This is a genomic window from Candidatus Pelagibacter sp. HIMB1746 (assembly GCF_052047555.1).
In the GTDB taxonomy this organism is placed as follows: Bacteria; Pseudomonadota; Alphaproteobacteria; order Pelagibacterales; family Pelagibacteraceae; genus Pelagibacter.
The window spans coordinates 1-94,000 of sequence record NZ_JBNAJZ010000006.1 but is presented as its reverse complement, the minus strand read 5'-3'; the positions used below and the strand labels follow the sequence as shown (position 1 = coordinate 94,000).

99 protein-coding genes and 2 tRNA genes are annotated in these 94,000 nt (G+C 30.5%); 24 read left to right on the top strand and 77 right to left on the bottom strand.

Features of this window, described 5'->3' with window-relative positions; all coding sequences use genetic code 11:
* Positions 1–15: 15 nt before the first annotated feature.
* From ACTTBM_RS07750 to ffh, 24 genes are all read right to left on the bottom strand, one after another.
* Positions 16–2,253: an O-linked N-acetylglucosamine transferase, SPINDLY family protein gene (locus tag ACTTBM_RS07750; RefSeq protein WP_440635427.1), complete on the bottom strand. Its 2,238-nt coding sequence runs from the start codon at positions 2,251–2,253 to the stop codon at positions 16–18.
* A gap of 72 nt (positions 2,254–2,325) precedes the next feature.
* Complete coding sequence (gene lpdA, locus ACTTBM_RS07745; RefSeq protein ID WP_440635426.1) at positions 2,326–3,726, bottom strand: dihydrolipoyl dehydrogenase; 1,401 nt, start codon at positions 3,724–3,726, stop codon at positions 2,326–2,328.
* On the bottom strand, positions 3,727–5,028 hold the full coding sequence (gene odhB, locus ACTTBM_RS07740) for a 2-oxoglutarate dehydrogenase complex dihydrolipoyllysine-residue succinyltransferase (RefSeq protein WP_440635425.1): 1,302 nt from the start codon (positions 5,026–5,028) through the stop codon (positions 3,727–3,729). It lies immediately after the preceding gene.
* A gap of 6 nt (positions 5,029–5,034) precedes the next feature.
* A complete protein-coding gene (locus ACTTBM_RS07735) occupies positions 5,035–7,953 on the bottom strand; it encodes a 2-oxoglutarate dehydrogenase E1 component (protein WP_440635424.1) in 2,919 nt (972 codons plus the stop codon).
* A gap of 36 nt (positions 7,954–7,989) precedes the next feature.
* Positions 7,990–8,865: a succinate--CoA ligase subunit alpha gene (gene sucD / locus ACTTBM_RS07730; protein ID WP_440613695.1), complete on the bottom strand. Its 876-nt coding sequence runs from the start codon at positions 8,863–8,865 to the stop codon at positions 7,990–7,992.
* The gene (gene sucC / locus ACTTBM_RS07725) at positions 8,866–10,026 is read right to left on the bottom strand and encodes an ADP-forming succinate--CoA ligase subunit beta (RefSeq protein WP_440613694.1); all 1,161 of its coding nucleotides are present in this window, start codon (positions 10,024–10,026) and stop codon (positions 8,866–8,868) included.
* 2 nt (positions 10,027–10,028) lie between these two features.
* Complete coding sequence (mdh, locus tag ACTTBM_RS07720; RefSeq protein ID WP_440635423.1) at positions 10,029–10,991, bottom strand: malate dehydrogenase; 963 nt, start codon at positions 10,989–10,991, stop codon at positions 10,029–10,031.
* Positions 10,992–11,001: 10 nt separating this feature from the next.
* Positions 11,002–12,495, bottom strand: a complete 1,494-nt coding sequence (locus tag ACTTBM_RS07715; RefSeq protein ID WP_440635422.1) for a CoA-acylating methylmalonate-semialdehyde dehydrogenase — start codon at positions 12,493–12,495, stop codon at positions 11,002–11,004.
* 39 nt (positions 12,496–12,534) lie between these two features.
* Complete coding sequence (locus tag ACTTBM_RS07710; protein WP_262589896.1) at positions 12,535–13,314, bottom strand: succinate dehydrogenase iron-sulfur subunit; 780 nt, start codon at positions 13,312–13,314, stop codon at positions 12,535–12,537.
* Positions 13,314–15,089: a succinate dehydrogenase flavoprotein subunit gene (gene sdhA / locus ACTTBM_RS07705; RefSeq protein WP_440635421.1), complete on the bottom strand. Its 1,776-nt coding sequence runs from the start codon at positions 15,087–15,089 to the stop codon at positions 13,314–13,316. The genes ACTTBM_RS07710 and sdhA overlap by 1 nt, the downstream gene beginning before the upstream one ends.
* Complete coding sequence (gene sdhD / locus ACTTBM_RS07700; RefSeq protein ID WP_440635420.1) at positions 15,089–15,415, bottom strand: succinate dehydrogenase, hydrophobic membrane anchor protein; 327 nt, start codon at positions 15,413–15,415, stop codon at positions 15,089–15,091. Before sdhD ends, sdhA begins: the two co-directional genes overlap by 1 nt.
* A gap of 1 nt (position 15,416) precedes the next feature.
* Entirely contained in the window at positions 15,417–15,800 is a 384-nt protein-coding gene (gene sdhC, locus ACTTBM_RS07695; RefSeq protein ID WP_440635419.1) for a succinate dehydrogenase, cytochrome b556 subunit, read from the bottom strand.
* Positions 15,790–16,797, bottom strand: a complete 1,008-nt coding sequence (locus ACTTBM_RS07690) for an aspartate-semialdehyde dehydrogenase (RefSeq protein ID WP_440635418.1) — start codon at positions 16,795–16,797, stop codon at positions 15,790–15,792. Before ACTTBM_RS07690 ends, sdhC begins: the two co-directional genes overlap by 11 nt.
* Before the next feature lie 15 nt (positions 16,798–16,812).
* Positions 16,813–17,922, bottom strand: a complete 1,110-nt coding sequence (locus ACTTBM_RS07685; RefSeq protein ID WP_440635417.1) for a dimethylsulfoniopropionate demethylase — start codon at positions 17,920–17,922, stop codon at positions 16,813–16,815.
* Positions 17,919–18,695 carry an alpha/beta fold hydrolase gene (locus tag ACTTBM_RS07680; RefSeq protein WP_440635416.1) on the bottom strand — a complete coding sequence of 259 codons (777 nt, stop codon included), beginning with the start codon at positions 18,693–18,695 and terminating at the stop codon, positions 17,919–17,921. The genes ACTTBM_RS07685 and ACTTBM_RS07680 overlap by 4 nt, the downstream gene beginning before the upstream one ends.
* An 8-nt stretch (positions 18,696–18,703) precedes the next feature.
* A complete protein-coding gene (locus ACTTBM_RS07675) occupies positions 18,704–20,320 on the bottom strand; it encodes an acyl-CoA synthetase (RefSeq protein WP_440635415.1) in 1,617 nt (538 codons plus the stop codon).
* 2 nt (positions 20,321–20,322) lie between these two features.
* Positions 20,323–22,086 carry an acyl-CoA dehydrogenase family protein gene (locus ACTTBM_RS07670; protein ID WP_440635414.1) on the bottom strand — a complete coding sequence of 588 codons (1,764 nt, stop codon included), beginning with the start codon at positions 22,084–22,086 and terminating at the stop codon, positions 20,323–20,325.
* A gap of 26 nt (positions 22,087–22,112) precedes the next feature.
* Positions 22,113–23,219 (bottom strand): 3-isopropylmalate dehydrogenase, encoded by a 1,107-nt coding sequence (leuB, locus tag ACTTBM_RS07665; protein ID WP_440613683.1) that lies wholly within the window; start codon positions 23,217–23,219, stop codon positions 22,113–22,115.
* Entirely contained in the window at positions 23,212–23,817 is a 606-nt protein-coding gene (gene leuD / locus ACTTBM_RS07660) for a 3-isopropylmalate dehydratase small subunit (RefSeq protein WP_440635413.1), read from the bottom strand. The genes leuB and leuD overlap by 8 nt, the downstream gene beginning before the upstream one ends.
* On the bottom strand, positions 23,818–25,221 hold the full coding sequence (leuC, locus tag ACTTBM_RS07655; protein ID WP_440635412.1) for a 3-isopropylmalate dehydratase large subunit: 1,404 nt from the start codon (positions 25,219–25,221) through the stop codon (positions 23,818–23,820).
* 11 nt (positions 25,222–25,232) lie between these two features.
* Positions 25,233–25,739, bottom strand: coding sequence for a 50S ribosomal protein L19 (gene rplS, locus ACTTBM_RS07650; RefSeq protein WP_440635411.1), 507 nt, complete (start codon positions 25,737–25,739; stop codon positions 25,233–25,235).
* Between the two features lie 16 nt (positions 25,740–25,755).
* Complete coding sequence (trmD, locus tag ACTTBM_RS07645; protein WP_075506095.1) at positions 25,756–26,442, bottom strand: tRNA (guanosine(37)-N1)-methyltransferase TrmD; 687 nt, start codon at positions 26,440–26,442, stop codon at positions 25,756–25,758.
* 14 nt (positions 26,443–26,456) lie between these two features.
* Positions 26,457–26,966, bottom strand: a complete 510-nt coding sequence (rpsP, locus tag ACTTBM_RS07640) for a 30S ribosomal protein S16 (protein ID WP_440635410.1) — start codon at positions 26,964–26,966, stop codon at positions 26,457–26,459.
* A gap of 17 nt (positions 26,967–26,983) precedes the next feature.
* On the bottom strand, positions 26,984–28,342 hold the full coding sequence (gene ffh, locus ACTTBM_RS07635) for a signal recognition particle protein (RefSeq protein ID WP_440635409.1): 1,359 nt from the start codon (positions 28,340–28,342) through the stop codon (positions 26,984–26,986).
* A 166-nt stretch (positions 28,343–28,508) separates the two neighbouring features.
* On the opposite strand from ffh, the gene dapF reads away from it, so the two are divergent.
* Both dapF and ftsY read left to right on the top strand, forming a co-directional pair.
* Positions 28,509–29,333, top strand: coding sequence for a diaminopimelate epimerase (gene dapF / locus ACTTBM_RS07630; protein WP_440635407.1), 825 nt, complete (start codon positions 28,509–28,511; stop codon positions 29,331–29,333).
* Positions 29,333–30,250 carry a signal recognition particle-docking protein FtsY gene (gene ftsY, locus ACTTBM_RS07625; protein ID WP_440635405.1) on the top strand — a complete coding sequence of 306 codons (918 nt, stop codon included), beginning with the start codon at positions 29,333–29,335 and terminating at the stop codon, positions 30,248–30,250. Before dapF ends, ftsY begins: the two co-directional genes overlap by 1 nt.
* Here ftsY and ACTTBM_RS07620 read toward each other — a convergent pair.
* The 14 genes from ACTTBM_RS07620 to ACTTBM_RS07555 all read right to left on the bottom strand — a co-directional run bounded on the left by ACTTBM_RS07620 (position 30,243) and on the right by ACTTBM_RS07555 (position 43,941).
* A complete protein-coding gene (locus ACTTBM_RS07620; RefSeq protein ID WP_440613676.1) occupies positions 30,243–30,806 on the bottom strand; it encodes a hypothetical protein in 564 nt (187 codons plus the stop codon). The two genes, ftsY and ACTTBM_RS07620, sit on opposite strands and share 8 nt — an antisense overlap.
* Before the next feature lie 49 nt (positions 30,807–30,855).
* On the bottom strand, positions 30,856–31,674 hold the full coding sequence (locus ACTTBM_RS07615) for an alpha/beta hydrolase (protein ID WP_440635404.1): 819 nt from the start codon (positions 31,672–31,674) through the stop codon (positions 30,856–30,858).
* Positions 31,658–32,563 (bottom strand): DMT family transporter, encoded by a 906-nt coding sequence (locus ACTTBM_RS07610; RefSeq protein WP_440635403.1) that lies wholly within the window; start codon positions 32,561–32,563, stop codon positions 31,658–31,660. Before ACTTBM_RS07610 ends, ACTTBM_RS07615 begins: the two co-directional genes overlap by 17 nt.
* A 17-nt stretch (positions 32,564–32,580) precedes the next feature.
* Positions 32,581–32,757 carry a hypothetical protein gene (locus ACTTBM_RS07605; protein ID WP_179850415.1) on the bottom strand — a complete coding sequence of 59 codons (177 nt, stop codon included), beginning with the start codon at positions 32,755–32,757 and terminating at the stop codon, positions 32,581–32,583.
* On the bottom strand, positions 32,758–34,086 hold the full coding sequence (locus tag ACTTBM_RS07600; protein WP_440635402.1) for an amidase: 1,329 nt from the start codon (positions 34,084–34,086) through the stop codon (positions 32,758–32,760). It abuts the gene before it with no gap.
* 6 nt (positions 34,087–34,092) lie between these two features.
* Positions 34,093–35,454, bottom strand: coding sequence for a TRAP transporter large permease (locus ACTTBM_RS07595; RefSeq protein WP_075505833.1), 1,362 nt, complete (start codon positions 35,452–35,454; stop codon positions 34,093–34,095).
* Positions 35,444–36,028, bottom strand: coding sequence for a TRAP transporter small permease subunit (locus ACTTBM_RS07590; RefSeq protein ID WP_440635401.1), 585 nt, complete (start codon positions 36,026–36,028; stop codon positions 35,444–35,446). The genes ACTTBM_RS07595 and ACTTBM_RS07590 overlap by 11 nt, the downstream gene beginning before the upstream one ends.
* Positions 36,029–36,104: 76 nt before the next feature.
* On the bottom strand, positions 36,105–37,265 hold the full coding sequence (locus ACTTBM_RS07585) for a TRAP transporter substrate-binding protein (protein WP_440635400.1): 1,161 nt from the start codon (positions 37,263–37,265) through the stop codon (positions 36,105–36,107).
* 125 nt (positions 37,266–37,390) lie between these two features.
* A complete protein-coding gene (locus ACTTBM_RS07580) occupies positions 37,391–38,464 on the bottom strand; it encodes an ABC transporter ATP-binding protein (RefSeq protein ID WP_440635399.1) in 1,074 nt (357 codons plus the stop codon).
* A complete protein-coding gene (locus tag ACTTBM_RS07575; RefSeq protein WP_440635398.1) occupies positions 38,457–39,536 on the bottom strand; it encodes an ABC transporter ATP-binding protein in 1,080 nt (359 codons plus the stop codon). Before ACTTBM_RS07575 ends, ACTTBM_RS07580 begins: the two co-directional genes overlap by 8 nt.
* Positions 39,536–40,384 (bottom strand): carbohydrate ABC transporter permease, encoded by an 849-nt coding sequence (locus ACTTBM_RS07570; RefSeq protein WP_440633108.1) that lies wholly within the window; start codon positions 40,382–40,384, stop codon positions 39,536–39,538. Before ACTTBM_RS07570 ends, ACTTBM_RS07575 begins: the two co-directional genes overlap by 1 nt.
* A 3-nt stretch (positions 40,385–40,387) precedes the next feature.
* Entirely contained in the window at positions 40,388–41,251 is an 864-nt protein-coding gene (locus ACTTBM_RS07565; protein ID WP_075505839.1) for a carbohydrate ABC transporter permease, read from the bottom strand.
* Positions 41,252–41,323: 72 nt separating this feature from the next.
* Positions 41,324–42,862 (bottom strand): extracellular solute-binding protein, encoded by a 1,539-nt coding sequence (locus tag ACTTBM_RS07560; protein ID WP_440635396.1) that lies wholly within the window; start codon positions 42,860–42,862, stop codon positions 41,324–41,326.
* A 17-nt stretch (positions 42,863–42,879) separates the two neighbouring features.
* Positions 42,880–43,941 carry an NAD(P)-dependent alcohol dehydrogenase gene (locus tag ACTTBM_RS07555; RefSeq protein ID WP_262589926.1) on the bottom strand — a complete coding sequence of 354 codons (1,062 nt, stop codon included), beginning with the start codon at positions 43,939–43,941 and terminating at the stop codon, positions 42,880–42,882.
* 200 nt (positions 43,942–44,141) lie between these two features.
* Between ACTTBM_RS07555 and ACTTBM_RS07550 the strand changes: the two genes are divergently transcribed.
* On the top strand, positions 44,142–45,173 hold the full coding sequence (locus tag ACTTBM_RS07550) for a sigma-54-dependent Fis family transcriptional regulator (protein ID WP_256998077.1): 1,032 nt from the start codon (positions 44,142–44,144) through the stop codon (positions 45,171–45,173).
* On the opposite strand, the gene ACTTBM_RS07545 is transcribed toward ACTTBM_RS07550, so the two are convergent.
* The 15 genes from ACTTBM_RS07545 to hspQ form a co-directional block, all read right to left on the bottom strand.
* A complete protein-coding gene (locus ACTTBM_RS07545) occupies positions 45,170–46,375 on the bottom strand; it encodes an MFS transporter (protein ID WP_440635395.1) in 1,206 nt (401 codons plus the stop codon). The two genes, ACTTBM_RS07550 and ACTTBM_RS07545, sit on opposite strands and share 4 nt — an antisense overlap.
* A gap of 6 nt (positions 46,376–46,381) precedes the next feature.
* The gene (locus ACTTBM_RS07540) at positions 46,382–47,335 is read right to left on the bottom strand and encodes a 2-hydroxyacid dehydrogenase (RefSeq protein WP_440613664.1); all 954 of its coding nucleotides are present in this window, start codon (positions 47,333–47,335) and stop codon (positions 46,382–46,384) included.
* A gap of 7 nt (positions 47,336–47,342) precedes the next feature.
* Positions 47,343–48,632: a glycolate oxidase subunit GlcF gene (gene glcF / locus ACTTBM_RS07535; RefSeq protein ID WP_440635394.1), complete on the bottom strand. Its 1,290-nt coding sequence runs from the start codon at positions 48,630–48,632 to the stop codon at positions 47,343–47,345.
* Positions 48,632–49,912: an FAD-binding protein gene (locus ACTTBM_RS07530; protein WP_440635393.1), complete on the bottom strand. Its 1,281-nt coding sequence runs from the start codon at positions 49,910–49,912 to the stop codon at positions 48,632–48,634. The genes glcF and ACTTBM_RS07530 overlap by 1 nt, the downstream gene beginning before the upstream one ends.
* Positions 49,866–51,362 (bottom strand): FAD-linked oxidase C-terminal domain-containing protein, encoded by a 1,497-nt coding sequence (locus tag ACTTBM_RS07525; RefSeq protein WP_440635392.1) that lies wholly within the window; start codon positions 51,360–51,362, stop codon positions 49,866–49,868. The genes ACTTBM_RS07530 and ACTTBM_RS07525 overlap by 47 nt, the downstream gene beginning before the upstream one ends.
* A 3-nt stretch (positions 51,363–51,365) precedes the next feature.
* A complete protein-coding gene (locus ACTTBM_RS07520) occupies positions 51,366–52,529 on the bottom strand; it encodes a pyridoxal phosphate-dependent aminotransferase (protein ID WP_440635391.1) in 1,164 nt (387 codons plus the stop codon).
* Between the two features lie 73 nt (positions 52,530–52,602).
* Positions 52,603–53,754 carry an alpha-hydroxy acid oxidase gene (locus ACTTBM_RS07515; RefSeq protein WP_440635390.1) on the bottom strand — a complete coding sequence of 384 codons (1,152 nt, stop codon included), beginning with the start codon at positions 53,752–53,754 and terminating at the stop codon, positions 52,603–52,605.
* A gap of 9 nt (positions 53,755–53,763) precedes the next feature.
* Positions 53,764–54,276 (bottom strand): acyloxyacyl hydrolase, encoded by a 513-nt coding sequence (locus ACTTBM_RS07510; RefSeq protein WP_440635389.1) that lies wholly within the window; start codon positions 54,274–54,276, stop codon positions 53,764–53,766.
* 6 nt (positions 54,277–54,282) lie between these two features.
* Entirely contained in the window at positions 54,283–54,642 is a 360-nt protein-coding gene (locus ACTTBM_RS07505) for a cytochrome c-type biogenesis protein (protein ID WP_440619104.1), read from the bottom strand.
* Positions 54,639–55,157 carry a DsbE family thiol:disulfide interchange protein gene (locus ACTTBM_RS07500; RefSeq protein ID WP_440635388.1) on the bottom strand — a complete coding sequence of 173 codons (519 nt, stop codon included), beginning with the start codon at positions 55,155–55,157 and terminating at the stop codon, positions 54,639–54,641. The genes ACTTBM_RS07505 and ACTTBM_RS07500 overlap by 4 nt, the downstream gene beginning before the upstream one ends.
* Positions 55,147–57,030 carry a heme lyase CcmF/NrfE family subunit gene (locus ACTTBM_RS07495; protein WP_440635387.1) on the bottom strand — a complete coding sequence of 628 codons (1,884 nt, stop codon included), beginning with the start codon at positions 57,028–57,030 and terminating at the stop codon, positions 55,147–55,149. The genes ACTTBM_RS07500 and ACTTBM_RS07495 overlap by 11 nt, the downstream gene beginning before the upstream one ends.
* Positions 57,031–57,450: a cytochrome c maturation protein CcmE gene (gene ccmE / locus ACTTBM_RS07490; RefSeq protein ID WP_440619107.1), complete on the bottom strand. Its 420-nt coding sequence runs from the start codon at positions 57,448–57,450 to the stop codon at positions 57,031–57,033.
* Between the two features lie 10 nt (positions 57,451–57,460).
* Positions 57,461–57,688, bottom strand: a complete 228-nt coding sequence (locus tag ACTTBM_RS07485; protein WP_440619108.1) for a heme exporter protein CcmD — start codon at positions 57,686–57,688, stop codon at positions 57,461–57,463.
* Positions 57,685–58,392 carry a heme ABC transporter permease CcmC gene (gene ccmC, locus ACTTBM_RS07480; protein ID WP_428078967.1) on the bottom strand — a complete coding sequence of 236 codons (708 nt, stop codon included), beginning with the start codon at positions 58,390–58,392 and terminating at the stop codon, positions 57,685–57,687. The genes ACTTBM_RS07485 and ccmC overlap by 4 nt, the downstream gene beginning before the upstream one ends.
* 177 nt (positions 58,393–58,569) lie before the next feature.
* Positions 58,570–58,890: a heat shock protein HspQ gene (gene hspQ / locus ACTTBM_RS07475; protein ID WP_262589942.1), complete on the bottom strand. Its 321-nt coding sequence runs from the start codon at positions 58,888–58,890 to the stop codon at positions 58,570–58,572.
* An 87-nt stretch (positions 58,891–58,977) separates the two neighbouring features.
* On the opposite strand from hspQ, the gene ACTTBM_RS07470 reads away from it, so the two are divergent.
* Together ACTTBM_RS07470 and ACTTBM_RS07465 are read left to right on the top strand one after the other, a co-directional pair.
* Positions 58,978–59,529 carry a septation protein A gene (locus ACTTBM_RS07470; protein WP_440619109.1) on the top strand — a complete coding sequence of 184 codons (552 nt, stop codon included), beginning with the start codon at positions 58,978–58,980 and terminating at the stop codon, positions 59,527–59,529.
* Positions 59,522–59,866, top strand: a complete 345-nt coding sequence (locus ACTTBM_RS07465; protein ID WP_440613652.1) for a DUF2794 domain-containing protein — start codon at positions 59,522–59,524, stop codon at positions 59,864–59,866. Before ACTTBM_RS07470 ends, ACTTBM_RS07465 begins: the two co-directional genes overlap by 8 nt.
* Position 59,867: 1 nt before the next feature.
* Here the strand turns inward: ACTTBM_RS07465 and ACTTBM_RS07460 are convergent, their stop codons facing one another.
* A complete protein-coding gene (locus ACTTBM_RS07460; RefSeq protein WP_440635386.1) occupies positions 59,868–60,629 on the bottom strand; it encodes a Bax inhibitor-1/YccA family protein in 762 nt (253 codons plus the stop codon).
* 79 nt (positions 60,630–60,708) lie between these two features.
* Here ACTTBM_RS07460 and ACTTBM_RS07455 point away from each other — a divergent pair, with 79 nt between their 5' ends.
* Genes ACTTBM_RS07455 through ACTTBM_RS07435 form a run of 5 tightly spaced genes read left to right on the top strand, consistent with a single transcriptional unit; the run spans position 60,709 to position 65,198 of the window.
* Positions 60,709–61,743, top strand: a complete 1,035-nt coding sequence (locus tag ACTTBM_RS07455; protein ID WP_440635385.1) for an aldo/keto reductase — start codon at positions 60,709–60,711, stop codon at positions 61,741–61,743.
* Positions 61,734–62,243, top strand: a complete 510-nt coding sequence (locus ACTTBM_RS07450; RefSeq protein ID WP_440635384.1) for an invasion associated locus B family protein — start codon at positions 61,734–61,736, stop codon at positions 62,241–62,243. Before ACTTBM_RS07455 ends, ACTTBM_RS07450 begins: the two co-directional genes overlap by 10 nt.
* 4 nt (positions 62,244–62,247) lie before the next feature.
* The gene (locus ACTTBM_RS07445) at positions 62,248–63,435 is read left to right on the top strand and encodes an argininosuccinate synthase (RefSeq protein WP_440635383.1); all 1,188 of its coding nucleotides are present in this window, start codon (positions 62,248–62,250) and stop codon (positions 63,433–63,435) included.
* 4 nt (positions 63,436–63,439) lie between these two features.
* Positions 63,440–64,057, top strand: a complete 618-nt coding sequence (locus ACTTBM_RS07440) for a DsbA family oxidoreductase (protein WP_440635382.1) — start codon at positions 63,440–63,442, stop codon at positions 64,055–64,057.
* Position 64,058: 1 nt separating this feature from the next.
* Entirely contained in the window at positions 64,059–65,198 is a 1,140-nt protein-coding gene (locus ACTTBM_RS07435; protein WP_440635381.1) for an FAD-binding domain-containing protein, read from the top strand.
* Here the strand turns inward: ACTTBM_RS07435 and ACTTBM_RS07430 are convergent.
* From ACTTBM_RS07430 to ACTTBM_RS07410, 5 genes are read right to left on the bottom strand one after another with little or no spacing between them, the layout of a single operon-like run.
* Positions 65,195–65,416, bottom strand: a complete 222-nt coding sequence (locus ACTTBM_RS07430) for a hypothetical protein (protein WP_428078984.1) — start codon at positions 65,414–65,416, stop codon at positions 65,195–65,197. The two genes, ACTTBM_RS07435 and ACTTBM_RS07430, sit on opposite strands and share 4 nt — an antisense overlap.
* A complete protein-coding gene (locus ACTTBM_RS07425) occupies positions 65,413–66,132 on the bottom strand; it encodes a type 1 glutamine amidotransferase (RefSeq protein WP_440635380.1) in 720 nt (239 codons plus the stop codon). The genes ACTTBM_RS07430 and ACTTBM_RS07425 overlap by 4 nt, the downstream gene beginning before the upstream one ends.
* Before the next feature lie 5 nt (positions 66,133–66,137).
* The gene (locus tag ACTTBM_RS07420; RefSeq protein ID WP_262589955.1) at positions 66,138–66,266 is read right to left on the bottom strand and encodes a DUF2256 domain-containing protein; all 129 of its coding nucleotides are present in this window, start codon (positions 66,264–66,266) and stop codon (positions 66,138–66,140) included.
* Position 66,267: 1 nt separating this feature from the next.
* A complete protein-coding gene (locus ACTTBM_RS07415; RefSeq protein ID WP_262589956.1) occupies positions 66,268–66,597 on the bottom strand; it encodes a hypothetical protein in 330 nt (109 codons plus the stop codon).
* 5 nt (positions 66,598–66,602) lie between these two features.
* Complete coding sequence (locus tag ACTTBM_RS07410; protein ID WP_440635378.1) at positions 66,603–68,093, bottom strand: cryptochrome/photolyase family protein; 1,491 nt, start codon at positions 68,091–68,093, stop codon at positions 66,603–66,605.
* A 27-nt stretch (positions 68,094–68,120) separates the two neighbouring features.
* Between ACTTBM_RS07410 and ACTTBM_RS07405 the strand changes: the two genes are divergently transcribed.
* Genes ACTTBM_RS07405 through ACTTBM_RS07395 form a run of 3 tightly spaced genes read left to right on the top strand, consistent with a single transcriptional unit; the run spans position 68,121 to position 70,885 of the window.
* A complete protein-coding gene (locus tag ACTTBM_RS07405) occupies positions 68,121–68,831 on the top strand; it encodes an SDR family NAD(P)-dependent oxidoreductase (RefSeq protein WP_440635377.1) in 711 nt (236 codons plus the stop codon).
* The gene (locus ACTTBM_RS07400) at positions 68,806–69,897 is read left to right on the top strand and encodes a PQQ-dependent sugar dehydrogenase (protein WP_440635376.1); all 1,092 of its coding nucleotides are present in this window, start codon (positions 68,806–68,808) and stop codon (positions 69,895–69,897) included. The genes ACTTBM_RS07405 and ACTTBM_RS07400 overlap by 26 nt, the downstream gene beginning before the upstream one ends.
* Positions 69,898–69,901: 4 nt before the next feature.
* Positions 69,902–70,885, top strand: coding sequence for an MBL fold metallo-hydrolase (locus tag ACTTBM_RS07395; RefSeq protein WP_440635375.1), 984 nt, complete (start codon positions 69,902–69,904; stop codon positions 70,883–70,885).
* Here ACTTBM_RS07395 and ACTTBM_RS07390 read toward each other — a convergent pair whose 3' ends face one another.
* The 8 genes from ACTTBM_RS07390 to hemC form a co-directional block, all read right to left on the bottom strand.
* The gene (locus ACTTBM_RS07390; protein ID WP_440635374.1) at positions 70,886–71,677 is read right to left on the bottom strand and encodes a TauD/TfdA dioxygenase family protein; all 792 of its coding nucleotides are present in this window, start codon (positions 71,675–71,677) and stop codon (positions 70,886–70,888) included.
* 8 nt (positions 71,678–71,685) lie between these two features.
* Positions 71,686–71,958 carry an SHOCT domain-containing protein gene (locus ACTTBM_RS07385; protein ID WP_440635373.1) on the bottom strand — a complete coding sequence of 91 codons (273 nt, stop codon included), beginning with the start codon at positions 71,956–71,958 and terminating at the stop codon, positions 71,686–71,688.
* A 3-nt stretch (positions 71,959–71,961) separates the two neighbouring features.
* Positions 71,962–72,165 carry a hypothetical protein gene (locus ACTTBM_RS07380; RefSeq protein ID WP_440635372.1) on the bottom strand — a complete coding sequence of 68 codons (204 nt, stop codon included), beginning with the start codon at positions 72,163–72,165 and terminating at the stop codon, positions 71,962–71,964.
* 79 nt (positions 72,166–72,244) lie between these two features.
* Positions 72,245–73,090: a bifunctional methylenetetrahydrofolate dehydrogenase/methenyltetrahydrofolate cyclohydrolase FolD gene (gene folD, locus ACTTBM_RS07375; RefSeq protein WP_440635371.1), complete on the bottom strand. Its 846-nt coding sequence runs from the start codon at positions 73,088–73,090 to the stop codon at positions 72,245–72,247.
* 8 nt (positions 73,091–73,098) lie between these two features.
* Positions 73,099–73,389 carry a YggT family protein gene (locus ACTTBM_RS07370; RefSeq protein WP_262589968.1) on the bottom strand — a complete coding sequence of 97 codons (291 nt, stop codon included), beginning with the start codon at positions 73,387–73,389 and terminating at the stop codon, positions 73,099–73,101.
* On the bottom strand, positions 73,386–74,471 hold the full coding sequence (locus ACTTBM_RS07365) for a mechanosensitive ion channel family protein (protein ID WP_440635370.1): 1,086 nt from the start codon (positions 74,469–74,471) through the stop codon (positions 73,386–73,388). Before ACTTBM_RS07365 ends, ACTTBM_RS07370 begins: the two co-directional genes overlap by 4 nt.
* Before the next feature lie 2 nt (positions 74,472–74,473).
* A complete protein-coding gene (locus tag ACTTBM_RS07360; RefSeq protein ID WP_440635369.1) occupies positions 74,474–75,172 on the bottom strand; it encodes a uroporphyrinogen-III synthase in 699 nt (232 codons plus the stop codon).
* A gap of 1 nt (position 75,173) precedes the next feature.
* Positions 75,174–76,091: a hydroxymethylbilane synthase gene (gene hemC / locus ACTTBM_RS07355; protein ID WP_440635367.1), complete on the bottom strand. Its 918-nt coding sequence runs from the start codon at positions 76,089–76,091 to the stop codon at positions 75,174–75,176.
* A 55-nt stretch (positions 76,092–76,146) separates the two neighbouring features.
* Here hemC and tsaD point away from each other — a divergent pair, with 55 nt between their 5' ends.
* From tsaD to acs, 3 genes are read left to right on the top strand one after another with little or no spacing between them, the layout of a single operon-like run.
* Positions 76,147–77,220: a tRNA (adenosine(37)-N6)-threonylcarbamoyltransferase complex transferase subunit TsaD gene (gene tsaD, locus ACTTBM_RS07350; RefSeq protein WP_440635366.1), complete on the top strand. Its 1,074-nt coding sequence runs from the start codon at positions 76,147–76,149 to the stop codon at positions 77,218–77,220.
* Positions 77,220–77,633, top strand: a complete 414-nt coding sequence (locus tag ACTTBM_RS07345) for an EVE domain-containing protein (protein WP_440635365.1) — start codon at positions 77,220–77,222, stop codon at positions 77,631–77,633. The genes tsaD and ACTTBM_RS07345 overlap by 1 nt, the downstream gene beginning before the upstream one ends.
* A gap of 13 nt (positions 77,634–77,646) precedes the next feature.
* On the top strand, positions 77,647–79,713 hold the full coding sequence (acs, locus tag ACTTBM_RS07340; RefSeq protein ID WP_440635364.1) for an acetate--CoA ligase: 2,067 nt from the start codon (positions 77,647–77,649) through the stop codon (positions 79,711–79,713).
* On the opposite strand, the gene ACTTBM_RS07335 is transcribed toward acs, so the two are convergent.
* Positions 79,710–80,333, bottom strand: coding sequence for an esterase (locus tag ACTTBM_RS07335; RefSeq protein ID WP_440635363.1), 624 nt, complete (start codon positions 80,331–80,333; stop codon positions 79,710–79,712). The genes acs and ACTTBM_RS07335 overlap by 4 nt on opposite strands.
* Positions 80,334–80,454: 121 nt before the next feature.
* Here ACTTBM_RS07335 and ACTTBM_RS07330 point away from each other — a divergent pair, with 121 nt between their 5' ends.
* The 6 genes from ACTTBM_RS07330 to purH all read left to right on the top strand — a co-directional run bounded on the left by ACTTBM_RS07330 (position 80,455) and on the right by purH (position 86,808).
* Positions 80,455–80,715, top strand: a complete 261-nt coding sequence (locus ACTTBM_RS07330; protein ID WP_440635362.1) for a DUF4212 domain-containing protein — start codon at positions 80,455–80,457, stop codon at positions 80,713–80,715.
* Positions 80,715–82,529 carry a sodium:solute symporter family protein gene (locus ACTTBM_RS07325; protein WP_440635361.1) on the top strand — a complete coding sequence of 605 codons (1,815 nt, stop codon included), beginning with the start codon at positions 80,715–80,717 and terminating at the stop codon, positions 82,527–82,529. The genes ACTTBM_RS07330 and ACTTBM_RS07325 overlap by 1 nt, the downstream gene beginning before the upstream one ends.
* 69 nt (positions 82,530–82,598) lie before the next feature.
* On the top strand, positions 82,599–82,955 hold the full coding sequence (locus ACTTBM_RS07320; RefSeq protein ID WP_440635360.1) for a hypothetical protein: 357 nt from the start codon (positions 82,599–82,601) through the stop codon (positions 82,953–82,955).
* Positions 82,956–82,983: 28 nt separating this feature from the next.
* Positions 82,984–83,643, top strand: coding sequence for a ribulose-phosphate 3-epimerase (gene rpe, locus ACTTBM_RS07315; RefSeq protein WP_440635358.1), 660 nt, complete (start codon positions 82,984–82,986; stop codon positions 83,641–83,643).
* A gap of 4 nt (positions 83,644–83,647) precedes the next feature.
* Entirely contained in the window at positions 83,648–85,273 is a 1,626-nt protein-coding gene (locus ACTTBM_RS07310; protein ID WP_440635357.1) for a heparinase II/III domain-containing protein, read from the top strand.
* Complete coding sequence (gene purH, locus ACTTBM_RS07305; protein WP_440635356.1) at positions 85,273–86,808, top strand: bifunctional phosphoribosylaminoimidazolecarboxamide formyltransferase/IMP cyclohydrolase; 1,536 nt, start codon at positions 85,273–85,275, stop codon at positions 86,806–86,808. The genes ACTTBM_RS07310 and purH overlap by 1 nt, the downstream gene beginning before the upstream one ends.
* On the opposite strand, the gene ACTTBM_RS07300 is transcribed toward purH, so the two are convergent.
* From ACTTBM_RS07300 to ACTTBM_RS07270, 7 genes are all read right to left on the bottom strand, one after another.
* Complete coding sequence (locus tag ACTTBM_RS07300; protein WP_440635354.1) at positions 86,798–87,142, bottom strand: 4a-hydroxytetrahydrobiopterin dehydratase; 345 nt, start codon at positions 87,140–87,142, stop codon at positions 86,798–86,800. The two genes, purH and ACTTBM_RS07300, sit on opposite strands and share 11 nt — an antisense overlap.
* On the bottom strand, positions 87,135–87,854 hold the full coding sequence (locus tag ACTTBM_RS07295) for an FkbM family methyltransferase (RefSeq protein WP_440635353.1): 720 nt from the start codon (positions 87,852–87,854) through the stop codon (positions 87,135–87,137). Before ACTTBM_RS07295 ends, ACTTBM_RS07300 begins: the two co-directional genes overlap by 8 nt.
* Positions 87,855–88,057: 203 nt before the next feature.
* A tRNA-Gly gene (locus tag ACTTBM_RS07290) sits at positions 88,058–88,132 on the bottom strand.
* 198 nt (positions 88,133–88,330) lie between these two features.
* Complete coding sequence (gene petA, locus ACTTBM_RS07285; RefSeq protein ID WP_440632908.1) at positions 88,331–88,852, bottom strand: ubiquinol-cytochrome c reductase iron-sulfur subunit; 522 nt, start codon at positions 88,850–88,852, stop codon at positions 88,331–88,333.
* An 8-nt stretch (positions 88,853–88,860) separates the two neighbouring features.
* On the bottom strand, positions 88,861–89,289 hold the full coding sequence (locus ACTTBM_RS07280) for a DUF4396 domain-containing protein (RefSeq protein WP_428081208.1): 429 nt from the start codon (positions 89,287–89,289) through the stop codon (positions 88,861–88,863).
* A 21-nt stretch (positions 89,290–89,310) separates the two neighbouring features.
* The gene (locus ACTTBM_RS07275; protein WP_440635352.1) at positions 89,311–89,820 is read right to left on the bottom strand and encodes a cupredoxin domain-containing protein; all 510 of its coding nucleotides are present in this window, start codon (positions 89,818–89,820) and stop codon (positions 89,311–89,313) included.
* Between the two features lie 38 nt (positions 89,821–89,858).
* Positions 89,859–90,287 carry a c-type cytochrome gene (locus tag ACTTBM_RS07270; RefSeq protein WP_440635351.1) on the bottom strand — a complete coding sequence of 143 codons (429 nt, stop codon included), beginning with the start codon at positions 90,285–90,287 and terminating at the stop codon, positions 89,859–89,861.
* A 345-nt stretch (positions 90,288–90,632) separates the two neighbouring features.
* On the opposite strand from ACTTBM_RS07270, the gene ACTTBM_RS07265 reads away from it, so the two are divergent.
* The gene (locus tag ACTTBM_RS07265) at positions 90,633–92,069 is read left to right on the top strand and encodes a hypothetical protein (RefSeq protein WP_438304774.1); all 1,437 of its coding nucleotides are present in this window, start codon (positions 90,633–90,635) and stop codon (positions 92,067–92,069) included.
* A gap of 169 nt (positions 92,070–92,238) precedes the next feature.
* On the opposite strand, the gene ACTTBM_RS07260 is transcribed toward ACTTBM_RS07265, so the two are convergent.
* Positions 92,239–93,189 carry a tyrosine-type recombinase/integrase gene (locus tag ACTTBM_RS07260; protein ID WP_438304772.1) on the bottom strand — a complete coding sequence of 317 codons (951 nt, stop codon included), beginning with the start codon at positions 93,187–93,189 and terminating at the stop codon, positions 92,239–92,241.
* Between the two features lie 56 nt (positions 93,190–93,245).
* Positions 93,246–93,318 (bottom strand) — tRNA-Gly (locus ACTTBM_RS07255).
* Between the two features lie 127 nt (positions 93,319–93,445).
* Here ACTTBM_RS07255 and ACTTBM_RS07250 point away from each other — a divergent pair.
* Positions 93,446–94,000, top strand: a 555-nt coding sequence (locus tag ACTTBM_RS07250; RefSeq protein ID WP_440635350.1) for a tetratricopeptide repeat protein, incomplete at its 3' end; no start/stop codon positions are given.

Sequence of the window (94,000 nt, the reverse complement as noted above, 5' to 3'; positions counted from 1 at the left end):
ATATATTAAAATTATTTAATTAATCTCACTAATATTTCTCATTTCATTTACTTTTTCTCTTATAAAATTTTCCAAAAATCTTGTTGATTGATTATCATTAAATAATTTATTTTTATTTTTTTTTATCTTGTTGATAATAGAATTTCTAAAATTTTTATTGTGAGCTAACTCATTTGATATTTTTACATATTCTTGTTTAGATTTTACAATAAGTTCTTCAATATTTAATATTTTCATAATAGCATAGGTGTGTCTTCCTCTCATAAAATTTGAAGGATAAGTGACTATTGGTTTGTTTAAACTAATTGCTTCCAATGATGTGTTTCCTCCTGACCAATGTAAACTATCTAAAATTATATCTGATCTATTAATCAGTTCTAAAAATTCATCTTGATTACATTTTGGATGAAAATGAAAATACTTTTCAAAAACATAACCTTCATTTTTAAATAGTCTAGATATTCTTTCTTTAAATATAGATGTAACTTCATCATTCATCCTATTAATAAACCAAAAGCAACAATTTGAATTTTCTTTAACAATGTCTAGATATATATGATCGTCTTGAGGTAAAAGTTTAAATAAACTTTGGAGATTAAAAAAGATAGTTTTATTATCCTTTTTTAAAATTGTTGGTTTTTTTAAAATTGAATATTTAGGAATATCATATTCTATTCCTAATTTAGGTAAATTAATCAACTTTTCTGAATAATACTTTTGGGAATCTTTTGTTTCCATCATTTCACTTGAAAAGAAATAATCAATATTTTTAAAACCAGAGGAAACAGGATGTCCCCACGTATTACATTGAATGGAGGCTAACTTTAAAGAAGTTAAAATTTGGATTTTTGAACTCATGCCAATATCCAAATAAATTAAAATGTCTAATTCATCCCTGGCAATTTGACCAATCAAACTATTTACATCTGTGTTAAAATAAAAAAAATCTGCATTTTTTTTTATTTCTTCAGTCACATGATCAAATTTATCACCTACGTAATAAACTTTACAATTAAAAAATTTTTTATCTAATTTAATAATCCAATTTTTAAACAATTTAGAAACTGTATGATTTCTAAAAAATGAAGATACAAAACCAACTTTAATAATTTTCTTTAATTTATGTTTTTTTGGAACTGCATCAATTTTATAAATTTTTTTAGTAATTTTTTCAATTAAACTTGCATATAATTTCTGCAAATTAAAATCATTTTTTCCTTGATAGTGTAGATAAAAATTTGTCGATGAATTTAAAGCATCAATGAAATTGATTTTTGAATAATAATTTTTTCTATCTAATAATTGATTGATTTTGTAAATACCTAATTCAAATTTTTTTCTGTAGTGATTAATTTCTTCTTCATTTTTATAAACAATTGGAAAAGTATTCAATAAATACCAATGACTAGCAAGGTTATATGGATCAATTTTAATTGCATCTTCATAACAACTACATGCTTTTTTATGATCTCCTATTTCTTGGTATACAATACCAAGATTTTTAAAAACTGTTGAGTTATTTGGATTAAACTTAATAGCCTTTAAAAAAAATTCTTTTGCTTTATTGTATTGCTTTAAATCTTTGTAAACACTTCCAATATTGTTAAGTGTATCAGAATTATCAGGTTTTATTCTTAATGCTTTTTCATAAAAACTAATAGCTTCTTTAAACTTTTTTTGCGCTCTATTAGCATTTCCTAAACTAATGAATGCATTAATATTGGTTGAGTTAATTTGTAAAGTCCTTTCATAGTAAGAAATTGCTTTTCCAAATTCTCCGATTTGGAGATAAGTATTTCCTAAATTTATATATGCCTCAGAATAATTTGGGTTTATTTCAATTGCTTTATTATATGAATCTATTGCTTTTTTATTCTCACCAAGTTGTTTATAAGAATTTCCTAAATTAAAGTGAGCATCTAAATAATTAAAATTAATTTGAATTATTTTTTTAAAAAAATTAATTGCTTTTTTATAATTTTTTAGCTGATGGTAAATAAGACCTAGATTATTAAATGCAGAACAATTATTATAATCAATTTTAATTACTCTTTCAAAATAACTAATTGCTTTTTTATAATTTTTTTTTTGATGAAATAAAATTCCAAGATTATTATTAGCACCTATATGATTTGAATCATGTTTTAAAATTTTGAAATATAAATTTTCCGCACTATTGAATTTATTTTTATGATGATTTTCTATAGCTATGGAAAATAATTTTTTTATAATTAATTTTTTTTCAATATTCATTAAGAAATTAAATATAAATCAATAATATTTAAACAGCGATCTAAAAGTTTTTTGGTATTTATGTTATTTTAATTAAGAGTGTATTGCTCTTTTATCTACTGATAATGCAGCTTCTTTAACTGCTTCTGAAAAAGTTGGGTGCGCATGACATGTTCTTGCTATATCTTCTGAACTTGCACCAAATTCCATAGCTACACCTATTTCAGCGATTAACTCTCCTGCATGAGGGCCTATAATATGAGCTCCTAATACTTTGTCTGTTTGCTCATCTGCCAATATTTTTACAAATCCCTCAGCATCATCAATTGCTTTAGCTCTAGAATTTGCCATAAATGAAAATTTACCAACTTTATACTTTTGATTAAGTTCTTTTAATTGTTCTTCTGTTTTTCCTATAGATGCAACTTCTGGAGTAGTATACACAACACCAGGTATTGTATCATAATTAACATGTCCAGATTGTCCTGCAATATTTTCAGCAACTGCAATTCCTTCATCTTCAGCTTTATGAGCAAGCATTGGTCCTACTATTACATCGCCAATAGCAAAAATATTTTCGACATTTGTTTTAAAAGTTTTGTCAGTTTTTATTCTTTTTCTTTCATCTAAATCAATTCCTACTGCATCTAAATTTAGTCCATCCGTATTTGGCTTTCTTCCAACAGAAATTAATACCACATCACATTCAAAATTATTTTTATTGCCATCTTTATCTACTGTTGAAACAACTGCTCCGTTGTTATTTTTCTGAATTGTTTCAACTTTGTTTTGCATATTAAATTTAATACCTTGTTTTTTTAAAATTTTCATAAACTCAGACGAAATTTCTTTATCCATTCCAGGCGTAATATGATCTAAGAATTCTACAACCTGAACTTCCGAACCTAATCTTGACCAAACTGAACCCATCTCTAAACCAATGTAGCCGCCTCCAACCACGACCATTTTATTTGGTACTTTTTCTAATTTTAAGGCCCCTGTAGAGGAAACAATTACTTTTTCATCAATATCAATTCCAGGTAATGAAACTGGTACAGATCCGGATGCTATTACTGTTTTTTCTGATTCAATAATTGTCTCATTATTCTTATCATCTTTAATTAAGATTTGATTTTTTGATTTAAAGCTTCCGTGACCCTTAAAATAAGTAACTTTGTTTTTTTTTAAAAGAAATTCAACACCTTTGGTCAATATTGTTACAGCTTTATCTTTACTTTTCATCATCTTTTCAAGATTAAGTTTCACCTCACCTATCTCGATACCCTTATTGGATAAATTTTTTACTTTATGAAATTCTTCAGAGAGATTTAATAAACTTTTTGATGGTATACAGCCAACATTTAAGCAAGTTCCACCTAGTGAACCTCTAGACTCTATGCATGCTGTTTTCAAACCTAATTGTGCAAGCCTAATTGCACAAACATAACCACCAGGCCCTCCTCCAATAACTACAGCTTGAAATTTTTCTGACATTTAAATATCCAAAAATAATCTTCTAGGATCTTCTAGATTTTCTTTAATCATTTTTAAGAAAGAAACAGATTCTTTGCCATCAATTATTCTGTGATCATAAGAAAGAGCTAAATACATGATAGGTCTTATTTTTATTTCACCTTCTACTACCACAGGGCGCTCTACAATGTTGTGCATACCTAGAACACCTGATTGAGGTAAGTTTAGAATTGGAGTTGATAACATTGATCCATACACACCACCATTACTGATAGTAAATGTTCCTCCTTGTAGATCTTCAATTGTTAATTTTCCATCTCTAGCTTTTTCAGAAATGTCTTTGATATTTTTTTCAATATCTGCAAATGAAAGCTCATCTGCATTTCTTAAAACTGGAACAACTAAACCTTTATCCGTACCAACAGCAAAGCTAATATTATAATAGTTTTTATATATAATTTCATCGCCATCAATTTCAGCATTAACAGCAGGGAAATGTTTCAAGGCCACCACACATGCTTTAACAAAGAATGACATGAAGCCTAATTTAATTCCATATCTACTTTGAAAGTCTTGTTGATTTTCTTTTCTCATTTCCATTATATTTGTCATGTCAACTTCATTAAAAGTTGTAAGTAATGCAGCATTCTCTTGAGCTTGTTTTAATCTCTTAGCAATTGTCTGTCTTAGTCTGGTCATTTTAATTCGTTCTTCTTGACCATATTGAATTTTTCTCTCTGATGGTTTTGGATTTGCTCCCATTAGACCAATTAAATCTCCTTTTAAAACCTGACCATTTTTTCCTGAACCTTGAACTGAATTAACATCAATATTATTTTCAATAACAATTTTTCTGACAGCAGGAGACAAAGTATCATTTTTATTATCTATTACTGGTGCTGGTTTTGGTGCTACTTCCTCAGTCAAAACTAAGGGCTTAGGTTTTTGAATTTCTGTTTTTTTATCTTCAAAAATTTCTGGTTCTTTTTTATTTGTATCTAATTTTATTACATTGTTTTCAGGAGGAGCTTCTTCAACTTGTTTGGGTTCCTCTTTTTTTTCAGTTGGTATCACTTTTGCTGAACCATTTTCTGAAACAGAACCTAATAAAGCTCCAACTTCCACTGTGGAGCCATCTTGTGAATTAATTTCTGTTAAAACACCAGTTATTGGTGATGGGACTTCTAAATTAACTTTGTCAGTTTCAAGTTCTACAATTGGTTCATCAGCTTCAACTGCATCTCCAGTTTTTTTTAACCATTTTGCAACCGTTGCTTCTGTAATACTCTCACCAAGTACTGGAACTACTATTTTTTCACTCATTATAATTTAATCAAACACCTTATTAATTATTTCTTGTTGCTGAGAATTATGCCTCTTTGCATATCCAGTTGCTGGAGTTGCATCAGGGCTTCTTCCTATATAAGAAATTTCATTATATTTAGCCTTTAAAGTATCTAATGTCCATTGAATATAATCTCTCACTGAAAACCATGCTCCCATATTCTTTGGCTCTTCTTGACACCAAAAGAATTTAGCATTTTTGGCATAAGGTTTAAGTTCGTTTACTAAAGCTTTTGCCGGGAAAGGATAAAGTTGTTCTATTCTAAACATAATTACATCATCTCTTTTTAATTTTTCTCTAGCATCAAGTAAGTCAAAGTAAACTTTGCCTGAGCACAAAATAACTTTTTTAATCTCAGAACTTTCTTTAAGTTTAATAAAACCATTTGATTTTGGATCGATCGCATGATCCCACAAAACTCTATGGAAAGTATTTTGTTTGTTAAAATCCTCTAAGTTAGAAACACAATATTTATTTCTGAGTAATGACTTTGGAGTCATTATAATTAGTGGTTTTCTAAAATCTCTATGCATCTGACGTCTTAATGCATGATAATAATTGGCTGGAGTTGTACAATTCATAACTTGCATATTATCGTTTGAACATAACTGTAAAAATCTTTCTAATCTAGCAGATGAATGTTCAGGACCTTGACCTTCATATCCATGAGGTAATAACATTACAAGGCCTGATGCTCTATTCCATTTTCTCTCACCTGAAGCTATAAACTGATCAATCACAACTTGAGCTCCATTTGCAAAATCTCCAAATTGAGCTTCCCAAATTGTTAGAGTGTTTGGTTCAACTAAACTGTAACCATATTCGAAACCTAAAACAGCAAGTTCAGATAAAAAACTATCGACTACTTCAAATTGCTTTTGACCTTTGACAATATTATTTAGTGGAATATATCTCGAATTATCTATTTGATTTCTTAGTACAGAATGTCTTTGACTAAAAGTTCCTCTACCAGAGTCTTGTCCAACTAAACGAACTGGATATCCTTCAACTAACAAAGATCCAAACGCAAGAGCTTCTGCTGAAGACCAATCAATTCCCACTCCTTTTTCAATCGAGTCTCTTCTCGTATTTAATATTTTACTAATAGTTTTATGAATATTTTTTTCTGATGGTACTGTATTTATTTTTTTTGAAATTATTTTTAATTTCTCCTCATCAAAACCTGATATTCCCCTTTTATCTTTTCCTTTCTCAGGTTTATATCTTGACCATGTGCCCTCAAACCATTCTATTTTAGGCTTGTAGTCTTTTGCACTTTTATATTGATTATCTAATAAATCTTTAAATGATTTAACATTTTGATTTAATAATTCTTGAGTAATTGATTTTTCATTAACCAGTTTATTCCCATAAATTTTATATACACTTGGGTGAGATTTAATTTTTTGATACATCAATGGCTGAGTAAACGATGGCTCATCTCCCTCATTATGACCAAACCTTCTGTAACAAATTAAATCTACTACAACGTCTCTGTTAAATTTTAATCTGAATTCTGTAGCTATTCTGGTAGCATAAACAACTGCTTCTGGGTCATCTCCATTAACATGTAAGATTGGAGCTTCAACCATTTTAGCAACATCAGAAGGATAAGGTGACGATCTTGCAAATCGAGGACTCGTTGTAAAACCAATTTGATTATTTACAATTATATGAATAGTTCCACCAGTGTTATGTCCAGGTAGTCCTGACATAGCAAAACATTCTGCTACCACACCCTGTCCAGCAAATGCTGCATCGCCATGAATTAGTATTGGGATAACTTTATTTCTCTCTTTATCTTTATGAAAAAATTGTTTTGCTCTAGTTTGTCCTAAAACTACAGGATTTACTGCTTCAAGGTGAGATGGATTATCTGTCAAACTAACATGAACAGAATTTCCATCAAATTGTCTGTCAGAAGATGCACCAAGATGATATTTTACATCTCCAGCACTATCCTCAGAGTCATCACTATATTCACCAGCAAATTCATTAAATATTCTTTTATAAGATTTTTGTAAAACGTTAGCCAAAACATTTAATCTGCCTCTATGAGACATTCCAATTTTAACCTCTTTAATTTGTTGTTGACCGCCAATTTTAATTATTTGCTCAAGTGCAGGAATTAAACTTTCTCCTCCATCTAAACCAAATCTTTTTGTACCAACATACTTTGTTGCCAAAAATTTTTCAAAACCTTCTGCTTGAACTAATTTATTTAGAATTGCTTCCTTACCATTTTTAGTAAACTGAAGAGCTTTATCATCTTGCTCAATTCTATCTCTAAACCATTTTCTTTCATCAGGATTAGAAATGTGCATAAACTCATAACCTATTTTTCCACAATAGGTTTTTTTCATAAATTTTAAAATTTCTTTAATATTGGCATACTTTTTATTTATCACGCCGTTTAAGAAAATTTTTCTTTCATAGTTTTCTTTCTTAAAACCATAAAACTCTGGATGAAGTTCATCTAAATATTCAGACTCTCTCATTCCCAAAGGATCAAGATCAGCTAACAAATGCCCCCTTAATCTGTAGGCTCTGATTAACGCAACAGCACTTATTGAGTCTTTGTTAGAGTCTGCAAGTAATTGAAAATTAAATTTTTCTGAAGTATCTATTTTTTCATTATTTAAATTAGTAATTTCATTTTCATCTATTTTTTTTTGAAGCTCATCAATATTTATTTTTGTTTTTTCTGGTCCCCATGATGGTCCATTTATTTCATTAGCAATAACTTTTATTTCATCACCAATTCCTTCAAAGTAATTTAACCAACTTTCAGGGAGATCTTTATCTTTGTTGATGAATTTTAAGTACATTTGTTCAATAAATGCACTATTTGATTTATGTAAAAATGAATTTTTTTCGAAATCGAGATTTTTTGATGATGACATCTTATTTATTTAATATATCCCTCTAAAAAATATTTTTCAATTAGACAGTTTATCAAATAAAGTTTTACCAATTATTGATGGTGATTTTGCGACTGTAATTCCACATTCTTCCATTTTTTTTATTTTATCTTCTGCACCACCTTTACCTCCAGAAATAATTGCACCTGCGTGCCCCATTCTTCTACCTGGTGGCGCAGTAATTCCAGCTATAAATCCAACTGTTGGTTTTTTAATTTTATGGTTTTTCAAAAAATCTGCCGCTTCTTCCTCTGCAGAACCCCCTATCTCACCAATCATTAAAATTGATTGTGTCTCTTCATCATTTAAAAATAGATCTAAACAATCTATGAAATTTGTACCATTTATTGGATCTCCTCCAATTCCAATGCATGTTGATTGCCCTAATCCATTTTCAGTTGTTTGAGCAACTGCTTCGTAGGTTAAAGTTCCTGATCTAGATACAATTCCAACTGAACCTCTTTTATGAATATTACCAGGCATAATTCCAATTTTACATTCATCAGGAGTTATAATTCCTGGACAATTTGGACCTATAAGTCTGCTATTAGACCCATCTAATTTTTTTCTAACCTTAAGCATATCTTGAATTGGGATACCTTCAGTAATGCAAACAATTAATTCAACAGATGCATCGATAGCTTCTATAATTGCTGCTGCAGCAAATTTTGCAGGCACATAAATCATAGTGGCATCTGCCCCAACTGCATCTTTAGCTTCAGCCACAGAATTAAATACAGGTCTATCTAAATGCTTTTGACCTCCCTTTTTAGGAGTAACACCTCCTACTAAATTTGTTCCATATTTTATTGCTTGCTCTGAATGAAATGTTCCATGTGCACCTGTAAAACCCTGACAAATTACTTTAGTTTCCTTATTAACTAAAACTGACATTTATTTAATAGCCTCAACAATTTTTTTAGCAGCATCATCTAAATTCTCTGCTGAAATTAATTTTAAACCCGAATTATCTAAAATTTCTTTTCCCTCTTTAAAATTTGTACCTGCGAGTCGAACTACCAAAGGTACGCTAATATTAATTTCTTTTGCAGCGTCCACTACTCCTTGTGCAAGCACATCACATCTCATTATTCCTCCAAAAATATTTATCAAAATTCCCTTCACATTTTTATCTGAAAGAATAATTTTAAATGCTGCAGAAACTTTTTCTTTTGAGGCTCCACCTCCTACATCTAAGAAATTAGCTGGTTCTTTACCATATAATTTGATGATATCCATAGTTGCCATTGCTAGACCTGCACCATTAACCATACATCCAATACTTCCATCTAACTTGATATAAGCTAAATCATGTTTGCTTGCTTCAATCTCAGTTGGATCCTCTTCATTAAGATCTCTTAATTCTAGAATTTCAGGGTGTCTAAATAATGCATTAGAGTCGAAATTAACTTTCGCATCTAAACAAACAATCTTTCCCTCTTTTGTTAAAATTAAAGGATTTACCTCAACCATATTAGCATCTGTACTAATAAACATTTTATAAATCGATTTGATTAGTAAAATTGCTTGATCTTTTGCATCACTGTTTAAATCAAAAATTTTAATTACTGACTCACAATCTGCATCTGATATTTCTTCAGCTATATCAACTTTAGTTGTAATAATTTTTTCTGGATTTGAGCTTGCTACTTCTTCAATATCCATTCCACCTTGGTCACTTGAAATAAATGCGATCTTTGAGCTCGCTCTATCAACTAAACATGATAAATAGAATTCTTTTTCTATATTAGAGGATTCTTCAACATATAATCGCTTAACTTCTCTTCCTTCTGGTCCAGTTTGATGAGTTACAAGTGTTTTTCCAAGCAACTCATTTGCTGAATTTTTTAATTCCTCAAGTGTATTAAGAATTTTAACTCCTCCAGCTTTACCTCTACCACCAGCATGAATTTGAGCCTTTAAAACGTACTTTTCAGTTTTTAAATTTTTTGCTTTTTCAATCAAGTCATCAACATTTGTTGAAAAAAATCCTGCTGGAACTATTGCTCCATATTTCTTTAAAATTTCTTTCGCTTGGTGCTCGTGAATATTCATTATTATTTTGAAAGATCTGGATCTATTTTAGAGGCAGCTTCCCAAAGAGCTTTTACAGCATCAATAGAGTGCATAAACTCTTTATTTTCTTTTTCATCTAAATCCACTACTTCAATTTTCTCAACTCCATCTTTACCAATTACAACTGGTACTCCAGCATAAACATTTTCTACTCCGTACTCACCATTTAACTGCACTGCGCAAGGTAATAATTTTTTTTCATCTTTTAAATATGATTCAGCCATTTGAACTCCCGATGCTGCAGGTGCATAAAAAGCAGAACCTTTTTCTAAATACTTGACGATTTCTGCTCCACCGTCTCTAGTTCTTTGATTAATTTCTTCAACTCTCTCTTGAGAAATCTTTCCCTCTTTCACAAGATCCAATAAAGGTTTGCCAGATACTTTTGTAAATCTTGGCATTGGAACCATAGTATCTCCATGACCACCCATAACCATTGCTTCAATCTCTCTTACAGGCACACCAAACTCTAATGATAAAAACAGTTTAAATCTTGAGCTATCTAAAATTCCTGCCATGCCGACAACTTTATTTGCAGGCAAACCTGAAAACTTTTGAAACGCCATAACCATCACATCTAAAGGGTTGGTGATACAAATTACGAAGGCGTTCGGTGCGTTTTCTTTTACTCCTTGAGCTACCTGTTTAATAATTTTTAAATTTATACCAAGAAGGTCATCTCTACTCATTCCTGGCTTTCTAGGAACTCCTGCTGTAATTATGATAACATCAGAATCTTTAATATCTTTATAATCGTCTGTACCTGATAATTTTACATTAAATCCATCAACTGATGATGATTGAGCTATATCTAAAGCCTTTCCTTTAGCTATTCCACTTGCAACGTCAAATAAAACAACTTCATCAACAAGCTCCTTTATTCCAATTAAATGTGCTAGTGTTCCACCTATTTGGCCTGCGCCAATTAAAGATATTTTTTTCATTTATTTCCTCTTATTTCATTGTTGGCATTACAAATTCTGCGTTTGTACGCACACCTGAAGGCCATCGTGATGTTACAGTTTTAAGTTTAGTATAGAATTTTATTCCTTCCATGCCATGCATACCACTATCTCCAAATAATGATCTTTTCCAACCACCAAAACTATGAAAGGCCATAGGAACTGGAATTGGAACATTGATACCAACCATTCCTACTTGAATTTTACTAGCAAATGTTCTGCCTACATCACCATCTCTGGTATAAATGCTTACTCCATTTCCGTATTCATGATCATTGATTAGTTTTGCAGCCTCTTCAAAAGTTTTAACTCTAATTACAGATAGAACTGGGCCAAAAATTTCTTCTTTATAAATTCTCATGTCTTTATTAACGTGATCAAATAAACAACCACCTATATAAAACCCGTTTTCATAACCTTGAAGTTTTAAGTTTCTTCCATCGACAACTAATTTAGCACCTTCTTCAACTCCTAAATCAACATAACTTTTTACTTTTTCTAAATGCTCTTTTGTAACCAGAGGTCCCATCTCTGAAGTTTTATCCATACCGGGTCCTACTTTTAAAGCCTCTGCTTTTTTTGAAAGTCTTGAAACTAGTTCATCACCAATATCTCCAACAGCAACAGCAACAGATTGAGCCATACATCTCTCACCTGCAGATCCATAAGCTGCACCCATCAATCCATTTACTGCACCATCCAAGTCACAATCTGGCATAACTACTAAGTGATTTTTTGCACCTCCAAGTGCTTGTACTCTTTTTTCATTTTTAGCTGAATTTTCGTAGATATATTTTGCAATTGGAGTGGATCCAACAAAGCTTACAGCTTTAATATCTTTATTTTCTAAAATTGCATCAACAGCTTCTTTGTCGCCATTAACAACGTTAAATACTCCCTCAGGCAATCCAGCTTCACTAAGTAACTCTGCTAATCTAAGTGGACATGAAGGATCTTTTTCTGAAGGTTTTAATATAAATGTATTTCCACAAGCAATTGCTATTGGAAACATCCACATTGGTACCATTGCTGGAAAATTAAATGGAGTAATTCCAGCTACTACCCCTAGAGGTTGTCTCATTGACCAACTATCAACATTTGTTCCAACGTTTTCTGAGTATTCACCTTTTAATAAATGAGGAATTCCACAAGCAAACTCTACTACTTCAAGCCCTCTTGTTAAAGATCCTCTAGCATCCTCAAAAACTTTTCCATGCTCTGATACTATTAGCTTTGTTAACTCATCAGAGTTTTTTTCTATTAATTCTTTAAATTTAAATATTATCCTTGCTCTTTGTAAGGGGGGTTTCGCAGACCAAGTTTCAAATGCTTTTTTAGCTGCTTCTACAGCTTGATCTAAATCAGATTTACTTGCAAGTCTAACCTCAGATTCTTGTTCTCCAGTTGCAGGATTAAATACTTTTCCTTTTCTATCAGATGAACCTGGAATTATTTTTCCATTAACGAAGTGCTCTATTAATTTCATGAATACGGTCTTTTAAATCAAAAAAACTTAATAGTCTATTTAAACATTGGCCGTAGCTAACATTTTTTTAATTTCTGCAATTGCTTTTGCTGGATTTAGGCCTTTAGGACAAGCATTTGTACAATTTAAAATAGTATGACATCTGTAAAGTTTTAATTCATCAGCAACTTTTTTTAATCTTGCTTTTCTTTCTTCGTCTCTACTATCAACGATCCATCTGTAAGCTTGTAGAAGGACTGCTGGACCTAAGTATTTATCTCCATTCCACCAATAACTTGGGCAAGATGTTGAACAACATGCACACATAATACATTCATAAGCACCATCAAGTTTTGCTCTATCTTCTTGAGATTGATAAATTTCTGTTGTTTCTTTTTTTGAATTATTTTTTAACCAGGGTTCAATAGATTGATACTGTTTATACAAACCATCTAAATCTCCAATTAAATCTCTTTTAACTTTCAAGTGCGGTAGCGGATATATGTCTATATCTCCATCAATTTCCGAATGCGGAGTTGTGCATGCTAAACCATTTTTGCCACCCATGTTCATAGCACAAGAACCACAAACTCCATGAGCACAAGATCTTCTATAAGCTAATGTTGGGTCAATTTCGTTTTTAATTTTATTTAAAATATCTAAAACTTTTGAAGGACAATTATCCATATCAACTTCATAAGTATCAATTCTTGGATTTTCTTCAGTAGAAGGGTCCCATCTATAAACATTTACTCTTCTAAGATTTTTAGAGCCTGTTTTATCTTTAAAATATTTACCTTTTTTGACTTCAGAATTTTTTGGTAAATTCAATTGTACCATTAGTATACCCGCTCTTGTGGTGGAAAATATTGAACTTCATTAGTCAAAGTTGACTTGTGGACTGGTCTATAACTAATTTTTGTATTTTTTCCATCACACCAAGCAAGAGTATGTTGCATAAATTTATCATCATCTCTTTTTGGATAATCATCTCTTGCATGAGCTCCTCTGCTTTCTTTTCTGTGATATGCAGATTCTACAGTTGTTACTGCTTGTCTAATTAAATTATCAAATTCTAAAGTTTCAACTAAATCAGTATTAAATACTAAAGATCTATCTTTAACAGAAATAGAGTCCATTCCATCATAAGTTTTTCTAATATCATCAACGCCTTCTTTTAGATTTTTTTCTGTTCTAAATACTGCACATTTAGATTGCATTGTTTTTTGCATTGAAAGTCTAAGTTCTGCGGTACTATTATTTCCATCTGCATTTCTTAACTTATCAAATCTATCTAAACATTTTTGTGTCTCAGACTCAGGTAACTCTTCATGAGGAATTCCGGGTTTAACTAATTCTGCTGCTCTTTTTGCTGCTGCTCTTCCGAACACTACTAAATCAATTAATGAATTAGAGCCAAGTCTATTCGCACCATGAACAGATACACATGCTGCTTCTCCTATAGCCATCAGACCTGGAACAGTTTTTTCTGAACCATTAACAGTTAAAACTTCTGCTTTGTAATTTGTTGGAATACCACCCATATTATAATGAACTGTTGGGACAACAGGTATAGGCTCTTTTGTTACATCTACATTTGCAAATAATCTTGCAGCATCAGTAATTCCTGGAAGTCTACTTTCAATAATATCTTTATCTAAATGACTTAAGTTTAAATGAACATGATCTTGATCTTTTCCAACTCCCCTTCCTTCATTTATTTCAATAGACATTGATCTACTAACAACATCTCTTGATGCTAAATCTTTTGCATTTGGAGCATATCTTTCCATAAATCTTTCGCCCTTAGAGTTAGTTAGATAACCACCCTCACCTCTAGCACCTTCTGTTATTAACGTGCCATGACCATAAATTCCTGTTGGATGAAATTGAACAAACTCCATATCTTGAAGAGGCAATCCAGCTCTTAATACCATTGCATTTCCATCTCCTGTGCAAGTATGTGCAGATGTAGCTGAATAATAGACTTTCCCATATCCACCTGTAGCTATAATTACAGTATGTGCTCTAAATCTATGGATTGTTCCATCATTTAAATTCCATGCAATTAATCCCTTGCACGCTCCATCTTTCATTAAAAGATCTAATGCAAAATATTCTATAAAAAACTCAGTATTATGTTTTAAGGCTTGTCCATAAAGCGTATGAAGAATTGCATGACCAGTTCTATCCGCAGCAGCACATGTTCTTTGTACAATTCCATTTCCATAATTTTTTGTCATTCCACCAAAAGGTCTTTGATATATTTTTCCCTCTTCAGTTCTGCTAAATGGAACTCCATATTTTTCTAATTCTAAAACAGCTTTTGGAGCTTCTTTGCATAAATACTCAATGCTATCTTGATCACCTAACCAATCTGCACCTTTAACCGTATCATACATGTGCCATCTCCAGTCATCTTCTCCCATGTTACCAAGTGCAGCTGAGATACCTCCTTGTGCAGCAGATGTGTGGCTTCTAGTTGGAAATACTTTTGAAATACAGGCTGTTTTCAATCCAGCTTCGCTTAATCCAACAGCGGCTCTCAAGCCAGATCCACCAGCTCCTAAGACAACTACATCATATTCATGATCTATAATATTATAAGCGCTCATTATTTTAGATTAAGTAAAATTATTATTGTTAATAATGGGATAATTATAGCAGAAATATAGAGAAGTCTGTTTGCGACATATTTGGTTTTTTCATTAGAAATATAGTCCTCAAAAACCTCGCTAATACTTAAGGCAGAAAAAAAATAAGCAAAAATTAAAAATATACTAAATAAAAACTTATTTGTTTTGTTTGAAAAAAAACTAACTACTTCAGAATAATCTCCGTCATAAACTGATATGAAATTAATTATAAACCAAAACATTAAAGGGACTAAAATTATTGATGATAATTTTAAAAACACCCATTTTTTTGTAGCTAAATTCATATTAAAAAAAGTTTTTTCCGATTAAGTAAAATAAAATAGTTAAAATCAATGAACCAAAGATCACCATCAAACCTGTTATACGAGTAGTCTTCAGTTCATAGCCATAACCCATATCCATTATTATATGTCGGATTTCACTAAGTATCTGAAAACTAAAAGACCACGCTAACCCTATTGCAACAAATTTTCCAAGAAATGAATTAAAAAAAAAGTTTATCAAATCATATTTTGGTTCTCCTAAAATTAGCCAAGAAACCCAAACGCAAACTAAAGTTATTGCTAAGATATTTATTATTCCAGTTATTCTATGAGAAATAGATACTAGTGAGGATATGTGCCATCTATAAATTTGTATATGAGGAGAAAGAGGTCTTTTACTTTCCATAAAAATTATTTTTTATTAATGTTTCTGCAATTTCAACTGCATTTAAAGCTGCACCTCTAAGTAAATTGTCTGAGACAATCCACATATTTAAGCAATTCTTTTTAGTCTTATCTTCTCTAATTCTTGAAATGAATGTCTCATCTTTTCCAGCTGCTTCAAGTGGTGTTGAATATCCACCATCTTGTCTCTCATCAATAACTTTACAGCCTTCCATTTTCTCAAGACATTCTTTAATTTGATCAATTGTAAATTCTTTTTCTAATTCTAAATTTACCGCTTCAGAATGAGAAACTAAAACTGGTACTCTTACACAAGTTGCTGATAATTCAATATTTTGATCTAGAATTTTTTTAGTCTCATTGGTCATTTTTAATTCCTCTTTTGTGTATCCGTCATCGGCAAATACATCAATATGTGGAATTAAATTAAATGAAATTTGTTTTGTAAAATTTTTTGATACAATTGCTTTGTTTTCTAGTGCTAACTTAGTCTGTTCTACTAATTCATCCATTGGTGCTTTACCACCACCAGATACTGATTGATATGTAGCTACAACTACTCTTTTTATTTTAAATAAATCATGGATTGGTTTTAATGGTAAGACTAATTGTGCAGTTGAGCAATTAGGATTAGCAATAATATTTTTTTTTATATTTTTTAAGTCATCCGCATTTACTTGAGGTACAATTAAAGGAACATCAGGGTCCATTCTATAAAAACTAGAATTATCTATTACAATGCTCTCGCTTGCTGCTTTTGAGGCATAAGTTTCTGAAATTTTTCCACCCGCTGCAAAAAAAGTAATTTTTGCTTTCGAAAAATCAAAAGTCTCTAAATTCTCAACTTCTATGTCTTTACCTTTAAAATTAATTTTTGAACCAGCACTTCTTGCAGATGCAACTAAAAAAATTTCTGAAATAGGCAAATTTTTCCTCTCAAGTACTTCTAGTACTTTTCTTCCAACATTGCCTGTGGCTCCGACTATAGCTATATTCATGATGGAGTTGTTATACTAAATGAAAGGTAAATCGCAAACTTTTCCAGCGCAATTATGTCCATTTACAACAACTTTTACATTTTGCTCAGGATTCCAGTATCCTTTTTGCATCATAGCTATACCAATTACTTTTTTGAAGTGAGGTGAATAGCAAGCAGATCTTAATTCTCCAATTAGGTTGTTGTTTTCATCTGTCAAATCTAGAGAACCTGTTACACTGATTTGATTAACATCAATTTTTATACCCATCAATTTTTTGGTAATTCCTTCTTCTTTTATTTTTATTAATTTTTCCTTACCCAAAAACTTTGCATCACTATCTAAGTTAACATACTTGTCAAAACCACACTCAAACGGGTTATCATTGTTATCCATATCGTTTCCAAATGATAAAAGAGCACTTTCAATTCTCTCTATTAAATTAGGGCATCCAGGCTTAACATTAAATTCTTTACCAGCTTCAAATAAATGATCATATAATTTTTGACCAGACTCTGTATTTTGAACATAAATTTCATAGCCACCTTGCTTAGACCAACCTGATTGTGCAATTAAATGGTCAACTCCTTCAAAATTAAAATAATCAAATCCAAAAAATTTCAATTTAGTTATTTTTTCACCAAATACTTTTTCCATTAACTTGAATGATTTTGGACCTTGAACAGCCATGATGTCTACATTTGGTTCAAAGATTTTAACATCAAATTTATTTCCAATTGCTAATCCTTTTGCAAATAAAATTACATCAGAGTCTGCAATGGATATCCACCATTTCTCCTGACTTAATCTCAGCACTACAGGATCATTAATTAATCCACCCTGGTCATCTATAATAGGACAATAATAACATCTACCATCTTTAGATTTAGATAAATCTCTACAAGTCATTAATTGAACTAATTTAGCTGAGTCTTTTCCTGAAATTTCAACTTGCCTTTCCGCTGCAACATCCCAAATTTGAACATGTTCTTTTAAGTGATGATAAGAATCTTCTACGGATCCAAATGCTGCTGGAAGCAACATATGATTATAAATTGTATAAGCTGTTACACCTTGTTTTTCTATTCTTGATGTATATGGTGTACTTCTAAGTCTTCTAGATTTTGCTATTGAATAATTTTTCATTTATTTAAAAATTCTAAAACCTTGTCCCGCATTTCAAATGCTTTTTCAATCATAATCATATGCCCACATCCTTCTATTACATGAATAGTTGAATTTTTGATTAATTGAGAGAATTTTTTTCCAGATTCTAAATTAACCATTTTATCTAAAGAACCAAAAACAAACATTGATGGAACCTCGATGGATACAGCTGCAGTTGAGCCATTTTTGTATTTATTACAAGCTATAAGATCTACAGCAAGTATTTCACTAATATCTTTTGGAGATTGAATAATTCTTTCAACTGGATTTCCACCTATAAATTTTTTTGAACCTTCATATCCCCACTTCATCATTAATTTTACTGCATCAGAATCTCCATTTTCTGCAAGCTCAATCAAATCAGGATGAACAGGCATTTTATTAGATCCACCTACAAAGACTATTTTTTTTAGTCTATCTTTGTATCTATGGGAATACTCAAGTATTTCTAAACATCCTTGTGAATGACCAACTAAAATTAAATTTTGAAGATCTAAGGCATCAAATACAAGTTCCAACCATTCTGCTATCTCCTCAATAGTTTTTAAACATGGCCCCTCAGAATTTCCATGTCCTGGTAAATCAATAGATAATACATTGAAATTGTTATTTGAAAAAAATTGCTCACTTAATGACCAAACAATATGAGATAAACCACTTCCATGAAGAAAAACAATGGTATCTTTGTTTTTATCTATACCTTTGCCATTGTCTGAAGCAAAAATACTTTTATTTTCGATTTCAAATATCAATTAGATTCCTAAACTTTTTTTCTCAGTTCAAACTTCTGTATTTTTCCAGTTGATGTCTTAGGTAGTTCGCAAAAAACGACCTTTTTGGGAACTTTAAATCCAGCCAAAGTTTCTTTACAAAAATCAATTAATTCTTTTTCAGTAACAGGCTTATCTTGAACCATCTCGATGAAAGCACAAGGTACTTCTCCCCATTTTTCATCTGGTTTAGCAACTACTGCTGCTATTGAAACTGAAGGATGTTTAGATAAAGTATTTTCAATTTCTATTGATGAAATATTTTCTCCCCCTGAGATAATAATATCTTTAGATCTATCTTGAATTTTTACATATCCATCAGGAAACATAACTGCCAAGTCACCACTATGAAACCATCCATCTTTCATTGCTTTGTCTGTAGCTTCTTTATCTTTAAAATAACCCTTCATTACTACGTTTCCTCTAATCATGATCTCACCGATAGTTTTTCCATCTTTAGGAACTTCTTTCATCGTCTCTGGATCTAAAACTGTTACTCCTTCTGTATTGGGATACCTTACTCCTTGTCTTGCTTTAATATCATTTTGTTTATCTTCATCTAAATCATTCCATCCATCATTCCACGCACATTGTGTAACATGACCATATGTTTCTGTAAGACCATAAACATGCATAACTTCAAATCCAAGAGATTTCATTTTTTTAAAAATAATACTTGGCGGAGGTGCTCCAGCAGTTAAGACGTAAACTTTATGCTTTAATTTTTTTCTATCACTTTCTGGAGCTCCTGTTATCATATTTAAAACTATTGGTGCTCCTCCAAAATGAGTAACGTCATATTTATCAATAAGCTCAAAAATTTTCTTAACATCAATATTTCTTAAGCAAATTGTTCTTCCATTTAACATTGGAACTGTCCATGGATAGCACCAGCCATTACAATGAAACATAGGTACAACTGTTAAAAAGTTTAAACGATTAGGCATATTCCAGGCAACAGTACTTCCCGTGGACATTAAGTACGCACCTCTATGATGGTAAACAACACCTTTAGGATTGCCAGTTGTACCTGAAGTATAACTTAAAGATATTGCCTGCCATTCATCATCAGGCATTTTCCAATCAAAATTCTCATCTCCAGTATTTAAAAAACTTTCGTATTCTAAGTCTCCAATTTTTTCTAATTTTGATTGATCAGCATGTTTGTCATTAATATCTATAACAGTGATTTTTTTATTTAAATTTTTTAAAGCTTTTTTTACTTCTACATGTAATTGTCTATCTACAACCAATACCTTCGCATCACTGTGATTTAAAATATAATTAATTGTATTGGCATCTAATCTTATATTTATTGTGTTTAAAACTGCTCCTGTCATTGGAACTGAGTAGTGTGCCTCAAAAATTTCAGGAGTATTAAAAGCTAAAAAAGATACTGTGTCTCCTTTTTGAATACCAATTTTAGAAAGTGCACTGGCAAATTTTACTGCTCTTTTATAAACTTCATTCCAAGTATAGCTTCTATCCTCATAAACTATAGCCTCATAATCAGGATAAACATCTTTGGCTCTTTGTAAAAATGTTAGTGGTGTTAATGGAACATAATTTGCATTATTTCTATCCAGATTAATGTCGTAATGATTCATTATTAATTAAATTTAAATTTCATTATATTTGAGCTACCTGAAACTGCAGATTTATAATGATATTCTGCTCTTGGTAACACTTTTTCAAAGTAGAATGTAGCTGTATTAATTTTGTCTGAATAAAACTCTTTATTTTCTTCATAATCTTTAAAACTAATTTCTAAGATTTTTATCCATGAAAAAGCAATCGAAATATAACCAAGTGTTTTTAAATAGTCATTTGCAGCTGCAGAAACATCATCTTTTTCGATTTTACCTTTATCTACAATCCAACCAGTGAACTTTGATAAAATATCAAGATAATATGTAAGATCTTTTGTAAAAGATTTTACCTTTTCATGTTTGTTTTCACATTCAGATTTTATCATTTCTAAAAATTTAGAAATTACATCACCATTTCTATTTATTAATTTTCTAAATACTAAATCAGCAGCTTGAACTGAATTAGTTCCTTCGTATATAGGTGTGATTCTGTTATCTCTGTATAACTGTTCAATACCTTGGTCTTTAGTATAACCGTACCCTCCATGAATCTGCATAGCATCGCTCGTAATCTCCATGGCTAAATCAGTAAATAAAGATTTAACTACAGGTGTCATCAAAGAAACATAATCAGAAGCTTCCTGTTTAATTTTTTCATCTGGATGATGAAGACTAACTTCAGTTTGTTGAGACAACCAAAAGCATAAAGCTCTTTCTCCCTCAATTATTGATTTCATGTTTAATAAAGTTCTTCTTATGTCTGCATGGTCAATAATAAAATCTGCACCATTTGTAGATTTAGAATTATTAGTTTTTCCTTGTTTTCTCTCTTTTGCATAAGCAAGTGAATTTTGGTAAGCAATTTCTGAAATACCCAATCCCTGAATACCGACTACAATTCTCTCAAGATTCATCATGGTAAACATTGCATTTAAACCTTTGTCCTTAGGACCAATCATGTATCCTGTTGCATCATCAAAGTTTAAGACACAAGTTGCTGAACCTTTAATTCCCATTTTTGTTTCAATAGATCCTGTTGAAATACCATTTCTTTGTCCAACCGATCCATCTTGATTTACTAAAAACTTGGGTACTAAAAATAAACTTATTCCTTTTGTTCCAGAAGGAGAGTCGGTAGATCTTGCTAAGACTAAATGAACAATATTTTCTGTTAAGTCATGATCACCTGATGTGATAAAAATTTTTTGGCCAGTTATTTTATAAGTTCCATCAGATTGACTAACTGCTTTTGTTTTAAGTAAACCTAAATCGGTACCACAAACAGGTTCAGTTAAGCACATCGTGCCACTCCATTTACCTTCTACAATTTTAGGTAAATATTTATCTTTTATTTCATCAGTAGCGTGATGATTAATACAATTGTATGCTCCAATACTTAATTCACTATAAAGTTTAAAAGATAAACTAGCTGAAGATAGCATTTCGTCAAAAAAAGCACTCACTGTTTTTGGCATTCCTTGACCACCATATTTTGGATCACATGTCAATGAAGTCCATCCATCCTCAATATATTTTTGATAAGCTTCTTTGTATCCTGGTGGTGTTCTGACTACACCATTTTCTAAAACTGCCGGATTTTCATCGCCTGCTTTAGCAAGTGGTAAAATTAAATTTTGATTGATTTTAGCTGCTTCTTCTAAAATATCTTTAACCAAATCTGAGCTAACTTCATTATATCTTTCAAGATCATTATAATTTTTATTATCTCTTAATTTTTCATAGAGAAACATCATATCTTTAACAGGTGCAGAATAACTTGGCATTTGAAAAGCTTAGAATACTTAGAGGTTTATTGCAATTTTGAAATTATCGCGTCACCCATTTGCGAAGTAGATACTTCTTTCATACCCTCAGAAAGGATATCTTTCGTTCTTAGACCATCATTTAACACAGCTTGAACCGCATTTTCCAAAGCATCAGCTTCATTATCAAGATCTAAAGAATATCTTAAAGCCATTGCAAAACTTAGTACTGTTGCTATTGGATTTGCTAGCCCTTTTCCTGCAATATCAGGAGCTGAGCCATGTATGGGTTCATACATTGCTCTCATTTCACCATCTTTATTTTTTGCACCTAAAGATGCAGAAGGTAATAACCCTAAAGATCCTGTTAACATTGAAGCTTGATCTGAAAGCATATCACCAAATAGATTATCAGTAACAATTACATCAAATTGTTTTGGATTTCTAAGTAATTGCATTGCACAGTTATCTGCAAGCATATGACTTAACTCAACATCTTTGTATTCTTTTTCATGAAGTTCCTGAACTTCTTCTTTCCATAGTTGTCCAGCTTCCATTACATTAGATTTCTCACAAGAGGTAACTTTGTTTGATCTTTTTCTAGCAAGATCAAAAGCAACTCTTGCAACTCTAGTAATTTCACTAGTAGTATAAGTATGAGTGTTTATTCCTTTTCTTTCACCATTTTCTATTGGTTTAATACCTCTCGGTTCACCAAAATAAATTCCACCAGTTAATTCTCTTACAATCATTATATCTAAACCAGAAACCACTTCTGGTTTAAGTGTTGATGCGCCAACTAATTGTTCAAAACATATTGCAGGCCTCAAGTTTGCAAATAATTTTAGTTCTTTTCTTAATTTTAATAAAGCTCTCTCGGGTTTTTTTGAAAACTCAATATTATCCCACTTGGGTCCTCCTACTGCACCAAGCATAACAACTTCACTCTCTAAAGCTTTATAAAAAACTTCGTCTGTTATAGGTGTACCGTGTTTATCGTAAGAACATCCACCAGCAAGATCTTCATCTATTTCAAAGTCTAAAGATTTTTTATCATTGAACCAGTTAATTATTTTTTTAACTTCTCCAATTACTTCAGGCCCAATACCATCTCCTGGTAATAATAGAATTTTTCTTTTTTTTACTTTAATCATTAAAAACCCAAGGTTTTTTATCTTTTAATTGATTTTCAAAATTTTCAATTTTGTCAGATTTTTTCAAAGAAAGTGCAATGTCATCTAATCCTTCTAGCAAACATTTTTTCTTAAATGGATCTATTTCAAATTTAATTTCATTGTTTCCATAAATAATTTTTTGATCATTTAAGTCTACAGAAATTTCCTCTTTTCTATTTGCGTATTCAGAAAGTTCTTTTATTTTTTCTTCTTCAAGAATTATTGGTAAAATTCCATTTTTAAAACAATTACTATAAAAAATATCAGCATAACTTGAACTAATCACACAAGTAATTCCAAAATCTAACAATGCCCATGGAGCATGCTCTCTTGATGAACCACATCCAAAATTGTTTCCTGCAATTAAAATTTTTGAGTTGTTAAATGGTTCCTGATTTAATACAAAATCATTAATTTCTTTTCCATTATCGTCATATCTCATTTCAAAAAACAAATTTTTTCCAAGTCCAGTTCTTTTTATTGTTTTTAAAAATTGCTTAGGAATAATCATATCTGTATCAATATTTACGATTGGTAAATAAGCTGGAATACTTTTTAATGTATTAAATTTTTGCATTTAATTTTGATACTTTCTTACATCATCTAAATTACCAGAGATTGCAGCTGCAGCTGCCATCCCAGGGCTTACTAGATGCGTTCTGCCGCCTCTTCCCTGTCTTCCTTCAAAGTTTCTGTTTGAAGTAGATGCACATCTTTCCTCTGGTTTTAATTTATCTGCATTCATTGCTAAACACATAGAACAGCCTGGCTCTCTCCATTCAAATCCTGAATTTACAAATATTTTATCTAAACCTTCTTGCTCAGCTTGTTCTTTAACTAATCCTGACCCGGGAACTACAATAGCATTTACATGAGATGATATTTTTTTGTCCTTTAAGATTTTGGCAGCTTCCCTTAAATCTTCAATTCTTCCATTTGTACAGCTTCCAATAAATACTTTATCTATCTTGATATCAGTTGCTGCCATATCAGGTGTTAATCCCATATATTTTAGTGCTCTTTCAATTGAGTTCTTTTTATCCTCATCTTTTTCATTTTGAGGATTAGGTACTTTTCCATCAATTGTAATTACATCTTGAGGTGAGGTTCCCCAAGTAATCATCGGTAATATATCATTTGCATTAAGATTTATTTCTTTATCAAAACTTGCATCAGCATCTGTTTTTAAATTTTTCCAGTATTCCAGTGCCTTTTCCCAATTTTCTCCTTTTGGAGACATGGGTTTACCTTTTAAATATTCAAATATTTTTTCATCTGGAGCAATTAATCCAGCTCTTGCGCCACCCTCAATGGTCATATTGCAAATAGTCATTCTCTGTTCAACACTCAAAGATCTTATTAAATCTCCTGCATATTCAACTACACAACCTGTTCCACCTGCAGTACCAATCTTTCCAATGATTTGAAGTATTACATCTTTAGATGTTACTCCTAATGGAAGTGTTCCATTAACATTAATTCTAAAATTTTTTGCTTTCTTTTGAACGAGTGTTTGCGTTGCTAAAACATGTTCAACTTCAGATGTTCCAATACCAAAAGCTAATGATCCAAAAGCACCATGAGTTGCGGTATGACTATCTCCACACACAATAACTGTTCCTGGTTGAGTAAAACCTTGTTCTGGTCCAATAATATGAACAATTCCTTGTCGTTTATCATCCATACCAAAAAGCTGTACACCAAATTCCTTACAATTTGATTCTAATGTATCAACTTGTATTTTAGATTCCTGATCTGCTATCCCTTTAGTTCTATCTGTCGTTGGAACATTATGATCAGCAACAGCTAAAGTTAAATTAGGATGACGAACTTTTCTATTTGAATTTCTTAAACCTTCAAAAGCTTGTGGACTAGTAACTTCATGAATTAAGTGTCTATCGACAAACAATAAAGCTGTTCCATCTTCTTGCTGATCTACTAAATGATCATTCCAAATTTTATCGTAAAGAGTAGTGGACATTGAAAAAAAAATTATTTTTTTTCTGAAGTACTTTCTGTTGATTGTTCGGCAGTAGCTTCTTCTGTCTTAGGGGCTTCTTCTTTTGGAGCTTCTGCAGCTGGTGCTACATTTTCTTCAGTAACTGTTTCAGGTTTTGCATCAACATCAATACCAATTTTTTTTCTAATTTTTTCTGCAATCCTTGCTGATTTACCTGTTCTATCTCTTAGATAGTATAATTTTGCTCTTCTTACTTTTCCTGATCTAATAACTTTAATTGAGTCAATTAGAGTTCCATAAAGTGGAAATGTTCTTTCAACACCTTCACCAAAAGAAATTTTTCTAACTGTGAAAGACGAGTTTAAATCTCTGCTTTTTTTTGCAATACAAACGCCTTCAAAATATTGAATTCTCTCTTTTTTTCCCTCTGTAATTCTGACACCTACTTTAACTACATCTCCAGGGTAGAATTCAGGTATCTTTTTTTCTGAAAGTATTTTTTTAACGTTATGTTGATTTATCTCTTCAATTGTTTTCATAGTTATATTTATCAAATTAATTCTTCTTATATTTTTCCCATAAATCTGGTCTTCGGACGCGTGTTATAGCCTCAGATTGAGATAAACGCCAGTGTTTAATTTTACTGTGATCTCCTGACAAAAGTACTTCTGGAACCGCTTTTTCCTCCCAAATTTGAGGTTTTGTGAACTGAGGATACTCTAATAATCCATTTTCAAAACTTTCGTTTACTGTAGAATTCTCATTTCCCAGAACACCGGGTAAAAGTCTCAAAATACTATCAATCACCACAAATGCTGCTGACTCTCCTCCTGATAAAATAAAGTCTCCAATACTAACTTCTTCTATATTTCTCGTGCTTAACACTCTTTCATCAACTCCTTCAAAGTGTCCACAAATTATCGAAACCGATTTTTCCTTTGATAGTTCTTTGGCATAATTTTGATCAAATTTTTTTCCTCTTGGAGATAAATATAATATTTTTTCTCCCTCATTTTTATTTTGATCTAATGATTTTGCTAATACATCAGCTTTCATCAACATGCCTGAACCACCTCCATAAGGAGTATCATCTACAGTTTTGTGTTTATCCTCAGCAGCATCTCTAATGTTTACTACTTTTAAATTCCAAATATTTTTAGACATTGCTTTTCCATATAGACCTTTAGACAAAGGACCAGGAAAAATATCTGGATAAAGTGTAAACACTTGAGCTTGCCACATAGATTATCTTTAGTTTATTTTTTTTCCTCAGCTGGAGCTTCTGCTGCTGGAGCTGCTTCCTCTTTAGGAGCTTCTGCTGCTGGAGCTGCTTCCTCTTTAGGAGCTTCTGCTGCTGGAGCTGCTTCCTCTTTAGGAGCTTCTGCTGCTGGAGCTGCTTCTGCTGCTGGAGCTGCTTCTGCTGCTGAAGCTTTAGGAGCTTCTGCACCATCTTCCTCTTTTTTATTTCTTTCTTTCTTAGGGACAGCTTTATTTGGATTATTTCCAGCTGCTGGCATAGGGATTAAATCATTTTCACCTAAAATTCTTGCAACTCTTGTTGTTGGTTTAGCGCCTTGACCTAGCCAATATTTAATTCTTTCAGCTTCAAGACCTACTCTTTCTTTTTTATCTTTAGGAAGTAGTGGGTTAAAAAAACCAACTTTTTCTATAAATCTTCCATCTCTTGGGAAACGACTGTCAGCTACAACAACTTTGTAAACTGGTCTCTTTTTAGAGCCTCCCCTTGATAATCTAAGTTTTAACATTTGTTCTCCTTATTTTATTATTTTAGTTTATTAAATAGCTCTGGTGGTATCCCTTGATCAGACATACCTTTCAGATTTCCTTTTGACATCTTTTTCATCATTTCAGACATCATTTTAAATTGCTTAAGCAATTTATTGATAGTGGCTGGATCTGTGCCAGAGCCATTAGCAATTCTTTTTTTTCTTGAACCATCAATTACTTTTGGATTCTCTCTCTCTTTTTTTGTCATTGATAAAATGATAGCTTCGTTTTTTGTTATGATACTTTCGTCAATCCCTGCTGAATCCATTTGAGATTTAATTTTAGATACTCCTGGCATAAAAGACATGATCCCCTCAATGCCTCCCATTTTTTTCATTTGTCTTAATTGAGAAAGGTAATCTTCCATAGAAAATTGACCCTTTTTTAAATTTTCTTCAGCTTTTTTAATGTTCTCTTCGCCTAAATCTTGAGCAGCTTTTTCTACAAGAGAAACAATGTCTCCCATTCCTAAAATTCTATTTGCTATTCTATCTGGATGAAATACCTCAAAATTTTCTATTTTTTCACCTATACCCAAAAATTTTATTGGAACATTTGATACATATTTCATACTCACGGCAGCTCCACCTCTCGCATCACCGTCAGCTCTAGTTAATATTATTCCAGATAAGTTAACTGTGTTTTTGAACTCTTTTGCAACTGAAGCAGCAACTTGACCTGTAAGAGAGTCCGCTACAAGAAAAGTTTCTGCTGGATTAATAATGCTCTCAATTTGTTTGATCTCGCTCATCATTTGTAAATCAATTTGAGTTCTCCCAGCTGTATCAAACAAAATTATATCTGCTCCATTTAGATTTGCTGCACTCATGGCTCTTTGGCAAATATCAGTTGGTTGTTGACCTTCTATAATTGGAAGTGTCAAAATATTATTCTGTTCACCTAAAGATCTAAGCTGTTCTTGTGCTGCTGGCCTATAAATGTCCAAACTGACCATCATCACTTTTTTCTTTTTATTATCTTCTAAATATTTAGCTAATTTTGCAGTAGAAGTTGTTTTACCCGAACCCTGCAAACCAACCATCATCATAGGAACTGGTGGTACAGCATTTAAATTTATGTCTACATTGCTAGAACCTAGTAAATTTACTAGCTCATCGTAGACAATTTTTACAACCATATCTCCAGGAGAAGTTGATCTTATGATTTCTTGTCCTAAAGCTTTAGGTTTTACGTTTTCAACAAATTCTTTTGCAACATCTAAAGAAACATCTGCCTCAAGTAATGCTTGTCTAATACTTCTCAAACCCTCATCTACCTGAGCTTCATTCAGAGAGGGTGCTTTTTTTAAAGAAGAAAAAATTTCTTCAAATTTATTTGTTAAATTTTCAAACATATATTTTTTTGTTACGCATAGCAGTAACGCACTAGTGGGCGAACTCTCGCTGACTAGTGTCGATCTCTTTGTTTCCAAAGACACCGCAAAGTTAATGTTTTTGCGGAAACGACAACAACCTATAATAGAGGTTCAAAAAGTCAATAAATAAGTTAAATATCTAATTATGAATATTAAAGCATTTAAAATGGACGGTTTAGGCAATGATTTTGTAATTATTGATAATAGAGAAAAAGTTACAAATCTTACGAAAGACCAAATAATTAAAATTTGTGACAGAAACTTTATAGGATGCGACCAACTTATATTAATTAATAAAGACCAAGATTACGATGCTTCAATAGAATTTTTTAACTCTGATGGTGGGGTTTCTGGTGCATGTGGAAATGGTACAAGGTGTGTGGCTGAGCTATTAGGAAAAGAAAAAAATAAAGACATGATTATATTAACAACTTTATCTGGCCATTTAAAATCTCATATTTTAGGAGAAAAATTAGTATCTACTGAAATTGGTTTGGGCAGAACTAAATGGAATGAAATTCCATTATCTCAAGAATTAGAAACTAAAAACTTAAATATTAAAATTGTTGATTCAAATAATAATGAATTTTTTGGAGGAACGGCCGTCAATGTGGGAAATCCTCATATAATTTTTTTTGTGGAAGACAACGAACAATTCAAAATAGAAAAAATTGGCCCAGAAATAGAAAACCACAAACTGTTTCCAGAAAAATGTAATGTCACAATAGCCACAATAGTAAACAAAGAGTTAATAAAAGTAAAAGTTTGGGAAAGAGGAGCTGGTTTGACAAAAGCATGTGGAACTGCAGCTTGTGCTACTGCCTTTGCTGCTAAGCAGGCAGGACTTGCTAGCGATAAAGTTAACATCGAATTTTCTACTGGAAAATTGACGATATCTATAGATGAAAACGATAGTATCCACATGAAAGGTCCTGTTTCTGATATAAAAGAAATCGATATAGAAATTTAATGGGAATTTTCGAAAAATTTAAATCAGGGTTTAAAAAAAGTGCTTCAGCTTTTACATCAGGTTTAAGAGATATAGTTGTCAAAAAAGAAATTGATGACAAAACTTTAGACAGAATTGAAGATTATTTAATTCAATCAGATGTTGGGGTAGCTTCTGCCTCAGAAATTAGAGAAATAATCTCAAAAATAAAAATAGATCCAAACAAAGATTTAACTGCTGAGATAAATAATATTCTTAAAGACTACATTATCTCAGTTATGAAACCTCTAGAAAATAATGAATTTTTTAAAAATAAAGAAAAACTTAATGCCATTTTAGTTTCTGGAGTTAACGGTGTTGGCAAAACAACAACTATTGGGAAAATTAGTAAAATATTAAAAGAAAATGGAAATAAGGTTATGTTGGCAGCATCAGATACCTTTAGAGCTGCTGCTATAGAGCAATTAGAAAATTGGGCAAAAAAAATTAATGTTGAAATTACAAAATCTTCACAAGGATCTGATCCTGCATCTGTAGCCTATAAGGCAATAGAAACTTCTATATCAAACAATTTTAATCAAGTTTTAATTGATACTGCTGGAAGATTACAAAATAAAAAAAACCTAATGGAAGAATATAAAAAAATAGCAAACGTTACAAAAAAAATAGATGAAAGTGCACCTCATGATGTGATTTTAGTTTTAGATGCAACTTCAGGTCAAAACGTTTTAAATCAAGTTGAAGAATTTAATAAAATTATCCCAATTACAGGCTTAGTAATGACAAAATTAGATGGAACAGCTAAGGGAGGAATACTTCTGGCTGTAGCCAAAAAGTATAAAATACCAATTATTGCACTTGGTTTAGGTGAAAAGGAAGATGATCTGCAAATTTTTGAAGCTGAAAAATTTGCTGATGCGTTTACACAAATTACTTAATTAAATTACTAGATATTAAAGGTTTATAGAAACTACATCTATAATTATCCTTAAATTTGTAGTGTCCGCAGTCCTTTGCAATAGAGGAAATAATGAAATCAAACTTTCCATTAGTTGGATATAAATCTAATTTCTTTTCAACAATATCGTATTTGAAATTTACTTTTAAACTTTTAACAGCACTAATCATTACCAATGTTTTGTTATCCTTTAATAGATAATAAGCAAAATCATCTGGAAAAACTGGAAAATTATATTCCTTTAAAAAATTTTTTGCTTTTCTTGGAAACCATTCATAAGAAATCAATGGTGATGATACTTCTGTTTTATAATCATATATATAGAGATCTTTAGGATAATCATTGATGTAATTACTTACTTCCCCTTTTGCTAGTATAGCCTTTTCTCTTGGTTTAAAATACAAAGCAAAATTTTCATCATGCGAGTTCATTTGATCAATAAAAAATAAATTTTCAATTGAAGACAAATTTTCTTTAGAAAAAGAAGTTCCTGAAATAAGAAAAGTCAAAAAAATATAAATGAATAATTTCTTCATGATTAGAAATTAATTAGAATTTTTGGAATAAAATTGTTTTGATTGTGGCTTAATTTAAACTTTTTATAAATGAACTTAGTTGGAAAACCATATTATTGTCAAATTCCATCATATGATCGTCATGTTTGGTAAAATAAGAGGACTTTGGATCATTTGCTAAATCAAACATCTTCTTGCCCATTGAAAAAGGAACAATTTGATCTTTTTCGCCATGCATAACTAAAACTGGAATATTAATATTTTTTATTTTTTCATCATTTTTATATTTATCTTTCAATATTAGAGAGACAGGGATGTATGGATAAAAATTCTTAGCTGCAGCAATCATTGAAGTGAAAGGTGTTTCTAAAATTAAACCAGCATATTTTTTATTTTGAGAAACCTCAGTTGCAATTCCTGTGCCAAGTGACTCTCCATAAATGATTAAATCACTTTCACTCAAACCTTTATTTTTAAGCCAGTTAATTGCACTTTTTCCATCCTCATATAAAGCATTTTCAGATGGTTTTCCTAAATTTCCACTAAATCCACGCCAAGCGATAATTAAAAAATTTACATCCATATTTTTAAAATGATTTAATTTGTGAATTCTATTTTCTAGGCTTCCTGCATTTCCATGAAAATAAACAACAGTCTTAAATTTTTTCAAATCTTTTTTATGAAACCATCCTAAAAGGCTAATGTTGTCTGCAGTTTGAATTTGAACTTTTTCTATTTCTACTTCTATTTTATCTCCTGAATAATTATTTTCTTGGGGATGATACATTAGATTTCTTTGAAATATAAAAAGATAAGCTAGTAAAATAAAATATATAACTAAGATCCAAAATATAATTTGCAAAGTTAATTTCCTAGGTTTTGGTATCATAATTTTTCTTTGCTAAGTAAACTCCAACAAAAACAAGTACAGTACCAATATAATGAAATGTTTCTAAATTTTCATCAAACAATATAAATCCGTAAATTGCTGCATAGATAGTAAATACATACAAAGTAAAACCAGTAAGTGAAGCTCCTAAGCTTTCTTGGGCTTTAGTATATAAAGTAAATGCTATAATTCCTGGTGAAACAGCTGCAAATATAGTCCACAATAAAAAATCAGAATTAAATATAGTTTGTTCAAAATAAATTTCTTCTGCCAAATAAAATGGAAATAAACTTACTGCACCAAAAAAAGATATCATAGAAAATCTAGTAAAAATCGATAATTGAGATTTCCAGTAAAATAAATAAATCGAATATAAGGCCCAGCCAATCGCAGCTGCCAACATCCATAAATCTCCAATGGTGAAATTTAAATTTAAAAGTAAATTTAAATCTCCTTTAATAATAATTGCTAAAACTCCAACTAAACACGAAATCAAACCAATAATTTTTAATAAATTAATTTTCTCTTTAAAAAATATTGCAGAAATTATAATTATAAAAATAGGAGATGAGGTATAAATAATTCCCATATTTGTAACGGTTGTCGTTTTACCTGCTAAAAAAGGAAAAGCCCCACAAACTCCACATCCCATTGCTCCTAGAAAAAATAATTTTGAGTATTCGTTTTTAATAACTTTGAAATTTTTTTTTAATGATGAATATGTGAAAGGTAAAAGAAGTAAAAATACAAACGTCCACCTCCAAAAAGCTAATGAAATTGGGGGCACAAACTCAACACCACCTCTAGCAACAATTAAATTAGATGCCATGAATATTGGTTGAATAAATAAAAGAGATAAAGCTAATAAATTTTTATTTTGACTAGACAATTGTATATTAAGAAAAATTATTTTTTATCGAAAAACGCTTCGTAAACCATCATAAAAATTGCTCCACCCATTAAAATATAAACAGGAAGAACATCAAAAAATCCAATCATCGATGATCTAGTCAACGTTGTTGCAAGTCCTACTAAAAAAGCAATTGCGAGAAGAGAACCTAAAAATGTTGTAAATTTTTGCATTTAATTATTACATTCCTTTTCTAACCAATTAGCAACACCTAAAAATCTTTGATCATCGTATTTTGCGCCAATTAATTGTACACCTAAAGGTAAATTGTTTTCACCTTGAAGTATAGGCAATGATATACAAGGTGTACCTAGATAAGACCATACTTTATTAAATTCTGCCGTTCCTGTGCTTTTTAAACCTTTCAGTGCTACTCCAGGACTAGATGGGGATAAAACTCCATGATAATCCTCAAAAACTTCCTTATAAGATTCATAACTTCTTTTCATAAAATCTATAGCTTCTGCATATTCTTTTGCAGAATGTTTGTTACCATTTGAAATTGCATCTTGCATATACTTAGATAATTTTTTCTTATACTTTTTATAATAGAGTGAAAAATTATTAGCTAAATCTGTCTCATGAATTATTTGATGGTATTTATGAATATCTTTAAAGTACGAAGGTGTATCAAAAACTTCGATATTATTTTTGAATGATTTTATAAAGTATTCAAATGCTTCTCTTGATTTTTTTCCAAGAAGCTTCCAATGATCAGTTTTGTAAAAAATAAATTTAGGATCAAACAAAGGTCCTTTTTTTGTTTCTACTAACATTTCATCACTAGAGTAATGAACTGTTGCTGTATCATAATTATCTTTTTTGATTAAAATTTTAGCAAGAAGAGCAACATCTTCTACCGATCTTCCAAAAACACCTATGTGATCTAATTTTTCAGATGTTTTAAGAACTCCATTTCTACTTATTAATCCATAACTGGGCTTATAACCAACAACTCCGCAATAAGATGCAGGTCTTATTACCGAACCTCCTGTTTGAGAACCAATTGAAAGCGGAGCCATAAAAGAAGCTACTGCTGCAGCAGATCCACTAGATGATCCACCTGGAGTTCTAGAATAATCATGAGGATTTGTAGTTTTTGGGGGGCCTAAAAAAGCTAATTCAGATGTTGCTGTTTTTCCCATCACAATCGCACCAGCTGAAATTAATAAATCAACTATTTCAGCATTCTGAGAATATGATTTGCCTTTTCTTATTGATGTTCCACATTCTGTAGGCATATCAAGAGTTCCAACAATATCTTTTACTGCAACAGGAATTCCATGAAGTGGACCAAGAGGTTTTCCTAAATTTCTATGTTCATCCGCCTCTGCTGCTTTTTCTAATAAAAGTTTTTTGTCAAAGTGCGCCCATGCTTTTACGTCTTTTTCAAATTTGTTTATTCTGTCGATATAAATTTTGCACAACTCTACTGAAGTAATTTGAGAATCTTTAATTTTTCCAGCAAGTTCTTCAACTTTTAACGAAAAAACATCTGTCATTTTTTTTTATTGTGCAAATAAAGTTTCTGGCAACCAAAGTGCTATTCCTGGGAACATATACATTAAAAACATTGCAAAAATTACAATTGCTAAGAAAGGCATTATTCCTCTAAATATATCCAAAAGTTCTACATTAGATTTTTGAACTCCTTTTAAATAATAGGCTGACATCGCCATTGGTGGAGTTAAGAAAGAAGTTTGTAAATTTAAAGCAATTAACATTGCAAAGAAATATGGATTAACTCCAAATACCTCTAACAATGGCAAGAATATTGGAACAAAAATAATCAAAATTTCAGTCCATTCTAAAGGCCATCCTAAAAGGAAAATGATTATTTGAGTAATGATTAAAAACTGCCACGTAGTAATATTTATAGAGGTGAAGAAGTGCTCAAATACTTCGTGTCCACCTAAATAAGAAAATACTGATGAGAAAGTCCAGGAACCAATAAACAACCACATGATCATTGCAGTTGTCTTAGCGGTTAAAAATACAGACTCTTTAAAGTTTTGCCATTTAAGTGTTTTATAAAACCAAGATAAAAGGATTGCTCCAAAAGCTCCTGCTGCAGCTGCTTCTGCTGGAGTTGCAATACCTGCTAAAATAGTTCCCAAAACAAGCATAATTAAACCAAACAGCGGAACGAAAGAAACTAAAACTTCTTTTAGAATTTCACCAGTTGGTGGGATATCTTCTTTTGGAGGTCTAGGAGCTATCGATGGATTTAACCATGCTCTAAATACTGCATAGGCAATATAAAGACCTGCTAAAAGTAAACCTGGGAATATTGCTGCTGCAAAAAGTCTTAAGGGTGATAGTTGGGCTATTACGGAATAAACAATAAGCATAATGCTTGGTGGAATTAAAATTCCTAAACATCCACCAGCACAAATTATTCCTGACGCAAATTTTTTATCATATCCTGCTTTAACCATTGCAGGCCAAGCTAACAGTCCCATCAAAGTTACAACGGCACCAATAATTCCTGTTGCAGTCGAAAATAAAGTACACGTAATTAATGCAGCTACCGCCATTGAAGCTGGGAGCTTGTGTGCAGCCAATCTAATTGCAAAAAATAATTTAGCTACAATTCCTGCTCTTTCAACAAGATAGCCCATGAATAAAAATAAAGGTACAGCAGTAAGAACATTGTTGTCCATTACCGTGTAAGTGTTTTGAACAAACAATTGGAATATACGATTATCAAAAATGTGCTCCATCATTGTTGCATCGTAATATGCAAAATATCCAAACCCAATTCCCATAGCCATTAAAGTAAAGGCAATCGGAAAACCTAAGAGAACTGCAAACAAAAACATACCCATCATCAAAATTGCAATTTCTGGATTTGTTAAACTAAATAACATTTTTATCGTCCTCTTCTTGAGCTGTTCTCATTAAAACTTGTTCTGTTTCTTCAGCCACAACCATTCTTGCTGGCCACTGTCCTGTTTGAATACAAATAATTGATCTGAATACCTCGCTAATCCCTTGAATGATTAATAAAACACCAGCAGCTGGTATCATTGTTTTAACCATATAAATCTGAATTTGAGCCGGACTACTCCAACTAGTCTCTTTTATTTTCCAAGCAAGTGCTGCGTACTCGTACCCATAAAAAGCTAATGCAATTACTCCAGGAAAAAAGAAAATAAAATATAATACTAAATCAATCCAAGCCTGGGTTCTTTGACTAAACAATCTATATATAACATCTCCTCTCACGTGAGATTCCGTAGCTAAACAATAAGCTCCTGACATCATTAAAATTGCACCATACATTTGCATACTAAAATCAAAATTCCATAACGTTGGGGAATTAAAAACATAAGCCATCACTACTTCATAAACAGTTCCTCCCATTAAAACTACGATGCACCAAGAAAAAGCTTTTCCCATCGATGTGCTGAGAGTATCTGCAAATTGAATAAATGACTTCATATCAAAGAAATATATTAAAATACGTGTAAAAAAAAGGGGGTTTTTCAACCCCCTTTTAAATTTATTTTAAAGTTAATTAGATTTTAACTTTTTCGATTGGACCAAACTCATTTTCATAAGCTAATTTGTAGTTCGGTTGATTCATCAACAGATACTTCATAGTTCTCTTAGCGTATGCTTTTTGTGAGTCTACTACTTTTTTGAAGAAAGCGTCTTTAGCAGCAAACTCTCCTACAACTTTATCCCAGCCTTTTAATTGCTCAGCTAAAATTGCATCAGATGTTTGGTAAACGTTTACCTTATGCTCATTCATCAACTTAGCAAGGTCAGTTGAATATCTAACCAATGCTTTGAAGTAGTTATCTGAGTTTGCAGCATATGCAGCATTTCTCAAGATAGCTTGATGAGCTGGTGAAAGGCTATCGTATCTTTTCTTGTTAATCGGCACTTCAAACATTTCCTGAGATTGGTGGAAACTTCCTAAGTGATAATGTTTAGATACGTCTTGCATTCCAAACTGTGAGTCTGATGTTGGGTTGTTAAACTCAGCAGCATCAATCAAACCAGTTTTCATTGCCGGTTGGATTTCACCACCTGGTAACTGTCTTACAACCATTCCCATAGCAGTTAAAACGTTAGTCGCTAGACCAACAGTTCTATACTTCATACCTTTAACATCAGATACTTTAGTTACGTTCTTTTTGAACCAACCAAAAGGCTGTGCAGGCATTGGCATATGGAAGAAACCGTAGTAATTAAATCCTACGCTTTTTACAGCTTCATCGTATAAAGCTCTTCCTCCACCATACTCCATCCATCCCATAACTTCTTGAGATGACATTCCGTATGAAGGACCTGTTCCGAAAAGAGACGCAGCAGGGTTTTTTCCGTACCAGTATGCAGTCACCCAGTGACCCATATCTACTACTCCAGAACTAACCGCTTGTCCAATTTCAGAAGTTTTTACAACTGCTCCAACTGGTTGAACGTCAATTTTTAATTTACCATCTGACATGTCGCTAACCATTTTCGCATAGTCTGTTGCCATTTCGAAAAAGATGTTAGCACCTGATGGCCAAGCAGCTTGCATTTTTAGAGTAACGTGACCGTCACCTAAAGCAATGTTTGGCATAGCTACTGCTGCTGCTGTTGCTGCACCAGTTGCTGCCGCTGCTTTGAAGAACTTTCTTCTTGAAGGAGTTTTAGAACTCTTCAAAGATTTCTTATTCTTAATCATTTATTCTCCTCTAGTTAATTAACTTGGCGAGCACTAAAACATATTTTTAGATTAGAGTCTTTCTAAAAAGTGACCTAGAATGGGTTAGATAGAATTTTTTTACAATTATAGGTAGTATTTAAAACTTAAATCAATTTGTTATTTTCGTAAATACAGCACTTTTCAGCTGGTATATGAAGTTTAATTTTTTCACCTGAAATTTCAGTTTCTCTATTAACCTTAGACTTAATTTCAAAATTATCCATTCTTGCGGTAATCAATTTGTAATTTCCAAAATCTTCAACTTTTTGAACATTTACATCAACAAGATTTTCACTTTGATTTTTTGCAATTTTAATAAACTCAGATCTAATTCCTAATTTTATATTTTTACTTTTTAGATTAGACAAATTTGTATTCGTCTTAATTATTGTATTATTTATTTTAACAGTATTTTCTGAAGTTGCTTCACTATCAAATAAATTCATAGCAGGTGAACCAATAAAGTAACCAACAAAAGTTGTATTAGGTCTTTCAAATAATTCTTTAGGTGAACCCGTTTGTACAACTTCTCCTTCACTCATCACAATTATATTATCTGCAAATGTCATGGCTTCGTTTTGATCATGTGTTACATAAACTAAAGTTGTTTTGTATTGTTCGTTTATTTCTTTTAGATTTCTTCTCAATCTAAATTTTAAATCAGGATCAATAACAGTCAAAGGCTCATCCATTAAAACTGCAGCAACATCTTCTCGTACCAAACCTCTTCCTAAAGATATTAATTGTTTTTGATCTGCTGTTAATTTTCGTGCAGGAGAGTTTAAAAAAGATTTTAAATTTAAAGTTTCTGCAACAGAATTAACTCTTTCATCTATTTTAGCTTTTGAAAAATCTCTACACTTTAATGGAAAAGCAAGATTTTCAAAAACTGTCATGGTGTTATAAATTACTGGAAACTGAAAAACTTGAGCAATATTTCTTTCTTCTGTTTTTAAATCTGTAACATCCTTATCATCAAATAATATTTTTCCAGCTGATGGTCTTACTAATCCAGAAACAATATTTAACATCGTTGTTTTTCCACATCCAGAAGGACCTAAGATTGCATATCTATTTCCATTCTCCCAAGTCATCGAAAATGGATTTAATGCATAAACTGGATTTGGATCATTTGGATTGTAAGAATGTGAGATATTACTTAAATCAATTTTAGCCATTGCTTCCTCCAAATGGTGAGGATGCTAATTTACCATCAGCAGCAAAGGCATAAGCTCTATCTATTTTAAAATCTATTTTAATCTTGTCATGAATTTTAAAATTCAAAACCTCTTCTATAGAAATAATAATTTTTATAGTTCCTCTTTTTAAATGAAGTAAAGTTTCAGAACCACTAATTTCAGCAAGCTCAACTTCAAATTCATGACCATTTTCATTGAGTTCAATATCTGAAGATCTTAAACCAATCTTTAGTCCACTATCAGTTAACTTTGATAGATGATTGGGCGCTTTAATTTCAATGCCTTCAAATCTTATTTGCTCATTAGATATTTCTGCTTCAATAATATTCATAGGTGGGTCGTTAGAAATTTCAGCAACTTTTAAAGAACTTGGGTTCTCAAATATTTCTTTTGCTGGACCTACTTGTAGCACTTTGCCTTCATCTAGAACAATTACTTCTCCATTTAATTCCATGGTTTCTCTTGGGTCTGTGGTAGAATAAATTAAGATAGTTTCATCAGCTAAACCTTTTGAAAACAAACTCTTAAATTCCTCTCTAAGCTGTTCTCTCAATTTGTAATCTAAATTAACTAAAGGCTCATCTAGCAATAATATTTTAGCATTTTTAACTAATGATCTTGCTAAAGAGACACGTTGTTGCTGACCACCAGATAGCTCCTGAATTTTTCTGTTTTCATAGCCAACTAACCCAACTGATTTTAAAGACTCCATTACTTTTTTTTTGATTTCTTCATTATCGATTTTTCTTTGTCTCAAAGGAAACGCGATATTTTCAAATACATTTAAATGAGGATAATTAATAAATTGTTGATAAACCATAGCTACATTTCTTTGCCAAACTGGAACCTTTAAAAAATCCTTACCATCAAATTCGATATCACCACTATCTGGAGTTAAAAGTCCAGCTATAGTTTTTAATAAAGTTGTTTTACCTGATAAAGTTCTTCCAAGAATTGTGTATAAATTCCCCTCTTTAAAATTAAAGGACACTTCGTTTAGATGATACTCTTCACTTGGTTTATAAGTTAAGTTGTTAGCAATTAAATTCATTATTTAATTGCTCCTGATAGATTTCCTTTAGATAGATATCTCTCAACTATGAAGGCTACTATAATTAATGGTGCAACTGAAACCAGAGCAGATGCTGATAAGCTCCACCATGGAGTAACAGATGAGTTCAAAGCAACAATTTTTACCGGTAATAACTGTACTTCTGTGAAAGTTAAAATGAATGCAAAGAAAAAGTCTATCCATCCAAAAATAATACAAAACATACCAGCAACAATTAATCCTGGTATTGAGTTTGGTAGCACCACTTTTAAGAAAGCTTGATAAGGATTACATCCATCAATCAAAGCTGTTTCATCAATCTCTCTTGGAACTTTATTAAAGAAATCAACCATAATCCAAACTGCAATAGGCATCAGTAAAACAATATAAACTACAATCAATCCTATGAGGCTATCTAATAAATTAATTGAACTTAAAAACAAAAAAAATGGAATTGATAAAACAATTGGTGGCATAATTCTTTGAGAAATAAAGAAAAATGTAATGTCATTATTTTTTACAAAGCCTGCTTTAAAGGTGTATCTGGATAAAGCATAAGCTGACAATGTGCCAAGAATTATACTAATTAAACTTGCAGTACAGGTTACAAATAAACTATTGAAATAAGGTTCTACTATATCAACTCCACCTTTAGCTGGAGACTTTATCAAAACTTTCCAACCCTCTAAATTAGGTTCAAAGTCTACCCATGGTATATACGTAACTCCACCATTTACAGATTGAAAATCTTTAAACGATGTAGTTAATGCCCAAAGAAAAGGAGCAACAACAAAGACTGCCCAAAAGACAATAAAAAAATATTTTAAAAATGTATAAAGCTTGCTCATAATTTATTCTTTTAAAAGTAATTTAGTTAAAACTTTTGCAATAATTGTTAAACTTATGATCATAATAATTAAGTAAGTAAAAGACATCGAAGCTGCGTATCCCATTTGAAACTCTCTTAATCCTTTAATAAAAATATAAAAACTTGACGTTTCTGTAGAGGTACCTGGCCCTCCTGATGTTAGGACATAAACGGTATCCATAATTTTTGATGCCTCAATTAATCTAATAATTATTGCACCGATTGATATAGGCGCCATTAGTGGGAAAGTTACATAAATAAATTTTCTTACTGGACTAGCTCCATCAATCGCAGCAGCCAAAAATGGTTCTTTAGGTAATGACAATAAACCCGCTAATAAAAGTAGAAACATAAACGGTGTCCACTGCCAAACCTCAACTATAATTACTGTAAATTTAGCTAAAGCTGGGTCTGTTAACCATTTGGGAGATAAACCAAAATTAGATAAAATATCATTAACAGGTCCTAAAGACTCATGAAAAAAAGTTCTCCAAATAACAGTCATAATTACTGGAGTTGTCATCATTGGAACTAAAAATAAAACTCTAAAAAATCTTTTAAATTTGATGTCTTTCCAAACCATATGTGCAAGAGCAAATCCAATCACATACTGGAGAATTACTGTTGTAACAGACAAAAAACTTAATCTAAAAAAAGACTCCCAAAATCTTGGGTCATCTGTAAATAGACGGATATAGTTTTCTATACCTATAAAATCTAAACCTGGATTATAACTATTCCATCCAGATAAACTTAATCGAACTACAAAAATAATTGGAAAAATTAAAATTCCAATCAGTACAAATAGACCTGGAAACAGAAAGAAATATTTATGCTTAAAGTTCATTTATAAAGTTGGATTATATTATTTTTTTTATATGTGGCCATTTTAATAAATGGCCACATAAATTAAGTATTATTATAGTTGGTTGTCTTCCATTTTAACACCAACAGCGTAGGCATCTCTTACTGCTTTTTTACCTACTCTGCTTACAATTGCTTCCCACTCTTTAGCAACTTCGTCTAATGCTTCTTGAGGAGACAATTGTCCTGCTAAAGCTTTAGAAGTTCCTGTAGCAACAGCACTTGTAAACTCAAATACACCTGGAACTCTTAAAGGGAAAACTCTATTTTGACTTTTCTCCATGTCTAAAAGTGTTTGAGTGTAACTGTTAGCGATCTCTGGATCCCAACCCATACTATTAATGTAAATATTAGGGTCGAAGTCAGAGTTTTTGAAAGGGTTAACACCAAATCTACCAATTGCTAAGTCAGCTTGGTGGTTTGCTCCATTTGAGAAGAAGCAAAGATAATCAAACGCCATATCTTTTACTTTACTTTTCTTAGCAACACCAACTGCCCAACCCCAAACAATGTAAGGAGCTTGGTTGTATTGGTTTTCCCAACTATTTGAAACTCTGTTCCAAACTTTGTTGGCACCTGGAAGAGGAGCTGCACCTACTTTGTTTTTAATAGGGCTGTCATCTTGCATCGCTGCAATAAATGCATCATCCCATGAAAAACTAAATAAAGTTTGTCCACCACCAAATGATCCAATTTCGTCACCTAGACCAAAGTTAGTTCCCCCTGGAGGAACATATTTAGTAGCTTCAACCCAATCAGTTAAAGCTTCAACGAAACCTGGATTATTAATGTTTGGTTTCATAGTTTCTAAATCAAAAAAGAAACCACCTGGAGTTCTTGGATTTTTAGCATATGCAACTGATCTGCTGAAAAAAGCTGCGAACATTAAGTCGTCTTTTTTCATAACTTCAGCTGAACCATATTCTAACTCACCATCTCCATCCCAGTCCCAACCATTAAAGAATTTTGCCATCTCAGCATATTCTTTCCAAGTTGTTGGAACTTTTAGATCTTTTCCTGTTTCTGCTTTATATTTTTTTTGCATTTCAGGATTGTCAATGACGTCTTTTCTATATTTTAGATAGTGTCTGTCACCATCAACTGGATACTGGTACATAGTTCCATCCCAAGATGATACACCCATATGAGATTTAGTTACGTCTTTCATCTCTGTTGAGTTCATATACTTCTTAGGAACTGGTGCTAAATATCTTTTCCAGTCATTGATAAAGTTAGAAAATCCAAACACAATATCGTAAGGTGCTTGTCCAGCTTGAAAAGGAACCATTGCTTTAGAATACAAATCACCCGCTGGTGTATGAGTAACTTCAACTTTAGCTCCAGTTAATTTTTCAAACTGTTCAGCATGAAGAGCTGTTGGCTCTCCCATTACTGGAATTGCGTGAGTATTTATTTTAAGAGTTTTTCCTTTGTAATTTTTCTTAGACATTTCCTCATAAGAACAATCACCTGGAATATCTCCTGTTGCTTTGATATGTGGGAATTGATCACTCCACTTATCAGCATATGCCATAGGGCTAAATATCATCATACTTGATATTACAGCCGTTAAGCAGGTTTTTATTATTTTCATTATCACCTCTCTTTTTTTTATGGAACTAAAACAGCTCGTCCCTTAACCTTACCATCGTTAAGATCATGAAGTGCTTTATTAGCATCGTCTAAACTATACTCCTGCATAGAGAGCTTAACTTTACCTCTGTCAGCTAACTCCATTAATTCATATAATTCAGACCACGTTCCCACTAAATTACCTACAATTGTTTTCTCAGAAATAATTAAATCAACTGCAAGTGATTTAATTTCTTCTCCATATCCAACTATGTAGTAAAAACCACCATTAGAAGTCATTTGAATTCCCATGGCAGTAGATCCTTTTTCACCTACGAAATCAATTACAGCTTCAGAACCTTTTCCTTTTGTTAGTTCTTGAACTTTTTCAATTTCGTTTCCATCAATTAAAACTCCGTGGTCACCACCAAGTTCCATTGCATGTTTCAATGCTGCTTCAGATTTTTCAACAATAATAATATCTGCTGCACACATAGCTTTTAAACATTGAATGGCGATGTGACCTAAACCTCCTGCACCAATAATTGTACAGCTCTGACCAGGTAGCAAATGTCTTGTTGCTTTTTTTACCACTCTATAAGCTGTAAGACCTGCATCTGAAAAAGGTGCAACATCTTTGGGCGCTAATACTTTTGGAAGTTTAATTAAATTTCTAACGCTAGTTTTTAATAGTTCAGCGTAGCCACCTTCTTTAATACTTAATCCAGGAAATGCGCCTGCTTCAGCATGCATATCATTACCTCTTCTACAATCTAAACAAGTTCCTCCTGTTCCAGAAATAAGCGGGTGTAATATTACAGGATCACCCTTTTTAAATTCAGTAACGTCTGAACCTACATCTTCTACCCAACCAGCATTTTCATGTCCCATTACACATGGTAATAATTTTCCATCTGGATCTTGGATGTGTTTCCATACTCCTTCAATAATATGTAAATCAGTTCTGCAGACTCCTGCAGCACCAATTTTAACTATAACGTCTGACGCCTTTTCAATTTTAGGATCTGGCATCTCCTCACCTGTGACCCAGACCTTTTCTTTCATTTCAGGGTCATATTTATGCAAAACCTGTGCTTTCATTATTATCTCTCCTTTAATATTTAAGTAACACTATTAAAATTCTGATATAGAATGGAGTCAACGGCATCTTTATATGTACAAAAAGTTAACAATTACAACCTGTGGTTGGTTGTTGTATCTAGAAAAACAAATAAACTTTTAAAATGTCAAACTTAAGGCACTCAAACAGCGAACTTAAAAATATCCTACACAAAAGGAATATGAGCTCTTATGAGATGGGAAAAGATATTAATGAAAGTTGGTTGAGATGTATCAGTGAAGGCCTTGATCCGTTTAATGATCCTAAACAAAGTGTAATTTCATCAATCGAATTAAAAGAGATAAAAGAGCGAAATGAAACTATCAGAAGAATAATTATTCCTGAACTAGAACTTTTATATTCCCAAATAGCAGGAACAAATTTTATGGTGGCTTACTCAGATGAGAAAGGATTAGTCTTGGATACAATTTATGACAAATCTTGTTTACAAACTGACGTTGGTAAAACAGTAATACCAGGTTCAATTTGGGCAGAAAAAATTTGTGGAACAAACGGTCTTGGATTATCTGTTGAACTAAAAAAACCAACTATCGTTTCAGGTAAAGAACACTTTTTTACTGCTCATGAAAATATTTCGTGCTTTGCAAGTCCAATCATAAATTATGACGGTAAAATTATTGGTATTATTGATGCTTCAACAGACTCAATGTCCAGAGAACAACATACGCTAGCTTTAGTAAGACTTGCAACTAGAAGTATCGAAACCAAATTGTTTATTAAAAAATTTGAAAACGAATTAATTATTTCTTTTCACCCAAGACAAGAATATCTAACTACAACTAGTGTTGGGATGCTGGCAATAAATGGGGATGGATTAATTGTGGGTGCAAACAACAATGCAAAAATTATGCTTAATGGACTAGTTGATTTAAAAAATGAAAATTTTAATAAAATTTTTACAACTTCATTTTCATCAATTGCATCAGATATCTTAAATAATAAAACTCTAAAGATAACAGATCATTTAGGTTCGTCTGTTTTTGTGGTCAAAAGTCAAAATTTTAAAGAAAGTAAATTTATTGAAACTGGCAAACAAAATAAAACTTACGCTTGTAAAAATTGCGAGGATACAAAAATTAAAAGAGAAAAGTGTATTCTAATTAGATCTACTTTTAGTGAAACTAATAATATTTCTGCAGCATCGAGAAAATTAGGTGTATCTAGAACTACAATTTATAAGCATCTAAATTAATTATTTTTTACTAAAAAATATAAATAAGAAGTTAAAGACGTAACTAGTACAAAAGACATTGCTAATTGAAATGAAGCAATTTCAGAATAATTTAAACTTAATCCTAAATCTATAATAAGGCCGATTATCCATTGTAGAAAAAAAGCACCTATAAATATTAACAAATTATAAGAAGTTAGAGCTTTGCCTGCATTAGATACAGAGAAAGCCATCCCAACTGCTGGCTGAATTAAGGACAAAAATACAGCTGAAACTATGAATAATGCCCAATGAATTGAATCTGTATTTGGACCTAGATAAATAATTACACCCAATACCAATAAACTTAATGGTGAACCATATTTCAACAATCTGATTGCATCATTAACGTTCTTTGAAAATTTAGGAACAAAATAGCCCCATATCAAAAATGATAGCAACATAAAAAAATAAATTAAAAATAACCCTTTTGCACTTTCTTCTGGTGTATACCCAGATACTTTTATCATCCAAGGACCAGCCCATAGTGTTTGGATAGCAAATAATCCTCCAGTGCTAAAAAAGCCCATTGGAATAACACTTCTGAAGAATTGATTTTGCCAAACAATACTCAATTTTGCATCATCGTTTTTCTGATTACCTTTTGAAGTCCACTGAGGGATAAAAATAATTATCAAAATTATACAAACCAAAGTTATGAAAGCTAAAAGCAAAAATATATTTCTCCAACCAATTATAGGTAAGAAAAATTGAACTGGTAAACTTGATGACAACATACCAATTGCACCAACCATTAACATCCATGAGTTTGCACGTTGTTGGGTTTCATCTTGATACCAAATCCGATAAGCTGTCAAAGGCCCCATTAAACAAGCTCCAACACCAACTCCTATAATTATTCTAGATACTAAAAGAGTTAAAAAATTCTGAGCAAGAGCAAATATTAATAAACCAACAATGGTTAATGATAAAAAGTATGAAACAATTTTTCTTGGACCTCTCATGTCTAGCATATAGCCTAAAGGGATTTGTACACTTGCAAATCCTAGAAAATATCCGCCACCTAATAATCCAAGCTCTCCTGCAGAAAGATTAAATTCATTTACTAATTCAGGTGAAATTGTTGCAGTTATTGCTCTTAAAAGAGTAGAAATAAAATATCCTATAGCAAAAACTAAAAAAATTATAATAGCTTTTGATTTAGCTAGAACAGGTTTATTCATTAAAATTTAGTTAACTTTATTAACGCAATTACCAGTTCTAAAAAATTCTTCTATATTGTCTATCGCTAAATTTCCCATTGCAATTCTAGTATCTTTTGTAGCGCTTCCTAAATGAGGCAAAACAAAAACACTCGGGATTTTTAAATAACCAGGATTTAAATTTGGTTCATTTTTATATACATCTAATCCTGCTGCATAAATTTTTCTTCTATTCAATGCATCAATCAAAGCTTCATCATCAACTATATCGCCTCGAGCAACATTTGTTATTACAGCACCTTTAGGGAAATACTCTACTGTCTCTTTATTTATTAAATTTTCTGTTTCTTTTGTAGCTGGACAACAGATAGATAAAACATCTGACACTGAAAAAAGACTTTTTATGCTGTCATGATAAATTGCACCCTGCTCTTTATCTTCACTTAATTTTGAACGATTATGATAATGAATAACCATGCCTAAAGATTTAGCAATATTTGCAATTTTTTGACCGATACGACCCATACCTAAAATTCCTAATCTTGTTCCTGTTAACTGTTTTCCAATTAAATAATCTGCGGACCATTTCCATCCACCTTCACGAGCAGACTCAATTCCCTCTGACGCTCTTCGACAAGCTCCTAATATAAGTAATATTCCTATCTCAGCTGTAGCATCTGACAAAACTTCTGGGGTATTAGTGACAGCAATACCTCTTTTTTTAGCAGCATCTAAATCAATGTTTCCAAAACCAACTGCAAAATTTGAAATTATTTTAATACTATCTGGAAGTTTATTTATTGTATCAGCATCTAATTTTTCAGTTAAAGATGATAAAATTCCATCACATCCTTTGCTCATTTCAATAATTTTTGATTGTGAATAAAGTTCATCATTTGAATTAAATTTAGCTTCAAATAATTTTGATGCTTTATCTTCACTCTCTCGGATTAGTCTTCTAGTAATTAAAATTTTTTTCATAAAACCCCTATTTTAAAATTTCAGGTTTGGGACCGCCTGTGTACCAATCTAAAACTTCAATTGTATGTAAAATTGGGACTTTAGTACCATGAGAAATTTGGGTAATACAACCAATATTTCCTGTTGAAATAAAATCAGGATTTAAACTTTCTATGTTATTTACCTTATTTTCTAATAGTTGTTTTGCAATTTTTGATTGTAAAATATTGTAAGTTCCTGCTGATCCACAACAAATGTGCCCTTGTGGAATTTCCATTATTTCATTATCAGTTTTTTCAAGTAATGAAATTGGTTGTGAATGAACTTTTTGACCATGCTGCATTGAACATGCAGAGTGATAAGCAACTTTATATTTCTTTCCTTTAGATTTTATATTTAGTTTTAAACTTTCAAAAATATACTCAGAAATATCTCTTGTAAGATCTGATATGACTTTTGCTTTTTTACTTAACTCTTTGTCATCTCTAAAAATAAAACCATAATCCTTCATGGTAGTACCGCAACCTGATGTATTAGATAAAATTGCGTCTAAATTTCCCTTTTGATGCTCCTCATACCAAGTATTTATATTATTTTTAAAATCTTGGTGAGCATCCTCTTCTTTTCCTAGATGGTGATTTAAAGATCCACAGCAACGAATTTTTTTTGGAACTACAACTTCAACCCCATGTCTATTTAATAATCTGATTGTTGCTTCATTTATTTGAGGTGAAATTTCTTTTTGTACACATCCAGTTAATAAAGCAACTCTTGCTATTCTTTTCTTGTCTGAAACTTTGTAAATCTCTTTAATAGGTAAAGTTTTTTTTGGAAAAGTTGTTGGCATTAATTCAATCATGTCTTTAATCTTTGTAGGCATTAAGAATTTGAATGGCATTGCCAATTTAACAAAAAAACTTGAAAGTCTAAATACTTTAACATTTGGTAAAGTGATTGATAAAAAATATCTAATTAGTTTATCAAAAAATGATCTTTCATAATTTTTTTCAATATATTTTTTTCCATGATCTATGATGTGCATGTAGTTTACACCTGCAGGACAAGTAGTCATACAGCTATAACATGAAAGACAACGATCAATGTGCTTAACAACTTTTTCAGTTGGTTTTCTGTTATTTTCCAACATGTCTTTAATAAGATAAATTCTACCTCTTGGTCCATCCAATTCATCACCTATCAGCTGATGTGTGGGACAAGTAGCATTACACATTCCACAGTGAACACACTTTTTAAATACTTTTTCTGTAGCAAAATTATCAGAATCTTTAAGTTGCTGTTCAGTAAATTTTGTCTGCATTAAATTCCTCTATACATTTTTCCAGGGTTTAAAATTCTTTTTGGATCAAAACTTTTCTTAATTTTTTCTGAAATCATCAAACGTATATCATCGACTGTAAAAATTGATTCTCCATAATCATAATCTGCTGAAGTTTTTATTACAGTTAAATAACCACCTGACTCCAGAGCTATTTTTTTTAGCTCTTTTATTTTTTCTTCTTTTTGTTCATCAACTTCTATCCAAAATAATGATCCACACCAATCTACAAAATATTTATATTTATTGTCTAAAAATTTTAATAAATTTGATCCTTTTGCTGGAGGAATAACCATTCTGATTAAATTATTTTTTGTATTTTCAAAAATTTCTAAATTATTAATTTTTTGCCAAAATGGTTCTGACTGATAAACATCTAAAGTGGAAGTTTCAAATTTATCAAGTTCAAGTTCTTTGCTTAAATTTTTAATTTTTTCCTTTATTGAAATTTTATCTCCCTCTACTCTAAAAGCTAGAAAAGAAGTATTAGATTTTAAATCGTTAAATTTTAGTACAGAATTTTTTTTCTTTAAGAAATCATCATCCTTTGATTTATTAGGAACATACACTGCTCCTGATATTTCACTGCTGGAACTTGATAATTTAATAAATAAATCAAAAATTTCCTCAGATTTATCAATATAAATTGCGATTGTATTTGATGAATCTTTTTTTGGTAAAACCTTTAAAGTGATTTCTGTTAAAGCTACTAAGGTACCAAAGGATCCTGCTATGAGTTTTGACAAATCATAACCAGTAACATTTTTAACTACTGTGCCACCTGATTTAATAATATCCCCTTTGCCATTTACTCCTTTAAAACCCAACACATGATCTCTAACACTTCCAACTTTAAACCTTCTTGAGCCTGCATAATTACAGGATAAATACCCTGCTATAGTTCCTTTGTTAGATACACCATTTTTTATATAACCAAAATCAATAGGCTCAAAAGCTAATTCCTGATTATTTTCATCAAGTATTTTTTCAACTTCTTCAATAGGTGTGCAAGCCTTTACTTTAATATACAATTCCTCAGGTCTGTAATCTATTATGCCTGTTAATTTCGAAAGCGACATTGTGTTTGCTGATTGAGCTTTATTTCCAATGAAGCTTTTAGAATTATTTCCTATTATTTCTGTTGGAGAGTCTTTTTTGTAAAGTTCTCTAATTAATTCTGAAACTTCACTTTCGTTTTTTGGATAATAGATGTTATTAGAATCTTGGAAGATCTGGGAATTTATCTTTGCTTTTATGGACATGAACCCTTCCTTCCTCCGCGCACTTTCTAAGAATAGGATATACTTTTCCAGGATTTAGTAAGTTTTTCTCATCTAATGATTTTTTAATATCTAACTGTTGTTGAATATCATTATCGTTGAACATCTCACACATAAGTTCTCTTTTTTCGATACCAACTCCATGCTCTCCTGTGATTACTCCTCCAAGTCTTACGCAAGTTTTTAATATTTCTGATCCAAACTCTTCGGTTTTTCTTAACTGTTCTTTATCATTCCCATCAAACATAATTAATGGATGTAAATTCCCATCACCTGCATGGAAACAATTTGCTACTGGTAAATTATATTTTTCTGAAAGTTTTTTTATTTCAAGTAAAGCTTCTGCGAGTTTGCCTCTAGGTATTGAGCCATCCATACAGTAATAATCTGGAGCCATTGCTCCACATGCTGGAAAAGCAGCTTTTCTCCCAGCCCAAAAAGATAGTCTTTCTTTTTCATTTTTGCTTAATTTTAAACTTGAACAATTATTTTTTTTACAAATTATCTCAACTTTTTTAATCAACTCATTTACTTCTGACTCTGTTCCATCAAGTTCAACAATTAATAATAATTCGGCATCTCTTGGATAACCAGCTTTGCTAAAATTATCTGTTGCTTCAATAAGAGCTTTGTCCATAATTTCCATTCCAGCAGGAACTATTCCGCTTGAAATTATTTCAGACGCTGCATCTCCTCCTTCTTTAATTGATGGAAAACCAATTAAAGCTGCTTTAACAACTTCTGGTTTTTTCAGAATCTTAACAGTTACTTCAGTAACAACGCCTAATAATCCTTCTGAACCACAAATTAATCCCATGAGGTCATATCCTTCTTGATCAAAAGATTTTCCTCCAATTTTACAAATAGTTCCATCCATCATTACCATTTCTACACCTAAAATATTGTTTGTAGTGGTTCCATATTTTAAAGAATGAACACCTCCTGAATTTTCAGCCACATTACCACCGATTGAGCATGCTAATTGACTAGATGGATCTGGAGCATAATAAAAACCCTTATGTTCCACAGCATGAGTAATTCCTAAGTTAGTAACACCAGGTTGAGTGATCACACATTTATTCTCATAATCAATTTCTAAAATTTTATTAAATTTTCCTAAACCTAAAAGGATAGCGTCTTGCAAAGGTAATGCCCCACCGGATAAACCTGTTCCAGCTCCTCTTGGAACTACTTTGATATTTTCTTCATTACAATATTTAAGAATTTCACTAACTTCTTTAGTGTTTTCAGGCAAGACCACAGCTAAAGGCGTTTGGGTATAAACTGAAAGCGCATCAGTTTCATAAGGTCTTAATTCATCAGCTTCGCTTAAAACATTTTCTGGATTAGTTAGACTTGATAGTTTTTTTACTATTTGAGATTTATTAGATACAATAGACCTATCAATTTTTGGTAAAGCTATTTCAGACATAGCTTAACCTAGCATTTTTTTGATATTTTCCAATGCGTTAGAAATGTTATCCTGAGATGCAGCAAAGCTAAATCTTACGTAATCTTTGCATGTTTTTCCAAATGCCGTGCCTGGGACAATAGCAACACCCGCTTCATGCATGGCTCTTTTACAAAACTCTGCACCATCCATTCCAGTCCCTATAACTTTTGGAAATGCATAAAATGCTCCTCCCGGCAAACTGCATTCTATTCCGGGTAGACTATTCAGTCCTTCATGAATTAATTTTCTTCTTTGTGTAAATTTTTCCATCATCAAATCAATTGAATCGTCTGGTCCATCAAGCGCTGCTATTCCTGCAAATTGAGCCGCAGCATTAACACAAGAAACACTATTGATTAGTAATTTATTAATATGTTCAATTAAATTTTCAGGCCAAAAACTCCAACCTAATCTCCAACCTGTCATTGAGTAAGCTTTGCTCCAGCCTTCTAAAACAATTAGTCTTTCTCTTAACTCAGGATAGTTAAAGAATGTTGGCATTTCTTTATTATCAAATATTTGTCTACTGTAAATTTCATCACTCAAAATAGTTACATGAGGATGTTTTTTTAAACCCTCTGCTAATTTATCAATTTCAGATTTCTCAACAAAACTTCCAGTTGGATTATTAGGATTAATTAAAATTAACAATCTAGTTTTTTCAGTTATTAAAGATAGAATTTTATCCGCACTAAATTTTAAATCTTTATCTTCTGTTAAATCATAAGGTACAGCAGTAGAACCTGTATAATTAATCATAGACTCATAAATAGGAAAAGCTGGTGTAGGATGAATAATTTCTGCTCCTGGCTCCCCAAAACACTGTATAGCATAATGCATTGTAGGTTTGCCACCTGGCATTATGATAATTCTTTCTGGATCTACTTCAGCGTTATATCTTTTCTTGATCCATCTAGTAACCGCTTGTCTGCACTCTAAAATTCCATTTGAAAGAACATAGCCATGGTGACCATCATCTAAAGCTTTCTTTGCAGCTTCAACTACATGTTTAGGTGTTTTAAAATCTGGCTGACCCAACCCAAGATGTATCATTGGGTTTCCTTGTGCTTCTAATTTTTTAGCTTCTGCTAAAACTGAAAAAGCACTTTCTGTTCCAAGTCTATTAAGTGACGCTGCTAGTTTCATAATAAAGTTGGAAAATATACATAAATTAAGTTAATTGTCTATTAAGATAAAATTTGAATTTCCTTAATTTATCTTAATTTCTGTAGATTATTTTTGATTCATCAAGATCTTTTACAGATTTACAGCCCATCAAAATCATATTTCTTCTAATTTCTTTTTGCATGTTCTCAAGTAATCTTTCAACACCTTTTTGTCCTCCAGCACCTAAACTAAAAAGAAAAGCTTTTCCAAAACTACAAGCTGTTGCACCAGCTGCAAGAGCTTTTAAAACATGCGTTCCTCTTCTTACTCCACCATCAAGAATAATTTCTAATTTATCTCCTACCGCATCTGAAATTGCTTTTACTTGATCAAAAGGTGATCTAGATCCATCCAATTGTCTTCCACCATGATTAGATATCATTATTGCAGTACAACCTATATCAATTGCTCTCTTTGCATCTTCAACAGACATTACTCCTTTTAGTGCCATTGGTTTATTCCATTTTTTAATACAATATTCTGCATCTTTCCAATTCATTGCTGGATCATATTGTTCATTAATATAGTCCATTACTGATTTAGCTATGTTAGTTCCCTTGTCAGTTTTATTTTTAATATTTGCTAATTCAAATTTTTTGTTAGTAAAATATTTAAAAACCCAGCCAGGTCTCATAGCAAAACTTAGCAAACTATCTAAGGTAAATTTGGGTGGGGTAGTGAAACCAGTTCTATGATCTCTTTCTCTGTTACCAGCAACTAAAGTATCAACAGTAATGCACATACCATCAAAATTTGCTCTGCTACATCTTTCAATTAAATCATCAGTAATTGATTTATCCTTATGGATATAAAGTTGGAAAAGTTTTGGACCACTAGAAATATTTGCAACTTCTTCTATAGAAAATGATGCCATTGTTGACATACTATAAATTGTATTAAATTTTTCTGCTGCTCTAGCAGAAGCTTTATCACCTTCTGGGTCATACAAACTTTGCATCGCTGTAGGAGACAAAAATAGAGGCATATCAATTTTTCTACCAAAAACTGTTGTAGATAAATCTGGCTCTCCAACACTGTTTAAAATACTAGGAACTAAATCACAGTCGTTAAATGAGTCTGTATTTCTGTTTAAAGTTATTTCATCATCAGCACCTCCATCAATATAATGAAATATTGGTGCTGGTAATTTTTTCTTGGCTAATTTTCTAAAGTCATCAAAATTATAGCAATCATTTAAATTCATAAAAGTGTATTAGAAGCTTTTAAAGAAATTAAACATATAACTATTTGCCCCAGGATTTTTATCTCCTATACTTGCATTAGATATATGATTATATGAAAAACCAAATTGACTGCTCTCAGACATATCTAAAGAAATTTGTAACTCAGATTTAAATTCTAAAACGTGACCTAAGTCTTTTCCATCACCTTCGTGATATAATCCTGGAGTAAAACTTGGATTAAAATTTAAAGAACCTATTTTATATTGTGCTTCTACTCCTGTATAAACATAAGCCGCACTATCTGCAGTTATAAGAGCACCAGTAATAGGTGATAAATTTCCAAGAAAAGTATCTCTATTTAAGTTTTCATTTTGATGCTGAAAGCCAATTAATTCTGATTTTTTTCCATCGTCACTAAAATCAAACATCCCAGTATAAACGTTAAACTCAGTATTTACATCTCTCTGTTTAATTTCCTCTGCATTTGATGAAATCGGAAACGCTAGAAATATAAGTAAAATCAGAATTTTTTTTAAATGCATTTTGGATTAATTTTTAAATTTTAGTTTTTTGAGGATTATTGCACCTCCAAGTAAAAATATCAATATTGGCAATAACCAAAGAATATAAGTATTTTTATTTAAACCAGGATCATACAAAATCCATTCTCCGTATTTTTCTTTAAAAAAATCATAAATTTGGTTTTCAGATAATCCTTCCTCAAGTTTTTTATCAACTAAAATTTTCATACTATTTGCGAAGTCAGAATCTGAATCGTACACAGATTGACCCTGACAAATTAAACATCTTAAATTTTTCGTAATCTTATTTCTTTCAAGCTGATCACTAGCAAATGATATTTTTGGAATTAATAATAAAATAATTAAAGCAATTTTTAAAATTTTCATTTTATTATCGAGTTAATTTCGTTAATTAATTTTTCATTTAATGGTCCAATGTATTTTGCAACTATTTTATTTTTATGGATCAAAAAAGTTTCTGGCACACCATATGCCCCCCACTCTATTGAAATTGTACCATCTTCATCTAATAAAATTGTTTCGTATGGATTTCCTAATTTTATTAGAAAATTTTGAGCATTATTAAAATTATCTTTATAATTTAATCCAATTAAAGTTACTTTATTGTTTTCACTTAATTTCATTAAATAAGAATGTTCTTGTCTACAGGGTACACACCACGAGGCCCATATGTTTAATAAATAAAATTTATTTGAATTAAATATTTCTGACGAATTTACATTTTCTTTGCTATCAAATTTAATACTAGAAAAACTTGGAATATCTTTTTTTATTTCTGACTTGGGAGTATAAATATTTGTATTTTGCAAACCTTTATAAAATATTAAAAAAATAATTATAAAACTTATTATTACTATTGAAGGTATTAATTTATCTTTCATATTTTCTTTCTAAAAAAAAACTTAATATTCCACCAATACTTAATAATAATACTGATACCCATATCCAAAGCATAAAAGGTTTGTCTTGATATCTAACATTAAAATATTCCTGATTTTGTACTAAGTTTATGACAATAAATTTATCTTTCATTAAAGAAGTTTTAATATCAGCTTCGCTAGTTACTATATTTGGTTGATTGTAAATTCTTAACTCTGGAGACATTTTATTAATTTTTCCATCTGAAGAAATTATTTTAAAATTTGCTACCACTGAGTTGTAATTTTTTTCACTTCTCTGGTTTACATCTTCAAGTGTAATTTTAATTTTTGAGTTTTCATAACTCTGACCAATTTTAAGATTGGTTATTACTTCGCTAGAAAGCAAATTATTAAATAAAATACTTAAAATTAATAAGCTAAATCCAAAGTGAGCAATAGTTTGAGAAATGTTTTTATATTTTTTTGTAAAAAAATCCCTCACAGTAATAAAAAACAAATAAAATGCACTTGAGATTAAAATAGTGTTTACAAGTAAATTTTTATCAAAATTCTTAACAATCAAATAAGATATTAAAATTGATATAAATAATAAAAATATAAGAATTTTTTTACTCTCTAAGTTAGATTTAATCCATTTCAATTGAGGTCCAATCGCCATAGCGATTAAAAATGGAATTAAGAAAGGGATAATTAGTTTATGATAGAACGGTGGACCGACTGATATTTTTTCTGAAGAAATTACATCTAAAAAAATTGGATACACTGTACCAATTAAAACCACAGATAAAAAATACATCATGAACCAATTATTCAATATAATCGCACTTTCTTTACTTAACCAAAAAAGATTTATAGAATTTTTTTGATCCTCTTTATGAAAAAAGAAAAAAATAAATAAAGAAATAAAAATTAGAACAAATAAAAATATTAATATGAATAGACCTCTTTCAGGGTCGTTAGCGAAAGTATGAACTGAATTAAGGATACCTGATCTGACTAAGAAAGTTCCACACATACTAAGTGTAAATGTAGCGATAGATAAAATTATAACCCAAGAGGTTAAAATCGATTTTTTCTCTAAAACTAATATACAGTGTAACAATGTGGTCAATGCTAACCAAGGCATAAGAGATACATTTTCAACTGGATCCCAAAACCAAAATCCTCCCCACCCAAGTTCATAATATGCCCATATAGAACCTAGTAAAATTCCTAAAGTTAAAAATATCCATGAAATTAAAGTCCATTTTTTTATATGAGCTGCCCAGCTTCCAGAAACCATTTTTAAAGTTGTTGCTGCTAATGCGGAAGAAAATATTATTGATGAACCAACATAGCCTAAATATAGAATAGGTGGATGAATTGCTAATGCAGGATCTTGCAATATTGGGTTTAAACCTAAACCTTCTTCAGGAATTGGGAATAAGTAATTAAATGGATTAGAAGTTTTTAATAAAAATATAAAAAAACCAATAATTATTATCTGCTGAAATATTGTTGTTAGAGTTTTATATTTTATTGATTGATTATTTGTTCTTAATAAAAAAATGAAAATGAATAATGTTAAAACCAACAACCACAATAATAAACTACCCTCATGGTTCCCCCAGGTTCCTGTAATTTTGTAAAACAAAGGTTTAGTAGTATGGGAATTACTAAATACAGTTTCGTTACTAAAATCTGAAACTACAAAAGATAAAACTAAACCAAAAAAACTAACAACAACAAAAAATAATTGTAAAAATGATAATGATAATATTTTAGTATCCAAAATTTCTGAATTTCTAAAATTTTGAATTGAAAAATAAATCAAAATTGAACCACTAATTAATCCTAAAATAAGTGCATAATATCCAACAACACTATAAATCAATTAATTTTCCTCCAATGCAGCTTTAACCTCGGGAGGCATATAATTTTCATCATGCTTTGCTAAAATTTTTGTTGCTGAAAAGAAATTTCTGTCTTTCAAAACACCTTCGGCCACAACTCCCTTTCCTTCTTCAAATAAATTTGGGACAGCACCTGAATAAGTAACATTAATCTCATTTTTAAAATCTGTAATAATAAAATTCACTTCATTAGAATTCATATTAATAGAATTTTTTTTAACCATTCCACCTACTCTAATTTTATTATTTGTAAGCTCAGTTAATGACTTAATCTCTGAAGGAGATTGAAAATAAACAACGTTTTCTTCTAAAGATTTTAGAACTAAAAAAACAGTTAATATTAAAATTAATAAAATAGTCGAAACAAATAGAAATCTTAACTTAACTTTTCGACCATACATCGATCAAAAATTAGTTGTTTGTTGCGTCAGCTAAAATTTCTTTATTTATTCTTTGTGATTTTGCAGAATTAGCTTGTTCAGTGTTAAGTGATCCAAATTTAGCAACAAATTTACTTTGTTCTTTAATAAATTGAACTTTTGTTACTAAATATAAACTTAGGAAACTTAATAAAGTAAAACCAAATGCAGATAACACGTATACTGCATATCCATTCATAAATAATAAGTCGTTAATCATAGTCTATCTAAACCTTTATTTTTAATTTTTATCAGTTCTGTATTATATTTCATTAAGAAAATTAACAACGAAAATAGAGCAAATGCCGCAGTCATTATTAATAATGGATAAAGCATTGATGAATGAATTGAGCTTTTAGACAAGATATTTATTGAGGCAGGTTGGTGAAGTGTGTTCCACCAATCAACAGAGTACTTAATTATTGGCACATTGATAATTCCAAGAATGGTAATAAAGGTAGAAATTTTAAATACTTTTTCTTCATTTTCATAAATTCTCCAAGAGATTAGGTATAGAGCATAAAATAGAGCTAAAATTAACATCGAAGTAATCCTCGCATCCCAAGCCCACCATGTACCCCAAGTAGGTTTCCCCCAAATGGAACCTGTTACCAAAGCAATTATGTTAAAAACAAAACCTGATGGTGCTAGACTTTTGGATATTAAAAAAAAATTTTTGTTTTTAAAAATAAATCCCGAAATTGATAAAACAGTTATCGAAGAAAAAATTCCAAGAGAAATCCATGCAGCAGGAACATGGACATACATAATTCTAACAGCGTCACTCTGCTTGTAATCTTCTGGAGACAATATGAGTGCTTCAACTAATCCAACAGATAAGACGACAACAAATAAAAATAAAACATATTTTGGTGCCTTCGAAGTAATTTGAAAAATTTTATTTGGCTCTAGAAGTTTAAACATATCTGTAATTTAGGGATTTATTTTAAAAATACTATTGTGAAAAATTATCTGATCAAGAATGAAGAGGGGGAGATAATAAAGAAAGATTAACTTTTAACACTCTTGATCAGAATATGACTTTTTTATAAAAAATTAGTGTGGCCTAGATTGGAAATAAATGTGTTTGAATAATGATAGCTAATTAGAAAGCTTGAAATAACTTGAGCCTTTTTTACCTGAAAAAATTTCCTCAATTAATGGATGTTTAATAGGCTCGTCTGAATCGTCCATCAGAAGATTTTGCTCTGAAACATAGGCTTCGTAAGTAATTTCATCATTTTCAGCAAGTAAATGGTAAAAAGGCTGATCTTTTCTTGGTCTAACGTTTTTGGGAATAGACTGATACCATTCTTCTGAATTGTTAAACTCAAAATCTACATCGTAAATGACACCTCTAAATTCGAAGTGCTTGTGTTTAACAATATCTCCAATTGAGAATTTAGCTTTTTGGATTGCCATGATAATTAGTATGGGTATTTAAAAATAAAAATCAATGTAAAAAATATTAATGTTTTGTGATGTGGCAAATATGTTAATATCTTTTAAGTGAATAAATCTTTTTTAAAATTTGTTACTGATTTTGGACCACTAGCAATATTTTTTTTCTACTATTACAACAGTGGAAAAAATTTATCAGTAGCAATTCCTCCCTTAATAGTTGCAACAATTATTGCATTAGCTGTTGTTTGGTTTTTTGAAAAAAAAATTCCACCAATGCCTTTATTGAGTGGAATTTTAATAACTTTTTTTGGAGGTCTCACTATCTATTTTAATGATCCAATATTTATTTATGTAAAACCAACAATAATAAATATCATGTTTGCTTTGGCTTTATATTTTGGAAAATACTTTACGAAAGAACCAGTGCTTAAAAAAGTTATGGGGAAATCAATACCTTTGTCAGATATCGGATGGGAAATTTTAAATCGAAGATGGATGTTTTTTTTCTTTGGTCTTGCATTATTAAATGAATTTGTTTGGAGAACACAAACTGAAGAATTTTGGGTTAATTTTAAAGTATGGGGAATGCTTCCAATAACAATAGTGTTTACAGGATTTCAGGTACCTTTAATAAATAAACATAAAATAGATGCGTAATAACTTAAGATTAGTAGTAAACAATCCACATAATAAAATAGAAGAAAAACAATTTTTTGAAAAAGATGAGCTTAAAATAATTTTAGATCTCTATGCAAAGATGGTTTCCGAGGGTTCTTGGAAAGATTATGGTCTCAACATATCAAGTAAACAAGTTAGCTTTAGTGTATTTAGGAATGCAGCAGAGAATGCGCTCTATAAAATTTGTAAAAATTTTAAGCCAAAAAATAAAAATTTAAAATACTTAATCACAGACACAAGCGGTAAGATTTTAAAAAATTCTTATGAGCTTAAGTCTTTACTTAAAAATACTAATTGGAAGAAACTTCAAAAATAAACTATCGTCTTTGACCAAAAAGTCTTAACAACATTATAAATAGATTAATAAAGTCTAGGTATAATGTTAAAGCACCCATGACAGCTTTTTTTCCAATGATTTCACCAGAGTCACTTGCAACATACATGTTTTTAATTTTTTGAGTATCATAGGCTGTTAAACCTACGAAAATTAAAACACCTAAAATTGAAATTACAAAGTACATCATTGAAGACTTCAAGAAAATATTAACGATTGATGCAATAATTATACCGATCAATCCCATCATTAAAAATGAGCCAAACTTAGTTAAATCTCTTTTAGTTGTATAACCATAAATACTCATCGCTCCAAAAGTTGCTGATGTTATGAAAAACACTCTAGTAACACTCAAGCCAGTATAAACTAATAAGATTGAAGACAAAGATAGTCCCATTAAAGCTGCAAACACCCAAAATGTTGTTTGAGCTTTTGAAGCGCTCATCTTATTAATTCCAAAACTCATGTAAAAAACGATACCTAAAGGAGCCAACATTACTAACCATTTAAGTCCTGACAAATAGATTGCATTCCCCATTTGTGTTAATCCAACAATTGCTCCTGATTGATCAGTCACGACTGACATCTTAAATGTCATTAATGCAATGATCCCTGTTAACAACACACCTGTTGCCATATAGTTGTAAACTTTTAACATGTAGGCTCTTAAGCCTTCATCCATTATAGCTGCAGTTTGTTGCGCTGCTTTTGCTCTGTTTAATATTCCGTTTTTATCAAATTCCATAATATGCTACATATAATGGTCTTTTAATAATTATTCAAGACACCTTAAAAGATTAATAAAAAGTTAACATAAAACATTAATGAATTACAAAAAATTGGGAAATACCGATCTTGATGTAAGTACAATTTGTCTCGGTACAATGACTTGGGGAGAACAAAATACTCAAGATGAAGCATTTGAACAAATGGACTTTGCTTTAGGCAATGGAGTAAATTTTTGGGACACAGCTGAATTATATGCGGTTCCTCCTCGTAAAGAAACTTATGGAGACACTGAAGAAATAATTGGTAATTGGTTTGAAAAAACAAAAAAAAGAAAAGAAGTTATTCTAGCTACGAAAGTTGCTGGTCCAGCAAGAGATTATTTAAGGAATGGAGAAAATAGTTTTACAGGTCCAAACTTAGAGTCGGCTTTGAACAATAGTCTCAAAAGACTTAAAACAGATTATATTGATTTATATCAGCTGCATTGGCCAGAAAGAAATGTAAATAATTTTGGAAGACTTGGTTACGTTCATAAAGAAAATGATTGGAATAAATTTGAAGATGTTCTTGGGGAATTAGATAAATATATTAAAGCTGGGAAAATAAGATACGTTGGTCTTTCAAACGAAACTCCTTGGGGAGCGTTAAATTATTTGCAGCTTTCAAAAGATAAAAATTTACCAAGAATGATGTCTATTCAAAATCCATACAGCTTACTAAATAGATCTTATGAAGTGGGATTAGCCGAGGTTTCTATTAGAGAAAAAATTGGATGCCTTGCATATTCACCTCTAGCAAGTGGATACTTAACGGGAAAGTACAGAAATAAAAATTTTCCTAAAGGATCAAGAATGGAAAGAGACTTTGATTTTTGGACAAGATATAGAAAACCCAACACAGAGGCTGCTGTAGAACTTTATTTTAAAATCTGTGAAAAACACAATTTAAATATGACTCAAATTTCTATTAAATTCTGTGAAATTCAAGAATTTATGACAAGTGTAATTATAGGTGCAACTACAATGGAGCAGTTGAAATCAGATATAGAAAGTGTAAATGTAAATTTATCTAATGATGTCATTGAAGAAATCAATCAAGTTCAAACAATTTATCCAAACCCATGTCCTTAATTAAAAAAATAATAATTTTATCAACTATATTTATCTTAAGTTCAAATCATCTATTTGCTCAGGAAGTAAAAAAAATTGGTAAATATAAAGATTGGGAGGCAATGGTAGCATATGAACCTGATGGCAAAGTATGTTTTGCTCAATCAGCACCTGTACTTCAAGCACCAAAATCAAACAAAAGAGATGCAAAATTATTTGTAACTTTTAGACCAGAAGAAAGTATTTCAAATGAAGTAAGTGTTACTCCTGGATATGAATTTAATAACAAGAATTCTGTTATTGCAGCATCTGGAAAGAACAAATTTAAGTTTGATATAATGGAGCAAGGATTTGCATGGATTGCTGATAACAAAATTGAAGTAAAAATGATTAGTAGAATGAAGAAGGGATCAAGAATAATGATTACTGGTTACAATCAAAATGGATCCCAAACAATTGATCATTATTCTTTGCTTGGATTTACCAAAGCTTACAATGCATCAAAAAAAGCTTGCACATAATTAAATGAAATCAAAAAATAAAATTGTGCTTGCCTACTCAGGTGGTTTAGATACATCCATAATTTTAAAATGGCTTCAAGAAAATTATAACGCTGAAGTAATTTGTTATACTGCTGATGTTGGTCAAGAAATTGATAGAAAAAAAATTTTTAAGAATGCAAAAAAATTTGGTGTCAAAAATATTATTATCCAAGATTTAAAAGATGTTTTTGTAAAAGATTACGTTTATCCAATGATTAGAGGACATGCAATTTATGAAGGCGTGTATCTTTTGGGGACTTCTATTGCTAGGCCACTGATTGCAAAAGACCAAATAAGAGTTGCTAAAAAATTTAAGGCTAACGCAGTTTCACATGGTGCTACAGGAAAAGGAAACGACCAAGTAAGATTTGAATTAGGCTATCATTACTTTGGACCAAAAATAAAAATTATTGCTCCATGGAGAATTTGGAAATTAAGATCAAGAACTGATTTAATTAACTATGCAAAAAAACATGGGATACCAATACCAAAAGATAAAAAAGGTGCTCCACCTTTTTCAGTAGATGACAATTTATTTCATACATCAACTGAAGGGAAAGTATTAGAAAATCCAAAAAATTCTGCGCCAGAATTTATTTTCCAAAGAACAGTTTCTCCAGAAAGAGCTCCAAACAAGCCTTCATTTATTACCATCAATTTTAAAAATGGTGATCCGTTTGCAATTAATGGAAAAAAAATGTCTCCCTCAAAACTATTAGAAAAATTGAACAACATTGCTGGAAAAAATGGGATAGGAAGAGTCGATTTAGTTGAAAATAGATTTATTGGAATAAAGTCTCGAGGGGTATACGAAACACCAGGTGGAACTTTATTAATTCATGCACATAGAGCAATCGAATCCGTAACATTAGATAAAGAAACAATGCATAAAAAAGATCAGATTATGCCAAGATATGCCGAGCTTATTTATAATGGTTATTGGTATTCAAAAGAAAGATTCAAACTTCAAAAAATCGTAGACCTTAAAAGAAACAAAGTTAATGGCTCAGTGAAACTTAAACTTTATAAAGGAAATGTAATAATCGAGTCTCGAATTACAAATAGTTCTGCCTACTCTATGAAAAAAGTTTCCTTTGAAGAAAATAAAACATTTAACAAATCTAATGTTGAAAGATTTATTAATTTTCATAAGAAAAAACTTCGTTCATAAATAAATGGAAATAAATGTATTTGCAGACACTATTTGTGGATGGTGTTACATAGGTCATAAAAATTTAAATACAGCGATTAAAAAATTTCCAAACATAAAATTTGAAATTAAACATATACCTTTTCAATTAAACCCAGATATGCCTCTTGAGGGAATAGCTCGTGATAAATATCTTGAGATAAAATTTGGTGGGAAAAAATTTGCAGAACCTATGTATGAAAATATGAAATTAAAAGCAAAAGAGTCTGGAATGAATTTTAATTTAGATAAAATAAAAAAAACTCCAAATACAGTTCTATCTCATTTGCTAATAATTTTGAGTGAAAGGTTTAATATACAAAACCAGATAAAAGAAAAAATTTATCAATCATATTTTATTGATGGTCTCGACATAGGAGATATTTATGTTTTAACCAATATTGCAAAACAACATGATATTTCTGAAGAGATCTTTAAAAATTTTATCAATGATAAAAATATTAAGGATGTAAATTCAAAAATGTTAATTGCTAAAAAAAAGAATATAAGTGGTGTTCCGTTTTATGAGATAGGAAATGATTTTATTTCAGGTGCTCAAAGTGTAATTCACTTAGAAAATGCAATAAATTCAAACTTAAATTAAAATGATATTTGAAACTTCTAGAGCTAAAGCATTAAATCAATTAGATGATTTCATAAATAATGGTCTTGCAGATTATTCTAAATTAAGAAATTTTGATTTTGGTCCTGAAAAAAGAAATAACATATCTTGCTTATCTCCATACATAACACACGGAATTATAAACGAAAAAGAAGTCATCCAGAAAGCACTAACCAAATTTTCTTTTTCAAAAAATGAAAAATTTATTCAAGAAGTTTTATGGAGAACTTATTGGAAAGGTTGGCTGGAACTAAGACCAAATGTTTGGACAGATTATCTTATTGAATTAAATCAAATAAAAAATGAGTTTCAAAATAATAAAAATTACCTCTCAGCAATAAAAGGAAAAACAGATATTAAATGCTTCAATAAATGGGTTAACGAACTAAAAGAAAACAATTACTTGCATAATCACACAAGAATGTGGTTTGCTAGCATTTGGATTTTTACTTTAGAATTACCTTGGCAATTAGGTGCAGAATTTTTCATGAAACATCTTTATGATGGAGACGCTGCATCAAATACTCTAGGATGGCGATGGGTTGCAGGTGTTCAAACTCAAGGCAAACACTATCTTGCTAGTGAATGGAATATTAAAAAATTCACAAACAATAGATTTCAAAACATAAAATTAAATGAGAATGCCCCTCCTAAGATCTCAGAAAAATCTTATCAAATAATAAAACAAGATTTTACTAATCCACAAAATATTGAAGAAAAAAATCTTTTAATTTTTGATAATAATCTCTCATTTGAAATCACTGACTTTAAAGAAAAAAACTTTAAGAAAATTTACTTAGTTTCTAACAAAAATGAAAATAGATCTATTAAACTCAGTGAAAAATTAGTGAAATTTAAATCTCAGTTAATAGAAGACCAAGGACAAAGATTAAAAAATCAATCTATTGATTTTCAGTTAATTGATATAAGTGAAGTGACAAACATTGAAAATTGTTATGGTTTGTATCCAACAGTTGGTGAAAATTTAGACTACTTAAATTCAAACGATATAAATGTAAGTTTTTTATACAGAAGCCTTGATCAGTTAGCTTGGCAATATTGTAATAAAGGTTTTTTTAATTTTAAAAATTATATTCCTAAAATTGTTTCAACCTTGAGCTAAAACCATCGAATCATACCTATAATTCCAGCAGTCGCATAGAAGAATTGAAGTAAAAGAATTCCTTTGTGGCCACCTCTATAAGCCCAAATTCCAATTAAGATAGCTGACAAAAGCAATAAACAAAATCCAAAAAATTCTATTCCTATATTTAAGGCCACAAATAAAGAATATAATATTGCTGTAATAACCCCTGCCCACTCAAAGATTTTATTATTCATAAAAGTTTTTTAAAATTATTGTAAAGAATTGTAGAATAATTATTCATATCGTTAATGTTATCTTTTGCTGATTGATCAAACTTTTCTAAAGCACCACTACCAAGTTGATCTTCCAAAGCTTTTTTATATTCAGGAACACATCCCCATTCATTGACTGTTGTGTCTTTTATTTCTATGTGAAATTGAATTCCGTAAGCGTGGTTTTGATATTTAAATATTTGATATTTAGTAATCGGTGAGGAAGCCAATAAAGTTATATCATTGTTTTTTTCAATTCCTTGGACCTCATAAGAATGCCATTGTAAACTTTTTATTTTATTAGGAAATTGTGAAAACAAATTATCGTTTTCTTTTTCTTTCGAAAAATCAATATCCATAATACCAATTTCTGCAGGATTTGATTTCACAACTTTACCGCCCACTACCTCTCCTAATAGTTGGCAACCCAAACAAAAACCTAAATAAGGTTTTTTCAAATCTACAACAAATTCTTTAATTTTTTTCTTTTCTTCAATTAACCATGGATATTCTTTTTCCATATAGGTATCCATTGGTCCTCCCATACAAAACATTCCATCAAAATTACTAAGATCCTCTGGTATTTTTTCACCTTCGTCTAACTCTATCGTGGTTAAATTAAATCCATCAGATAGCATTAAATCTTTAATGTAGCCTGGATCCTCTATTTTAATATGTTGTAGTACAATTATATTCACTATGATTAACTTAGCTTAGAACACTTTTTAGAACAATATTTTACTCTATCCCAATTAAGTTTCCATTTTTTTCGCCATGTAAATGGTCTTTTACATACAGGACATATTTTTGAAGGTAAGTTTTGTTTTTTCAATTTAATATTCTTTAAAATTTTTATTCCAAAGATCTAAAGCTTCATCCCAATTTGGAATATGATCGCTTTCATAACCATATGTAGAACCTGTTGCAATTGCTCTAAAATTTCTCATTGCTTTTGAGTGCTCAGTTCCATTTAAATATTTAACCATCAGCTTTCTATCTTTCCAAGCTGTTAAAGTATGCTGATATCCGTTAAATGGCTTCGTTTCACAAAATATGTTTCCTTCAGCTTTTTGTGCTGCCCTAAAAGACGGGATTGCTAACAACCAAAATCTTAATTTTGAAAAAAAATTTTTTGGCTTTAAACCAGTAATGGCAATATACATAAAGTTTAGTTTGTATTTTGTTTAATAAATTTATCAGCCTCTGATAAAATCATTTTTTTTCTCTCATCTTTCATTTTATCAAAAATTCTAACCATCATTGATAGTCTTGGATTTTTTAAAAAGAATTTTCTGTTCCGATCTATGAATCTCCAATAAAGACCGTCCATGGTATTACACCAATCACCTTTTTTAAAGTCCATCATTTTCATAAAATATGCAGATCCACAAATATAAGGTTTAGTGGCGAAAATCCCTCCATCACTAAACAATCCCATTCCATAAACATTGGGAACCATTACCCAATCTGATGAGTCTACAAACATCTCCATAAACCACTTGTAAACAATTGTGGGCTTTATCTCACAAAGGTTCATGATGTTGGATAAGATCATTAATCTTTCAATGTGATGTGACCAACCATGATTGGCTGCATTTTTAATCGCATAATCTAATGGTGGAAGACCAGTAGTACCCTCATACCATGAACTTTTCATTTTTCTATTCTGTTTAAAAAAATTTCCTGTTTCCATTTCATGCGAGTAGGACTGGTAAATTCCACGCATAAATTCTCTCCATCCAATTACCTGACGCACATAACCCTCTAAGGAATTCATTCTAATTTTATTTTTTTTATGAAAATCTAAAATTTTTTGGATTACAAATTCAGGTGTTATTATGCCTAAATTTATATAAGGACTTAAAGCGCTATGAAAAAGAATATTATCTTTTTGATCAACAGCATCCTCATAATCACCAAATAGATTAGATTTTTCTTTTATAAAAAAGTTCAAAAGTTTAACTACATTGTCATATTCAGTAGCAAACCAAAAATTATCTGTACTCCCTGGATGGTTTTTAAATTCCTTCTCAATAATAGGCTTCAATTTTTTTGTGTGACTAGTTTCATTAATTTTTGGAAATTTAGGAATTGATGTATCTTTTGGTAATTTATTTCTGTTATCTTCATCAAAACTCCATTTACCTCCGATTGGATTACCATCTGACCCCATCAATATTCCAGATTTTTTTCTAACATCCTTATAGAAAGTTGCCATAAATGGTTTTTTTGATTTTGATAAATAATTTTTAAAATCTTCTCTAGAATTTAAAAACATTGGTGTTTGAATTACATGCCAATTAATTTTTTCTTTTTTTAGAAATTGAGAAATTTTTTTTTCAAAAAATTTATCCTCTACTTCGAAACTAGAAATTTCTTTTATTTTTTTTTGGGTAATAATTTTTTTTAACTTTTTTAAATAATCATCATGAAACTCTTTGTCTTCAATTTTGACATAGTCTAATTTAAATTTATTTTTCTTTAACTCATCAGCATAAGATCGCATTGATGATAAAAATAATAAAATTTTTTGTTTATGATGCTTTTCATAGGTGCATAAACCCTTATCTTCAGCCATAAAAAATAGATGGTCTTTTTTGAAGCGGTCAATGTATTTTGTTGGAAATAATTGATTGCCAAGTATAAAAAATAACTTCATATTTAAATATAACTAATAAAGATTTTTATGTCAGAAAAATATCTTATTTTTGGTGCAACTGGCTCGATTGGATCTAGTTTAGCAGAACAATTAAAAAATTCAGGAAATGATATTCATTTAGTTGCAAGAAATGAAAGTGAACTTGCTCCAATTGTAGAAAAGCTTGGGTGCTCACATACTGTTGCGGATGTTTTGGAGGATGGATTTATAGAAAAAGTTAAATCGGATGTTTCTGAAATCAAAGGATTGGCCTACTGTGTAGGATCCATAGACTTAAAGCCACTTAGAACGATTAACGAACAAGATTTTCAAAAATGTATGAAACTTAATCTTTATTCTGCTGTTGAAGCTATCAAGGGATATCAAGAAACTTTAAAAAAAAATAAAGGTTCAATTGTAATGTTTTCAACTGTTGCCGCACAAAGAGGTTTCACCAATCATGCAATTATAGCGTCAGCAAAGGCAGCTGTTGAAGGTCTGACTGTTTCTTTAGCTGCAGAATTTGCTCCAAACATAAGAGTAAATTGTGTGGCACCAAGCTTAACAAAATCTAAAATTGCTGAACCAATGTTAAAAAATGCTGCTTTAGCAGAAGGTATTGCAAAAGCTCATCCATTAAAAAGATTAGGGGAAGGAAAAGATTCAGCATCACTTGCTAAATTTTTACTTACAGAAGATAGTTCTTGGATCACTGGTCAAGTTATAGCTGTAGATGGTGGTAGATCTAAACTTTCATAAAGTGAAAAAATTTATTTTTATATTTTTTTTTATTTTTATTTCTGCAACAGCAAATTCTAAAAATTATAATTTTGAAAAATTAGGGTCTTTTAGTGAACCATGGGGTTCAAGTTTCATTAATAATGAAGAATTAATTGTTACAGAAAAAGGTGGCAAAATTAAAATAATAAACATTGTTTCAAAAAATATTTCTGAAGTTGAACATAATTTAAACTATTTTGCTCATGGTCAAGGTGGTCTTTTAGATATTATTCATAAAGATAAAAAATTATGGATTTCATATTCAGAAAATAGAGGAGACTGGAAAACCAGTACCTCAATTGCAAAAGCAGATTTAAATAAGAATTCTTTAAATTTTAAAAATATATTTCAATCAAATCCACCAATTGAGTCTGGATATCATTTTGGTTCGAGACTTGCTATCAAGGAAAATTATTTATTTGCTTCTGCAGGTGAAAGGGGCATGAATATGATTGCTCAAGATCCGACACAACATCCAGGAAGCATTATTAGAATAAATTTAGATGGAAGTATTCCAAAAGATAACCCTAAGTTTGAAGGTAAGCCAGAATGGCTTCCAGAGATATACCAGATTGGAGTTAGAAATCCTCAAGGTTTAACTTTTTCAGAATTTGATGGAAAAATTTATATGAGCAATCATGGAGCAAGAGGTGGTGATTGGTTTGGAGAGGCGAAGAAAGGAGAAAATTATGGTTGGAAAATTTTAGGATGGGGAGGAACAAATTACTCTGGAACTAAAATTGGTCCAAAATGGAAAACAGGATTTACAAAAGCTATTCAATATTGGGTTCCATCCATTGCCGCAAGTGCTATTACAATTTATAAAGGTAAAGAGTTTGAGGAATGGAATGGTCACGCATTAATTACTTCTCTTAAAGATAAATCTTTAAGAAAATTAATATTTTCAAACACATCTGAAATTCAAGAGGAAGTTATTTTTAAAGATAAAATTGGGAGAATTAGAGACATACAAGTTCACCCGGTTGATGGTAAAGTTTACTTTTTAGCTGGAGATGATTTGTGGCTAATGGAAAAAAAAAATTAATAAAATGAAAGAGAAACCTTATCACCACTTATCAGATGGAACTTTTCGAAATCCTGAAGGTTCACCTATTGTAATATCAAGATCAGGTAAATTTTCTTATAGAACTTTCAGTAAATTAAGAAAAAATATTAGTCTTAATTTTCCAAAAGAGCATGTTGTCGAAAAAGAAAAAGTTAAATCTGATTTAGAAAAATACAAAAATGGTGATTATGTTGCCTGGATTGGGCATGCTACTTATTTAATTAAATTAGGTAATATAACAATTATTACCGATCCTGTTTTTTCAAAAAATGCTGGTCCGTTAATATTTGGACCAAAGAGATTTACTAAACCTGCACTAGATCTGAACGAAATTCCAAAAATAGATTTATTTTTATTAACTCACAATCATTATGATCATCAAGACATGTCAACTATCAGAAATTTTCCATACAAAGATGCAAAAGTATTAGTTCCACTTAAGCTTGGAAAATATTTTAAGAATTATGAAGATGTAAATGAAATGGATTGGTATGATCAACAAAATATTAATAGTGATTTAAAAATAACCTTACTACCAGCAGTTCATTGGTCAAAAAGAAGCCTAACAGACACAAACAAAACTTTGTGGGGGAATTTTTTAATTGAATATAAAAAAAGAAAAATTTTATTTGCTTGTGATACTGGTTATGGAAACATCTATAAAGAACTTGGAGAAAAATATGGTCCGATAGATCTTACTATGATCAACATTGGAGCATATAATTTTAAACCAATGTTTGACAAAACTATTTACCACACAACTCCGGAAGAAGCTTTAAATGTAGCAAAAGATCTTAAAAGCAAAAAAGTATTAGGAATGCATTGGGGGACTTTTGTTTTATCTTTAGAGCCAATTATGGAACCACCAATTCGATTTAAAGATAATGCAGAAAATTATGGATTTAAAAGAGAAGATGCAATTACATTTAATATTGGTGAGGTAAAATCCTTAAACGAATTATTTTAACTATAATATAGTTATTCTATGCATAATTCTATTTCCTTTAAAAGGGGTAGCTTGGTGGAGCATAGATCTATTGTCCCAAATAGCTAACTGATCTTTTTCCCATTCTAATGAGTATTGAAATTTTTTTTTAACTTGGTGCTTAAATAATTCTTTTTTAACTTTTTCAGAATTTTTTAAATTTGGAGAAAATCCTACAAGATGTCCAGGACTACAATAAATTGTGTTTTTAGATTTTATCTTTTTTATAATTTTGTGAATGGATTTTAATTCTTCAATCTTTCTACCCTTCTCTTTTACTCTTTCTCTTGTAGTAACTGAAATTGGTCCTTCAGAAGAGTACCTTCCTTTAACTTTGAGTAATTTATTTTTAATTAATTTAGGCAAATAATCATAAGCTAAGTATTGAGAGGAAAATTCAGTATTTGCTCTACCCTTTTTAGGAACTAGTTTAGAATAAAGCATTGTAAATCTAGGTGGTTTTTTTGTGTAAATTGAGTCTGTGTGAAACTGTTCTCCAAAACTAGGTCCCTTATCTGTTGCTTTCCTTTGAACGACAGTAATTTGTTTATATTTCTTACTTAATCCTTTTAGTCTTGGATATTTTGCTAATTTACCAAAATGTTTAGCAAACTCTATATAATCTGAAGAACTTAATTTTTGTCTTCTAAAAAAAATCATACCGTAAAGCTCGAGTGCTTTAAAAAAAAATTTAAAATCTTTTTTAGAAATTTTTTTAACGTTACCCGTAATCTCAGCCCCAATATTTTTTTTATTGGGAATAATCTTAAACATATCTAAGTTTAGCTATTCAGTAATTTACTTTTAGCTTTTTCAAACTCTTCTTGGGTAAGAGCTCCATTTTTGTACAACTCATTTAATTTTGAAATTTCAGAACTTAAATCGTTACTATTTGAAGGTCTAATTACTGTTTCAGTGTCTATTTCTGTTTCCTCGGATTTAATAGGTCGATTATCAACTTTAGCCTTAAAACCTTTCATGATTGCGGAACCACCTAGGTAAAAAACAAATCCTAAAATTGGCACTGCTAAAGCAAAAAAAATTATTTTTTCCATTAATTAATCCTCATCCTCATCTCTCCAACCTTTTTCATACATCAAATATCCAGCTAAGATAACAGAAAAAACTCCAGCAATCATTCCAAAATCAAAACCAACTTGTTTGTTGTATAAATACCAACCCAATTGAGTAGCTCCAATTGGAATTGCAGTTAATAAAATCATTATTATTGCAATTCTGTATTCGTATTTAGGTTTTTTCATCAAAACGAGCTTATCAAATACAACAGTAATTAAATCAGTTTAAATATCCTTGAGACAATTAAACTTATATAAAAAGTCTTTATTTTTGTGATCTTTTAAAACACTCAATTGTGTTTTTTAATAAACAAGCGATAGTCATTGGACCTACACCACCTGGAACTGGGGTTAGGGCTTTTGCATTTTTTGAAACATCTTCAAAATCAACATCTCCAACAATACCTTTATCAGTTTTATTGATACCAACATCAATTACTATTGCATCTTTTTTAACCCAATCTCCTTTTACAAGTTCAGGTATTCCAACTGCTGCAACAATTATATCAGCTTCTAAACATTCAGCTTTTAGATCTTTAGTTTTTGAATGAGTAATTGTTACAGTACAATTTTCTTTCAAGAGTAGTTGGGTCATTGGCTTTCCATTTAAATTTGATCTGCCAACTACAACTGCTTTTTTTCCACTTAAATTTGGTTCAATTTTTTTAATTAACAAGTAACACCCAAGAGGTGTGCAAGGAACTGAACTTTCATAACCTGATGAAAGATTACCAACATTCATTGGATGAAAACCATCTACATCTTTGGAAGGGTCGATGGCCTCAATTACTTTTTGCTTATCTATATGTTTTGGTAACGGCAATTGAACTAAAATTCCTGATACTGTTTCATCTTTATTTAATTCTTCAATTTTTTCTAAAACAGTTTTTTCTTCAACACTATCTGGATATTTAATTACTTCTGATTTTAACCCTACTTCATTTGCTGATTTTTCTTTATTACGCACATAAATTTGGCTTGGAGTAAGATCTCCAATTAATATCACGGTTAAACCTGGGACTTTATTATATTTAGATTTAAGTCCTGATACTTCTTGTTTTAATTCTTCTCTTAATTCAGCTGCAGCTTTTTTTCCGTCAATTAAAATCATTTTACTTTCTAAAATATTATTGGTGCAATGTAGAGCTTCATACACATTTCAATAAACCAAATCAATAGAAGAAGAATGATTGGTGAAATATCTAGTGATCCTAAATTGGGTAAAAAACGTCTAATTTTATTAAGTATTGGCTCAGTTAATTTATAAGTAAGCTCTAAAATTGAGTAAACAAATCTATTTTGAGTATTTAAAACATTAAATGCTATCAACCAGCTTATAACTACATTTGCTATTACAACATAAGAATACAGTTTCAAAATCTGTAAAACTAAATAAAAAATTGCTATCATTTTTTCTCAACATAAATTGACTGACTTGGAAAAGCAAAAGAGGCATTATTTTTTTCTACAATCTGCTTAATTTCAATTGCTAATCTCTCTTTAACTTCTAGAGAATTACTCCAACTATTTGAATTCGTAAAACATCTCACCAATAAATCTATTGAACTATCAGAAAACTTCTCAATTCTAACCGCAACCCCAGTTGATTGATTAAAGTCTTCACTGTTGTTTATATAACTTTCAATTTCCTCTCTTATTTTTTTTAATTGATCAATCGTAGAGTCGTACTGCAATGTAATTATCCATCTAATTCTCCAATTAGATGTTTCGCTAACATTAACCACAGCATTTTCTGCAAATTGAAAATTAGGAATAATCGCTAGAGATTTATCAAACTTTCTTATTGTTGTTGATCTAAAACCAATTTTTTCAACTGTGCCTTCAATAATCCCATCTACTGCAATCCAATCTCCAATTTTAAATCTTTTTTCAACTAATACTAAAATTCCAGAAATTAAATTTTTAAATAAATCTTGTGCTCCAAGCGCAACAGCAACCCCAAACAAACCAAGACCAGCAATAATTGGTCCTATCTTAATACCCCATAATTCTAGTACTGCAGCTAATCCTAAAATAAATATTAAAATCTTAAGTGATTTAATTATCCAACCAATAAGTTCTCTAGTTAAAAGTTTATCTAGTCCACTTAAGATATATGAAATGGGTTCTATAATTTGGTGAATAACCCAAAAAATTAATATCGTAATTAACGTTCTATTAATTGTATCAACTACTTCTCTACCCTCTGTTGAAAAAGTCATGTAGTAACTCGCAATAAAGAAACCTAAAACAATTGGTAAAAATCTAGCTGGACCAATTAATGACTGAACAAAAGTGTCATCTAATTTGTTTGTTGTTCTTTTTGAGATAATTTCTAATTTTTTTATAATTAATTTACTAATTAACCCTCTAAAGACTAAAAAAAGTAAGAATATCCCTATTCCAATTAAAATTTGAAAAATATCAACACCAAGTATTCCTTTATTCCAAACAGATAAAAATATTTCAGAAAAATTATTTATTAATTCCATACCTAAATTTTATATAACAAAAACTCTTCTTCTCCAGGATTAAAAAGAAATATCTTTTTCCATTTGATTTCATTCAATATTGACGAGGTTTTTTCACCTATACACATCAAGTTTGTATTCATCCAAAGGTTTTCTGTTTGATAGATTTTTATAAAATTTAAGAAACTTGAGGCACTATTTTGAGAATAAACATAAACAATATCAGGTATATTCTGCTTTAATTCGTTAACAAAATTTTCATCAAAATTTTCAGTATGATTTACTTTATAGTTAATAATACGTTTAACAGCATACCCTTCTTTTATTAATTGTTGGTCTAAATCAGTTGTTATGATCTCACCACTTATATAAAGAAGTGGAGTTTCTTTTAGTTCATAATTTTGTAAAATTAGTTCTTTAAGATTTGAAACATTTCCTTCTGCAGCAATTGTATTTTGAAATCCCAAACTTCTAGCTTTTTTTTCTGTAGCACTACCAACACAAAAACAAATTAATTTTTTATCTAAATCTTCTACATTTAAATTTTTTACAGCATTAGAACTTGTAAAAATTAAAGCACCGTAATCACCAGAGTTAATTTCTTCATATTGAACTTTTTGAATGTTTATTAATGGCAAGTGAGAAACTTTATGATCTAAAGATTGAAACTTAACTATCATTTCTGAACAATCTTCTATGGGTCTAGTTAACAAAATATGCATTTTACTTTTTATATGAATTATTTGATTTAATTTTTAAAGTGTTACCAACTTCTGTTCCAATTTCTTTAAACATATCAATACTACCAGATTTTTTTTCATAAAATATTTGGGAACCGTCTAATGAGAATAGTTCAGCTTCAACTGTAATTTTATCTCCTTCTATAATTGAATGAGCACCTATTGCAGTTTCGCAGTCACCTTCCAATACCTTTAAAATGTTTCTCTCTATGTGAGCTCTCCTATAAGTATCTTTGTGATTTATTTTTTCCAAAACTTTTATAATTTCATCATCATCATCTCTACACTGTAAAGCAATAATACCTTGGCCTGCACTTGGAATAATTTGATCAGTCGAAAAAATTTCAGAAATTTCATTATCTAAATTTAAATATTTTATACCCGCATAAGACAAAACTATTGCATCATAAATACCTTCTCTTAGCTTTTTGATTCTGGTATCTACATTTCCTCTTATTAATTTACAGTTTACATCTGATCTTATTTTTTTAATTTGAAATTCCCTTCTATAAGATGAGGTTCCTACTATTGCATTTTGTTTTAATTCCTTAATATTTTTGTTGTCATTTGTTATTAAAATTTCTCTTGGATCTGTCCTTTCTAAAAATGAATTTGTTCTAAGTCCTTCAGTTTCAATTGCTGGCATATCTTTTAATGCATGCACCGCTATATCAATTTTTTTTTCTTTCAGTTCTTTTTCAATCGTACTAGAAAATAAACCCTTACCACCGACCTCTGATAATCTTCGATCCTGAATTTGATCACCTTTTGTGGTTATTGTTTGAATGACAATCTGATCATCTGGTAAGTCTAAAGCTTCAATAATTTTATCTTTAGCTTTTTGCGCATATAGCAAAGCCAATTTACTTCCTCTTGAGCCTATTATAATTTGTCTATTCATTAAAAATTTATTTCTTACTTGTATTGAGATTGTACAATTATTAAAAACTATTTGAATGAGTAAAAAACCCTTAATTCTTGGAATAGAAACTAGCTGTGATGAAACGGCAGCATCTATAATAACTGAAAATGACAAAGGAATTCCAACAGTTTTATCCAATATTGTTTCTAGCCAAGTTGATGTTCACAAAGAATTTGGAGGAGTAGTTCCCGAACTAGCCGCAAGATCACATATAGAAAAAATAGATTGGATTGTTGAAAAAGCAATTTCAGATAGTGGAAAAAAAATTGAAGAAATTGATGCTGTTGCTTCAACTGCTGGGCCAGGTTTAATTGTTTGTTTGTCAGTTGGTTTAAGTTTTGGAAAAGCTTTTGCAAGCGCAATTAATAAACCTTTTATAGCAGTTAACCATCTTGAGGGTCATGCATTAAGTCCTAAGTTAAATTCCCATTTAAATTATCCCTATCTATTATTATTAATTTCAGGAGGTCACTCACAATATTTGAGTGTTCGAGGTCTTGGAAAATATAAAAGATTAGGAACAACTATTGATGACGCATTAGGTGAAGCATTTGATAAAACAGCTAAACTTTTAGGAATTGAATTTCCTGGTGGACCACAAATCGAAGTTTTAGCAAAACAAGGAGATCCAGAAAAATATGATTTACCCAAACCAATTTTTAATAAAGGTGGATGCAATTTATCTTTTGCGGGATTAAAAACTGCAATTTTAAAAATTGCAAAATCTATAAAAACAGAACAAGAAAAATTTGATTTAGCAGCTTCTTTTCAAAAAACTGTTGAAGAAATTCTTAATAAAAAAACAAAGATAGCATTTGAAGAATTTGAAAAAGAAAATAAATTAAAAGAAAAAGTTTTTGTAGTTGCTGGTGGTGTTGCTGCTAACAAAAAAATTAGATCAATGTTAATTAATTTATGTGAGGCTAAAAATTATAAAAGTATATTTCCACCAATAGAACTTTGTGGGGACAATGCTGCTATGATTGCAATGGTAGGTCTAGAAAAATATAAATTAAATGAATTTAATACTTTAGATTACCCAGCAAAACCTAGATGGCCTTTAGATGAAAAAGCTGCATTTTTAAAAGGTGCGGGAGTACAATTATAATGAATTATTGGTTATTAAAATCTGAGCCAGATGTTTGGTCCATTGAGCAACAAATTAAGGCTGGCAAAAAAGGTGCACCTTGGGATGGCGTTAGAAATTATCAAGCAGCAAACAATCTAAAAAGTATGAAGAAGGGAGATCTATGTTTTTTTTATCACTCTAATATTGGAAAAGAAGTGGTTGGTATAGTAAAAGTAATTAAAGAACACTATTTAGATAAAACTGATAAGAATGGAAGATTTGTTGCGGTAACGGTCCAATTTAAAAGCAAGTTCTCTAAACCAGTGACCCTTGAAAATATCAAAAAAAATAAGGATTTAAGGGATTTAGCGCTTATTAAACAAAGTAGACTTTCAGTAATGCCAATTGATGATAAAAGCTGGAAAATTATAAATAACATGAGTAAAATTTAAAAAAAAATTATCCATGCCAAAAAAAAAGAAAAAAGCTAAATCTAAAAAAAAAACTAAAGTAAATAAGAAAACTGCAGTTAAGAAAAAAACTAAAGTTAAAAGAAAAAAATCAAAAAAAATTTTAAAACAAAATGAAAAACCTGCTCCTGAATTAGTTATAAAAACTAAACCTGAATGGATTAAAACCAGTTTAGCTAACAAAAGTAAATACGAACAAAAATACAATCAATCTATAAAAAATAACGATGAGTTTTGGAAAAAAGAGGGAAAAAGAATTACTTGGATTAAACCTTATAAAAAAATTAAAGACGTTAAATACAGTTCTAAGGAAGTAAAAATTAAATGGTTTGAAGATGGAACACTAAATGCATCTGCAAACTGTATCGATAGACATCTAAAAGATAAAAAAGATAAAACAGCAATAATTTGGGTTGGTGATGATCCAAAAGATAGTCAAAAAATTACCTACAAACAGCTTCATCAAAAAGTTTCTAAAGCGGCAAATGGTTTAAAAAAATTAGGCATTAAAAAGGGAGATCGGGTTACAATTTATCTTACAATGATACCTGAGCTTGCTATTTTAATGTTAGCATGTGTTAGAATTGGTGCAGTCCACTCGATTATTTTTGGAGGTTTTTCTGCAGACTCTATTTCTGGAAGAGTGAATGATTGTGAGTCAGAATATATAATTACAGCTGATGAAGGTATTAGAGGTGGAAAAACTATTCCATTAAAAGAAACGACTGATGAAGCATTAGAGAGCTGTCCTAATGTAAAAAAATGTATCGTTGTTAAACGTACAGGTAATTCAATTAGTTGGAATTATGATAGAGATGTTTGGTATCATGATTTAATTAAAGATGTTCCTTCTCAGTGTGAGCCAGAAGAAATGAACGCAGAAGATCCTTTATTTATTTTATACACTTCAGGTTCAACTGGAAAGCCAAAGGGAGTTTTACATACAACAGGTGGATATATGGTGTATGCATCAATGACTCATCAGTATATTTTTAATTACAAACCAAAAGATATTTATTGGTGTACTGCTGATATTGGTTGGGTAACAGGTCACAGTTATATTATCTATGGTCCTCTTTCGAACGGTGCAACAACTATAATGTTTGAGGGAATACCAAACTATCCTGACAGTTCTAGGTGGTGGCAAATAGTCGACAAATACAAAGTAAATACTTTTTATACTGCGCCCACTGCAATCAGAGCTCTAATGAGAGAAGGTGACAAGCCTGTCAAAAAAACATCTAGAAAATCTTTAAAATTACTTGGAACTGTTGGTGAACCAATAAATCCAGAAGCTTGGATGTGGTATTACAAAACAGTTGGAAATTCTAAGTGCCCAATTGTAGATACATGGTGGCAGACAGAAACAGGAGGGATATTAATTGCTCCTCAAACAGGTGCTATTCCTCTAAAACCTGGCTCTGCAACAAAACCATTTTATGGAATAAAGCCTATGTTAGTTGACAAATCGGGCAAAGAGATAAAAGGACCTGGAGAAGGAAGGCTTTGTATAGCACAATCATGGCCTGGACAAATGAGAACAGTATATGGGGATCATCAAAGATTTATAGATACTTATTTTTCTCAGTTTGAAGGTAAATATTTTACTGGTGACGGATGTCGAAGAGATAAAGATGGATATTATTGGATTACAGGTCGAGTAGATGATGTAATCATTGTATCAGGACACAATTTGGGTACGGCTGAAATTGAAAGTGCATTTGTAGCTCATCCAAAAGTAGCAGAAGCAGCAGTAGTAGGTTACCCACATGATATTAAAGGTAATGGATTATATTGTTATGTAACATTAAATGCCGGTGAAAGAGAAACTGGTGAACTCGAAAGAGATCTAAAACTTTGGGTTAGAAAACAAATTGGTCCACTTGCTACACCTGACTTAATTCATTTCACTCCAGGACTTCCGAAAACTAGATCTGGAAAAATTATGAGAAGAATTTTAAGAAAAATTGCTGCTAATGAACATGGTCAATTAGGAGACACCACTACATTGGCCGATCCTAGCGTTGTCGATAGTTTGGTTGAAAACAGAAAGAATATTTAGAACTGTATTCTGTCTTTAAATTCTTTTTTAATAACATCCCATTTTAAAATGACAGAATTTAAAACTATTTTTCGATCAAGAGTTTTTAATTCATCTGCTATTGGTGCCCATTTATACATTGATAAAGCACTTGGATTAAAAGGACGATCATTGTGATACTTCTCCCAATCAATTTTAATTAGTCTTTCATCAAATTCTTTTTTTGCTTCTTCGATGATATGCAACGGCATACTATTTGTTGTTTCATCATCTAAAATTTTTAAAAAAATTTCCTTGGCTTTATCTAATTCATTGTAACTAAAATTAACTTTTAAATAAGAAAAAGTGAAAAATGTTAAATCTTGAAGAGCAACAGAATAAATATTCCATTTAGCTTCATTTACAGACTTCATAAATTCATCATTATCAAAGTGAAGAACATATCTTGTCCCCATTCTAGTTTTTAAATAACTGTAAAGTGTAACTTGAGATACCCAAGCAGATTTTGTTTGAATAAACTCTTCTAACTCATCTAAAGTTTTAATTTTTGTTTTAGGAATAAAAGCTTTAAACAAAGAAAAAAAATAAACTTTGAAATCACTTAACGATAAATCTTTCCAACTTAATTTTTTTTTATCCATAAAAAGTTAATTTTATTGAAAATATTTGAAAAAATTAACCTAATACGGCTAATTTTACACTTTTATTCTCTTTCATAATGGTTAAGGTTTTAACAGTTATAACTAAAAAAGAGAGGTATACATGGCGAAAAACGCTCAACACTGGGAAAAGACCAGAGGCTTGTTGTTAATAACACTTGCAATCTGGGCTGTATTCTCAATGGGTATATTCCTTTTCGGAGCTGAAATGAACGAAGTTACTGGACCTTTTGGGTATCCATTAACTTATTGGTTCACATGTCAAGGTTCTCTTGCCATATTTGTAATCCTTATTTTCTGGTTTGCAGGTAGACAAGAAAAAATTGATGAAGAGTTCGGCTTTAGTGAAAAAGGAGACGACTAATGATTAAGGGTAATTTTATAGATAACTTGCCTAAAGTTTATGGAATCTACACAGGTGGATTTATAGGTTTCATAATCTTAATGGCGATTGGTGAGCAGATGGGTATGTCTGCAAAAGCAATAGGTATTTGCTTTGTAGGTTTTACCATTTTCATCTACGCAGCAATTGGTTGGCTATCTCGAACAGCCCAAGCAAGTAACTATTACGTAGCTGGAAGAACGGTTCCAACTGTGTTCAACGGAATGGCAACTGCAGCCGACTGGATGTCTGGTGCTTCATTCGTTGCAATGGCAGGTGGTATTTACTTCAAAGGTTATGGATATATGGCTTTGCTTGTAGGTTGGACAGGTGGTTATGTGTTGGTTGCAACTTTATTAGCACCATACTTAAGAAAATTTGGTTGTTACACAGTTCCAGATTTCGTAGGTACTAGATACGGTGGTAATACTGCAAGATTGATGGCGGTTATCGTTTTAACTGTTGCATCATTCACATATGTGACTGCACAAATTAACGCTACAGGTACTATTGCAGCTGTTGCTTTAGATATCCCATTCCAATACGCAGTATATGTTGGACTAGTAAGTATTTTACTATGTTCAATGCTTGGTGGTATGAGAGGGGTAACTTGGACACAGGTTGCGCAATACATTGTACTAATTATAGCTTACCTACTTCCAGTGTTCTGGATCAGTAACAACATTGGTGCGGGTTTCTTCCCACACTTTATGTTAGCTGATGAAGTTGCTAGAATTGGTGAGTTAGAGCAACAGTATGGATTTGTTAAAAACTCTGCTGCTGATTTAGCTACAGTGCCTAAAGGGTTAGCTGGTATTACTAAGGCTCACTCTGAAGTTAACGCAACACCTTGGGCTTTCATTTCATTAGCATTAGCAATGATGATGGGAACAGCTTCATTACCACACGTGATGATGAGGTTCTTTACTACTCCAAGTGTAAAAGCAGCTAGAAAATCAGTAGGTTGGTCAGTATTCTTTATCTTCCTACTATATTCTTCTGCACCAATGTTAGCGACACTATCTAAACTTGCTTTGATTGATCCAAACTTACCAACAGGTATTATTGGTAAATCAATTGCAGAAGTTCAAGCAATCGATTGGTATCAAAACTGGAACCAAGCAAATCTGATGTTTGTAAGCGACTTTAACGGAAATGGAACTGTTGAATTAAACGAGTTCTTCATGGGTGGTAAAGCCGTAGTATTAGCAACACCAGAAATTGCTGGATTACCATATGTAATCTCAGGTCTAGTTGCTGCTGGAGGTTTGGCAGCTGCGATGTCAACTGCAGATGGTTTGATTCTTGCAATTGCAAATGCAATCTCGCATGACGTTTACTACAAAATGGTAGACCCTAAAGCTGAGACTGCTAAGAGACTAGTTGTTGCAAGGGTATTACTTGTAGTAATTGGTTTTGCAGGAGCAACTATTGCAGCTATGGAGATCCAAGGTATCTTAGGTTCAGTAATCTGGGCTTTTGACTTTGCGATGTCTGGATTGTTCTGGCCACTTGTACTTGGTGTATGGTGGAAGAGAGCTAATAAAGAAGGTGCTATAGCTGGTATGGTCTTAGGATTAGTTTCTGGTTTCGCGTATCTAATTTGGGTACGAAGTGGTGGAAGCGGATTCTTAGGAATTACTCAGTTAACATTTGGTATTTTCGGATCTACTGTTAGCTTAGTAGCTATGGTTGTTGTAAGTTTAATGACTTCAGCACCAAGCGCTGCAACACAAAAAATGGTTGATGATTCTAGGGTACCTGCGGGTGCATCTGTAATCGGCGGCCAAAAATAAATAATCTTTTTAAGGGGCGATTAATTTCGCCCCTTTTATTTCTTTTTAAGATCAAATATAAATCCCTTAATGTCTGCTAACTTTCATCCTTTAGTTTATATAATTGACTATATGCTTGGAATTATAATGTGGACTTTAGTTGGAAGAGTAGCAATGAATATCTTTCAAAGAGAAGACTCTGAATTTTTCTTTATGAAAGTTTTTGTAAAATTTACAAATCCCATATTGAGAATTTTTAAGCTTGTCACACCATCATTTATTATACAACCATTAGTGCCACTTTACGTAGCTTGGTTCTTTTTCATGATTAGATTTTATTTGATGCCTTGGATCTTGGGATATTCAGTTATGGGGATGTTGTCTTTTCCTCTTGAAAGTGAAATTTCTAGGCAGATTTATCAATTTTTTAATTCAATTAAATTTTAAAAATTGATACTAGTAAATCTAGATATCGATGAAAAATATACAAATATCACCTTCAATTTTATCAGCTGATTTTAGCCAATTAGGTAATGAAATAAAAAGACTTGAGGAAGGAGGGGCTGACATGATTCATGTAGATGTTATGGATGGACACTTTGTTCCAAACTTAACAATCGGCCCTCCAGTAATTAAAGCTCTCAGAAAACATTGTTCATTAAAATTTGATGTTCATTTAATGATTTCTCCAGTACATAAATACATAGAAGCTTATGCGGATGCGGGTGCAGATATAATTACTGTGCATCCAGAAGCAACTGATAATTTAGAAGATTCAATAAATAAAATAAAAGATCTAAAAAAAAAGGTAGGAGTTTCTCTCAATCCTGAAACAAGTATAGATTTAATAAAAAATCTTTTAGATAAAATTGATTTAGTTTTAATAATGAGTGTAAATCCTGGGTTTGGTGGACAAAAATTCATGCCAGAAGTTTTAGAAAAAATTAAACAATTAAAAAAAATTAGAGAAATAAAAAAACTTAACTTTGATATTGAAATAGACGGTGGGATAAATTTTGATAATTGTAAAATAGCAATTGAAGCTGGTGCTAATATTCTTGTATCTGGTACAACGGTTTTTAAAAGCAATGATGGAGATATTAAAAAGAATATTAATTTATTAAAAACAAAATAAGTTAATGCAATCTCAAAATTCCTTAAATCTTTCTAATGGAATATTTTTTAAGTTAAAATCTTCATTTAAAAAATTATATAAAAATTCAAATTTTTATGAAAAACGAATTTCAAAAACTTTTAATAACAATTTTGAATATAAACCAAGTCCTCATCTTTTATCTTCAATTATAAAGTATCAGAAAAAAAAATATAAAATTGAAGATTTTGTAACTGAAACTATCTGGACAAACAATATTTCTTCTAAAGACTTTAAAAAACTAAACAATTTTTTTTGGTTTTTTAGTTTGGATTTAAAATCATCTAAAGAAACCACTCAATCAATTATTCTCAATTGGATTAATAAAAATGAAAAATTTGATGAAAATATTTGGGAATTCAATATTACTGCAAAAAGAATTATTGCTTGGCTTTCCAATCATCAGTTAACTTATGAAGATAGTAATGAGGAATATAGATTATATTTTAATCATATGCTTCAAAAACAAACTAACCATTTATTAAATGAGATCAAAAATTTAGATGAAACAGAAGAAAAACTGATTGGTTGTGCCGCAATAATTTTAACAGGATTAGCGTATAAAGATGAGAAAAATTATTTAGACAGTGGTTTAAATATATTAAAAAATTTAATCAAAAACTCTCTTGATAAACAAGGTTTTCCCAAATCAAGAAATATTCAAAATTTAGTTTTTTATCTTAAATATCTAATCATTATTAGAGAATGGTTTAAAGAATCACAAAATCCAATTCCAGAATATGTTGATGAAACTATATATTATTTAGGATCCAGTTATGCTTTTATATGGCAAAACATAAAACAAGATATCTTTTTTAATGGAAATTATTCATCTAATCATAATGAATTTGACCAATATTTAAAACGATTTGGATATACTTTTAAAAATCAAATTAATGAGTTAGCTGGATATACAATATTACAAAATAAAAAATTTATCCTTGCAGCTGACATTGGATCAAATCCTGAAAAAATATATACCAAAAATTATCAGGCAGGCGCCTTATCTTTTGAAATTTTTTCTAACGATAAAAAATTAATTTCAAATTCTGGATATTATCCAGATCCAAAAAACAGACTGAATAAATTTTCCAAAAGCACTGCTTTGCAAAGTACACTTTCAATTGAAGATTATTCTTCATGTGATTTTATTAAAGCTGGTGATAATTTTTTGATACAAAAAGATTTAAAAATTGAAAATAAAAATATAGTATTTGAGAAGAATTATTGGAAAATTTCAGCTAGTCATAATGGTTACTTAAAAAAGTTTAAATTAGATCATCATAGAGAAATAGAATTCTATCCTGAACAATTTAAATTTATTGGTCATGATAAAATAGTAAGAAAAGATCCTGATAAGCAAATTAAATTTGATATTAGATTTCATCTTCATCCCGACTCTAAGGTTATGAAAACACAAAATAATAAGTTTATATTAATACAATTAGAAGATGAAGGTTGGCAATTTAGTTGTGATAACTATGATATAAATATTGATAATGGTTTATATTTCGGTAATAAAAATTCTTATCAAGAAAACCAAAATATATTTATCTCAGGCATGAGTAATGAAAGTGAACAAATAATTAAATGGGAAATAAGTAAAATATAATGAAAAAAATAAAGACAGCTCTTATTTCTGTATCAGATAAAAATAATTTAAAACCAGTTTTAGAAATTTTAAAAAAATATCAAATCAAAATTATTAGTTCTGGTGGAACTTATAAAGAAATAAAAAAATTAAAATTTAATTGTTTAGAAGTATCTGATTTTACAGATTCACCTGAAATCTTAGAGGGAAGAGTTAAAACCTTACATCCAAAAATACATGCAGGAATCCTTAATAAAAGAAATAATAAAACACATTTAAATGACTTAAAAAAAAACAATTTTGAAAATATTGATCTAGTAATTGTAAATTTTTATCCCTTTGAAAAAACTTTAGAAACTACAAATAATCATAAAAAAATAATTGAAAATATAGATGTGGGGGGTCCCACAATGGTTAGGTCTGCTGCTAAAAATTATAATGATGTAACCGTGATTACCTCTTCTAATCAATATCAAGAATTAATTGATGAGATGAATAAAAATAACGGAGCTACATCATTAAATTTCAGAGAAAAACTATCAAGAACAGCTTTTACAGAAACTGCTTACTATGACTCGATAATCTCAAACTATTTTAATAAAAAAGCAAATATACACCTGCCAAATAAAAAAGTTTTTTCTGCAAATTTAATTGAAAAACTTAGGTATGGAGAAAATCCACATCAATTCAGTGGATACTATTCAAAAAATTTAAAAACTAATTTAAAACAAATTCATGGAAAACAACTAAGTTATAATAATTATAATGATATATTTGCCGCCTTGACTATTTCAAAATCATTACCAAAAAATAAAGGTACAGTAATTGTAAAACATGCAAACCCTTGTGGTGTTTCAATAAAATCAAATCCTGTAGATAGCTATAAATCTGCATTAGCATGTGATCCCATAAGCGCTTTTGGTGGAATTGTCTCTTGTAATTTTAAAATAAAAAAAAATCTTGCAGTTGAACTAAATAAACTTTTTTTAGAAGTAGTTATTGCTAATGGTTTTGATAGTGATTCCCTAAAAATACTTAAAACTAAAAAAAATTTACGTGTAATTGATGCAACAAATTATTCACTCAGTGAAATTACAAAATTCAATTCATCAAATGAAGCAATATTAGTTCAATCTGAAGACTTAAAAATATTCAAAAATAAAGATTTTAAAATTGTATCTAAAAGAAAACCAAACTCTAGGCAGCTTAGAAATCTAGTTTTTGCTTTCAATGTTTGTAGATATGTCAAATCAAACGCAATTGTTCTTGCAAAAGATGAGTCAATTGTTGGTATTGGATCAGGTCAACCAAGCAGATTAGATAGCTGTGAGATAGCAATTAATAAAATGAGAAAATTTAATTTATTTGGAGATAATTTGGTTGCAGCATCAGACGCTTTCTTTCCATTTGTGGATGGAATTGAAAAATTAGTTCAATCAGGAGTTCAAGCTGTAATTCAACCTTCTGGATCAATCAGAGACAAAGAAATCATTAAATTTGCAAACGAAACAGATACTATTCTAGTCTTTTCTAAGACAAGACATTTCAGGCATTAGTAATTTGATCTATCTTAGCAGCTAAAATAAAATCATTTTCTGAAAGGCCTTTGATGGCATGTGTGGTAATTTTAATTTCTGCATAACCCCAACCAAAACTTATGTCTGGATGATGACCCTCTTCCTCAGAAATTTTGCCAACTTCGTTAACAAAATTTTGACTTTTTATAAAATTTTCAAATTTAAATTTTTTATGTAAAAAAAATACTTTATTTTCGTTCTCTGTTATATCCCAGCCATCAACCTTCTTTTGATATTTATGTATTTCGGAAATATCAAAAGGGATCACACCACCTTCACAAGGTAAACATTTTTTTTTTGTTAAATCACTCATTGTTAAGAAAATTTCTTAAAAATGTTGAGGAATTTTTAATTAAGTAAAAATTTCCAATAGTTTGATATTTTTTATCTAAGTTATTTAATCTAATCAAAATATTTTCTAATTTTTGTTTTCTATTTTTTGTATCATAAATAGAGTAATCATACTTTATTAAAAAATTTTTTAAATATTTAATATTCTCATCTTTATTAAAAATATACTTTGAAAATTCTATAATTATTAAAGGATTTGATTTTTCAATTAATCTTAATGAACCTTCAATTGCTTTTATCTCATTTCCCTCAATATCTAGTTTTATAATTACTTTGTAATTATCTAGTTCATAATCTTTAGCCAAAGTATCAATTTTAATTGTATTTATTTTACTAGATTTATGAAAATTATAATTTTGATGGGCTAATGAACTTTCCCAATCTTTTCTACTCTCTTTTAAAGTTATTATTTTTCCGTCTATATCAGAAACTGCATAATTAAATGGTTTTATATTAGAAAAGTTATTTAAATTTAAATTATTTATTAATTCACCAAATGTATCATTAGAGGCTTCTATTGATATAATTTCATTTTGTTTGGAAAGAGATGCTGCATGAAGTGAATAAAAACCATAATTGCTTCCACAATCAAAAAATAGAATTTTATTTTTACTTGAAAATTTTTTTATTGTTTCAAGTTCATGAATATCTCCAAATTCACATTTTTTTAACAAAAAATATGAAGTCCTGTATTTGTTAATACTTCCATAAACCTTAAAATTATAAATATTCAAAATTATGTTACTGGATAATAATTTCCTTATGATTCTAAATAAAAAATAATAAATTAAATTATTTTTGAGTGTTCTTATATCTCGATAACTTAAATATTTTTGAAAAATAGAAGTTATAAATTTTGATTTTAACACATTTTATTTGGAGCGGGCAAAGGGGGTCGAACCCTCGACCTTCTCGTTGGCAACGAGACGCTCTACCACTGAGCTATGCCCGCTTGTTAAATTTACTCGATATTATTAAGTTATTTAACTTTTACAATATTAGAAAACCATACTTTTTAGACAAAATCCATCAAAATATTTATTTCTTGTGCCAAGAGTGTGTCATTCAAATTTTTAATTATATGACTTAGGGGGAAAATATTTATTATGACTATACAATTACCTTGAGAGATTTTTGTGTTAAATTATTTTTAACCAATTCTAATTACATTAGTTCCAACAAATTCGTATTTTGGTATTTCTAAGTTTGTAGGAGCTGGCCCTTTTCTGATTCTTCCTGATGTATCATAATGTGAACCATGGCATGGACAAAACCATCCTCCATATTCACCTTTGTCACCTAAAGGAACACAACCAAGGTGAGTGCAAATTCCAATCATTACAAGCCATTCATCTTTTTTTACTCTATCTTCATCTTTTTCTGGGTGTTTAAGCTCGTTTAAATTTACTTTTCTTGCGCTCTCAATATCTATTTTAGTTCTTCTTCTGATAAAAACTGGTTTACCTCTCCATAAAACTGTAATTGTGTTACCAGGTTTTAAAGCGCTTACATCAACTTCTGTACTCGCTAATGCTTTAACTGAAGCGTCTGGATTCATTTGGTCAATTAAAGGCCAAACTACAGCTCCAACTCCAACTGCTCCAACAGCGTAAGAGGCAGTGAATAGAAAATCTCTTCTTACAGGTTTTTTGTCTTTTGAAGTATTTTTCATTATTATATTTAATGACAAGCAATTCCAAATTTTTTTAATCTCCAATAATTATAAGGCCATGGAGTTAAAAAACCCACTGTCAGCATTATTGGTACCACCCACCAAGTTAACATAGCGCCACCTGTTAAAAGATAATCTGTCAAATTCATTGCAACTTCCATACTAACCATTGAGATAAAACTCATTCCTAAGGCAGTTTTTAAAGCATCTTTAAATTTAAAATTTTGTTTGATTAAAATTATAGTTTCTAAAATAATACTTGTAATTAAACCATTAATAATTGCTAAAGTCATAATAGCTAAAACTGGCCATGGAATACCTGTTATTTGAAAATATAAAATAGTTCCAAAGTCTCCAATTGCACAACCTAACAAACACCAAGCGGTGTTCTTAGCGCTTCGTTTCCAAGTGTGATTACAAGACCAATTAAATGATATAGTTTTTTCCAACTTTAAATTTTAATTTATAGCTACCTTAGCTATCATACCGACATCATAATGACCCGGTACATTGCAGGCAATTTCTACATTGGAAGCATTTTCAAATTTCCATATCAAATCTTTACTACCTTTAGGTTCCAATAAAACACTATTGGCATGACTATGTGCCATTGATTTGTCCATCTTTGACATTTTTTTCATTTTATCTTTATCAATGCTATCAGCAAATAAAATTTCCATTTCAACCATTTTTTGCATTTCAGATTGATGTTGAATATGCATCTTCGGGTTTGCAATATTAAATTCATGAACTAGTTCACCAACATTTTCTACTTCGAACTTTATAGTTTCACCTGACTGAACTTGAAAGGAACTTGGTTCAAAATAATTATCATACATCAATACTTTGATAACTCTAGTGACGTCCTCTTGTTTGCCTTTTTTACCTATCATCATGCTCTTATCAGCAAATGCAGTTGAGATTGATAGAATTATAGAAATTGTAATAATAAATAAATGTTTAATCATTCGTTAGACTTAGGAATTTTATATTAAAATTCAATATGTTAATTCAGTTTTAATTGGTATTCATAGTTCTCTTTTGACCAAAAAGATTTGATATAAGCCAAAACACTATCAATTTCTTTATCAGACAATTTGTCACCAAAGCCCATCATTTTTCCTTCATAATTTTTTACTAATTTTGCAAGACCATATTTTATAATAGCATGTAGAGTTTTGTCATCATGGTGCCAAGTGTGACCTGTGCCATTTAAAGGTGGGGCTTTTCTGTGACCATCTTCATCAACATCTTTCCAATTTTCTGCACCAGATAAGTTTGCCATATGACAAGAAACACAATTATTTTGATAAGCCAATTTTCCTCTTTCAATCATAATTTTAGACTCTGTTGTTATAGGATAATGATTGCTAGCAAAACTAAAATCTAAATTTATTAAAAATATTGTAATTATTAAAAAAAAATTTTTTTTCATAAAACATCTTAACACAAAAATCTCTCAAGGGAATTGTATAGTCACCCAAAATAATTTCCCCCTTACCACTTCAAATAGAAAATATGTGTCACACCAGGGTCACAAATAGATTGATGATAGTAATGATATGTTCTACTTTAGGTTCGAACCGACAGAACTGACAGGTTTGTTTTATTGAGGAACCAAAGGTTTTGGTAGCGGGAAGTGGAATCGAACCACTGACCTCGGGCTTATGAGCCTGTGTTAAACCTACAGAAACCCTTTGGTTTACTTTGTGAAATCATTCACACAACCTCGCTTGTCACAACTCTGTCACAACAGAGGAGAAATTACTCTGTTAAATCTATGTTTGATAAAAACCTAAGTTTATTCCTTCAGTCTAAAGATAATATTTTAGATGAAATTATTTTTTCAATTTATAAAAATTTTGATAGTGACAGAAAAAGTAAAAAAGGAATAACACCATCAGCAATTAAAGCTGAAAAAAAGGTTTTAGGACAGCTTATAAATTCACTTTATCAAAGTTATTATTCTTTACCAAAATCATGGGTTTATTTTTCTTTAAGAGCAAAATCATTCACTGGTAAGAGTAGCTATAGAGTTTTCAAGAGAATATTCGATTATTTAAATTTAAATGATTATATAAAAGTCAAGTTAGGTACTGAAATTAAAAGAAAATCAACACGTATTTTTCCTTCTAAAAAACTCATAATAAAATTTAAAAGTATAGGTTTAGTGTGGAGGAAGTATGAAAATGATAAACAGAATGGAATAATTTTAAGAGATAAAATTAAAATAAATAATAAATATAAAAAGATAACAGTTAAGACACCAAACAATTCGTTAGTAAAAAAGTATCAAGACAATTTAAATAAGATTAATCAAAGCTTACTTAAGCATTGTGTGTGCATTGATATTAAAGACAATGATTTATTAGTTTTGGAGGAAGAATTAAAGAAGGGTTACTATAAAGAAAAATCTAAATATTTTTGGAAAGAACAAGTTCATCATTCTCTTAATTTTTCTCATGTAACTCTAAAAAGAATATTCTCTAAAAATAACTTGAGACTTCATGGAAGATTCTATGGTGGATGGTGGCAAAGTTTACCTGGTAAGTATAGACCACACATAACTATTGATGGTTATAAAACCTCTGAATGTGATTATTCAACAATGTCTCTAAGGTTGTTGTATGCTAAGGAAAATATAATTATTGATGACGATGTTGACCTTTATAATTTAGGACATCAGCATTCTAAACAACAAAGAGATTTAGTTAAAACCTATGTCAACGCTATTATTAATGATGAAAATAATAGGTTCAGGTTATCCAAAGATGACTTAAAGGTTTTAAACATGTCACATCAACAACTTACAGAGGCTGTAAATAAAACCCACAGCAAAATATCAAAGTATTTTGGAACTGGTATAGGTTTAGAACTTATGTATTTAGACTCTGTTATAGCAGAAGATGTTATGCTTAGTTTATTAAGAGAAGGTGTTGTTGTACTGCCTATTCATGACAGCTTCATAGTTCGCTATGGTTATGAGTTAAGTCTAAAAGCACAAATGAAAAGTTCATTTAAGAAGATTGTAAAAGCAAATATTAATGTAAAAGCTACAGGCCCCCTACTTCCTGAACATTTTAATAAAAATATTGATGTTTTAAGTGAAAGTAAAAAGCATAATATAATAGCTGGTAAAGATACTTGGGAACTTCTAATTGACACAAGTAATTCAATTCATGAGAAGTACTTGTCCTCTTGGAGCAAATATCACTAGTTCTTTCTTTTAATTCTCCTCCATTACCGGAAACGAGTAACAAGAGTAAAAAAACAGATAATGAGACGAATAAATATAAATTTTTTTTTTCTTATAAAATGGGTACCTTTCCCTAAAGTGGCACTTATTTATCTAAAGTGTCCTAATGTTTAGTTTTATGTAATTAAAACTATCCTATCTTATCTGCTAAATCTTGAGCTTTTAAATTAGTGTATGTTCTTAATAAAATCCTAGGGTCTGAATGACCTGAGATAAGCATAACCTCAGGCACACTCAAAGATTTGTTCAAAAATAAATTAGTAAGAGCTGTGTGTCTTAAATCATGAAAACATACGCCTTTTATTTGATGTTTTCTCATTAATTTCCTCCATTTATTACCAAGTGTGTATTTATTGATTTTAAAAGGAAGTTCAGACATTAGTAATACGCTCTTAGCTTTTTTTGTTAGTGGAATTATTCTGCCTCTGACTTTGGCAACTGGAATCTTTAATAAATCACCATCCATATGTTCTTCTTTAATTGATAGTATTTCTGATTTTCTCATGCCTGTCTCTAGGGCTATTAAAATGATATTTCTAAAATTTGTATCCAGAGTATTGTCAGATAATATCTTTTCTATTTCATTCTTATTTAATACTCGATTTCTTGGTTCTCCACGTTTAGGTCGTTTTATAGAGCTTAATGGATTCAAAACTGGATAACCCCACTCCTTTTTACAAGTAGTAAAAATAGAAGATATAACATCTAATCTTCTATTAACTGTATTTCCTGAAACATTTCTAAGGGAAAAATCTCTATACTCAGCTATTATCTTGGGACTAATTCTATTAATTGAATAGTTTATCCAAGGTTCTTTTAATAAGTTTATGATTGTGTATCTTTCATCTCTATAAGTCTTTTTTTTTACAGAAACTTCATTCAAATACTTATTCAAAATAAATTTAAAGCTGGGATATTGATGATAAAAAATACCAGCATCTTCCCGCTGGATATTTATCTCAGTTTCGGATGCCCATCGTTTTGCATCCTTTAAATGTTTGAAACTTTTATATATATTTGGATAATTTTTTAGTCTTATAATTGCTTGCCAATTATTCTTTCTTCTTCTTAATGTAGCCATTGTTTATCTCCTTCTGTGTCATCAGTGTGTCAAAACAACTTATAAATATCAGAAAGTGAATAAAACAAAGGGGGTCGAACCCTCGACCTTCTCGTTGGCAACGAGACGCTCTACCACTGAGCTATGCCCGCATATTAAATTAATAATATTGAAAATATTAGCTTTTATATGATTAAGCAACTATCTTTTTATAAAAAACTAAATTAACTATTTAATTTTTTGCATAATAACAATTTATTTTATTTTATAATTATAAATGACAGATCAAAAGCAAAATCATTATGAAATAAACAATATTATAAAAGATATAAAGAATAATAATTTTAATGATGCTTTAGAGAAAACCAAATTAATTTCTGAAAACTTTTCAGACAAATATACTATATTAAAACTATTTAGTTCAATCTATCTCAATTTAAAAGACTATGAAAATGCGATAAAGTATTACGAAAAATTATTAAATTATAAAAAAGAAAATTATAAAGTTTATAACAATATTGGGACATCATTGTTTCAATTAGGCAAGATTAATAGATGCATTCTTGCATTCAAGAATTCAATAGCTAATCAACCTAACTTGGGTGCCTATTTTAATTTAGGTATAGCTTATGAGGAAATTGGAGATTATAAAAATTCTGTGGCTAATTTTATTAAGGTTATTAAATTAGATCCAAATAACTACAAAGCTAAAAAAAGCTTAATTAATATTTTAACCTATTATCATGATGAAAATATTAATGATAATGAAATATTAAAAATAAATTTTCACATAAAAAAAATTTACAATAATTATAAAATTGAAGATTTATAT

Bases quoted from the DNA above. Each gene is read 5' to 3' on its own strand.
- ACTTBM_RS07750 (WP_440635427.1), bottom strand. From the start codon at position 2,253: ATGAATATTGAAAAAAAATTAATTATAAAAAAATTATTTTCCATAGCT.
- lpdA (WP_440635426.1), bottom strand. From the start codon at position 3,726: ATGTCAGAAAAATTTCAAGCTGTAGTTATTGGAGGAGGGCCTGGTGGT.
- odhB (WP_440635425.1), bottom strand. From the start codon at position 5,028: ATGAGTGAAAAAATAGTAGTTCCAGTACTTGGTGAGAGTATTACAGAA.
- ACTTBM_RS07735 (WP_440635424.1), bottom strand. From the start codon at position 7,953: ATGTCATCATCAAAAAATCTCGATTTCGAAAAAAATTCATTTTTACAT.
- sucD (WP_440613695.1), bottom strand. From the start codon at position 8,865: ATGTCAGTTTTAGTTAATAAGGAAACTAAAGTAATTTGTCAGGGTTTT.
- sucC (WP_440613694.1), bottom strand. From the start codon at position 10,026: ATGAATATTCACGAGCACCAAGCGAAAGAAATTTTAAAGAAATATGGA.
- mdh (WP_440635423.1), bottom strand. From the start codon at position 10,991: ATGAAAAAAATATCTTTAATTGGCGCAGGCCAAATAGGTGGAACACTA.
- ACTTBM_RS07715 (WP_440635422.1), bottom strand. From the start codon at position 12,495: ATGAAATTAATAGAGCACTTCGTTAATGGAAAAATAATTCCAGGTTCA.
- ACTTBM_RS07710 (WP_262589896.1), bottom strand. From the start codon at position 13,314: ATGGTACAATTGAATTTACCAAAAAATTCTGAAGTCAAAAAAGGTAAA.
- sdhA (WP_440635421.1), bottom strand. From the start codon at position 15,089: ATGAGCGCTTATAATATTATAGATCATGAATATGATGTAGTTGTCTTA.
- sdhD (WP_440635420.1), bottom strand. From the start codon at position 15,415: ATGAATTTAGCTACAAAAAAATGGGTGTTTTTAAAATTATCATCAATA.
- sdhC (WP_440635419.1), bottom strand. From the start codon at position 15,800: ATGGAAAGTAAAAGACCTCTTTCTCCTCATATACAAATTTATAGATGG.
- ACTTBM_RS07690 (WP_440635418.1), bottom strand. From the start codon at position 16,797: ATGAATATAGCTATAGTCGGAGCCACAGGCAATGTTGGAAGAAAAGTA.
- ACTTBM_RS07685 (WP_440635417.1), bottom strand. From the start codon at position 17,922: ATGAAAAATTATTCAATAGCAAAATCTAGAAGACTTAGAAGTACACCA.
- ACTTBM_RS07675 (WP_440635415.1), bottom strand. From the start codon at position 20,320: ATGAATCATTACGACATTAATCTGGATAGAAATAATGCAAATTATGTT.
- ACTTBM_RS07670 (WP_440635414.1), bottom strand. From the start codon at position 22,086: ATGCCAAGTTATTCTGCACCTGTTAAAGATATGATGTTTCTCTATGAA.
- leuB (WP_440613683.1), bottom strand. From the start codon at position 23,219: ATGATTAAAGTAAAAAAAAGAAAAATTCTATTATTACCAGGAGATGGT.
- leuD (WP_440635413.1), bottom strand. From the start codon at position 23,817: ATGCAAAAATTTAATACATTAAAAAGTATTCCAGCTTATTTACCAATC.
- leuC (WP_440635412.1), bottom strand. From the start codon at position 25,221: ATGTCCACTACTCTTTACGATAAAATTTGGAATGATCATTTAGTAGAT.
- rplS (WP_440635411.1), bottom strand. From the start codon at position 25,739: ATGAAAACAATTGAAGAGATAAATCAACATAACGTTAAAAAAATACTT.
- trmD (WP_075506095.1), bottom strand. From the start codon at position 26,442: ATGTGGCAAGCTCAAGTGTTTACACTTTATCCAGATATTTTTCCTGGT.
- rpsP (WP_440635410.1), bottom strand. From the start codon at position 26,966: ATGTTAAAACTTAGATTATCAAGGGGAGGCTCTAAAAAGAGACCAGTT.
- ffh (WP_440635409.1), bottom strand. From the start codon at position 28,342: ATGTTTGAAAATTTAACAAATAAATTTGAAGAAATTTTTTCTTCTTTA.
- dapF (WP_440635407.1), top strand. From the start codon at position 28,509: ATGAATATTAAAGCATTTAAAATGGACGGTTTAGGCAATGATTTTGTA.
- ftsY (WP_440635405.1), top strand. From the start codon at position 29,333: ATGGGAATTTTCGAAAAATTTAAATCAGGGTTTAAAAAAAGTGCTTCA.
- ACTTBM_RS07620 (WP_440613676.1), bottom strand. From the start codon at position 30,806: ATGAAGAAATTATTCATTTATATTTTTTTGACTTTTCTTATTTCAGGA.
- ACTTBM_RS07615 (WP_440635404.1), bottom strand. From the start codon at position 31,674: ATGATACCAAAACCTAGGAAATTAACTTTGCAAATTATATTTTGGATC.
- ACTTBM_RS07605 (WP_179850415.1), bottom strand. From the start codon at position 32,757: ATGCAAAAATTTACAACATTTTTAGGTTCTCTTCTCGCAATTGCTTTT.
- ACTTBM_RS07600 (WP_440635402.1), bottom strand. From the start codon at position 34,086: ATGACAGATGTTTTTTCGTTAAAAGTTGAAGAACTTGCTGGAAAAATT.
- ACTTBM_RS07595 (WP_075505833.1), bottom strand. From the start codon at position 35,454: ATGTTATTTAGTTTAACAAATCCAGAAATTGCAATTTTGATGATGGGT.
- ACTTBM_RS07590 (WP_440635401.1), bottom strand. From the start codon at position 36,028: ATGAAGTCATTTATTCAATTTGCAGATACTCTCAGCACATCGATGGGA.
- ACTTBM_RS07585 (WP_440635400.1), bottom strand. From the start codon at position 37,265: ATGATTAAGAATAAGAAATCTTTGAAGAGTTCTAAAACTCCTTCAAGA.
- ACTTBM_RS07580 (WP_440635399.1), bottom strand. From the start codon at position 38,464: ATGGCTAAAATTGATTTAAGTAATATCTCACATTCTTACAATCCAAAT.
- ACTTBM_RS07575 (WP_440635398.1), bottom strand. From the start codon at position 39,536: ATGAATTTAATTGCTAACAACTTAACTTATAAACCAAGTGAAGAGTAT.
- ACTTBM_RS07570 (WP_440633108.1), bottom strand. From the start codon at position 40,384: ATGAGCAAGCTTTATACATTTTTAAAATATTTTTTTATTGTCTTTTGG.
- ACTTBM_RS07565 (WP_075505839.1), bottom strand. From the start codon at position 41,251: ATGAACTTTAAGCATAAATATTTCTTTCTGTTTCCAGGTCTATTTGTA.
- ACTTBM_RS07560 (WP_440635396.1), bottom strand. From the start codon at position 42,862: ATGAAAATAATAAAAACCTGCTTAACGGCTGTAATATCAAGTATGATG.
- ACTTBM_RS07555 (WP_262589926.1), bottom strand. From the start codon at position 43,941: ATGAAAGCACAGGTTTTGCATAAATATGACCCTGAAATGAAAGAAAAG.
- ACTTBM_RS07550 (WP_256998077.1), top strand. From the start codon at position 44,142: ATGAGCTCTTATGAGATGGGAAAAGATATTAATGAAAGTTGGTTGAGA.
- ACTTBM_RS07545 (WP_440635395.1), bottom strand. From the start codon at position 46,375: ATGAATAAACCTGTTCTAGCTAAATCAAAAGCTATTATAATTTTTTTA.
- ACTTBM_RS07540 (WP_440613664.1), bottom strand. From the start codon at position 47,335: ATGAAAAAAATTTTAATTACTAGAAGACTAATCCGAGAGAGTGAAGAT.
- glcF (WP_440635394.1), bottom strand. From the start codon at position 48,632: ATGCAGACAAAATTTACTGAACAGCAACTTAAAGATTCTGATAATTTT.
- ACTTBM_RS07530 (WP_440635393.1), bottom strand. From the start codon at position 49,912: ATGTCCATAAAAGCAAAGATAAATTCCCAGATCTTCCAAGATTCTAAT.
- ACTTBM_RS07525 (WP_440635392.1), bottom strand. From the start codon at position 51,362: ATGTCTGAAATAGCTTTACCAAAAATTGATAGGTCTATTGTATCTAAT.
- ACTTBM_RS07520 (WP_440635391.1), bottom strand. From the start codon at position 52,529: ATGAAACTAGCAGCGTCACTTAATAGACTTGGAACAGAAAGTGCTTTT.
- ACTTBM_RS07515 (WP_440635390.1), bottom strand. From the start codon at position 53,754: ATGAATTTAAATGATTGCTATAATTTTGATGACTTTAGAAAATTAGCC.
- ACTTBM_RS07510 (WP_440635389.1), bottom strand. From the start codon at position 54,276: ATGCATTTAAAAAAAATTCTGATTTTACTTATATTTCTAGCGTTTCCG.
- ACTTBM_RS07505 (WP_440619104.1), bottom strand. From the start codon at position 54,642: ATGAAAATTTTAAAAATTGCTTTAATTATTTTATTATTAATTCCAAAA.
- ACTTBM_RS07500 (WP_440635388.1), bottom strand. From the start codon at position 55,157: ATGAAAGATAAATTAATACCTTCAATAGTAATAATAAGTTTTATAATT.
- ccmE (WP_440619107.1), bottom strand. From the start codon at position 57,450: ATGTATGGTCGAAAAGTTAAGTTAAGATTTCTATTTGTTTCGACTATT.
- ACTTBM_RS07485 (WP_440619108.1), bottom strand. From the start codon at position 57,688: ATGATTAACGACTTATTATTTATGAATGGATATGCAGTATACGTGTTA.
- ccmC (WP_428078967.1), bottom strand. From the start codon at position 58,392: ATGTTTAAACTTCTAGAGCCAAATAAAATTTTTCAAATTACTTCGAAG.
- hspQ (WP_262589942.1), bottom strand. From the start codon at position 58,890: ATGGCAATCCAAAAAGCTAAATTCTCAATTGGAGATATTGTTAAACAC.
- ACTTBM_RS07465 (WP_440613652.1), top strand. From the start codon at position 59,522: ATGCGTAATAACTTAAGATTAGTAGTAAACAATCCACATAATAAAATA.
- ACTTBM_RS07460 (WP_440635386.1), bottom strand. From the start codon at position 60,629: ATGGAATTTGATAAAAACGGAATATTAAACAGAGCAAAAGCAGCGCAA.
- ACTTBM_RS07455 (WP_440635385.1), top strand. From the start codon at position 60,709: ATGAATTACAAAAAATTGGGAAATACCGATCTTGATGTAAGTACAATT.
- ACTTBM_RS07450 (WP_440635384.1), top strand. From the start codon at position 61,734: ATGTCCTTAATTAAAAAAATAATAATTTTATCAACTATATTTATCTTA.
- ACTTBM_RS07445 (WP_440635383.1), top strand. From the start codon at position 62,248: ATGAAATCAAAAAATAAAATTGTGCTTGCCTACTCAGGTGGTTTAGAT.
- ACTTBM_RS07440 (WP_440635382.1), top strand. From the start codon at position 63,440: ATGGAAATAAATGTATTTGCAGACACTATTTGTGGATGGTGTTACATA.
- ACTTBM_RS07435 (WP_440635381.1), top strand. From the start codon at position 64,059: ATGATATTTGAAACTTCTAGAGCTAAAGCATTAAATCAATTAGATGAT.
- ACTTBM_RS07430 (WP_428078984.1), bottom strand. From the start codon at position 65,416: ATGAATAATAAAATCTTTGAGTGGGCAGGGGTTATTACAGCAATATTA.
- ACTTBM_RS07415 (WP_262589956.1), bottom strand. From the start codon at position 66,597: ATGTATATTGCCATTACTGGTTTAAAGCCAAAAAATTTTTTTTCAAAA.
- ACTTBM_RS07410 (WP_440635378.1), bottom strand. From the start codon at position 68,093: ATGAAGTTATTTTTTATACTTGGCAATCAATTATTTCCAACAAAATAC.
- ACTTBM_RS07405 (WP_440635377.1), top strand. From the start codon at position 68,121: ATGTCAGAAAAATATCTTATTTTTGGTGCAACTGGCTCGATTGGATCT.
- ACTTBM_RS07400 (WP_440635376.1), top strand. From the start codon at position 68,806: ATGGTGGTAGATCTAAACTTTCATAAAGTGAAAAAATTTATTTTTATA.
- ACTTBM_RS07395 (WP_440635375.1), top strand. From the start codon at position 69,902: ATGAAAGAGAAACCTTATCACCACTTATCAGATGGAACTTTTCGAAAT.
- ACTTBM_RS07390 (WP_440635374.1), bottom strand. From the start codon at position 71,677: ATGTTTAAGATTATTCCCAATAAAAAAAATATTGGGGCTGAGATTACG.
- ACTTBM_RS07385 (WP_440635373.1), bottom strand. From the start codon at position 71,958: ATGGAAAAAATAATTTTTTTTGCTTTAGCAGTGCCAATTTTAGGATTT.
- ACTTBM_RS07380 (WP_440635372.1), bottom strand. From the start codon at position 72,165: ATGAAAAAACCTAAATACGAATACAGAATTGCAATAATAATGATTTTA.
- folD (WP_440635371.1), bottom strand. From the start codon at position 73,090: ATGATTTTAATTGACGGAAAAAAAGCTGCAGCTGAATTAAGAGAAGAA.
- ACTTBM_RS07370 (WP_262589968.1), bottom strand. From the start codon at position 73,389: ATGATAGCAATTTTTTATTTAGTTTTACAGATTTTGAAACTGTATTCT.
- ACTTBM_RS07365 (WP_440635370.1), bottom strand. From the start codon at position 74,471: ATGGAATTAATAAATAATTTTTCTGAAATATTTTTATCTGTTTGGAAT.
- ACTTBM_RS07360 (WP_440635369.1), bottom strand. From the start codon at position 75,172: ATGCATATTTTGTTAACTAGACCCATAGAAGATTGTTCAGAAATGATA.
- hemC (WP_440635367.1), bottom strand. From the start codon at position 76,091: ATGAATAGACAAATTATAATAGGCTCAAGAGGAAGTAAATTGGCTTTG.
- tsaD (WP_440635366.1), top strand. From the start codon at position 76,147: ATGAGTAAAAAACCCTTAATTCTTGGAATAGAAACTAGCTGTGATGAA.
- ACTTBM_RS07345 (WP_440635365.1), top strand. From the start codon at position 77,220: ATGAATTATTGGTTATTAAAATCTGAGCCAGATGTTTGGTCCATTGAG.
- acs (WP_440635364.1), top strand. From the start codon at position 77,647: ATGCCAAAAAAAAAGAAAAAAGCTAAATCTAAAAAAAAAACTAAAGTA.
- ACTTBM_RS07335 (WP_440635363.1), bottom strand. From the start codon at position 80,333: ATGGATAAAAAAAAATTAAGTTGGAAAGATTTATCGTTAAGTGATTTC.
- ACTTBM_RS07330 (WP_440635362.1), top strand. From the start codon at position 80,455: ATGGCGAAAAACGCTCAACACTGGGAAAAGACCAGAGGCTTGTTGTTA.
- ACTTBM_RS07325 (WP_440635361.1), top strand. From the start codon at position 80,715: ATGATTAAGGGTAATTTTATAGATAACTTGCCTAAAGTTTATGGAATC.
- ACTTBM_RS07320 (WP_440635360.1), top strand. From the start codon at position 82,599: ATGTCTGCTAACTTTCATCCTTTAGTTTATATAATTGACTATATGCTT.
- rpe (WP_440635358.1), top strand. From the start codon at position 82,984: ATGAAAAATATACAAATATCACCTTCAATTTTATCAGCTGATTTTAGC.
- ACTTBM_RS07310 (WP_440635357.1), top strand. From the start codon at position 83,648: ATGCAATCTCAAAATTCCTTAAATCTTTCTAATGGAATATTTTTTAAG.
- purH (WP_440635356.1), top strand. From the start codon at position 85,273: ATGAAAAAAATAAAGACAGCTCTTATTTCTGTATCAGATAAAAATAAT.
- ACTTBM_RS07300 (WP_440635354.1), bottom strand. From the start codon at position 87,142: ATGAGTGATTTAACAAAAAAAAAATGTTTACCTTGTGAAGGTGGTGTG.
- petA (WP_440632908.1), bottom strand. From the start codon at position 88,852: ATGAAAAATACTTCAAAAGACAAAAAACCTGTAAGAAGAGATTTTCTA.
- ACTTBM_RS07275 (WP_440635352.1), bottom strand. From the start codon at position 89,820: ATGATTAAACATTTATTTATTATTACAATTTCTATAATTCTATCAATC.
- ACTTBM_RS07270 (WP_440635351.1), bottom strand. From the start codon at position 90,287: ATGAAAAAAAATTTTTTTTTAATAATTACAATATTTTTAATAAATTTA.
- ACTTBM_RS07265 (WP_438304774.1), top strand. From the start codon at position 90,633: ATGTTTGATAAAAACCTAAGTTTATTCCTTCAGTCTAAAGATAATATT.
- ACTTBM_RS07260 (WP_438304772.1), bottom strand. From the start codon at position 93,189: ATGGCTACATTAAGAAGAAGAAAGAATAATTGGCAAGCAATTATAAGA.